An 81,790-nucleotide genomic window follows, 5' to 3' on the forward strand; every position below is an offset into this window, starting at 1 on the left:
CAATTCTAACATCACGATATCCTAAATAATTAGACATTGTAAACAATTGTTGAATCAGAGCTGAACTAAGATGCTCGCCTTGATGGTCAGCTTCTATCGCAATACGATGAATAATTGAATAGGTTACATCAGAATCGCTGTCCCATGAACCAGAGTTCATTTCTTGATAGTTTTTGTCATAACCTTGTTGTAGAGCAGCAGTTCCTACAACCGTACCGTTAAGAACTAAGACATAGCTTATATCTTCTTGAATATCCTGTTTTAAAATTTCTTCATTAGGATATCCTTGCTGCCATTGTTCAACGCCACGGTCCCGTAAGGTTTTCTTAGCACCATCAATAATATCGATAATTCTTGGCAAATCGTCAGGAGTTGCCTGACGAAGATAAATATTACTCATTAAATTGCCTCCTTACTTCATCAGAGTATTAAAACAGAAGTGGATATTAAAATGCAACAGTTTTACTTAAATTTTTTACTGTTTTTGTAACAAAATACACTGATTCCATAAAGAACTAATGCATACAAAATTACTTGACCAGTTATTGGTAACAATTGTTGTATCGATCCATTTTTCTGTAAAGTTACAATTATTTTTGATAACGGAGGTAATAACCACTCCACATAGTCGAGCATACTGATCACACTACCTGACAAAGCTAAATAAATGAAAACTAGTATGCCAACTTGTCCTAGACTAGGATGATTATACCATTGAGTTTTAAAGAGGGTTGCAATTGCACTGCCCAACATCCCAACAGATATTAAAGTAATAATTCCGACAACGTCTAAAAGTAAATTTTGACTCAGTATCAAACTAAAAACAAAAACCAATATCCCCGAAAAAACATTTACAATTAATGCCATCAAAAATTGGCTCAAAGCATCAGCCCAATAACTATTAACTTTTTGTTTCAAATATTTATTCTGACGACTATCGTTGTAATACAAATTCATTGTAGAAAACAATGATAAGAAAAACATCCCCAAAACTAACAAATTGTATTTTTTTATACTGCCAATTTGTAACAGTGGATCGGCAGTAAGGCCAAAAACAATAATAGTAAATAAAATCGTTAAATACAGATAATTTTGAAAAAACATCTGTAGGTAATTTTTCAATAAGATTTTAACTTTCAATTTCTTTGTCCCCCTCAAACTGATAATTGAGTTGAACCATTCTTTTTACAATTGTATTTCTTAGTGCCACAGGAATTTTCATTTCTATCAAGTTATTTATATTCGACACAATGTATTTTTCCAAATCGGGAGTAATAGCAATCGAATTAGGATTTACTCGAAAAATCAAAGCCACTTCCTGATTAGGTTCCTCTTCTATCGAACTTGCTAGAGATAAATTATTATCTTTTAGCAGAAAACTCTTATCGATGCATTGATTGATACGCTCGTCAAATTCAGTTCCTGCCAAAATGATGCCTGAACCATTTTCTTTCAAATCTTGAATCAGTGTCAGCATATTCTTAATTATAGAAGAACTTTGAAACGCAAAAGGTTCATCTAGTAGCAAGACATTTGGATGACCTGCCACAGCTGCTAAAAATCCTACTCGACGCCTGATTCCCCAAGACAATTGTTGAACTGAACGATCTAAATAAGGGCTAAGACCCATAAAAGTGATCATTTCTTTTAATTGATCTTTTCTAACAGCTAGCTTTTTAGATAATAAACGAATATTTTCTAAATATTTTCCAACTGTAGCCTCAATTATCTGTGGATCATTTTGTGGCAAATAGCCTATCCTAACTCCTGGCGTATATTCAATCGTTCCGCCATCCGCCATTCTATTATCAGTTAAAATTTCTAATAGCTGCGTTTTACCGCTGCCATTGTCGCCGCTAATGCTGATAATTTCATTTTGTGATATAGAAAAAGCTACATGCTTAAATGCAAAGTAGCCCTCGTTTTGCAATGATAAATCATTGACTGATATTAATTTCATTTTTGCCAGTTCTCAATTGCATTAGCAGCTAATCCAATTGAAAGAATTGCGTCTCGAGAAATAGAATTTCTTACATCAGCGACAATCGTATTATCGTAAACAGCACCAATAACAGTAAACGAATAATTAATCAAATCAATATCAGTCTTGGCTTTATAATCACCAGTTGCATATGGATCTTCATGATTGTAAGTAAAATTAATTTCATGTCCAGCTAAAGAACCATCCACGTGATTTACTTGAACACGATCATGCAATTCACTGAGCTTATTATCAGGACTTTGCAAAGTTAAACGATGGTCTGATTCGTTTTGATAATATTCATCTTCAGTCATATCAAAATACTCTTTAATAGGCTTTCTCAACACTTCCAATGAGTCCAAAACATCATAGACCTTTTGGGCATCAAATTCTTGTGACTTATCTTCAAGTTGCTTTCTATTCGTATAGAGCCAATCGGCTAAAGTGCTAATAGTTTCAGAATTCATAATTATCCTCCGTCTTCAATACCATTATACTAATTTTTACTTGAAATCACAGGTGTCAACATGATCATTAATCACGCCAACTGCCTGCAAAAATGAATAGATAATGGTTGGTCCTACAAAACGGAAGCCTTTTTTCTTTAAATCTTTACTGATTTTTTGCGACAATTCCGTTTGTGCAGGTATTTCACTCATATCACTATAATGATTAATTATCGGTTTATTATCAACAAAATGCCAGATATATTCAAAGAATTTTTCATTATTTCGATGCATTTTTTCAATTAATTGCGCATTATTGATTGAAGAATCAACCTTTAGTCGATTTCGAATAATCCCTTTATCCTGTAATAGAGCCGTTCGTTTCGCTGCATCATAATTAGCAATTTTTTCAATCTCAAAATTATCATAAGCCAGACGATATGTCTGACGTCGATTTATGATGGTTGACCAAGAAAGACCTGCCTGAGCACCTTCCAATGTCAACATTTCAAAAAAATACTGCTCATCATGGCTCGGATGTCCCCATTCTTTGTCGTGGTATTCTTGCATTGCTTCTGAACTATTAGCCCATTCGCATCTCATAAGATTATCCTCCATAAAAAAAAGAACTGGCATCTGCCAGCCCAATTATCAAACTATTTCTTCTTATCAACAAGCTTCTTATTATCAACATCAGTTCTAACGATAATAACATCAGTTCTTGCATTTCTTGTAACGTATTCAGATACAGAGCCTACCAACAAGCGAGTAACGGCATTCATACCAGTTGAACCAATCATGATTAAATCATTCTTATATTCTTCAATGAATTCTTGGGAAATAACTGTCTTAGGTTCTCCGAAACGAACGTGAATATCAATGTCGTCTTCTTTGAAGCCATCTTTAACGGCACCCTCTTTTAATTCATTGAGATATTTTTGAGCATCTTCAGATAGTTGGTAAATTACATCCCCATTGAGCATTCCACCATGTAATCCGATGAATTGTTTTGTATCCAAAACAGTTAAAACATCTAAGTGTCCACCGTTCATTTGTGCAACTTTCACAGCCTTCTTGAAAGCCATCTCAGCTTCTTTTGATCCATCTACCGGAACCAAAATTCTCTTATAATCTTGTTCCATAATTCCATCCTCCAATGCACTTATTGAAATTCCTTTAATTTTAGATTAATGCATTCATATATATTATTCAATAAAATACACTATTTAAAAGCTAAAAGTGTTCTTGCCAATTGATTGGCAACTGATTCATAGTTTTCAAAAATTGTAATCTCATCATCATATTCTGTCATTTGCGTTGAAAATATTCCGGTGAATAATTGTTCATAATCTTGAAAGTCATCAACAAAGTTATTACATAGTACGAAAGTAGGAATATTATCTAATCCCGCTACTCGACTGAGATGATAAAGGATATCATCATGCATCGAATCGTCTGAAATCCTATCAGTAGCGGTAATAACCACATCTGCCGAACGAATAATTTCATTCATGCCCGTAACTTTTGCAATCCATTCAAACGATGATCTTAAAATACGTGCATTAATCATTGCAAACGCCCCTGCCAGTGTCTTAATCGAATTGGAATGTGGCATCGGGTGTATATCTAAATTATACTTCTGATTCATTTTTTCTGTAATATAAACTAAATTATCTTCCAAAAAACTTTCTTGAGTTTCATTTAAATAATCAACTGTTTCGCATAATTTTTGTGAACTAGAAAAATTCAGCAACACTGTAATTTTTGTTCTGTTGCCCAACAATTTATAAACATCCTCCATATCAATACGGTCAGCATCAATCAAAGGATTTTCACCTTCAGGAATCAATTCGCCATTTTCATTGTAGATTTTAGCGCCTAATGCTTGCAAAGCTCCTAAGCCACCATCTGCTACGGCCGTTTTTCCTAAACACAAAACAATATTTCTTAGACCACTTGTTACTGCATCCATAATAAATTCGCCTATACCATGACTCGTAGCGTGAAACAATTGATCTCGTGATTTATTTTTAGCCAAATCGACTCCAACCACCTGTTCAGAATCAATAATTGCGGTATCTTGACTATCAATATTGGTTATTAAATAACGTCCCATTTTGTTGCTCCAAAACGCATCAAAAAAAGATAGATTGACCCAACGACCGCCAACAGTGTGCTCCACTAATGCTGGCATGCCATACTTACTATCTGTGACTGGCATCGTAGCTATTTCAGCATCTGGCAAAGCACGGGAGATGCCACTATAAATAGCTTGGCCTATTTTAGTCGAGCTAATATGATTACTATACTTTCCAGGGGCAATAATGAACTTCATAATAAGAATGACTCTTCCTTTTGTTATAATAAGCTATAGAATAAAACAACCGAGGTAATCAAAAATGGCTAATGATAATGAACGAGTTTTAAACCTTGAAAAGGGCGTTAATTTCCGTGAGCTTGGTGGCTACCAAACAACTGATGGACGAACGGTTAAATACCACAAAGTTATTAGATCTGCTGGTTTGGCTGATTTAACCGATCACGATTTGAACTACTTAAAAGATTATGGTTTAAAGATCGACGTTGATTTTCGTTCTAAACAAGAAATCGACAAAAAGCCAGATAAGCGTCCTAGTGGCGTAAGATACGTTTGGGCTCCTGTCTTCCAAGAAGATGAAACAAAAGCCTCAGAGGTTGAGAATGAAAGCTATATTCCCGAAATTGGCGGCGATCCTACTAATGGTTATGCCCATATGCTTCAGGTTTACCGTGATATTATCACAGGTGCCCCTGCAAAAGCCGCTTATCGCAAATTCTTTAATCAATTATTATTAAATACCAACGATAACGAAGCTCTACTCTTCCATTGTAGTGCCGGAAAAGACAGAACTGGTATGGGAGCTGTTTTCTTCCTCGAAACACTTGGTGTTCCTTTCGATACAATCAAACAAGATTACTTATTAACTAACACAGCCAATAAGGAATACGTCGACAACTTAATCAATATGTTACAAAAGAAGGGATACACTGATCCAGATGTTTTGAACTCGGTCAGAGATTTAATGACCGTACACAATAATTATTTAGCTACAGCTATGAAAACTATTAACGCAGATTACGGCAATATAGATAATTATATCAAAAAAGAGTTGAAGGTCAGTTCTTCTGAAATCAACACTTTAAGAAAGATTTATTTAAACTAACTAGAAAAGAACGCTCAATAGTTCATTGATATAAACACTTTATCAGCAGACCTACAAGGGAAAAATCAAATATTATTTATGAAGTTATCAACTGGGTTGGATGCGTTAAGAGAATTTGCTCTTCAGTTTTTTCAAGTAAATCTTCTTATTTTCAGAACATCAGCATCATATTTTCTTCACATTTACCGGGTATGATGTATTTATAAGTTAAAGGAAATCAAAAAGCTTTAACTTATCCCCCCTATAGAATGTTCTTCATATAAAAAACAATATAATTAACTGTTCCTCACTAAAACGTGATAATATTTAATCCATCCTTCCCCCCTGATAAATGGATTATTGAAATCGAAAAGCCAATTACTGATCTCTACATTCAGTAATTGGCTTTTTTATTGTCTAAGCGAGAGCTTTATTAACAATTATTCAAACGCTGCTAATAACTGCTCCTTATTTAAATTTCTCTTTTCAGTTCCCCGAACATCTAATTTTATTTGACCATCTTGAACCATAATCAAGCGATTGCCATATTTCAAAGCATCTGACATCTTATGAGTAATCATCATAGTTGTTAACTGCTCATGCAAAATTATCTTATCCGTTATCCTCATTACTTCTTGGCTAGTTTTAGGGTCTAGTGCAGCTGTATGCTCATCTAACAACAATAACTCTGGCTTACTCATAGTTGCCATTAATAGCGACAGAGCTTGTCTTTGACCGCCAGAAAGATATTTAACTTGAGTATTAAGAAAGTTTTCTAATCCCATATTTAATGTTTTCAGTAAATCACGATACTTATCAAGATCATTTTTTCGTTGATACCACTTTAAGCTGGACGTTTTAGTATGACTCTGTGCCAAAACTAAATTTTGGAAAACTGTTAGATCTCCTGCTGTTCCCATTTTAGGATCTTGAAAAACTCGTGACATCCAGCGAGAACGGTATGCGACTGATTTTTTGGAAACCTCATGATCAGCTAAATCAATTTCACCTGCATCAGCACTTAAAGTCCCAGCAATTGTATTCAAAAGCGTCGATTTTCCAGCACCATTATTGCCAATAACTGAAATAAAATCGCCCTTATTTACTTCTAAATTAATATTTTTTAAAACATGTCGTTCATTATCAGTCCCGGGAAAGAAGACCTTCTGTAGATGCTTTACTTGTAGTACCTTCATCAGCTGGCTCCTCCATTTGTTCTAAATATTTTTTCAATTGTCGTTTGGTTCTGATACGATTTTGAATAATTGGTGCACAGATCACAACAACTAAGATAATAGCCGAGAGTATTTTTAAATCATCTGCCGGGAATCCTAAACTCATTGCTGCAGTCAACAGCAGCCGATAAATAATAGCTCCTACGACCATCGCAACCAATCTAGTTAAAATACCTCGTCCCCGTAAGAAAATCTCTCCTACTAAGACTGAAGCTAGTCCTATAACAATTGTTCCAATACCCATTCCAATATCAGCATAACCATTGCTTTGTGCTACTAAAGCACCTGACAAGGCAATCAAACCATTGGAAATTGCATAGCCAAAAATAATCATGCCATCAGTATTGATTCCATTAGCAGCCGACATTGCTTTATTATTTCCAGTCGCCATCAGCGACAGTCCTAATCTAGTTTTAAACATTGCATAAAGGACCAAAACAACTATTCCAATAACGATTAGTCCTAAAACGATGGTTTGAATGTCCAAATTCCAATTATCTGGTAAATATTCTGTTAAAACTTTTTGGCTCAACAAAGGTACATTCGATTTCCCCATAATATGCATGTTGATAGAATACAAACCCGTCATTGTTAAAATACCGGCCAACAACGAAGGAATATGTAATTTAGTATCTAATATCCCCGTAATCAATCCAGCCAAGCAACCAGCCAAAAATCCTACTAATGATGCCATCAAAGCTGATTGCCCTTTGATCATCAAACTAACTGCAACTGCCGCTCCAAAAGGAAAACTACCCTCAGTTGTCAGATCTGGTATATCTAAGATTCTAAATGTTATAAAAACTCCAATTGCCAAAGGTACCCACAGGAGACCCTGCCCCAGACTAGATATAATCATATTTTGCTACCTCCTTAAATTTTTAATTAGGGTTTCTTTATCTGATCAGGATTGATTCCAATAGCCTTAGCATTTTCTTTGTTAACATAAAGTCTCAAAGTGTGTGATGTTTCAACTGGCATCTCTTGAGGTTTCTTTTTATCAATCAAAATTTTGTAAGCCATCTTAGCTGTCTGTTTTCCTAAATCATGATAATTGATACCGTAAGTTGCTGTACCACCATCTTCAGCCATCTCAATTGATCCAGTAACAACTGGTAATTTAGCCTCGCGCGCCTTCTTGCCAATTGTTTTCATTGAACTAGCCATTAAGTTATCGGTTGGTAGATAAATTCCGGAAACTTTTCCAGCCATACCTGACAAAGCACTAGCTACATCGTTCGTACTTGTTACACTGACAATGTTTAATTTGAGATGATGATTTTTAGCATATTTTTTAACCATTTTGACTTGTAAAACTGAATTTTCTTCAGATGAGTTATACATAACTCCAATTGGTTTGTCATTCTTAGTTAAAGTCGTCAACAATTTAATTTGTTCATCAACTGGTCCCAAATCTTTAGTTCCGGTAACATTTGTCTCAGGCTTTCTATCATTTTTTACTAGTCCTGCACTCTTTAAATTAGTTACAGCGGTCACAACAATTGGTGTCGTTTTTGTCTTTTTAGCTAAAGCTTGAGCTGATGGCGTAGCAATTCCTAGGATCAAATCATTTTTCTTTTGGGTCAGTTGTTGAGCCATGGAATTTAAATTGGACTGGTCGCCTTGAGCATTTTGATAATTATAATTAATCTTAATTGATTCCTTATGATCCTTAATTTCTTTATTTAATTCTTCTTTAAATCCTTTACGAGCAGCATCCAATGATCCATGTGGAACAATCTGTAAAATACCCACGTTGTATGTTTCCTTTTTTGAAGCTGAATTATTAGAACAGCCAGCTAAAATTAGAACTGCCATTGCCGCCGTTAATAAACCTACTAATGTTTTTTTCATAAAAATCTTCCTCCCTAAATGTATAAAAAAAACCAGTTAGATTCAGATAAGAATCTAACTGGTTTTTATTTGGGCCCAAATAATTTCTCCAGATAGATTCACCCTGTATCTATCTGGCTTTAAATGACATGCTTAAAAGCTTTAGCCAATCAATAGATACGAACACATACGCGTTCGTATCCGGACTGGATACAAACGCTATCTAAAGAAAAAGCTAAAGGCAAATTGACTATTTAAATGTGAGTTAAGATTATTATTTATTTTCATAATAAGATTCCCCTCAATTCAATTTACAATAACTAGTAAAACATTTAAAAATTAATGTGTCAATAATCTTATTAAAATAATCTAATTTATAAGTTAATTAGTCAGGTAGGTACTTTTTAGTCCCTACTGCACTTTAAAGTACGTAATTGTTTATTTATCCTAACCCCATATAATGTTAAACATAATCAATTCTTACCTAAGGGGTGAAAAAAATATGAATAAAAAAGTATCATCAAATTGGATTCTTTTATCATTAGCCATTAGTGCTTTTGCTATTGGATCAACTGAATTTATTAGCGTCGGGATCATGCCCCTGCTTACTAAAACCTTCAATATCTCACTTACACAAGGTGGATTGACGGTTTCGATCTATGCATTAGGAATTATGTTTGGCGCTCCCATTTTAGCTTTACTAACTAATCGTTGGGACCGTAAAAAGTTACTGATCGGCATTATGTTTAGTTTTATCATTGGAAATACTCTGGCAGCTTTGGCACCCAGCTTTTTAATTTTACTAGCGGGTCGAGTTATTGCAGCTCTATCTCACGGTATTTTCATGACAACCGCTTCATTGATTGCAGCTGACGTAGTAACGCCTAATAAACGTGCTTCAGCAATTGCGGTTATGTTCACTGGGTTAACAGTTGCTACAATTACTGGTGTTCCTATTGGGACATTTATTGGCAACAACTTTGGCTGGAGACTCTCCTTCTTTTTCTTAGTTGCTTTAGGATTAGTTGGACTAATTACTAATATCATCTTAGTCCCTAATGAACTACCATTGCCTAAGCCAACTAGTATTAAAGGTTTGTGGAAAATTCTTAAACAACCACAATTGTTATTGATTCTATTAATTACTGCATTAGGCTATGGAGCCACTTTCCCAGTTTATACTTACTTAACAACTGTTCTTAATAAAAACATGGGTTGGTCTCAAAGTGCTATTGTCATCATTTTAATTTTCTACGGAGTTGCTGTAGCAATTGGAAATACTCTTGGTGGCAAATGGGCTAATAAACGTCCTTTAACCGCCTTGCTCAAAATGTTTGTTGGTTTAGGAATCGCTCTGATCGTAATGAGATTTACTATCAATTTACATTTCTTAGGTTTACTAGCTGTCCTTCTTTTAGGATTATTTGCTTTTATGAATGTTCCAGGATTACAACTATATATCGTTCAATTAGCAGAAAAATATACTCCTAATGAAGTACCTTTAGCATCAGCACTAAACATTTCAGCTTTTAATGTTGGTATTACCGTTGGCTCAACAGTTGGTGGTCAAATGGTTGCTCAAAATCAATTGATCAATACGCCATGGGCAGGAATCATTATGCTCGTTCTTGGAATTATCTTGATTGGTATCTTAATCAAAATGGAGGGATCAGGTGTTAAATCAGCAGACCTTGACCTCGAAAATTGCTAAGACTAATTAGTGATGGTAAGATACATTTACTAGATAGAGAGGATGGCAATTATGAAACAAGCAATTTATAACATTGGTGTAGAAAATACTATGAGAATAATTGGTGGCAAATGGAAGCCTATCATTCTTTGTCATTTAAAACACGGCAAAATGCGTACTGGTCAATTACGCCGCGCCATTCCTAATATCACTCAAAAAATGTTGACTCAACAGTTACGTGAACTTGAAGATGATGGAATCGTAGCTCGTAAAGTATATAGTCAAATTCCACCCAAAGTTGAGTACTCATTAACTGATTATGGTCATTCATTAAACAAAATCCTCGAAGCACTATGTATTTGGGGCGAGAATGATATTGAAAAGCGTAAAGCTAATGGCGAAAATATCATTTTGTTAAATAAGGAAGATGTCGAAAACGATGCCTTGCCTTACGCTGATTAAATATTTTCAAAAAGAGTTTTTTACTTGAGCTCATTTAAATTAAAAAATATACAATTATTTACAAAATAGACCTTGATGATTTGATTATCTAATATCATCAAGGTCTATTTTTATAAATTTAAATCATTCCTAGTTCACTAACAGATAACTTATTATTTAACAATCACTTCATCTGCTGGAACAAATTCATTTGTTGCAACACGATAATAAGATTTGCCATTGATATTAGCTAAACGATCAATTTTCCAATCAGTCTTCGGTGCAAGTGCCCGATTAGTTACCATTTTGCCCTCTGCCGTAGTTAAACGTTGAACTTTATTTTTAGTTTCAATGACAAGATCTTGATCTTCGTAAGAATATGAACTATTATTTCCAATCCATTCATTTGTACCGACTCTATAGTAAATTACTTTACCTTGAGTATTTTCCTCATCGCTCCTCCAAAGAGAACCTTTAGGTAATACCTTACCTGGTACTAAACTTAAAGCATCCGAATAAACTTGAGCGCCATTTTTATCTGGATAAACTGCTATTAGCTGATCTACCTTTTTTATTGGGTTACGACTAGAACCTGATGAACTACTTGATCCGCTATTAGATGGTTTATTTGGCTTTACCGGCGTTGTAGATTTTTTCTTATAATTAACTGTTTCAGTAGAATAAATCACATTATTCGCGTCAGTATCAGGTTTAGTAGGGATTTGAAAGGTAACATTTTCTTCATCCGATGTATACCCATCTATAGACGGAACTTTTTCACTTAACGTTGAATTATCTTTATCCACAATAATCTTATCTGCTAAGACTTTAGTTTTCTCTGCTCCATCTTGTTTATATCTCATAATTTCAGTAACAACTATTTGTTTATCAGTAACATTAACTAATCTCACTATATCAGAAGTATTATTTGTATAGTTTCGATTAGTTGAATCTATTTTTACTGTACCAATTTTATTATCCCCAGTTGGTAAAGATTTATTAAATTTATCATATTCTATCCCCATACTGGAACTAAATGTTGCTCCAGGCCCTAGCACTATCTCCTTTATATTATTTGAGCTTCCATCAGAACCATTAAAAACAGAATCAGAATCTAACAGACCACCTATTTTGCCAAGTCCTACCTTTTCCAGTTCCATATCATCCGTAAACATATTAGCTGCACTATTCGAAAGGGAACCTGACACCCAATTAGTCATATCAATTGTTTTCAAATTGGTCATTCTAGCAAATTGTCCTACAAATACTCGAACTTTGCTAACGTCCCACTTTGAAACATCAAGATTTTGAATACTTGAATCAAAAGCAAACATGTAATGCATACCACCAGAATTAAGGTCACCATCGCTACCAGTGACATTTGATGTATCAAATTTTGAAACATCAACTGATTGTAAATTCTCTAACTTATAAAACATACTATCCATATTCGTAACATTAGAAGTATTTAAATTTTGACCACCATCGATAGTTACTAAATTTTCAAACCCTGTAAACAAATAACTAGAATCTTCAGGTGCAATTGTTCCAGGTTCAATAATAATTTTAGTAATAGTGGTGGGATCTGTTACATACGAGGCAATATTGTTATCTTCTCCGCTGTCCGCTAACTTCCCAGGTCCGATTGTTAATACACCGTCGCTTAACTTTAACGAACAATCTCCATCCTTATTAGAAGTGAGACCATCATTAACAGTTTGAGTAACATTATTCTTCTCATCTGTTTCCGCAGCATGTGCGATAGGTTTCTCAGAAACCATTATTCCTACAGACAAAGATAAAAGAATAGAAATAATAATCTTTTTAGTTTGTTTCATCCCCAAAACTTCCTTCAAATTATTAAATTATTATAATTACATATTAACATCATAAATGTAGATTATGTATATAATTATTTATTAAAAAAGATAAAAAAATAGGCTTCCATTACGGAAACCCACCCCAGGATCTTATAAATTAATCCACAAATTTAAATGTATGTGTCTTTGAAATCTTATCTTCTGAGTAAACAGCTAAAGCGATTACTACAATACCAACTGCGGGAATGGTGTATCGGCTTTGCAAAACGAATAACATCATTAATAATATTGCTACTACCGCCATTACTGCTACTTTCATGAATTTTACGTTTTTTCTTGTCATAACATCCACCCCTTAGTGTTTTTCTATCTTTTCCATAGATGAGAATACCATGCTAAAAAGTCTTTTACAACCCACCATATCAGGGGTTACAGCTCTTTTTCGTCTTGTCATAAATCATTCTAATAATACCTGTTACTATCTTAGAATGATTTAAAGTTTACGCTCTACGCGCAGTAAGGATTTAAAAATTAATTAAATATTTTCAAAATGAATATTAGAATTTCTTAAAATTAAACTTATTCAATTATTTTTAAATTTATTTTTGCTCTAAGTATTGGTGTGACGGGGATTGTATACAATTGTTTACGAACAGTGAACACCAATCCAAATCTGTTTTTTATAAAATTCTAATAAACTATTCTGACATCCGTAGAACTAAATTTGCCATAGGCCACACGACAATAAGTTGAAACATTGATATATACAAAAAAGCACCTAGTAATCTACGTACAATTACTAGATGCTTTTAATTTAGTATTTAATCTGACCATTTCCAGTTTGTTACTTCTGGCAAATCGTCTCCGTATTCACGAATGTACTTGTTATGTTTATCAACTTCAGCTTCCATCTTATCGGCAAAGTCATTAGCACCATCGCCTTCAACAGCAATAGCAGCTTCTTCTGCCAAGTGGAATCTATCCATTTCATTTACGACACGCATATCGAATGGTGTTGTAATATCACCATTTTCACGATAACCATGAACAAACAAGTTATGATTGTCACGATCAAAGAAGATATCTTTAATGATGTCTTCAAAACCATGGAAGGCAAACAAGACTGGCTTATCAACTGTAAAGTATTCATTGAATTCTTCATCAGTTAAACCACGAGGGTCAATTTCTGGAGATCTCAATTTCAATAGATCAACTACGTTAATAAATCTAATCTTAAGCTCTGGCTTTTCTTTTCTAAGAATACTGATAGCAGCTAATGCTTCAAGGTTTGGTTCTGTACCTGCAGCAGCAATAACAATATCAGGATCATCCTTATCATTTGAAGCCCAATCGATCACTTTAAGACCCTTATCAGCCAATTCTTCTCCTTCTTCAATTGAATAGAATTGAGGACGTGGATGTTTTGAAGTAACTAATAAGTTGATCTTTTCTTGATCATCTAAAATCTTAGGCATTACAGCTAACAATGAGTTTGTATCAGCTGGGAAGTATTCACGAATGTATTCTGGTTTCTTTTCAGCCAAATGAGTAATTACACCTGGATCTTGGTGAGTATAACCATTGTGATCTTGTTGGAAAGCTGTTGATGTAGCAATGACATTTAGTGATGGATACTTCTTTCTCCAACCTAATTCATTAGCTTTTCTCAACCACTTGAAGTGTTGTGTCAACATTGAATCGACAACTCTTAAGAATGCTTCGTAACTGGCAAACATTCCGTGACGTCCTGTCAAAGTATAACCTTCGTTAAATCCTTCGGCTTGATGTTCTGAAAGTTGTGAATCAATAATACGACCTGCTGGAGCTTCATATTGATCATTAGGTTCATGAACAGGTTCCATCCATTGACGTGGACTAGCTTCAAAAATGTGATTCAAACGGTTAGACATTGTCTCATCTGGTCCGAATAATCTAAAGTTAGTAGGATTTTCTTCAATGACTTCTTTAAGGTATTTACCTAATTCAATCATATCTTGAGCTTCTTTTTGACCTGGCTTATCAATCTTCAAAGCGTAATTCTTATAGTCTGGCAATTTAAGAGGCTTAGGATCAAGACCACCATTAACAACTGGATTCATTGCCATTCTGCTTTGTCCCTTAGGGATAATAGCAGCAATGTCATCCTTTAATTTACCATTATCGTCGAATAACTCAGCGGGTTTATATGATTGCATCCATTCAACTAACTTGTCAGCATGTTGCATATCATTTTGATCAACAGGAATTGGAATTTGATGAGCTCTGAATGAGCCTTCAATAGGTTCGCCATCCCAAGTCTTAGGACCAGTCCAACCCTTAGGAGCACGGAAAATAATTACCGGCCACTTAGGCATTTTAGCTTGAGCTGCTGGATGTTTTCTAGCTTCTGTTTGAATAGATTGAATCTTTTCAATAGCCTCATCCATGATTTTGGCCATTTCTGGATGCATCTTTTCAGGGTCAGTTCCTTCAACAAACATTGGATCCCAACCCATACCTTCAAAGTACTTCGTCAAATCTTCATCACTCTTACGTGACAAGATAGTAGGGTTAGAAATCTTAAATCCATTAAGGTTCAAAATTGGCAATACAGCACCGTCATCAACTGGGTTAATAAAGACGTTTGAGAACCATGAAGCAGCTAAAGGACCTGTTTCTGATTCACCATCACCAATAACAACTGCAGCGATTTCATCAGGATTGTCAAGAATTGCACCGACACCGTGTGATAGAGAATAACCTAACTCTCCACCTTCATGCATTGAACCAGGAGTTTCAGGAGCAGCATGGGATGCTACACCACCTGGGAATGAAAATTGTTTAAAGAGCTTTTGCATACCCTTAGTATCTTGAGTGATTTCTGGATAAATCTCAGTATAACTACCATCAAGATAAGAGTTTGAAACCATTACTTGCCCACCATGTCCTGGGCCTTCAATATAAAACATATTCAAACCATACTTATTGATAGCACGGTTTAAATGAGCATAAATAAAGTTTTGTCCAGCAATAGTTCCCCAATGTCCAATTGGATGAACCTTAACATCTTCCGGCTTTAATTCACGCTTTAATAATGGATTGTCTTTTAAATATAATTGGCCAACAGAAACATAGTTTGCTGCGCGCCAATATTTATCTACTAAATTTAAATATTCTTTTGATGAGTAATCTGTCATTACCAGCACACTCCTTATGTATTTACAATTTTTATAATAACTAGAACTGCGACAAAAGTCAACCATTTAGTAAATTGGTTCGTTCCAATTTTTGAAAACACTTACTTATTTGCTAAATCAACAAATGAGTCATACTTAAAATATTTATAATGCAATTTCATGGTTGAAAATTCGAACGGTGTTCCATCATCTAAAAAGAAAATTCCTTCCATTAAACCAACTGGTTCATTGTCAGCCAAATGTAATAAATTCTTCCCCTCTTGATCAGATGGTTCAGCAAAAATCGTCAAATAAGTTTTATTAACTTCTTTTCCCAGTTCTGATTCTACATAATTAAAGATTGATTCGGAAGCAATTTGTTCTGACAATTCTGGAGCTAATTTGATAGGAATATATCCCGTCTCAATCATAAAAGGAACATTGTCTAATGATCTAAGACGCTTGAAAGCATAAACAAATTCAGTAGGTTTTAAAAATAAATTGTCTTGCAGGTCCTTGCTAGGATGAACAACATCAAAACTCAAGACTTTAACGCCAGGCTTTTGGCCATTGGCATTAAAGCTATCTGTAATACCTAAATTCTTTCCACTGTAGTTAAACGATGATCCTTGTTTCAAATAAAGTGGATTGACAAATGTTCCTGAACCCCTTTTTTTAAAAATAATTCCTTGATCAGCCATTAATCCTAAAGCACGCTTAATTGAGCTACGACTAACACTGTAGCTTTCTGCCAATGATCTTTCGTCTGGTAAACGCATATCTGCGAATTCACCAGCATCAATTGCTTTCTTTAAAGATGTAATAATTTTTTGATAAACTAAATCGGCCATTACTTTTCCTCATTTCATAAATTGGAACGCACCAATTATAAACATGGTGATTATCTTTATATCTAATTATATCTTATAACATAATCAACCTACATACCAAAAATATAGTGGTCTCTTTTTTACCAAATGTCTAGCGATTAGAACGGTAAAAAATAAGCCCTAGTAATCAAAATACGATTACTGGGGCTTATTCGCTTCACGTTTGAGCTACAAATTTTATTTAGCTTCTAAACCATCAAAAAATGGCAATTTCTCGTTTCTTGCCAAATCTAGTGACTCAACGTTTAAGATGTTTTCCATTGGAAAGCCATCCATATCGCTCTTAAATTCCGGACTATCCATATATTTTTGATTACTAGCCTGTGCATCGACTCCCTTTGAAAAAGAAACTATCGCAAAAACTCTGCATGGCTGGTCTGATGATTTACTTTTTTCTTTAAAGACACCTTCAACTTTTATACCGTACTTAGGTAAACTGATTAAATGTCTTTGCCAATACTCATTCATATAAAGTGAAGCTGTTTTATCATCTTTTAAAGTATATATTCTTAATTGAAACATCAATAATTCCACCTTTTTCTAACTTATGTATGAACTATTATATGCATCTTTTGAACGTATAAAATACCAGCAGTATAATTAGAAAAGTTAACTCTTACGAAAAAAAATTACCTCTGGCTATTGAGCCTATTTTTAATCATCGTCAGGAATTATTAATATTGTGGTCTAAAAATATGGAAAGTAATGTTTTTGAACAAATGCAGGATATCTTTGCTAAAAAATTTTTGGTTTCACTTCAACAAAGCAAATATCAAAAACTCTCTGATTCCTATCAAGAATTAAATGCTAATTTATTTGCTGCATCAGCTATGCAAGTACTTAAGTGGTGGCTTGAAACAAGTCCTAATTCTACTAGTAATGAAATCGCCCATATTATTACGACCTGCATAAAATCTGGTACGTATAATATTTTAAGAAATATTGACTAATAAAATCTTTTGTCATAACGCTGTTATTAAGTAATAGCAGCCGCTGATTCCGATAAATATATATATGAAATATTCCATAATGCGAATATTCAAATGACTGACCAAACGATTAGCTAAAATCGTTCCAAGAATAGCACCAATAAATCCTACAAAGACAAACTTCAAATTACTAGTTGTCAAAATTCCACTAGTGAAACGTAAACTTGTTATTACAATCGTATCAATCAAGAAAAAAGTTTGAATACTAGCCAAATAATTTTCTTTAGAATCTGAAATTGTTAAAAAGTACAAAGCCATCAAGGGACCACCAATACCAAACATCCCATTAAAGAATCCTGAAATCAAAGCAAAAATAATCATAACGTAAACAGGTATTGACTTAATAGTAATTGATTTAAAGTTCATGATTGTATAATACAATGCTAAAACAATTAGCAATAATCCTAATAAAATTTTTAAATAACCCGGAGCCAAAAATTTACTCAAGTGGAGTGAAAAGACTGCCATAACAATATAAATTAAAAATGGGGCAACTAATTTTTTCCATTTCAGAGCTTTATGATACTTCCAAGCTACCATGACGATAGCAATCGACATCGTCAAAGTTGAAACACCCGCACTCTGATTAATGGGCAATAACTGTGGTAAAAAAACCATCAAAACAATTCCTGAACCAAATCCAGTCACTCCTTGAACAAATCCTGCCAGCGTAGCGGCCAAAATCATTACAACTATCCAATTCATATCTCGCCCTCCTTCCTAATATATTAACTTAATAACGCTGCCAACACCCATCGCATTTGATTGGATTGCTAGAAGCTTAGATACATCTAAAAAAAGCGGGTCAAAACATAACTTCACTCCGCTTAACATAAAAGGAACGGTAACTCAAAATCGAGTTACCGTTCCTTTTACATTACTGCTCGGAAGCTACCGAGTTCTGTCGCACTCTCGTTTTTTCATATATTTAAATTAAAATACTAATTACTCTAATTTAAAGCCTGAAATTCTTGACTCATGGTTACAGGGAACTCTTTAGGTTCCTTTTGATTCTTGATCAAATCATCAGTTAATTTAACTGAGTAAACCGTTCTATTGCCGTAAGGTACAAAGTACATAACCTTGTTAGTTAAATCCAAGACAGTTTGATATTGAGTATAACTAGCTTCGCCATTTTCCTTAATATTAACGCCACGTGGAATCGTGACACTGTCAAGCATATGTAAAATTGTATTAACGGCTTGTTTAGCATCTTTAGGTGTTTCAGTTGTTTCACGAATAAAGGCTGTTCTAACGAAACGATCGACGGCTGTATAACCACCTGGCAATCTGAAAGTACCATTTTGACCTAATGGAATAACTTCTTGCTTACCAAATTTTTTAGCAGAAAAGTTAGTTGTTTGAGCACCTAAATAATTAGCAAGATTGGTCTTATGCCAATTGTAGTCAGGTGTATTCGTCATCACGCCAACTTTGTCTTCTTGTAAGACTAAACCATCGCCTTCTGGTTCAAGAATATAAGTAACACCTGTAGCATCGCTAAAGATAAAATGCAATGGTTGATTTTGACCCATAACGCCACTATTCGATTCAATCAAATGAACTTGCTTGATATTCTCTTTCAAATCTTCAATTGATTTATTATTTCCTAATGCCCACAAAATAAACTCTTCAGCAACTAAGTTCATTGCGCCATCTGTAGGCTTCGTATCATATTTAGCCGCATTAGCAAAATACAGTTCAGCGGCAGACAAACCATATTCATTAAAACCATCAGCTACCATATAATTATTGCCATACTTGGCCCCAGTTCCCATAATGGCATAATCAGTTGTATATTCCTTCTTATCGTAGGAAGAAATCCACTTGTACTCTTGAGGCAAGAAAGTTGGTTGACCATTCAATTCAAAAGCAAAATCCATTGTTCTTGCTAAAAATTTTGAGCCATCTAAAGCTCCTAAACTAAGACTTGTACACATATATTGTACTTCCCTTCAAAAATCATCAAAAAATTTATCATTAATTTAATTATTCGCTTTATTAAGAACATAATCAAGAATTTTTATTTGTGATTTTTAATAATATTGATTTTGTTTATTATATGATAAAGTAAGTGTGTAAACACATAATTTGGAGGTAAATTCATGACAGTAGACATTAAAAAGGCACAGGATGTTTATAAAGATGCTGGCGAAAGCGTAATTTTTACAACCTTGTTGCTCAACCATTCGGACTTAGAAAAGGAAAAGGATGCCATCGCAGAATTTTCGGATATGTCCAATTCGATTATCAACAGTATGAGAATTAGAGACCCAGAAGCCCAAGCTAATATTGCCTGGGGCTTTGGCTCAGATGCTTGGGATTATCTCTTTCCCAACGCTCCCAAACCTAAAGAATTAGAACCCTTCCAAGAAATTAAGGGACCTAAGTACACTGCAGTCTCTACGCCTGGCGATATTTTCATCCATGTCAGAGCCAAAAAAATGTCTGTCATCTACGAATTAATGGACCAATTTATGGAAATTCTTCGTCCCATCACCAAAGTCGAAGACGAAACTCATGATTTTAGATATATTGAAGGTCGTTCTATCATTGGCTTTATTGACGGAACCGAAAATCCTGCTGGAATTGAATCCATGGATTACACCTTGATTGATCCTGCAGAGGACCCTGAATTTGCTAATGGTTCATACGCCTTTGCCCAAAAATACATTCATAATATGGATGCTTGGAAAAATCTTAAGACAGAAGATCAGGAAAAAGCCATTGGCCGTCATAAGTTTTCCGACCGTGAGTTAGACGACGATGAAAAATTAAAGAATGCTCATAATGTTGTCTCTAAAGATGAAGAAAACGGCGTTGAACATAAAATTGTGCGTATGAATGTACCTTTCTCCGATCCAGCTAAGAATATCACTGGCACTTATTTTATTGGCTATTCCAAAGACTTTGCTATCACTAATCGAATGTTAACAAATATGTTCACCAAGAGTGATCGTTTACTTGATTTCAGTACACCAATCACCGGCAATTTGTTCTTCATACCTTCTAAAACAACTTTAGAAAAAATTGCTGACGGCGCTTATTAAATAATTATTCTATGTTAATTTGACTAACAGCAATAAAAGACCTCTATGACAATCATCCTTGATGGTCACCATAGAGGTCTTTTTATTGTTCGAGAATTGAACGATATTCTGTTCTACTCTCTTTTTTCAATCATTTGATTATTACCTAAAGTGAATTGGTTGCTGTCCATGTAACTGTAGACTTATATGTTCCTTTCGGAATAGCACTAGCACGATTCAACTTCAATAATAGTCCCTCATTTTCACTCCAATTAATAGAAGGAATCGATTCTCCATCAGAGGTATGAGCAATTGGAATCGGATTATCCTTAGTAAGGACTGTCTGATTACCTGATTTATCAAAGTAAGTCAATGCCCCTGGGAAGACTGATCCATTCGCTAATCCATCCAATGTAAGATTATCAGCTGAAATGGTTAAAGTCGTCGCAGGCTTACTGCTACGATTATCTGAAACATCCAAAATATTACTGCCTGCAGTTGGAGTAACTCTATGTTTGATTGAACTTTGACCAATATAGGAATTGATGGCTCCAAAATAGATATCATGAGGAGTCATTTCTAATTTTCCTTCTGGCTGATTTGAATAATGAATATAATTTGGTGTCATAGATACTTGCTTAATAGGAAGAGGTTTGACAGTACCTTGATCATCAATTGTCTGCCCTCCAGTTCCATCGAATGTCGGCGTGAAATCAATACTTTTTGTATTACTTCCAGCAGTACCGTTGAAAGTCATTGTGTAATCAATAGTACCTCCACTCTGAGTGGCATCCGCCGTTAATTCGATACCTGAAATTTTTAAAATTTTCTTTGTGGCATCATTCGGATCGGCAGTCTCACTTACGTGCAGCTTCTCAGGATAGAAAGAATAATTCATAGCTTCAATATTAATACTATTCTCATCGATAGTCATATCACTTGGAATCTCAGTCTTATATACACCATCATCAATAGTTCCTGAGGAGCTTCCAGTATGATTAACGTCAACATGAATCTTAGAAGTATACGTAATATTATCATTTGCTTTAGGATCCAGAACTCCTTTAGCCAAACCTGATTGCGTATCAACTTCCTGATCCTTAGTTGGTTCAGATGTATCATTTATTCCACTCGTTCCTGTAACCTCTGGTAGGTCATCTGTATTCGTAGGTGTATTTGCTGGTGATACAGTCCATCCATCCAGTCTTACCTGGGATTTGCCGTTCTTAGTCTTCCAATCACTCCAAATTGTTAGTCCTGGGGTTTTATAAGTATAGCCTAATGAAATATCTGCAAATACATACACAGGACTCCCCTGTGTTTCATTACCTATTGGATTATGATTATTATCAGCCCTGTAAAATTGATGTGTAAATTGACTTGCAGATTTATTCAGACCTTCACTATACTCAGCATCATTATCAGGATCCTTATTAGTATCATATAAGTTTTGAATTCCATTATCAAAATCTTGGTAACCAACGCTAACACCATTCTTCTGAGTAGACGCCCAAATTTTCCAGTTGATTTTTATATTATTGTCAATGGATAAATCTTTATAATTATCACTATTTGCGTATTTTTTCTTCAAATTATTTATTGTATCTTGAATAGTAGCTTTCAAAAGCGCGGGTGAAACTTCAAAATCAACCGATGTATTGTTAAAAATTTGATCTGTTTGGATACTTGCGCTAACTTGAGCAGCGGGAATTAATATTGTTCCCCATTGCCCTAAGCCGAAATACACTCTAACTTGCGCTGCAGCAGCGGGCCCAGGATCCAGTGGTTGGTTATTCACATTTGAACCATATGTATTTGATCTATTATTATATTTCAATGTCACGGAATCTCTAGTTAAATTGGAAAGCGTAGCCGAGCCACTCTTATTATTTATAGACACAGGTTTTATCTGTTGTCCATTGTCATCCAGAACTAAAGCATCTCCATTGCCGTCTTTAAATTCAGCTCTACTAAAACCTGCAGTCGGATTCCCATTGTTATCTACCGCCGTAATTTGGGTCGTAGACGCTACCTGTAACTGATTTTTCGTATCATTTGCATTTACATTATCCGTATTTATATAAGCCATCATCAAATATGATACGTTAGCTTTCAATCTACCAAGTCCATTATCTGACAACGGACCATAGGTAACTCCGTCAGAATTTACTAAAACTGACAAAGGCGTTGTCAAGGCAGTAACCAAATCAGAAGCAGGCTTAATATCACTATTAAACGGCGATGTTAAACTCGAGACATCTGTTGAACGTTGAGTATTTGCTTGAGTACTTGCTTGAAGCATTTGATCTGCTATGGAACTTGTTTTCTTAGACTTATCTACATTAATGGGGGCACTTACACTAGCCGCTTGAACTGCGGTCGGTGCAAATGAAAGAAAAGAACCCATCAATAGAACCAGCAGAAAAATTATTATGCTAATTTTTCTTTCTATTTTTCCAAATGTAGCACTTTCTAATCCCATTTTATTTCCCCCCTCAATCAATATTAACTAATTGTTATAAGTAACATGTAAAGTTGACTAGTTAGTGTAGACAGACTTTTTATTTGAACCATCTTTTAGAATAATTTTGGCGCGATATTGTGTACCGTTATCAGCAACGCTTGTAATTCCGGTAGTATATGCAGCAGAATTATATTGTCCAATATATTCTGCTTTATTTGTGCCTGGAGCCTTCTTGTACCATTGAACATCTGCATTGTTTTGTTGGATAAGTTCATTCAATTTACTTGTATCGCCCTTCAAACTGAAGGTTGCTGCTTGTCCTGGTTGAACTGTTTGATCAGCAATTCCACCGCCGACTTCGACATAAGTTGTACCAACAACAAATGAACTATCCATATTGTGGAATGTTCCAGTTACTTTAACTACACCAGAAAGGCCCCTGTCATTAGCAGTAATCTTACCAGTACTATCAACTGTAGCTAGGTTAGTGTTATCTACTGACCAAGTAACCTTACCTGTTGAGGAAATTGGATTTACATTGGCGTGAGCAAAAGTAACATTATTCTGATTGTCATTATTATAAATATAATCGGAATCAGCAGTTACTGAGACTCCGCTAGCATTGGTTGGTGTATCGACAATATTAACTTCAGCAACATCAGAGTAAATATGTGTCTTCAATGCCCAGCCAGTTAAATAGTTATAATATTGGGTATCCATTTGATACCAAGTTCTGCCTACTTCATTAGATGGAACACTCAAGTTTTTACGGTGTCCATTTTGCCACTCTGGTACAGCACTCCAGTTAACACCATCGTCTGATTTATACCATCTGTAATGTGGTGCATCGAGCAAGCCACTCATGACAGACCAGACTGATCTACCAGCATCAGTATTTAAAGTTACAGGATTACCAACAACCGTATAAGTATGAGATTCAGGCTGTAAAGCATATCCATTCGTATTCCATATATTCAAAAATTTATCTGGTGCCGGAGTTGGTGTGAAGGAACTATTAGTTAGTGGTGTGCCCAGAGCGGCTGCATCAACAGTTGCTCCTTGAACTGAGAATGTCCCTAACATTGAAACTGCTGCAAAGCTTATTAAGCCAGCTCTTTTTAACTTTGTACTTACTTGCATTTTTATTTCCCCCTATGGATTAACAATTAATTTCGCCCAGCGTGTAGTCATTGAAGTTTCTTTACCATTATTTCTCATAATGACTTTAGCTCTATAAAGTTGATTACTATCATGAATTGTTAATGGTGCAGTAGTCATTGACATAGTTCGAGTTGATCCTAGCGATACACTCTGAGAATCTTTTTGTCCAACACTCTTTTTGGACCATTCAACCCAAATTTCATTGTTATTCCAGCTACCATTGAAGTTATTTTGGTTACCTTGCAAACTAAAGGTTGCTTTCTGACCACTTCTAACAGTGGCATCATTTAATCCTCCACCAATCGTCACATAAGAACTTCCTGATACAGTGTTTGACTCACTGTCCTTCGCTGTATTAGATCCCGTATATGTGGCAATCACTTTGATTCTTGCAGGTTTCATATAGTCATCAGTATTCGTCTTAGCAGTAATTTTACCTGTTGTACTATCAATCGTTGCATATTTCTGGTCTTCGTAATCAAGTGACCACGTAAGTTTTCCAGTAGCGTTTGTTGGTGTTACAACTGCATGAGCATATGCACTGTTCATCATTTGATCTTTGTTATTGTAGATATAATTGGTATCAGTTGAAACCTTAACTGATTCTGGTTGAACATCATTTGGTAAAACATTAACTTGAGCAATATTTGAATAAACGTGTGTCTTTAGAGCCCAGCCTGTTAAGTAGTTGTAATACTGAGTATCCAATTGATACCATGTTGTACCTTCTTTACTAGTATCTACTGGCAAGTTTTCTTGATGTCCATACTGCCATTCAGGAAGTGATGACCAGTTTTTACCATCGTAAGAAACCAACCATCTGTAATGTGGTGCATCTAGTAGTCCTGTTACGACACTCCCTACTGAACGACCTACATCTGTGTGCAGAACAACACCCTTTTGACCAACCTCGGCATTTGTTGTGGCGTCTGGCTGTAAAGCATAACCATTAGTCATCCAGATATTCAACAACTTCTGTGGTGCAGGAGTTGGATCATACATCCTTGACTGTAAAGGCGTTCCTAGATCAGCCGCATCTACTGTAGTACCGGTTTGTATAGCAACAGTTCCCAATGCTACAACTGAAAATAGCGTAACAAGCCCTATTTTTATATTTTTATTTTTCATAAACATTTCCTCCCTTTGTATATACATATATCAGATTTCCCTTTTGTGATAGAATGTACAACCATGAGCTACTTTTTACTATACAATCTTTTTTCTTGCCATTTTTTCAGATATTGTAATTAATTTTTTTATAATTTGAAAGTCCTTGATATTAAAGGGATAGAGATGAGTTTTTACTGCTATTTTGTAAACAAAAAAATGATATATCGAGCTTTATTTTATAGCAACTAATAATATGTCTAAACACATTTATATGATTTTTTACTTAACCAATTTAATATTTTTATGCTTATATATATAAAAGAAAGCATCAAAAAAGCTCTATTTGCAATATTGTAAATAGAGCTTTCAGTAATAATGGATTACACTACGTTAATTTTTTTCATTCATCGTTTTTAATCATCACCCAAAATAATCTCAACAATTAATCTAACTTCTTCAACACTTACTTCAATATTATATTGACTCTCCAGTGGATGTATCGCCTGATAAACTAATCCAAATAACTTCTTATGTTTTAATCTAAACTGTTCAATATCTTCTTGAACATCTAAATTTTGTTTACGAATTAATCGCTCAATCATACCAGATTCATGAATAATTAATAGAATCCGTTTATTGGTTTGAAATTTAGTATTCAATAATTTCTCCATTTTTGAAACAGTTGTATCAGTTATTTTAATTAAACTATTAGGATCTAGAATAGTTACGCTAGAAATCATTCTTTTAATTGTAAAATTCATTAATAAGGCATCTTTCAATTCTGAATAATCCATAGATTTAGTTTCATTCAATATCTTAATAAGTTGATCTATATGGTTTCCTGATAGTAAACCATCTAACGAAAGATATGGAATTCCACTTATTTTAGGATTAGCAGTTCCAACTATAGCTATAACATCATACAATTCGAACGGTAATTCATTACGCTTATTTTTTGATAATTTACCAAAATCGTAGGGCAATATTTCAATATTAACATCGAACTTTTTTAAGCTATTTTTAATAATTTCTTGTATTTGAACAGCACTGCCCATCCCTGAATGGCAACAAGTAATAATGGCTTTCTTTTGTTTTTTACGTGGCAATAAAATTTGGCTATTAATTTTATTGTTTAAATATACATCATTTCTAATTTCATTCATGCCTTTATGTTGAAGAATTAGATTTCCTACATTCAAAACTAATGGTGTGGAAACATGGTCAATCATTAAAATTGGTACATTTAATTTTTCATTTAAACTGTTACCAATTTGATTTAATGATCCCATATCAATCAATAGGATTAATCCATTTTCAATATTTACCGTATTAATATAATCAATTAATTTTGTCTCAATGTCCTTGGTTGTTGTATCAATTGGCATATCTATGGATTGAAATATATTATCCTTCAACATTCGATTAGCAACATTGGCCAGACCACTTGCTGTTGAATATCCATGAGCAACTACAATACTATGGATTTCTTGCAATGAATTATTACTTTTACTTTTAGCAACATATAGTGTGACCATTAAAATATCTTCTTTTAAAATATCTCGTTCCATTTTGTTTGATAGCAAAGCAAGTATTCGTGTTGCTATCTGATATGATCTGCGAAAATTGTTTTTTAATTCATGAATAATTTCGAATTTGTGTAAATTCCAAATCTTGTTTTCTTTCAGTACTGACTGCAAGTTTTTAGACCTTAACAAAGTAGCAATTGCAATAATCTGATTTCCATCTTTAGGATAGCCGTAACTATCTTCCATAAAATCAAAAACAGATTTTATTTGATAAATTAGAAATTCATATTCTGAGTCATTTAGATTTTTATAATTAGTTTTAAAAAGGATGCTATCAAAAAGCATATCAACATTTTTATTAAAATGATTCAAAAACTGCTTTTTATCAAGTTCTCCATTAAAGAAATCCCATATTATTTCTATAGTACTCTCATAAAGTTTTTTAATAATTCTAATTGTTTGATTAGTATGACGTGGAAGTGCATCACTATTAAAATCATATTTAACATATTCATTAGGTTCATTTTCAAATTTTTCATATTGAATTAAACTTTGATAATAATTTATAGGTATATTTGATAAATTAACTTTAATTTCAGATGAATCTTCAAATTTTGCATAGGCATTGCCACTAGAATATTTAATAATATTTCTTAATTTGCCTATATTTCCTTCCATATCAGCTGATGCTAATGCATTTATTAATTGTGTCGAAACCTTTATTCGTCTATTTAATACCCTGCTTTCGTTCATAAAGAAATAATCTATTAACTGAACTTTTTCGCTTTGCGGTCTGGAACCGAAACTTGGAATATTAATAATTACTGGAATACGCCTTACAAACGTAGGTAAAAAAGTTGAATCTAATTTTTCAGTTGTAGCAAAAATCAATCGTACCGACGCTTTTCGTTTAATACTATCGTTCCCCACGGGAGAATATTGACCAGTATCCATGAATGAAAAGAGTTTTTCTTGCCCACTTTTTGTTAAACGATGCACTTCATCTAAAAATAAAATTCCTCCATTGGCGTTTTCTATTAAACCAGCAGTATCCTGATCTGCACCTGTGAAGGCCCCTTTAGTATATCCAAACAACAAGCTAGATAATAATTCAGGATTATTAAAATACTGCGCACAATTTAAAGATTGAAACTTTGATTGTTTAGAAATTATTTCTTTTTGAACGCAGTATTCATAAATTTTATAAGCCAAATAAGTTTTACCGGAGCCACTCGGTCCCATTAGCATTATAGGCAAGCCTTTCCCTGGATACAGAGTTGCAGTTTTAATCTCTTCGATCTGATTTACTAAGCTCCCATCTGAACCGATAACCGCATTAAATATATCCCGATTGCTTGTTGACAACTTTTTCTTTTCATTCATTAAGTTTTTCACGCTGTCATAATCTAGTCTTGGTGATTTAAAATATTTTCTCAAAACTCTGATAGAAATATATTTGATAGGATGAGTTTTTATTTTAGAAAACGCTCCCTCTTTGTACCCATCATTCAGATACCGACTAACGGTGCTACGTGATAACTGTAAATTGTCTGCAATAGTTCCTGTTTCTAATATATTAAAATTTCTTTCATCCATTGCCTTTTTAGAAATCTTATCAAGATATGCTTCTAACTTTATTTCTGACATTTATTAACCTCCTACTAGAGAACGATACATGCACAAAAACGGGTTGACCATTGGTCAATCCGTTTTTAAAGTTCAATCGACTAGATTAGTATTCCAATTTCCACATATAACGACGCTTTGTTAATGGGTGCTTTCTAGCAATAGCCAACTGCTCAGCATAAACACGCATTACTCCTGTCAAAATCATTGGATTTAAATAGTCAATAACATTGTCTGATGCAATTGAATCTAATCCATAATCTTTAGCATCAATCGTTGTTACTTTAGCGTCAAATCTTTGAAGAAATGTTAGAGCTCTAGCATCCAAGTGACGTGTAGGTCCATCATTCATAAATAATAAGTAAGGAACATTTTTTTCAGTCATTTCAAATGGTCCATGGAAATACTCACCCGAATTTAGCGTTGGAGCTGCAATCCATTGCATTTCCATAAATAGGAAACTAGCGGTTGAATAGGCAACATCATATGTAGCACCACTGGATAATACATAAATTAATTTATCATCCTTATATTGTTCAGCAAAGACTCTAGCAGAGGGAGTTACCGACTTAACAGATTTATTAATAAGCCCATCGATCTTATTTAAAGCATCAATCATTTCATCGTAGTGATCATATTTTTCACTTGCTTGAAAAATCTCAACTGCTAAAAGTAATACATTTTTCATTTTAGCAACTTTGGCGGCATAGCTTTCATGGAATCCGTGAACAACGACAAATTCAGCAGCTTCCGTTAATGGTGATCCTTCTGAATTTGTAACTGATATAACATGTGCACCAGCCTTACTTGCAACCTTAGTGGCTTCAACAGATTCTGGTGTTGTTCCACCTAACGATGCTACGATAACTATAGTATTTTTCCCTAATGATGCTGGTGAATCATAGTTAAATTCATTAGCCGTAGAAAGGCTAATACGAAGTTTCTTAGCATTCTTTTCCAAGAAATACTTAGCTGGATATAAATCTGCCATAGAAGCACCACAACCGACAAACATTACATTTTCAATATTTGATTCTTCCTTAAAAATCTTAGCTACAATTTCCTTTGGTGATAACATAATCAAATTCCTCCTAAATATATTACTTGCTTGATTTATAAGTCTTGACACGAAATATAATTCTTAACTAGAATCAAACATTTCTTTACCTTCTTTCTTAAGCCTTTAAAATCCCTAACACACTAGCAAGGATTCCCCCAATAATACAAACGGTCAAAATCCAACCTGTGTTAACTTTCTTTTGAATCAGCCAATACATAAACATAGTCAAACTAATTGGAATCAATTTAGGCATAATCGTGTTAAGTGTTGATTGAAGTTTAAAAGTCGTTCCCATGTGTAATGGCGTGGTTAATGAAATCATACTGGCCACCATTGAACCAATTACCATCAAACCAACTACTCCGGCAATAAACATCACCCGATCCATTGCACCTTCTGAATTCAATTTTGTTAAAAATTGGTTTCCTGCCGTATATCCCCATTTAGCTCCGTACCATGTAACTAGCCATGCCGGAACCAAACAAATCAGCAAAGCTAGAATAGGACCTAATATATTACCTTTTTGAGCAAAATTAATTCCCAATCCAAATGCCAAGACTTTCACTGTACCTTGGAAAAATGAATCTTCAATCCCTGACAAAGGACCCATTAAACTAGACTTAACTGCACTTATTGATTCTGGGTCAAAATCGTCAGGATTTTGAGACAATTGTTCTTCCATAGAAGCTGACAATCCCAATACAAATGATGAAGTTTGCGGTGTACAGTTATAAAATGCTAAATGTCTCTTATAAGCAGATTTCTTTTTATCAATATCTTTAGGATCCTTATAAATACGATTTAAGGTTGGCGAAATTCCGTATAGAAATCCCAAATTCATCTGACGTTCGTAGTTCCATGACGCTTGGATTGTCCAAGAACGCCAGAAAAATTGCCAATATTTTTTATTATTTTCTTTTTTTACAGCTTTTTCAGATTTATTATTCTCTGACATCGTTTTACCCTCTTTCTATAAGGAATCTAATGAGTCTCCATCACCGCCTGAAGATGACGATGATTTATCTTTATAAATGATTTGATCTAATAAAATAGCAATCAAAATAGCAAATAATGCTATTCCAGTAACACTAATATTTGCATATGCCGTAATAAGAAATCCGATAAAGAAATAAGGTGCCATTTTTTTTGAAAGCATCGTCGAAAGTAATAGTGCAAATCCATAAGCTGGTAGCACAGCACTAGCAACTGTCAATCCACTAGTTAACCATTTTGGAATTACTGAAACGATTTGCTTTACTAACCCTGTTCCGAAATATATAGATATAAAAATTGGTACAAAATAACTAATCGCATACAGTGCTGATCCCCAAATAATGTGTAAATTAGTAGCAGATTTGAATTTTCCTTCATCAATATATCGATTAGCCATAACATTGAATGATGACATTGCCATTCTTAAAACAATGGCGAGTAATTGACCAAGTACAGCAATAGGAATGGCAATTGTCAAAGCTGTTTGAGCGGATGCACCTGATAAAATAGCAAAAGCTGCAGCAATGATTGATCCTAATGCCATATCTGGAGGAGCGGCAGCACCGACGTTAACCAATCCTAATGATATAAGTTCCAAAGTGGCTCCGACCATTAATCCTTTAGTAACATCACCTAAGGCAATCCCAACTAAGGTACTAGCAATCAATGGTTGTTCTACATTCAATCTTCCAAATAAACGCGAATCCCAAACAACGATAATTCCAATTATTCCTAATATAATAGCTTTATATAACATTGCTTTCACTTCCTTTTATAATTTATCGTTTAATTCTTCCCTCTTAGTTGTTGGTATTTGTTGCATATAGAGTTCGATACCCATGTTATTAAGTGCTTTAGAATTTTCAATATCCTGATCAGTTAACGCGATAGTATTACTAAATTTTTTTGAGCCTTCTTTTTCTGGAATACCACCATAATTAATTTCTTTAATATCCTTATAGACTTCAACAAATTTCAAAGTTGAATCAGTATTTCCGAAAATTAGCATGACCTTTTCTGGAAGCTTTTTTATTTTAGAAATATTTTGAATAGCTGTATCTACAGAAAAGATATTAAGCTTTACCCCTGTTGGCTTAGATAAACTTAATGACATTTTTTTAAACTCATCATTGGCTGCCAAATCATCTATCACAATAATTCGCTCAATGCTTTCTGACTTAGTCCATGAAAAAATCACTTGTCCGTGTAACAAACGATGATCGATTCTACAAAATTTGATCATTTTCTTTCATCCTCTTTTCTACTAATAAATTTCTCACATTTGCCAATGATTCTTTGCTTTGATTAATAATTGAATTTAAATCCTCATCTGTTATCTTTTCAGCAGTGCTTTCCTTTATTTGCAATTGCATGGCTAACGGCAAATTCATCCCTGTAACCAACTTAATATTTTGATTATTTTCTAGTAATTGCATCATTTCATTGTTTACACTCCCACCTAGTAAATCCGTAAGAATAATAAATTGTTCCTTTGAATTTGTTTCAACTAATTTCTTTACATTTTCTACTTCATCTGTGCTGCCATTTATATACGCTGCATAAGCCAATACATTTTTATCATCTCCAATAATCATATTTAAAGTCTGCTTCATTCCCAGAGCCATATTACTATGGCTTATCAATACAATTTTCATAACTTCACTTCCTGTTTATCCATTCACATTTATATAAGCAACTTACATGCCAAGTCTTAAAAAGATTGTTCCATCAATTATTCAATAGATAAATACACGCTTTGCACACTTATTTAATACAAATCTTGCACACAAAAGGGAGATAGAGTTTAACTGCTCTATCTCCCTTTGCTTCTTGTGAAACAATGTTTCATACACAACACAAAAAAAGACGGCAACTCAAAATCGAGTTACCGTCCTACCTTAATGCTCAGAAACTGAACATGTTTTGTTCAGCTCTGTCATATTTTTACGGTTTAATTTTTAGAATTTGTATTAAATCGCCACAAACTTCTTACAAATAGCAATGATAATAAAAGCATCAATAATCCTGAAAATACTAAAGAAATTCTTCCAAAGAAAAATTCAGGGTCAACGGTCATTTCAATGACGCTAACGATCATTGAAATCAAGACCAAATAAGACGTCCGTTTCAAAATCATGGAAATACCTCCCCTATTTGATACGACGATTATAACAATCATGCTGCCACTTGGCATAGTTATTTAGGAAAAACCATAAATATTCCAGTGAAAAATATAATTACACCAACTGCTAAGGTCAGATAATACACCAATTCTTTCTTAGCCTTGAAAGAGACCGTCATTATGGCAATCCCCAAGATGAACATTAAAATTGATAAAAATATTTGCATTATTATCCTCCCTCATGTTGATATTTAGTATACTTAGGTTACAATACATTATGCTTTTTATAAAAATAATTTTTTGAAAAATTAACATTTGGAAACTTATTTGGTATTTTTTGTATAATTATCTTTTTTAACCGTACTTTTATCTTTATAATAGATAAGGTACTTCTTTTTTGTAGGGGAAACGTAAATGGCCGTATTAAAACGTGTATTTTCAGATAGGGTGCTGTGGATTGCTGGGGCAGCAGCTATTCTTACATCTATCTTCATCAGTCCACCTCAATTGATGGACATTAATTGGAAGACGTTGGCATCACTACTATCTATGATGATTATAATCCAAATTTATGATTATTTGGACTTTCTTAAGTATTACGCGGCGTATATGACGCACAAAGCAAAGACGACGCGACAGATGATTTTCATGCTTGCTTCTTTAGCATTTTTCGGAGCTATGTTCTTAACTAATGATGTTACGATTTTAACGTTAGTTCCACTATTTTATCAACTTTCCAAACATATAAAGGTAAATCCAATTTTTCCAGTAATACTTATCGCAATGGCTGCTAACCTTGGAAGTATTTTTACCCCGTTTGGTAACACTCATAACCTGTTTTTGTTAACGCACTTCAATCTAGGAATTAAACAATTTTTTATTATGTCAACACCAATAACAATTGTTACTTTTATAGCTGTTTTCTTAGCTACTCGATTCTTTCCCAAAGATCCTATCGAGTTAACTGAATTACCAGCTGTTGAACTCAATATCCCTAGTCTAACTTTAACAGTTGCCGTTACAGTGGTAATTTTCCTAGGAATTTTTTCTGTAATCCCAATGTGGGGTTCATTAATTGCGGCTTTATTGCTAGTTATCTTTATTAATCCGCATATTCTTGAATCAGTTGATTACTCAATTGTGTTGATTTTCATGTGTTTCTTTATTGCCGTTGGCAACATTAACCGTGAACCAGTAATTGTTAATAATCTACATCAATTTTTACAAACTAGAACAAGCACTTATCTTACATCGATCATTACCAGTCAATTTATCAGTAATGTTCCTACAACTATTTTAGTTTCCAAGTTTTCTAAATATGTTCATGCTATTTTCTTAGGTACGAATATTGGTGGACTTGGTACGGTTGTCGGTTCTCTAGCTAATTTATTGGCCTTCAAGCAATATCGATTTTTCTTCAAGAAGAATCCTGGTAAATATTTAATGTACTTTACAATAATTAACTTTGCGATGTTGATTATTATCGGTACTATCGGTTTCTTCTTAATTGATTTTGGACTTTAAAACCAATAAGGACCTTCACTTCACATAACGTGAAATGAAGGTCCTTTATTTTTACTATGAATTAACAGCTTTCTTATCTCTCAAGTTAAAGTTCTTCCACTTTCTGACTTGTCTGCTGTAATTATTGAATGGTGAAACTGCATTGATTCTAATCCACTTGGCTACTGGCCACATAGCTTTGGTTGTTGCCCATTTACGTTCACCAGGCTTGAATAATTCGTCGTGTGACATATTATCAATCCAAGCAATTAATTCAGCAACAACGCTGCCTAATTCAGCTTCTTCATTTGCAATGCCATCTGAACCATACTTAATATTAAAATCATGGTACAACTGACGCATTTGATCCCATTTATATCCTGGTGTAGGTGTAGTAATTTTAGCACCACCAGCTTCAGCCTTTTCCCATGATAAAATCATATTAATCCAACCGACCTGATATGAGAGCATCTCACGTGGCGTCTTGTCCACTTGATCAATTTTTTCATCAGCAACATCATCGCTGATCCCCTCGTATTCATCAATGAACTTATGATAACTCTCTTTAATCTGGTCTATCAATTCTTCTGAATTTTTATATACCTGCATGCCTTCGCTACCTTTCACTGATCTATATTCCCAAATCGGGAACATCCCAATTTCTATTATAGACTTGAAATTGTCACTTTGCTAAAAAAAGCTCATGATATAGCAAAAAAATAGTGAGTAAGCGGTTAATTTATGTTATATTAATTAGTTGCACAAAAAAACACCGGTAAATTTGTTTGATTTACCAGTGTTTTTTGTATAATTTTTTCAATTTAAAGATTGGGATCCATTTTAAAAGTTAATTTACTCAATTCAGTTCCCTTAGTTACTAAATCTGCTAAATGTTCCTTAGTAGCCTGATTAAAATGCTGAGCTATAATATGATTTTGCTCGGTCAAATAGTCAGTCAACTGTGTCGTCGACATTTTGACTGTTTCAGCTTCAACCGCTGCTATTTTTCTACGGGCTCATTCAGATAGTTCTTTTTGATAGGCTAAATTGGGTTCTGAAAATTCTTGATAGTGGCTTTCTACGATCATAGCCAAAGTCTCATACATCCAATAAGCACTATTTAGATCCAGTTTCTCCGGAACGTAGCTATAGGACTTATCGATATCGTTAGCATTTGTAAAGAATGGTACATAGGGACTAAAACTTGGTATTCCTAGAGCTTTCCACTCGATAGCTAGAGTTTTTTTACTATCATTTCGTAATTGTAAAATATGTGAATTAGCCGTTCTCGACAAAGAAATGGCTCGATATCTTTTCTTATCTGCTTCATTGCCACTCCCAATAGGATCAAAAGGGGTCTCATTAAAATGTGAAGCCAAGACGGTCTGAATATCCTCTACTGAAATTTTTTGATCAGGCCGTCTCAAAAATGGCAGCTCAGACGATTCAGGATTTTGTTCAACAGAAGGATTTAGCAATTTCTGTCCGTACCAAACTCGAGGCGTATTGTAATGATGATCTTGTTTTGTATTGGTACCAAAAATATGACGAAAATCCCAACGATCAAAATCAGGATTTAAGCTATGTTCTGTAACAAATTCTTGAATGCCATCCGACCACATATAATTGTCGGGATCATCAAAGTCAATATCCTCAATCCCGATTTGATTAGCTGCTACAGCATATGAATCATCAGGTATTCGTATGGCAACCCAATGGTGACCCGTAGCCAGCTCAACGTACCAAATTTCATCTTGATCAAAAAATTGTACTCCGTTGCCTTCAGCTGAACCATACTTAGCAACTAGTTCACCCAATCTTTTTACCCCGGCACGAGCGGAATCGACATATGGCAAAATCACAGTTGTCATAGAATCTTCCGCCAATCCTTGCATAACTAAAGGATCATAGGCCAAAACCTTTTCATTAGCGAAGACACTCTCAGTAGCACTCATTCCGACATTTTTCTCATTGATACCATCTTCTTCATACCAGCCTTCAGTTTGGTCAGCATCAGGTGAAGTTGTATAGCGATAGCCACTCTCGGGTAATTGAAGCGAAAATTTATTATACGGCGATACATACGTTTCTTGACGATTCTTGATGGCCGCTTGAACAAAAAATTTCTTAGGCCAGTTAGCCACAAAATTATCTTCATTTCTGGCAATAAAATTCGAACCATCCATTGCGGCTTTTTTACCCCCCATAATAGAAGTACATGCCGCATGTTTGTGTTGTTTCATATTGATTGCTCCCCTTTAATCGCCAAAGATTTCTTTCTTGAGTTTCAAAGCCGTTGGAGTCGTTGCCATACCACCTTCAGCCGTCTCCTTAAAGATCGAAGGCATCTGCTGACCGACTTTATGCATTGCTTCTACTACCTCATCTACCGGAATAACACTCTTGATGCCGGCTAATGCCATATCAGCTGAGATCATCGCCTGAGACGATCCCAAGGCGTTACGTTTTACGCAAGGAACTTCTACCAAGCCAGCTACTGGATCGCAGATTAAGCCCATCATATTTTGCAATGTGATAGAGATTGCTTCCGCTGCCATTTGGGCAGTTCCTCCTTTAGCACAGACTAAAGCAGCTGACGCCATTGCAGCAGCTGATCCAACTTCTGCCTGACAGCCCCCTTCAGCACCAGCAATAGACGAATTATTGGCAATAACCAAGCCAAAAGCTCCAGCTGTAAACAAAAAATCTACCTGCTGATCACGAGTCAATTTTAGACGATCTCTTGTTGCTACTAAAACACCTGCCAAAACACCGGCACTTCCTGCTGTTGGCGTAGCACAGATCAGACCCATTTTGGCATTAACCTCATTAACGGCAACTGCATTTCTAACAGCCTCTAAGATTGGTTCTCCACTGAGAAAATCACCCTTAGCTAAATATTCGTCCATCAGCTTAGCATCCCCGCCAGTCAAACCTGTTACAGATTTAACTCCAGCAATACCTTCTTTAATAGATTGTTCCATAACTTCCAAATTACGTCCCATCTGAGAGCGAATGAATTCTTTACTTCGATCAGTATTTTCCATTTCCGTTCGCACCATCAAGTCGGCAACAGAATCATAATCAGCACTTTTTTCAACTAACTCTTTAATTGTATAAAACATCTTATAATCCTCTATTCAAAATATGTAGCATTGTCAACATTAGGCAAAGCTTTTAGCTTTTTCAAAATTTCGGGACGATCTCGGCGTTCATCTACTTCAATGATCATCAAAGCCTTTTCGCCCTTGGATGCACGAGTAACCGTCATCGTACCAATATTAATATTAAAATCAGAAAAGACATCTGTGACTTTGGCAATCATTCCGGCAACATCTTGATGAACCGTAATATAGGTTGGCGTACCTAAACTTAACGACATCTTAAAGCCATTAATTTCAGAAATTTGAATATTGCCGCCGCCAATAGAAACCCCAGTAACCGACAACTCATGCTTTCCTTTAGTCAAAGTTATTTTAGCCGTATTCGGATGATCGACTTTTTCACTCTTAGTCACAAAAGCAACCTTAATTCCTTTTTCATAGGCCAGCTTTAAAGAATCAGCCAATCGTCTATCATCTGGCTCCATTCCTAGCAAGCCACCAACAATAGCCACGTCAGTTCCGTGTCCACGATATGTTTTAGCAAATGATTCATACAAATCAATAACGATTTTATCTGGCTTTTCTCCAAAAATATCATGCACTACCTTACCAATTCTAGCCGCTCCAGCTGTGTGTGAGCTACTAGGTCCCACCATTACTGGACCAATGATGTCAAAAACACTTTTAAATCGAACATCTTTCATGATTTTTACCTCTAAATTATTTACGTTATTTAAAGTTTACAATTTTTGTTTGTGAAATTCATCATTATTTTTATTATTAGCTTAATTTGATTTTCACTAAAATATACAATAAATTTGAAATAAGTCTTTTTGCATAAAAAATCCAGTGTGGCAGCCATCTTTAATGGTCTCCATACTGGATTTATTTATTACTCAGGAATTGAGCAATATTCTGACCAACTCTTGACCTTTTTGTAATGTTTAAAGATTTGGATCCATCTTAAAAGTTAACTTACTTAATTCAGTTCCCTTAGTTACTAGGTCAGCTAGATGTTTCATGGTCTCATCGTTGTAATGTTTTACAATTTCATGATTTTGTTCTGTTAGATAATCTGTTAATTCTTGGCCAGACATTGTAACAGCCTTCTTATCAACAGCTTCAATCTTTCTGCGAGCCCATTCTGATAAAGTCTTTTGATAATCAAGGTTTGGTTCTACAAATTCCTTGTAATGTGATTCCACTACCATTGCCAAAGCTTCATACATCCAGTAAGCACTCTTCAAGTCCATTTTTTCCGGAGTATAGCTGTATGATTCATCTATCTCATTAGCATTTGTAAAGAATGGAACTTGAGGACAGAAACTAGGAATACCAAAACCAGTCCATTCAACACCAGCAGCTCCATTTTTATCTGAATCTCTCATTTGTAAGATGTGTGAATTAGCAGTTCTAGACAATGAGATAGCACGATAAGTTCTTCTATCATGATCACTGCCGCTGCCTAGAGGATCGTATTTTGTTTCATTATAATGAGATTTCAAAATATATTGAATATCTTCTACGGCAATTTTACGTTCTGGTTTTCTGATAAATGGCAATTCAGGTGATTCTGGATCCTGTGTATCATCTGAAGGATTTAAATAACGTTGAGCGAACCAGACACGTGGTGTGTTGTAATGATGATCTTGTTCTGTATTTGTTCCAAAAATATGTCTGAAGTCCCAACGATCAAAATCAGGATTTAAATTATGTTCCGAAACAAATTCTTGAATACCATCAGCCCACATGTAGTTATCAGGATCATTGAAATCAATATCTTGAATAGCTACTTGGTTAGCTGCAACTGCATAACTGTCATCAGGAATACGTACAGCTACCCATTGATGCCCTGTAACAACTTCCATGTACCAAACTTCATCTTTATCATTAAATTGAAGTCCATTACCTTCAGCTGAACCATATTCAGCAACTAACTTGCCTAAATATTTAACTCCATCGCGAGCTGAATCAATATATGGCAAAACCAAAGTTGCTAAAGAATCTTCGGCTAAACCATTTTTTACATACGGATCAAAGGCAAGTACTTTTTCATTAGCATAAACACTTTCCGTAGCACTGATTCCAACATTTTTTTCGTTAAAGCCATCTTCTTCGTTAGGACCTGTACTTTGATCAGCGTCTAAAGTTGATGTATAACGATAACCGCTCTCTGGATATGGTGCAGTCATCTTATTGTAAGGTGAAACGTATGTCTCATGGCGGCCAGAAACAGCTGGTTGAACAATAATACGCTTTCTGTAGATGGCATTAAGACGATCTTCATTTCTAGAAATATAAGTTGCCCCATCCATTGAAGCTTTCTTACCTACCATGATCGATGTACATGCTGATGATTCAATATGGTCAAGTTCAGTCATTTTTATTTCCCCCATTAATAATATATTTATACTTACTTATTATGATACTCGTTCTATCAAATGATCCCTATACTCAATTTGTTGCAAGAACAAAATTAACCTAGTGTAGCGGTATTTATCTGTATCTGGAAACTTTTCAGCAAGTTCTTTGCCAATTTCATAAGCATTACGTCGCCCATTAACTTTCGTAAAAACATAGCTCCCGTACTCATCCATTTCTAAATAAGACTCTTCTGGAATACGAACATGGAGTTTTCGAAAAAACTTCTGAATGGGATGATTCTGTTCGTAAACAATTGTTACGATTCCAGCTTTTCTTTTATAAGTTATCTGTGGATTTTTTTGAAAAACCATCTTTTTTAAATCTTCTTCAGTTAATTGCGGACGTTTTGTCATTTTTTGTCCCCTTATCTATTTTGTTTCTTTTTTAATATTTAATAATGGAATAATAATTGTAATTACTAATACAGCTAGTAGAATCAGGCCCATTTCGTTGCTGCCAGCAAATCCTGCTGGAGCTTTATCATTCAATACTCCAGTTACATGCAAGATAATTCCGATCAATCCAATAATTGAACCTCCGGCAATCAAACCTGATGATAAACTGACACCGCTTTGAATACGTCTATCTTTAAGTTCTTTATCTTTTGTAATCTTATCAATTAATAGCTTGATCAAAGCACCTACCAAAATGATTGAAGTAGTTGAAATTGGTAAATAAAATCCTAAAGCCACTGTCATAATTGACAAACCTAGCATCCAACAAACAATAGCCATAACAACACCAATAATAATCATGATCCAAGGCAAGTTTCCTGACATAATTCCGGTTGTCAAAGTAGCAATTAAGTTAGCTTGTGGCATACCGAAAGGTGGATTTGAGCCAGTTATCTTCAATTGTGGTTCGAGAATTACAGTCGTTCCGACAACGACAATAACCCCAATCATGGCAGCAATCATAAAGTATTTCATCATTTCATTCTTATTGCCACCAATTACAAAGCCTACCTTTTGAGTCTGCGTGTAGGCACCTCCAACGGAAATAGCCGTAACAATGAAAACACCAAACAATAACAAGATTTGATTATGAGCATTGCTAGTCCAACCAAAGAGGACAAAAACCAATGTCATGATAACTAACGAAGCAATCGTCATCCCCGACACAGGAGCATTAGAACAGCCAATCGTTCCAGCTAATCTAGCAGAAACAATAACAAATAATAAAGCCAAAATAATAGAAAGAATTGCGCCAACAATCGCCATAACTATATTGCCCGCAATGAAAAGTCCTACAACAAAAATTGCTACAATTGCAATAATCAATGACCAAATTCCTAGCAAGTTTCGTTCATCATTACCATTATTTCTTGCGTTGAGCGTCTTCTTTAAAGATGTAACAATAACTGGAATCAGTTTAACGGCACCAACAATACCGCCGCAAAGCATCATACCCGCACCGATATATTTGGAATATGAACCGGCAACTTGGTCTACGCCCATCTGATTAACTGCAATCGATACATCATTCCAGTCCTTAGCGTGATTGCCTGCCATCTGCGTAAAATTGGCAATTAAAGGCGTAATTGCAAAATTAGATAGAATTGAACCAGCAAACATTGTCAAAGCAACATCTAATCCAACAACAAAACCAATTCCAGCTAGCATTGGATTAACTTCAGTTGACATTTTCCACCGATAAAAAGAATTTCCTACATAAGTAATCGTACTGTTAACCCAGCCGAAAACTTGCGTCGTTAAGAGTGTTAGAATGCCACCGATGCCAAAGCCAATTCCCATAAATTTCAGCGAATCCCCTCCTGCTTCGGAAGCAACCAATGCTTCTGAAATCGCCATTGATTCCGGATAAACTAGTTTTCCGTGCTCTTCAACAATCAGATAGTTTTCTACTAATGAGGCTGTCCCAATTGCAAATAGTACTGCTAAAGCCCCAACTAAAACTCCTGATATAAAATTAACTCGACCGCCAATAATGATAATAGCTGGCAAAACATAAATCATCCCACTAGCAATGGACTCACCACCACTGGACATTCCTTGTAAAAGATTCTTTCCTAAAATCCCTTTTTTCTTAGCAAAAGCTGCAATTAATCCCGAACCAATAATCGATCCAGGAATACCAGCAGCAACTGTTAATCCTGCTTTCATACCTGAATAAGCCGTCGAAACAGCGAAAATAACCGCTAAAATGGCACCCATAATCATGACAACTGAGCTGCCGCCATGATTTTTTTATCAGTTACATACGGTACATATTTCTCTCCAGAAATCCCCCCATACGCAGATTGCGATAAACTCTTTTTCATTTTAAATACCTCCCCTAACCAACAGAATGATTAGTTGAAACTAAGAAGTAGTCAATATTATGTGAAACTTGTTCTAGATCCACATTGCCTCCAGAAACCAATGCTACAACTTTCTTATTTTCTAACCATTTTGCGTCAATCTTGTGTGATTCCAACGCTGCTGTAGGAAGAGCCCCAGCCCCTTCGGCTACAGTCTTAGTTCTTTGTAAAAGATCTTTCATTGCCTTAGCAATTTCTTCTTCATTTACCAGCACCATTTCATCAACCAAATGCTTAGTAATTGGAAATGTTATATCTCCGGGAGTAGCAACCGCAGTTCCATCAGCTAATGTTTTTCCTTTACTAAAAGTAGTGATTTTATTCTCTTTGTAAGATGCTGTCATGCCATGAACATTTTCTGATTGAACACCCACAATATGAATATTAGGATTAAATGACTTCAAAGCCGTTGCAACTCCTGAAATCAAACCGCCGCCACCAACGGGCACGATCACTGTATCCACATCCCACATCTGGTCCAATATTTCGAGACCAATCGATCCTTGACCAGCAATTACTTCGTTGTCATTATAAGGATCAACAATGGTGTAGCCTTTTTGAGCTGCTTCTTCTTCCATAAATTGATGTGCTTCGTCAAAATTGTCGCCATGCAAAACTACTTTGGCCCCATAACCTGCTGTAGCTTCTTGCTTTGCAATCGGTGCTCCATGAGGCATAACTACTATCGCTTTAATTCCCAAAAGATGCGACGTTAAAGCCACTCCTTGAGCATGATTACCTGCTGAAGCAGTGATGACGCCCCGAGCCTTTTGGGCATCTGTTAAATGATTGATCTTATTAAAGGCTCCTCTAAACTTAAAAGAACCCGTCAATTGCATGTTCTCAAGTTTCAAATAAACTTCCCCATTAGTAACATTGCGACTTAAAAACATTGATTGAATTAATGGAGTTACTCTTCCAACTTTGTGAATTAAGTGGGCTGCCGCTTCAATATCTCTCAAAGATACCGGATTATTGAATCCCTTCGTTCCATTTATATCTTCTGCAACCATCAACTTGTTCACCCCCGTAACATTATTATTTAATCAATTTCTGTAAATTCATAATTTAACGATTTAGCTAAACCTTTGTTAGTTACTTCGCCTTGATAAATATTAATCCCAGAAGCTAATGCAGGATCTTCCTTCATAGCCTTCTCTAAGCCATTTTTAACAATTTCCAATAAGTAACTAATATTGCCGCTAGCTAAGGCTAAAGTAGCTGTACGTGGAACTGCTCCAGGCTGATTAGGTACTGCATAATGAATAATATTGTCCTTAACAAAAACGGGATCTTCAATTGTAGTAGGTTTATCAATTGTCGCTACAGTTCCGCCCTGATCAATTGCAACATCAACAATGACGCTGCCTGGCTTCATAGACTTAACCATTGATTCAGTTACAAGTTTAGGAGGTCGAGCCCCAGGAATAAGGATAGTAGAGATAAACAAGTCAGCATCTTTAATGTATTTAGCAATATTTTCAGCATTAGAAATTATTCCTTCATAATTACGTCCAGCAAAATGTTCTTTTAACCAATCCAAACGATCCTGCTTGATTTCCAAAATTTGAACCCGACATCCCATATCCAAAGCTAAAGTTGCAGCGTTAACTGCGGCATTGCCGCCACCAAGGATCACGACTTTGCCAGCAGGTACTTCAGGCGTTCCACAAAGTAAAATGCCTTCGCCTTGATGCTGAGCTTCTAGATAATAAGTTCCCATGATAACTGAACGTCTTCCAGCAATAGCACTCATTGGTGCCAATAATTCTAGTTTGCCATCTTTAACAATTGTTTCTCCACCAATAGCAGTTACTCCTGACCTGATCATCTGTGCCACTGTTTCAGGAGCCGATGCTAAATGTTGAAAGCCCCATATTATTTGGTTTGGACGAAAGTACTGGTATTCTTCAGCATCTGGTTCTTTAACTTTAATTATCAAATCAGCCTTCCAAGCTTCAGCATGACTAACAATCTTGCCATTCATTTTTTGATAATCATCATTACTAAATCCCGAACCTATTCCAGCATCTTTCTCGACCAAGACGTCCGCTCCAGCATCAACTAATTTTTTTACATTTGCTGGCGTCACGCCTACACGACCTTCACCGGCCTTTTGTTCTTTAACCACGCCTACGATCATCCTATCTCTACCTCCTTTTATTGATTTCATTTTCATGATAACGATTACATTTACAAAAATCAATACATTTTTGTGATATTAATCACATTATTTAAAATACTATTTTTTTGATTATTTAAAGTATAAAAAAAGTGTTCATTATAAGTGAACACTTGTATCCCTTGTCTATCATAGATTTCCGCCTGGAAACATTATTAGTCTTTAATTAATAACATTAGTTTATTAGCCAAGCTTATTGAAATCTTACTAATAAATCTACATTTATCACAATCAATTTTCATAAAATTTGAATCCTTTTTCATAGTATAGAAATATACAACCATCTGTTTAAACTGCTCTCAATAATTATTTTGCTTTAAAAATTATCCAATAATGCTTAATCAAATTATAAAATAATTTCTTTTCAAAATTAAATATTATTTTATTTTTTTCATACTAAAATAGGGGGTAAGTAGACTTTTTGTTTTGAGGAAAAACTCTTATAAAAATGATAAAATTATTTCAGGAGATAAAAAGCTTATGGCATATAATTACAAAGAGGTTGCAAACGAATTAAGGCGACAAATTCAAAATGGAAAATATCGTCCTGGAGAATTGATCTCGGATCAGAATAAAATAGCTGAAGATTTCTGTACTACTAGAATTACTGTTCACAAAGCCCTCCAGCTTCTGATGATTGAGGGAATGATCTATTCGAAGCGAGGCGCTGGTACTTTCGTCAGGAAAGACTACTCTATTGATAATTCTATCAACGGTAAGATCTCTCCTTCTGAACAGCTCCTAGGAACCACCGAAACTAATGCTGGAAAATCAGTTACCAGCAAGCTACTCGAGTTATCTGCTCGAATTCCTTCTTATGAGGAGGCAGAAAACTTATTAATTCAACCAACTGTTCCAGTTTATGTAATTCGTCGTATCAGATATCTAAACGACAAGGTTTTTGCTTATGAACGTACAATTATGCCTACTTCAATCACTACCCTAACTGAAGATGTACTCAAAAGTTCTGTCTATAGTCATTTAAAAAAAGAGGGTTTCAACATCGAGGGCTCACATAGAATTGTCAGTGCCAAAAAGGCCTCTCAAACGGATATTGATACAGGAATTGCTGAGAAAATTGGAGAACCTGTTTTAGTTATCAATCAGCTCAGCTATCTTGACGATGGCCAACCTTTCGAAATTTCCGAATCACGTTTTCCATACCAGAACAGCAAATTAACTGCTGATATAACGCTTTAAAAGTCATGTTTAACTTTTAAAACATAAATAATCCTCAATAACTTTTAAAGATTAAAAAGTTATTGAGGATTATTTTTATGGAGAGTATTTGAAATAAAAATTATAAACGATCAAAACTCTACAGTATTTCAGCGATATTTTGCCCATTGTAAATATATTCGTATAATTTTACTTTTAATAAGTATTATTAGTGTAATAAGTAGTATCTAACTCATAAGTCTTATAATCGGTATCATCATCATTTTCAAAGAAAGATTTATTCTTTGCGTTCAATTTAGTTTCAGTATTTTCTAATTTTTGCTTCTTTAACCCCAGATTTTCCCGCAATTTATCTGAAGCATTTTGCATTGTCTCAGTTGGCAAAACTTGGTAGGAGCTTTCATTGATCCAAGCTGTCTGACCTTGAATTTGATTAAAATCCATTTTCTTAGAACTACCATGATACTTCAAAACAATCTGATCAATTTCACTAGTCGTTAAATCAGTGCTAATGTCGTTACCTAATGATTTAATCAAATCAGGTACCTTCACTAAATACTTCGGCGTTTCTAACTTTTTAACTACAGCCCTTAAAATCTGCTGTTGACGAATCTGTCGGCCATAGTCTCCTCGAGGATCTTGATATCGCATTCGAGCATATGTTAAAGCCTGCTTGCCATTCAAATGATGCGTTCCCTTGGGAATCGTTACTCCATCAAACGAAACCTTCAAATCGCTAGTGACTGTTACCCCACCAACAAAGTTAACTGTTTTTTCCAAGGCCTCCATATTGATGGCTATGTGGTAATCGACCGGAACGCCCAACATGCTGCCAACCGTACTCTTTGCCATTTTGGATAAGCCGATATTATAAGCAGCATTTATTTTTTGAACATTTTTAGTTTTATCGCCTATCATCTCTGCCAAAGCATCTCGAGGAATCGAATAAGCTAACGTTTTTTTCTTCTTAGGATTCAAAGTTAACAGCATCATCGTATCTGAATTACCACGATCAACTCGACCGTCAGTACCAGTGTCTGCCCCCAAAAGCAAAATAGAAAATGGTTTGCCATCCTTTATCTTCGTAGATACACTTTTATTATTCGTATCGAGCGCATTTAACGATTGTTGAGTCCGATATATGAAGACTCCACCAATCGCTAAAAGCACTACGACAATCAAACCTATTACAATTGAAATTATTTTTATTTTTTTCATTATTTATATCCTATAATTTAATATTTCCCATTATAGAACGAATTAAACCTTATCAGCAAATTTTAAAGAGACATATTTTCAAAATATCGCTTTTAAAATTTAAACCAAAATGTTAGTCTCAAAATATAAATTCTTTTAAGGGGAAGTGTCATTATGCCTGAATTGGCTGAAGCATTAGTCGTAATTGATATGCAAAAAGCTCTACAATATAGTTATAATTTTAACGATTTAATTCAAAGTATTAACGGTCGAATTGCTCAGTATCGCCAAACCAACCTACCTATTATTTTCATCCAACACAACGATCAAGATCTCGTTAGAGGTAGCGAACTTTGGCAGTTATCTGGTAAGTTGGACAAGCAGCAAGAAGATATCGTCGTAGAAAAATTTCATGCTAATGCCTTTTATCAAACCAATTTAAATAAAATTCTCATGGAAAAAGGCATTCGTACCCTCGAAATCTGTGGTGCCCAAACTGAATATTGCTGCAACACAACAATAATTATGGCACATGGATTAGGCTACAAAATTCTCATGGAACATGATATGACCACAACTTTTGACAACGACTATATGATTGCTGAAGACACAATTTCATTCTTTGAAAATATTTGGAATAAGCGCTTCGTTACTTTTCAGTAATTGAAAGTCCCAGCTTCCATTCCAGATTAGTGCATTGGTGAGTATTGTTAAATTTAAAATTTCAGTACCAACCAATAAAAAAAGGAGCTAATGACTTTTTTGTTACAGTCATTAGCTCCTTTTATTTAAATCATCTTACATAAACTTCTCTAATGCTAAGCGGAACTTTTCCTCTGGTTGGTATCCGACTAAACGTCCTACGATATTGCCATCCTTCTTGATTAGAAAAGTTGGAATACCTTGAATACCAAAATTATTTGGGGTTTCAGGATTATGATCTACATTCATAGAAGTAAACTTGATCTTATCGCCTAGTTCATCTGTTGAAGATAGCTTCTCCAAAATTGGATTCATCATTTTACATGGTGGACACCAATCGGCATTAAAATCTGTTATCACCAGACCCTTACTTGTTTCGTCATTGAATGTCTTATCTGTTAATTCTGTAATATTAGCCATCATTCAATCTCCTTCTCATTACTATGTCAATAAATATACCCCCTAGGGTAAAAATAAGCAAATATTTTGTTTTATCAGTATTTTCTAACTAAAAAAATCAATTATTTGCTACCCGGTACCCACATAGGTATAATTAAAACAATAAATCAGTTCTAGGAGGTTAATTATGTCGCAGACACCCGAAGAAATAGCCAGTAAAAAAATCACCAGTCGTTTAAAACGTTCTCGGGGGCAGCTCGAAGCCGTTCTTAGAATGATGGATGAAGGGAAACCTTGTGACCAAGTCTTAATGCAATTGTCGGCCGTTAAATCCAGTGTCGACAAAGCAATGAAACTAGTAATTGCTCAAAACATTCGACGCAACTCTAACTGTCAAGATGAAAAGCAATTAGCTGATCTTCAAAAATCTCTAGATTTAATGTTAAAAACTAAATAAGCTTTCTCAAGTTTGGTGTGAGTATTTTAAATTCCCGTCCTCCACAAAAAATGGGAATGCTGTTGGAACGCTATGGGCCGGTTCGAAACTAATTATTTTACACTTCGTGCAAAATAATGGATTTCCAAACTCGGCCTCATTGTAACCGGCAAAGCCGGTAACAATGATTTCATAGCTGAACGCATTCCCAATTTTTGCTCCGGACTGACTCCTACTTTATTCATTAATTATTGTAAAATTTAAATAGCATATAAAAAACGGTCACTGTTAAGAAATCCAAGCATAAATGTATGTCTGGAATACCTAATAGCGGCCGCTTTTTTAATTTAAAATTTCTATTTAATATATAGAGATAAAAATTCCGATACACTGCAAATTTGTTCAATAATATTATAGCCAAGGACTTAATCGGTAGCAAAAAATCTGTGGGCCCTCAGTGGTGATATTCTACTTAGCTTGCGAAACAAGGTTAGTAGAAGACCGAGCTTAGAGCTAATAATTATACACGAAGTGTAGAATTATTAGCTCTAAGTCGTGTCCACCACGTTCCAGTGGCCCACAGATTTTTTGCGGACGATGGCATATTTCAACCACATCAGTTAGTATACTCACGCGAATAAGAACCTAAAATTTCAATCGTTGAAGATTTTTTATTTTTAAAGCATCAAACCTACAGAATAGTGAATTGCCATCGTAATTATACCAACAATAATATTTCTAATAACAGCTGTTTTAACTAGTCCATCGCCTAATTTAGCACTCAAGTATCCTGTTAAAGCTACAGATAATGTGACAGCTAAAATTGTTCCTGGCCACTGAATAGAAACTGGCAAAAAGGTCATTGCGACTAAAGGAAAAATACCACCCGAGGCTGCTGACACTAATGATGAAAATGCTGCATCCCATGGGCTCATATAATGTCCTAATTCCAAATCATATTTAACCCTCACAATAGTTCCTAAAGCATCTTTAGTCATCAATTCTTTAGCAATTTTATCAGCTGTATTCTGAGTAACCCCACGTTCAATGTAATAATCGGCTACTACGTCCAATTCATCTTGATAATTAGTCTTCAATAATTCACGTTCACTTTCAATGGCAGCTCGTTCGGTATCTTTTTGTGAACTAACTGAGGCATACTCACCAGATGCCATTGAAAACGCACATGCTAATAGGTCAGAAAGGCCTGCAATAAAAATTGTAAATTGGTTCGTTGTTGCAACAGCAACGGAAAACAGAACTCCAACAACGGTTAAAATTCCGTCATTTGATCCTAACACACCAGCACGTAAGGTATTAGAACGTTCTGCCATTGTCTTCTTTTGTTTCTTTGGTTTAGATATCGTCATCGTTTTCATCATTCTTTCTCCTTACTAATGTGCAAATAGTGAACCAATTGCGTATGTTACTAACATTGTCAACAATCCTGAAACTACATTTCTGATTACTGCTTTAAATTTATTAGCTCCACCAAGAGCTGCAGCAACATAACCGGTAATAGATAATGCAATAATAACCGCAATCACTGTCGCAATCATTTTAATATCTTGAGGAAACATTGTAATAGAAACTAATGGCAAAATTGATCCTGTAGGAAATGAAATCATTGATGCCAAAGCAGCCGCAATTGCACTAGTTTTTTCTTTAGGATTAAAGCCGTATCTTTCACGAACTGCCACATCAATTGGATCATCGCTCAACATTTCTTGAGTAGCTTGAGTAGCCAATTCGTTAGAAATACCAGTTGCTTGGTATTTATCACGAATAAAATTGAATTCGCCATCATAATTTACATCTAAGGCTGTAGATTCTTTTTCTAGAGCTCTTTTTTCAGTATCCCGTTGAGTACTTACAGATACCCATTCACCCATCGCCATCGAAATGGTTCCAGCTAACATACCGGCAATTCCTGATAAAAATATTGCATGAGTATTAGCTTGTGCACTAGCAACACCGACAACAATTCCGGCAACGGAAACAATCCCATCATTTGCTCCCATGACACTTGCACGCATAACATTAATTTTTTCAGCTAAACTTCTTTCTTTCTTTTCCTTGGGCATGATTACTCACTCCTTATTTTTTCTACATCGGAATGGTTCTTACTTGCTATCGAATACATAATAACCCCACGATTATAAAAAGTAAACTAGTAATCGGTTTCACGAAAAAGAAGGATTATTTGAAAATATCATGTGGTAAGTAATATAATTAACTTGTAATGATTCTAAAGTGGAAAGGAAGATTACTCATGGCTAGTAATGCTGTAATGGAAGAAACACTACAGGTTTTAAAGGATCACAAACTCAGAGTTACCCCACAGCGTCACATTATCTTGGCTTATTTAGTTAGTCATCATAACCATCCCACTGTGGAAATTATCCGTGATGCTTTAAGCAAAGAACTACCAAATATCGGTGCTTCAACAATCTATAACACTTTAAATACATTTGTTGATCATCATCTAGTAGTGGAGCTTCAAAATGGTGACGGCAGTACTCACTATGACTACTTTGGATCTCCTCACTATCATGCTATTTGTACCAATTGCGGACGAATTGTCGATGTTACCTATCCTGGATTCAGCGAAACTGAAAAAGGGCTTGAGCAAAAAACCGCAGAAATATCTGGCTATATGATTTCTGGCAACCACATGGAAGTCTATGGCCTCTGTCCTGAATGTCAAATCAAACTAGGAATTAAAAATAATGGCTAATAACATTTACTTTTTATGCAGCGACAACTCATGCCGTGGTCAAATGGCTGAAGGATTCGCAAAAAAGTACTTGCCACACTGGAACGTTCAAAGTGCTGGTATTCGTGCTAAAGACATGGACGCTAGAGCTATCGCAGTTATGTCTGAAGATAATATCGATATTTCCCAACAAAAATCCAAAAAAATTAATGAAACTTCTCTCAAAAAAGCTACACTTGTCGTCACACTTAGTGGCGAAGCACGTGATAAGACCACAATGCCAGCAAATATCCGATGGCTGCATTGGTCCATCAATGATCCTTCGTTAGCTAATGGCACTGAATCTGAAATTATGGATTCCTATCGTGACGTCAGAGATGACATTAAACAAAATATTCTTGAATTGGCATCTCAAGTACAAGAATAAAGTACATTTAACTATTAGACACTAAAAATACCAGTGGAGTCGCTATCAAGGTGACTACTCCACTGGTATTTTTTTGTCCTTTATCATTCTCCAAATTTGCCATTTGTTTTTTCTCATTATTAAATAGTAAATTATACTATTTACTTTTAAAAGCATTTGGTTTAAAGTTAAACAGTAATATTTATCATTAAGGAGAAAAAAACATTGTTTAAGAAATATAAGTTTTTAGGAATCATTCTAAGTTTATCTATAATTTTAATTATTTTATCTGGATGTTCTAACAAAAAAGTTAATAACTCTTCACAAAAAATCAAAATTGTCACGACAACTAACTTTTATGCCGAAGCATCTAAGGCAGTTGTTGGAGACAAGGGAACTGTTAATTCGATTATTAACAATGCTGCGGTTGACCCTCACGATTATGAGCCAACGACCAAAACTGCCAAAACAGTTAGCGCTGCAGATATTACTGTTGCTAATGGACTAGGCTATGATACATGGATGAATAAATTAAATAAGCAGAGCAACTCCTATATTAAGATTGGTGAGGACGTCATGCATAAAAAGACCGGTAACAATCCTCACATCTGGTACAATCCGGAAACTATGCCTCGTTACGCCAAATATTTAGCTGATCAATTAGGAAACAAATATCCTAAAAATAAAGCCTACTTTGAACAAAATGCTCAAGAATATATTGCTTCGCTCAAACCCATTCAAAAAGAATTATCACAACTAAAAACTTTAGCTCAAAAAGTACCCAACAAAAATGTTTATGTAAGTGAACCTGTTTTCGACTACGCTATTGCGGCAACTGGCTTCAAAGTTACTGATAAAAATTTTGAAAAAGCTATCGAAAATGGAACTGATCCAACCCCTGCTACAATCAAAAAAATGCATCAAGCAATTAACAATAAGCAGATTGCCTTCTTTGTACATAATACCCAAACCAATAATAAAGTTATAAATAACCTAGTCTCGTTGGCAGAAAAGAAAAACATTCCTATCCTTAAAGTTACTGAAACTTTGCCCGAAGGCAAAACCTACAAAGAATGGATGTTATCACAATATCAAGCCATGAATAAAATTTTAAAAAGTGAGGAATAATTTTGATTGAAGCACAGAATCTAACTAAACGTTTCGGTAATCAATTAGTTTTTCAAGATTTAAATTTCAAAATAAATGATGGCGATTTTATTAGTTTGATTGGACCTAATGGTTCTGGTAAAACTACCCTGGTTAAAATACTTATGGGTCTGGAGAAAAAAACGAGTGGAAAATTATTACTTAATAGGAAGGAAAAAATCGGTTATGTTCCTCAATTCCGAAATATTGATCTAGATTATCCTCTTAGCATCGAACAATTTATTCGTTTAAATTTAAAATTTAGCTTTTCTCCAGCTAAACGCCGTTTGGAAAATGTTCAAATCGAAAATATTTTAGAAAAAACAGGATTAACCCAATTAAAGGACCGTCCCTTAGGGCTATCATCTGGTGGTGAGAAACAAAAAGCCTATTTAGCACAGGCCTTACTCAATGATCCACAGGTTTTAATTTTGGATGAATCAACTGCTAGTTTAGATATCAAAGTTAAGATGCAATTAATGGATTTAGTCCAACAGCTAAATCAAAAATACAATTTGACCGTTATTTTTATTACCCATGACTACGAATTAACTAAAAAGTATACTCAGCGAGCCCTGCTTTTTAAAGACAAAACTATTGAGCAACTAAGTATCAACGATATTTCCGAAAATATGTTTGAAAGGGAGGGCTAAATATGTTTGGATATGAATTTATGCGTCAAGCCTTTATTGCCAGTACCTTTATTGCCATAACTGCTGGCCTGGTTGGCGTCTTTGTAGTTTCTAGAAATATGTCATTTTTATCTCATACTCTCTCAGAAATTGGCTTTGCCGGAGCCTCATTCGGTATTCTAATTGGTATCTCTCCTTTAGCTGGTATGATTATTTTCACACTAGTCAGCTCTGTTGCCGTTGGTAGTTTGAGTACTGAATCCTCCCGACGTGAAGCCTCTATTAGTGCTATCTCTTCCCTATTTATTGGTTTGGGAATCCTCTTTTTATCTCTTTCATCAGAATCAAGTAGCTACGCTACCAACATTTTGTTCGGAAGTATTGTAGGAATCAGTGCCAAAGAAGTTCATCAACTATTGATTTTGGCAATTTTTGTAATTTTTATATTTATAATTTTTTATAAACCATTATCTTTTGATTCCTTTGATCACATTGGTGCTCAAGCAGCTGGTCTCAAAACACGACTTCTTTCGATAGTCTTTCTAATAACTTTGGCTTTGAGTGTCAGCATTGGTGCTCAGATCGTAGGTTCCTTATTAGTCTTTGTCTTGCTAACTTTACCCGGAGCTACTGCAAAATATTTAGTTCATTCAATGCCAAAATTAATTATGGTATCAGTAGGATTGTCACTTGCCGGAGTCTGGTTAGGATTGTACCTAGCCTTTATAACCAATTGGCCAGTTACTTTCTTTATAGCCGCATTTGAAGTAATAGCCTATTTTCTTGGCCTAAGTTATAAAAATTGGAAACTATCTCATTAAAAGATGGCTTTAAACCCGCTAAAATGAATCAATTTTTAAGTTAAACGTAAAAACACTTAATGACTAAAAATCCAAAAGTCATTAAGTGTTTTTGTTTTAATATTTGAAATGAAAAATCATGCAACAGTCACATCTTACATAGTCAGCTTTTTGGTACAGTCAGCGCACAATCCATAAACTTCAATTGCATGTCCTTGAACGGTGTACCCTGGTAATTGATCAGTAAAGTACTCAATTGGACATGACTTAATCTCAGTCACTTTACCACAATTGGTACAAACAAAATGGTGATGATGGCGATGCTGAAAATCGCATTGATACTTTACCAAAGTCTTATCTTTTTCCTGGTACTCTACCAAACCAATATCAGAGAATTCTTTTAAATTACGATATATTGTATTATTGCTCATCCCCGGATAGAGGGTGTGCATGTAATCAGTTATTTGATTTATTGAAACATAACGTAATGTGAATTTCTCTAAATAATCAATTAGATCAGTTCGTTGTTTAGTAACTTTATATTTGTTATTTTTTAGTATTTCAATTGCTTTTTCCAAGTAAATCACCCTTCTACTCTTATCATTCAGTAGTGTAACATAATTAGTAATAATTACTAATTAAATCGCATTTTTATTTTGTATTCTTCTAAAAATAACAGCGACCAATACTACTGCTGAAATAACCGTGGCGACTACAAACACACTCACAAAGGCATTCATAAATTTTTGTCCTAAAGCTGGAGTTATTCTTTGCACATGCGGCAACTGAACAAATAATAGAATTGATGAAAAACTAATCCCTATAGTGACTCCCAAAGTACGAGCAAATGAAGTTAATGATCCTGCCACTCCAGATAAGCTTTCATCCACTACGCCCATAATAATAGCATTATTAGGCGACAAAAATAATCCCAGACGGATTCCATTGACTATTATTGGAATTGAAACAATTAACAGATTAATATTTCTAGGATACATGACGTAGCCTACCTGTGAAATCAAAAGTACCAGCAAACCTATAATTGTTAAATCATAGCGATTCCAATGATCAGATATATAACCAGAAATTGGACTAATAATTAACATGGTTAATGATTGAACCATTAATAATAGGCCACTGACAAAAGGTGAGATGCCACCATAGCTCTGTAAATAAAATGGCAGCAAAATATTAGACATTGAATTGACCAACATCACTACTAACAAGATAGAAATCGACAATAAATAATCAGCATTCTTTACTAATTCATTAGAAATTAGTGAATCGTGAAATTTTCGATCCTGAAAAAAAGCTGCGAAGGCTATAACTGTCCCAATGATGAGAAAAGTTAAACCCACAACAAAAAAATTTAAACCTTTTTGAAAATAAACACCGCTTAAAAAAAACAATGTTAAACCAACAGCAAACGTTAATTCACCAAACCAATTAATACTTTTTATCTCATTTGAAAGAGTTTTTAAAGGGACCTTGGGTACTGCTAATTGTTTTCTACTAAAAAAGATGATAATAATTCCCAATGGAATATTAAACAAGTAAATCCAGCGCCAGGAAGTAAACGACAAGATGATTCCTCCCAGAGCCGGACCAGAAATTGCTCCAATAGAAATAAACATTGAAATGATAGCTAACGCTTCCCCACGGGTCTCATTAGAGAAATATTGACTGACGATTCCCAAAGAATTAGCCATAATCATCGCTACTCCCAGCGATTGAATAGCCCTGCCGAGCATAATTATTGGAAAATCCAGCGCCATACCCGTAATCAAGCTTCCCACAAGAAAAATTATACCGCCATTCGTAAAAATAAAAGTTTTTGAAATAGAATCACCTAGACGACCAAACAACACGAAAGTAATAGCCGAAACTATTAATCCAATCTGAATTATCCATGTCGACTGGCCATTAGTTATCTTGAGATCTTCGGATATTTTTGGCAAAGCTAAATTAGTGCTCGAACCAGAAATAGACGTTAACAAAGAAAACATTCCTAATCCTATTAGAATAGGAATTTGTTTGATAAATTCATTTTCCATAAATTTGGAATGCATTCTAACATCCCCTTTGCGATATTTAATACCCATCATAGTAGTCTTCATTTTTAAATCAATTTTTCAAAACGAACTATTTCTGCACATTGCCTGTTTAATCACATTTGCCAAGGACATCTATACAAATTGACAATTTCATAACAAATTTTTCATATTTTGAGTATATGATTATTTTAGTTGAATTTAACAAATCAAACTTAATACATTTGGAGATTTTATATAATGAAAAATACAATTTTAGTTGTGGAAGATGAACGTAGTCTTTCTAGTTATGTCAGTAAAGAATTACAATTTGAAGATTTTAAAGTTGTCATAGCTGATGATGGTGCCCAAGCCTTAGATCTTTACGAAAAAAATCAAAATGACTTACTGCTAATTCTTTTAGATTGGATGTTGCCAAAATTAGATGGCATGGAGGTACTACGTCGAATCAGAAAGCATGACCAAGTACCAGTTATCGTTATGACTGCACGTGATTATGTTGGCGATAAAGTGGCGGGATTAGATAATGGCGCTGACGATTACATCACCAAACCCTTTGAAATTGAAGAGTTGCTGGCCCGTGTCCGTGTCATAAAACGTCGAATGGAACACATCACTGAACCTGATCAAACTTATCAAGTAGCTGACTTAGTTTTAGATACTAAATCACACCAAGTAACTCGCAATTCCCAAAACGTTCAACTAACTCGTCGTGAATATGATCTGCTGCTTTTTTTCTTGCAACATACTGGTAAAGTTTTCACTCGTGATGAACTGCTCGATAATGTTTGGGGCGAAGACTTTTTAGGTCAACAAAATGTCGTTGACGTATACGTAGGATACTTGCGTAATAAAGTTGATGGTAAAAAAAATAAGCCTTTAATTCAGACTATTCGAGGCGTTGGCTATTCGCTTGAGGACGTGACAGCATGATAAGAAAACAATCATCTTCCTACCAAGAATTGATAAATAATGCTATTCGCAAACTAGTCATAATTATTACTTTATCGATTAGTGCTTTAATCCTAATTGTTGTTGGAGTTCAGCAATACGCTCAAACTGTTCATGAAGCTAACGGTCAAATGATGAGTCTTTACCGCTCTAATATTGACGATATTCCCGGATTTATTCAATGGAGCAACCAAAATAATCGTCACACTAAACAAAGCACCGTTATCCGGGTTAAGACCAAAAAGTCTTCCATCACCGCAACTTCAAGCCGAACCGGACAAGAAATAATGACTACTTCCACATCTAAAAAGTTTATTAACCAAAAGAAATTTATTATCCTTCCTGGACAGCATATCGTCTACGTTAAAGGATTTGGTCTGTTTCTTTTTTACACAAAAAAAGATTCCGATACCAACTATCAACTCTGGACCAGTCTGAATCGCCTAATCAATAGCTTAATATTATTGTTGATTATTATTAGTATTATTGTTTTTGTTACCCTAGGATTTGGAACTTGGTGGGCCCAACAACTAGCTGCTAAATTAAGTGCCCCTACAATTGAATTGGTCAAAGAAATTCACAAAACTACTCAAGACCCTGAAGTTGATCAACCTACCTTACAAGTTCCTTCCAATCCCCAAGAAATCAAAGAACTAGGTCAGGCTTTCAATGAGTTACTAAAAACTCAGAATCAACGTTTGCAACATGAAAAGGACTTTGTTTCCAATGCTTCACATGAATTAAAAACCCCCATTGCCGCAATCCGAGGCAATATTAAGCTCATCAAACGCCACGGCGACAAACATCCTGATGTTATTCCCGAATCACTTGGCTTTATCGATGAGGAATCTTTACGCATGCAAAACCTTATTACCAATCTTCTACATTTATCACGAGCCGATCGAGCCGAATTTGTTTTAGAGAAAGTTAATTTATCAACGATCTCTCAACAAATTGGGCAGCAATATCAAAAAACTATCAATCACAAATTAAAGCTTCAAATTACACCCGATTTACATATCTCTGGAAACTCAGATACTTTAAAACAAATTATTGTCGCACTGCTTGATAATGCCAACAAATATTCACCGACTGACATGCCAATAACTTTAGCATTGGAAAAATCAGCTGATAAAATAAGCTTAGCCATTAAAGATCTTGGTATCGGGATTCCCGACGACAAGAAACAATTAATTTTTCAACGTTTTTATCGAGTTGATACTTCTCATTCAACTGAGATTAAAGGCAGCGGTTTGGGACTATCCATCGTTTCCCAATTAGTAAAGTTAAATAACGGTGAAATTGAAGTTTTAGATAACATCCCTAAAGGAACTATTTTTAAAGTTACCTTCCAAGAATTATCTCATACCTAAGTTTGGTTAAAGTATAAGTATCCCGCCTTCCACAAAAATTGAAATTTGGCTGGAACAGTGTTACTGTTATATGTTTTTTCATTTTAAATGCAAAATACCTAATGACTATAAACCTTTTTAGTCATTAGGTATTTTTTTGTAGAATTTGAAATTAAAAGAAATAAAGGATAGCCGCAAGTTTAAGGTTAATAAACTAATCTGGAACGGAGCTAGGATGGTCTCAGTAGTGATATTTATCTTAGTGTGGCACACACTTAGATAAAGGTGGAGCTTGAAGACTGTTGGCGTTGCCAAAAGGCTCCAAGTTCGCCCACTACGTTCCAGACCATTCCTAGCGCAGTGGAAGATGACATCCTTCAATACCCATGATTTTTGTCTCTTCTAAGAATTTCTTATATAAACCTTATCAAAACTCTGTAGTTACTAAAACCCAATCCTTGTAAACTATGGTTATTCAATCGAAAGGACAATGCAAATTAGAAATATCAATTTGCAAGGTAATAAATATGTCAGAACTTACAGAAAGATTAAAACAACAACTAATTGCTGGCGCTACTCGTCCTTTGATGCAAGACGCAAATCAACACTGGTACACCGGCAGTGAACTTAACTTAGAAGAAAATGTTTGGAAAAACTATTGGAAAAATAAAGGCATTGGCCATAACGATATTGTTTTAGTAGGAATTACTAATTCCGTTACTTACTCTTTAGTCACCCAAAGTCTCTGGGATATCGGCAGCATCGTGCAGCCTATCAATCCTGAAGTTAATGAAATTCAAATTAGTGAATTGGACGAATAGTATCATTATTCAGCTATTATTTTAAACTCAGATATCAACTCACTAGAATCTTTAAATGAAACTTTTATTAATCAGCCTCGATTAACTACACTTCATGAAAATGAAGTTCAAGTTTATATTCGTAACAAACATATCGCTCATTTAACTGATAGTCCAACTGAAGATCACATTGCACTTATCATGCACACTTCAGGTACTACTGGAAAGCCTAAGCGAGTTGGCTTAACTCATCGTCAACTGTTAACTGGAGCTTTTAATGTCATTGACAGTGAAGAATTAACTGATCAAGACCGCACGCTTATCCTAATGCCTATGTTTCACATTAATGCAATGGTCATCTCCAACTTAGCCACTCGCTTATCACATGGACAAATTCTTTTCCGGCCCAAATTTAGTGCTCATCTCTTTTGGAAAGAGGTCAGTAGTGAAATGGTAACTTGGGTTTCACTGACGCCAGCTATTGTTACTATCCTGCTTCAAAGACAGGAGCAGCCAACTGATAATGGTCTACGATTTCTCCGGACTGCTTCAGCCCCTCTCTTACCAAGTATCCACAAAGAATTTAGTCGCCGATTCGCCGTTCCTCTAATTGAAAGTTATGGTATGAGCGAAGCTGCCAGCCAAATTGCTCAAAATCCTTTAAATGCTCCTCTTCAAAATACTGTGGGTAAAGTTACTGGCGTTCAAATAAAAATTTTGGACACGAATTATCACGAATTGGGTCCTAATAAGGTCGGAGAAATTGCTTTAAAGGGTGAAAATGTCATTACCCATTATCTTGATCCGCAGCCTGAGTCATTTCATGATGGTTGGCTCTTAACGGGCGACTTAGGCTCAATTAATGACCAAGGTTATCTACATATAACTGGCAGAATTAAAGAAATGATTATCAAAGGTGGCGAAAATGTTAATCCTTTAGCCGTAGAAGATTGTCTAAATAATTTGAAATTTATCCGTGAGATTGCCGTTATTGGTACGCCTGATTTAATCTACGGTGAAACTGTCACCGCCGTTATCGTTCCCAAGAAACTCAGTCATGATCATAAAAATCAATTGGAATTGTTGAATGAATTAGCAAATGAGCAATTACTACCAGTTGAACGTCCTACCAAGTATATTTTTAGTACTCAGTTGCCCAAAAATGCCACTGGTAAGATTCAACGCACACTTCTAGCTCAAGAAGTGACTCAACAATTCAAGGAGGCTTAACAGATGCAAAAACCTGTTAATATAGCAGTTTCTAATCAGAAACGATTGAAACTTCCCATTGATAAGATCTTGCCGTTTCTGATTCCGATAATTTTAATTCTGGGTTGGCAAGTTAGCAGTTCTCTAGGATGGCTTTCGAGTTCAGTCTTACCATCCCCAATGGCTGTTCTACAAGATGGAATCAAATTAACTCAGTCAGGCGAATTGCCTAAAAATCTTAGTATCAGTCTCTATCGAGCTACTGTTGGACTATTGATTGGCGGAAGCGTTGGTTTTATCCTCGGATTTATCAACGGAATGTCTAAAACTTGTCGGTTACTATTCGACTCCTCCATTCAAATGTTTCGTAATATCCCCCATTTAGCCCTTATTCCCTTAATTATTTTATGGCTAGGTATCAATGAATCTGCAAAAATATCCCTAGTAGCTATCGGAACAATGTTTCCTGTTTATATCAATACTTTTCATGGTATCAGTTCCGTTGATCCTGAATTAATTGAAATGGGAAAATCCTATGAACTTTCAAAAAGCCAATTATTTTTCAAAATAATTTTTCCAGCAGCTTTACCACAAATTTTAGTCGGTATTCGCTACGCATTGGGAGTTATGTGGACTACCTTAATTGTGGCTGAAACAATTTCTGCTAGTTCTGGTATCGGCTACATGGCAAATAATGCCGAAGACTTTGTCGATATGGAAACCGTCATTTTATGTATTGTTGTATATGCCGTCCTAGGTAAAATTTCTGACCTAGTTGCCAAGAGTTTTGAAAGCCTACTCTTAGATTGGCAAAATACTGGAAGGAGTAATGTTTAATGAATACTAATTCAATGATAAAAATTAAAAATGTTAATAAAACTTATGACAATTTAACTGCTCTGCAAAATATTAATCTTGATATCAACCAGGGAGAATTTATCGCCCTAGTTGGTATGAGCGGTGGTGGTAAAAGTACCCTTTTGAGACTCATTGCTGGTTTAGAACAGCCCACCACTGGTTCAGTTTCAATCGAATCAGACCACACTAAATCATTAATGCGCGTAATGTTTCAAGAAGATCGTCTACTTCCCTGGATGTCCGTTTTAGACAATTTATCTTTTGGTTCAAAAGATAAAAACACTAAAGCGCATGCTCAGGAATTATTAGAATTGGTAGAATTGGGCGACTACGCAGATCAATTTCCTAATCAACTGTCGGGTGGTCAAAAACAACGTGTTGCTTTAGCACGAGCTTTAATGAGTCATCCTCAAATCTTACTTTTGGACGAACCATTAGGTGCTTTAGACGCCTTAACTAGACGTAAAATGCAAGATTTAATCCTAGATATTTGTCAGAAACAAAATCTAACAACTATCCTCGTTACTCACGATGTTGAAGAAGCTGCTCGAATGGCCGATAGAATTATCGTCATGAAAAATTCAACTAATACCTATGAAGAAGTTTGTCCTAAAAACCGTAATGCCGGACAAATTGGTATCGTAGCTGACCGAGTTCTAGGAGAAATTTTAGAAGAACCAAATATAGAAAAGCAAACTGCTTAAAAGTTTTTACTTAAGTTTAAATATTTCAAGCACAAAAACACCTAATGACTTTTAACTTTTTAGTCATTAGGTGTTTTTTTAGGTAAATTTAAATTAAATCTTCCACAAAATTATTAATTTGCTTCAAAAATTCAACTCGTTCAGGCTTCTCTGATAAAATAATATTTCCCAAATTATGCCATTTAATTTTCGATACACCCATAGATTTAATCGGATATTCAACTACTTTAATGGGATCATCTAATTCCTTAATCAATCTCTCCGTTGTAAATTCTGAAGTCGTTAATAACAAAGCTTTTTCAACTTTAGTAAATTTTTTCCCTTCAAAACTGACAATTTTATTAGTTAAAAAAACTTTATCGAAGAAACCTTTTAAAATTGCTGGTGCTCCCATCCACCAAATAGGAAAAATAAAAATAATTTTCTCAGTCTTTTGCAAAATTTGAATATATTTATCGACTACAGGATCTTTAAAACCACTCTTACCATAAACCGATAAATCATTCTGAGTCATGACTGGATTAAAATTATCCTTATTCAAATCAATCAAGGTGTATTCTTGACCATTATTATTTAAAACTTTTTTAGTTTCCTTCAACATAGCGTTATTAAAACTACCATCCCAAGGATGAGCATAAACGATTGTAATCATATTGTTATCTCCTCTTTTCAAAAATCATGTTAAACTGTAACCCAATGTCACAGTCAACTAAAAGGGAGCATCTTTTTGTTAAAAATTAGTGAATTTGCTAAATTAGCTCACACAACTCGTCGCACTTTAATTATTTATGATCAAAACGGTCTCTTTAAACCTACTGAGGTCAACGATGAAGGCTATCGCTTTTACGATTATAATCAAATCTATGAATTATCCTTTATTTTGGCTTTAAGAAAATTAGGACTTTCCATTGATGAGATTAAACAAATCAGTTCTGCCGATCAGAAAAACTCACCCGACAAATTACTACTAGAATTACGTAGCAAAATCAATGATCAGATTGCTGATTTAGTTAAAATCAACAAATACCTCGATCAACGACAAGATAATATCGGTCATCGTGAAAAAATCCATCTTTATCAGCCATACGAAAACATCAACAAAGAAACTTTCTTTTGGAAATCTACCAATATGAAAGATTGTTCTTCGCAACAAATTGCCAAAGCCTTCTCTGAATTCTACAACCATCTTGATAGCTACATTGGTATTAACGGCAATTGTTCTGGTTTTATTACTGAATTGCCTAAACTTTCGGCAAAGAATTACGACCATGCCGTTTTTAGCCTGATAAAGGCCACCTCTGTACCAATGGAAGACGACTTTATTACCACAATTACCCGCCCAGCTGGAAAATACATTGCTATTGATGTAGAAAACAATGAAAATGATTTTTCCAAAAATATCCATAAGGGCTTAAAGATTCTTCAGCAAACAATTGTTGATAATAATCTAAAAATTGCCGATCAACTTTGGGAAATTAATCTTGGCGAGGACATTCGCTTTCCAAATGCTACATCTTCAGCAGTTAGATTGGAATTTCAAATCTTGTCGTTAAACGCGGAACAGAATATAGTTCCTTCTGCATAAAAAAATCCCTATATGGCTGCCATATAGGGATTTTCTTATGCTTGAGAATTCTGTCGCATTCTCTTTATGTTTAATTTAGAAGAAAGAGCGATAAAATGCCAATAGCATTATTTATTATATGTAGAGAAATATTATACTTAATATCTCCCAACAAAACATAAGCTAAAGAAAAGACTACTCCCATCAGAATATAGGGTACCATTTCCAAATTCATAGCTGGCCCATGAATTCCAACGAATAGAACAATCGAAATAATTAGATAGAGCAACAATTGTAATTTAGTCGTTATTCGCTTAAAAAATAATTTTTGTAGTAGACCACGGAAAATCAATTCTTCAATTATTGGTCCAAAAACAACTACTGGTATAATAGTAGACCATTTATTACCTTGAAACATCTCTTCTATCCCTGCTTGATTATTGCTTGACGGCAAAAAGCCTGCTAAATATCCGCCACCAATCAGAAGAATTAATAAGATCAGATAAATCCAAACTTTTTGGCTTTTCTTCCAATCTTTCATAAAAGTAATTTCTGGTTGAAAATCACCATCAAACTCTTTCCAAAGATATCTGATCAATAGTATAGATAGAATAATACCAACAACTATTGCCACATTTTTTTCCCATTCACTTTTAACGATTCTTCCCGTTGTCGCTAAAATAAATGGAATTGAAGATAGTTGATAAAGAAAAAATGCCCAAATAATAAATCCTATATTTGTCACATAATAATTAATTTTGTTTTTCACGTTTAAAACCACCGTTCTTTAGAATGTTCATATCATACTGATAAATAAATTTTTTCCAAAGAACCTAGAGGTTGCAACACTGGATGTAATATAAACAATTCCTTACTCGTCGTTTTACCATCGTTATACTAGTGACCACTGAATCCCGCAATAAATCCAGCCACAAAATCATTAATAAGCGGTATCAAATACAAGGCTAACCAAACAATTCCCCAAATCAAAAGTCTTTTATTAATGCCTTGATTGAACTTCTTCCAATTAATATTAAAAAGTATAAAACTAAAGGCTATCAGTTGTGGCAGCACAAGCAAATTATCAATATTATCATCAGACACCTTCAATAGATGCATACTAATTATCATAATAATTGCTACAATAAAACCCACTATTACAATGACCCAGGTTTTACTAATCTTGGAATTTTTTACTTCTAATTGATTCATTAATTCAGTATCTTCTTTTATTAATTGATCTAAAGAAATGTCAAACATTTCGCTAATAGCCACAACGTTACTAAAACTGGGCAATGTCTCCCCATTCTCCCATTTAGAAATTGACTGTCGAGATATTTTTAAGTTTTGAGCCAATTCTGCTTGAGATATTCCCCGAAGTTTACGTTGTCTCTGAATTTGTTCTCCTATTTTCATAAAATCCTCCTAAGTCACGTAATTAACATATTAACAAAAAAACCGACTCTTCGAGTCGGCTTTGATAATTTTTTATATTCATTATTTATAATCTCCTGAATCTTCAATTTTAACTTTATTCTCAATCAAATTTTCTGAGTAAAACAGATCAGCAATTTGTTGTTCTTCTTTTGCATAAGTGCTATTCATAGCACTTATACCATAGGTTCTTCGCTCGACCATTTTCTTAACGACTGCTTTAGAAACCTTTAATGATTTACTCATCATCGTTATGAGCTCGTTATGATTCTTATTAGCCCATTGCATATCTTCTTCCAAATACTTGATTAAATACTTTGAAACATCCGTATGTGATTTTGCATAACTCTGCATTGCCAAAACATAATCACGATTGTTCGTAATACCAACGCCGTTGGTCAATAATTTGGCATTTTGCGTCAATTCTGCTTGAGAAGTATAAGGATCCCAAGTCGCCCAGGCATCGACTTTTCCTTTTGAAAAGGCAACGCTGGCACTGGACTGATCCATATTGACCCAAGTAATATCACTAACACTTAATCCAGCCTTCTTCAAAGCAGCTAGTAGCATATACTGTGAACTGGTTCCTTTAGTGTAGGCAACTTTCTTACCCTTCAGAGCCTTGATCGAATCAATACTAGAAGATTTTTTAACCAAAATTCCTGATCCTTTAGCTTTAGATGATCCTGCTGCCACGTAAGTTAATTTTGTGCCCGTTGATAAGGCCGAAACTGGTGGCGTATCTCCGGTTCTTGCATAATTAATGCTGCCAGCTTTTAAAGCCTGCATGAGTGAATTTCCATCTTGAAATTCTTTCCAAACTACCTTATAGCCTTTGGCCTGCATTTTCTTGGAAAATTCACCACGTTCTTTGGCAATATCAAATGGATCGCCCTTTTGATAACCGATTGTTACGGTCTGCAAATCCGAACTTGTAGCTGCACCAGCATCTGTTTGTTTAAAGCCATAGACAGCAATTGCCGCCCAAAAAACTAATACTAAACTAATAAGAATTTTTTTGAAACGTCGCTTCTTTTTGTTCATCCAACTCTCCCAACTAATGTTGACATAACTTGTTCACGTAGTTTCAAACGAACAACTTTTCCAGTCGCATTTCTAGGATAATCATTTACAAAAAAGATTCGGGTCGGCTGTTCATATTTGGCTAAAGTTGCCTTAGCATGAGCTATTATTTTTTGTCGTTCTAGGTCTTCCGACTGCAATCCTTGACTAATAACAACTGCTGTTACGGCCTCTCCATAAAGTGTATCAGGAGTGCCAATTACTGAAACTTCTTTAATAAAGTTTAATTGACTCAATGAGTTCTCGACCTGAGCAGGAGCTACTTTTTCACCGCCACGATTGATAATATCTTTCTTACGACCTTTGACGAATAGATATCCATCTTCATCGAAATAACCAATATCGCCTGTTAAAAACCAACCATTTTCGAATGCTTCTGGATGCGGATCTAAATAATCATTAATAACATGATCCCCACGAACGACTATTTCACCAATCTGATTATTAGTTTTTACAATTTCACCGTCATTCATAATTGCCACATCAGTCTTAAAGGCTTTACCTGCTGAACCCACTTTTGGGGCATTGAATGGATTGATTGTACATTGACTAGCAGTTTCAGTCATACCATATCCTTCAAGGATTTGGGTGTGAAAACGAGTTTGAAAAGCGGTTAATTTATCAAGTGGTAAAGCAAATGATGAGCATCGTACAAAACGTAACTTAATATCATTTCGATAGCTTTCATTGGCTTTTTGATTAATTAACAAAATGTTTATTATTGTCGGAACTACTGAAACCCAAGTAACTTCATTATCTCGAATTTGATTCCAGAACTGTGAGGCACTAAATTTTTGAGCAATCACTAACTTGCCACCGGACAAACGTGTTGCCAAAATTGAAACGGCCTGAGCATTGATATGAAACATAGGCATAACAACCATTGTCGTGTCAGCAGCCGTCATCTGATGGCTTTCAATATCATGTTCTACTCCATTTAACAACAATCTATGGGTCAATCCCACTCGCTTCGGCTTACCAGTTGTACCTGAAGTATTCATGACTAATGCCAAATCATCTTCATCCGGTATAGATGCATCATGTCCCATTAAATTTCGGTCTCGAATAATATGCAATAAAGAATAGGTCTGTAAATGTAGCGCCGTTACAATTGCAATTCGATCATCTAAAACCACATTTACTAATTCTTCTCCTACAATTGATGCCACATAGTCGTGTTCATTTAACTCTTCTTGTAATTCTCTTTCCGGCGTCGTTGCTGCAATTGGATGCATAACCGCTCCAACTTCCCAAATTGCTTGAGTAATAACTGGGTAGGCGGCCGTATTAGGCAAACAAACTAAAACTACATCGCCACGACCAACATGCAATTCTAAAAGTTCATCGCGAAGCATGCGTACATCATCAGCTATTTCATAGCCGTTGAACCATTTCTTTGAAGCTATATCTTTGATGATATTTTCATTAATATTATTCTCTAATTGCTTGTTTAATTGATTTGTTATTTTTGACATTTTCTCTTGCTCCTTTAGTTTTACTAATGTGCCACTGTGGTCGTCCAATAAGTACTCCAAACGGAGGAACTTTATAACAGAACCACGAAATTAAAAATGCCCCACCTAAAACAAATGCATATCCCACTGGCAGTAATAATAATGTCACGATTGAAGGTAGTTTAACAATGCTCAACATTCCATATAAAAGTGTTAGAGGAATTGTTTGAACTAAATAAATCCCAAAGGAAACTTTCGACATATTTTTTATTATCCGATCAAACCACATAGGTAAACCACGATTTCTTGCATGAGCATATTGTCGTCCTATCCAAAAGACAAATGTGATCATAAACGTATCGTAAATAAAAATATAAGGTTGATGAATTGATTCAGTTGCACCTATGCTGAGTTTTAAAATATTCAAATTACCAAAGAATAAGGCTACTGTACCAATTGCTAAGACTAACGTTGCCCAACCTATCACACGATGATTTTTTTCTATAAACCGATCGACTTCATCATAATGAATAGCTACAAACGCACCAGCAATGAAATAGAATTGATAAACTAATACATTCATGCCATATGCTCTAAATAGATACCACCAGCTGTCACGATTAATGCCTGGTAACCAATACTTGATCCCAATCACTAACAGTAATTGCACAATTGCACTCGTTATTAAAATAGCTAAATGATGGTCTGGCAACTTTTTGAATATATAAACAATTAATGGAAAAATTAAATACAACTGAAAAGTTACCAAAATGTAGTACATATAATACTTATTGCCATGAATCACGGCATCAGTAAGATTTTTAAAATAGTTGGGCCAATTCAGTGCTACTCCCGCCGTTATCGTCGTAAACCACATGATAATAGCATTCCATCCCAGATAGGGAATTCCTACACTGAGATAACGCTTCTTCCAAAAACCCAACCAATGATTTTCTCTATTGTAATAATTCAATACCAAAACGAGACCAGTCATGAACATAAAACCCATTCTCGTAAAATGAAGCGCTAAGTGAGTTGCTTCTAAAAAAAGCTCACTACCCGAACCGCTGCCAACATTATTTTTAAAAGCTGTCGTTAAATGATTCAGTAACACGCCACCGATAAAAATAACACGCATCAAGTCCACTTCATGCAGATATTTTTTCTTTTTAGCTTCTGCCAAGACCTCACCTCAATTACATATTTACGCTTCAAAAGCATACATAAGTTATAGCATCCCAACTACATCAAGGTCTTGATGATTCAATAAGGTTAATATAAGAAAAACTTAGAGAACAAAAATGGAATGCTATGACATAAACGTGCAACAGAACTCTGTTTCTTCCGTTTAACAGCAAAAAGGCACAATATTCATAATACGAATATTGTGCCTTTTGATGTTAGTACTCGAAAACTACCTGAGTTCCGTCATACTCTTCTATTTTTTTAAAGGAATTTCCATTTTCTCTTGTGGCTCGATCTGATAATTTTGACCGTAATTTATAAATTGAAGTTTCTTATTAGATAAAATCGAAAAATTATCGTGTGTTACGTGAATTCTAACCTTAGCTCCTCGCCAATTGATCATAAATTTGAGCGACGTCCACGTATCAGGAATGTGTGGCTGTATTAACAACTCTCACACCCCCAAAGCCTTCAACAATAACATTCCAAATTCCACCCATAGATGCCATGTGTGTGCCTTTAACAGATGAATCCATGTTCATTCCTAAATCAACTTGACATGACTTTTCAAAATACTCAAAAGCTTTATCGTATAATCCTAAATCATTAGCCAAAATGGCATGAGGCGAATAAGATAATGAGGAATCGTGCGTTGTCTTAGGTTCATAATAATCCCAATTTTTTTGAATAACTTCTTTAGAGAAAAGTTCTTCAAAACATAGCATCATTAATAAAACATCTGGTTGTTTAGTCACTTGCATGCGGTCCAATTGTTTAAGGTCAAAATCTTTGAATATTTCCGAAACGTCTTCTACATCTTTTTCAGCATTTTTATACTTAGTTACATCTATTATTTTATAAGAAAGATAATTATCATCTTGCGGAATTATTTGGTCGTCATTAGGTTTAGGAACATACATCATCGAAGCTTTTTGAATCAAAGCTTTAAATAATTCTGATAAACTAAGCTTTTGATTCAGTTGATCATAAATTGTTGTATTTTCTTGACGCAATTTGGCTATAATATCAGCGCCATATTCCATACACCAATGTGCAATATAATTCGTAAAAGCATCATTGGAAACATGTTCTTTATACTCATCAGGACCAATAACATCAGTAATCTCATAGCGATTTTTTTCATTGTTCCATTCAACACGACTAGCCCAAAACTTGGCACATTGCAAAATTATTTCATAACCCATTCGATTTGCAAAAGATTGATCGCCAGTAGCTTTTAAGTATCGCATAACTCCGTAAGCCACATCGCCTGTAACATGTTGTTCTAGAAAACCTGAAAGAATTTTCATTGGCTGACCGGTAACAATATCGGCATTTCCCCAAATAGGTGCCGATTCTGCATCTTCAGGCATAGCAGCTTCCCAAGGATATTGAGCACCATGAAATCCACCTTGATGAGCCTTTCTCTTAGCACCAATCAAACTTAGATAGCGATATTCCAGAAGTTCATAGGCTTTTTGAGGCAAAGTAAAAATAAAGTACGGTAGCATGAACATTTCAGTGTCCCAAAAAGTGTGTCCTTTATAGCCTTCTCCCGTCATTCCCTTAGCTCCAATATTCATTTCAAAATCATGAGGAGTATTGGCAATCAATTGATATCGAGCAAAATTAATAGCAATCTGGGGTTTGTTATTATGTGCTGAAATTTCTACATAACTTTTATTCCAATACTTTTTATTCCATACTTCACTCGACTCCAACATCAGCGAAGCATAGCTCAAGCGACTTATTTTTTTCAAATTAGCTAACGAATCGGCTGAAACATTTATCTTTAAATCTCTATCCTTGCTGGTATAAATATTGGCATATTTAACTACTGATAAAGTCTGTTCTTTATCTAAATCGACTGAATAATTAGCATATACTTGTCGACGATTTAGTTTAAGATGTGGATTTAAACTCAATTCCTTTTTATTAAGATAAAGTCGATGATACTCTGTCAAAGCAAATTTAACCTTAGACTCTTGAGTTCGGGTTTGCATTTGAATAAAACGCGCATTGAAAAGCCGTTTTGTTCCTTCAATTAAGTGTTGAGTTCCTTCATTAGTCTGTTGACCGTCAATGCCCGATTTAATTTGTATTCTGACGTTATTAGCTAAAGGTGTAATTTCTACTTTGGATACAAACAAATGTAAATGAGCCATCGAAACAAATCTTCTAAATTTTAACTTATATTCATTTCCTTCAAATTTCCAAATAAAGGATCGAGTCATTTCCCCATTTCTAATATTAAAACTTCGTTGAAAATTGGACACCTGCCCATGATTCAGTTTCAATACGTGACCGTCCACTTTAATCTCAAAGTTGACAATGTCAGGCAAATTAGGCAATTCCGTTGCTTCATCCTCATATTTATCAAATGTGCCTAAAACAAACATGTCACGTTTTTCTTCCATGTAATGCTCTTCAACAGAACTACGAATACCAAAATAACCGTTCCCCTGAAACATTAATGATTCCAATTTATTTAAATGATCGATATCAGGTGTATTCCTTCCAATCCACCAATCATCATCAGGCTTAGTAACTACACCGAATAACATAAAAATCCACCTCCTTCGGTTTATTTTATGTTTAAACATATATTATTTCACACATAATATAATCTTTTTCCCCAAATAGCAACAAAAAAGGGACGGTGACATCTGTTTTATTAATAGAAATTTGCAGCATAAACGTGCAGCAGAACTCAGTTTCTTCCGTTTAACAGCAAAAAGCGCAATATTCATTAATACGAATATTGCGCTTTTTATGTTAGTACTCGGAAACTACCAAGTTCTGTCACACTCTCTTTTATATTTATTATCATATTTTCAATATAGTAATAAATAGTTTTATTTCATTAGTTTTGTTAAAACATTTCGATAGATATTGGGCATGGTTTTAGCAATCATTACCATCCCGTGATCGACTAATGAATGATAATATCTGCGTTTAGGATGTATATCAGTTGCTGCTTTATAAAACACTTGTGCCAATTGCTCTGAAGTTGCACCTGTTCCAATTTCAGAAAACAATTGTTCAACTTTATCTACTAATCCATCATAAGGCGAATTTTCGACCAAGTTTTTTCGAGCATTTTCAAATGCAATTTTGCTCCATTCGGATTTTGTAAGTCCTGGCTGAACTACTACTGAGCGAATACCAAAGTTTCTTACTTCTGAATCTAAGACGTCACTCCACATATTCAAACTGGCTTTAGTAGCGTGATACCAGCCCCCTAAAGGACTGTATACATCTGCCCCAATAGAAGAAATATTAACGATCCGACCGAAACCTTGCTGTCTCATCATTGGCAAAACCAATTGTGTTACTTGCCCTACCGCAAAAAGATTAACTTCAAATTGTTTCTTAGCATTAGCAATAGGCACTTCTTCCAAAGGACCATATTCACCATAGCCAGCGTTATTAATTAGGACATCAATTTGGCCCTGCTCACTGATGGCTCGATCAACTAGACTTCGAATCGATATCTTATCAGTAACATCTAAAACTTGCGTATGTATGCCGGCTTCGTTTAATTCCACTAATTTATTAACCCTTCGTGCACCACCATAAACTTCAAAACCTTGTTTTTTAAAGTATAAAGCACTGGCACGTCCCATACCTGAAGAAATACCTGTGATAATCACAACCCTAGTCATAAAATTTCCTCCAAACCATTATTACTTCCTATTCTAACGTATCCTACCTAAATTAATTGAAAATAAAAAATAACATCGAATTATCGACGTTATTTTATTATTAAATTTCAGTCTTTACGGAAACTTCTACTGTAATTTCTGAATCAGCTGGGACACGATAAATTTGTTTATGGCTAACAAACTCAATTTCCGGTCCACTAACAGCCACTATCATTTGTCCGGGAATAACTTTTACATGCACCAAACTCTCTTGCCAATTAATTTGATATTCCATACCATGCCAGTCCTTTGGTAAAGCTGGTTCAATTCGCAACTGACCATTTTCAATTCGTAATCCGCCAAACCCTTCTACCGTCATATTCCAAATTCCGCCACAAGCAGCCATATGAATTCCTTGAGCTGCCTTTCCAATATGAACGCCCAGATCAATTTCACAGGCTTTTTCATAGAAACGATAAGCTGCACTGCTTAATCCTAAATCATTAGCCAATATCGCATGAGTTGATAATGATAAAGAAGAATCATGAGTTGTTCGCGGTTCATAATAGTTCCAATTATCGGCTTTTATCTCATCGCTGAACATGTCTTCAAACAAATAGATCAGTAACAAAACATCAGCCTGTTTAGTGACTTGCATTTTATTAATTTGAGCCAGATTATAATCTTTGAAGACATCACTAACTTGGTTATTAGCTTGATATCTTGTAACATCAATTTCTTCTCTTTGGAGATACTTATCATCCTCAGGAATAATGCCATCCTGATTAGGACGTGGCAAATAAATTTTATTAACTCTTTCCAACCAATCAGGATATTCATTCTCTAAATTCATTTTTGTATTTAATTTTTCATAAATATCCGGATGCTCTTTTAGAAGAAATTCATAAACTTTTATACCACTTTGCAGACACCACTGAGCTGTGTAATTAGTAAAAGCATTGTTATCTGCATGCTCTTTATATTCGTCGGGTCCAATAACATCAGTTATTTCATATCGATCATGATCTTGGTCATACTCTAAACGACTAGACCAAAACTTAGCTACATCGAGAATCATTTCATAACCCATTTTCTCAGCAAACTCTTGATCTCCAGTAGCATTCAAATATTCCATGACCGCAATCACGACATCACTTGTTACGTGCTGTTCAATGAATCCCGACCAGATTTTCATCGATTCTCCAGTCACAATATCAGCTGATCCCCATAATGGCGCTGTTTCTCCTTCTTCAACAATCGCAGCTTCCCAAGGAAATTGAGCTCCTCGATAATTATTAGCTTGGGCCTTCTTATGTGCTCCAGCCAAGCCCAAATAGCGATACGTCAATAGATCTCTAGCAATATTAGGCATCGTAAAAATATAGTAAGGTAACATGAATATTTCTGTATCCCAAAAAGTGTGCCCTTTGTAGCCTTCACCAGTAATACCTTTAGCACCAATATTCATTCGTGGATCTCGAGGTGTATTAACCGCCAACTGATATCGAGCAAAGTTAATTGCCGTCTGAGGTCTGATATCTTCGGAATCTATTTCAACAAAACTTTTCTGCCATACTTCTTTGTTCCAAACCTTAGTTGATGTCTGTAAAAGTTCACGATAGCTCTTTTTACAATTGTCTTTTAATTTTATGATTGATTGTGTAGCTAACTCCTTAGTCTTAATATCTTGGTCCAAACTAGTATAGACATTGCTATATTTAACCAAAGTAAAGGTCTGGTCTCGATTTAAATTCAAATCATAATTACCAAAAATCTGGCGACGTCCCATCTTTATATAAGGTCTAATATTTAATAAAACATTGTCGACATATACCTTATGACGAACATTGAAGACAAACTTAATATGAGATTGCTGTGTTTCTTCTACCAATTGAATAAATCTATCTTCATATAATCGCTTATCCCCTTCCATTAGATGCTGCGTAGCACTGTTTGTTTGTTGACCATCAATTCCCGATCTGATCTGTATATTTAAGTTATCTTGATCTGATGATATTTCTACCTTAGAAACTATTAAATGTTTATCCTTCATCGACACAAATCGACTGAATTTAAAGAAAACCTTTTTGCCATTGATGATCCAAGTAAATATTCGAACCAACTCTCCATTTTTTAAATTCAAATATTTATGATATTTTTCAATCCGACCATCTCTTAAAGACAAAACCTGGTTATCAATTACTATTTCCATATTAATCAAATCTGGTAAATTTGGTAACTCTGTAACTTCTCCTGGATACTCATCAAAAGTTCCGGCAACGAACATATTGCGCCTCTCATCGAGCTGACGCTCTTCTGAAACGGCTCGAATGCCCAAATAGCCATTTCCTTGTGCCATCAAGGACTCTACTTTATTAAGTAAAAATTGATCATAATTATCAGTTCCGATATACCAACTATTTTTCTTATCTGTATCTACACAAAATTTCATTTATCTTCGTCCAATCAATTAAATTTTGTTTCAATACTGGTAATGCTGAAACATGTTTAAACTTCCTCGAATATATTGTAAGCGATTTCATATAAAAACAAAAGAAAAAGTTCCCAAAGTACAGCACACTGTGCTTTCCAGAAAAGGTGTGTACCAAAAAAGAAAGGAGACTAACAATCATGAAACTGAATAGTCAATACACATTATCTGGAGTTCAGTTTGCCACTACTAACGATTTTAAGGAGGTTATCAAAGGTTCCGAAATATCCTACCAATATCATAATAAGAACTATCGAGGTATAGTTACTGCTGTTGATCACGTATCTAATTTCCAAAACTACCATCTGGAAAGTGGCAATTTAGTAATTTTTAGTGATACTCAACCGGATCAGTTTATTATTTTACAGAAATAAAAAAAGAGGCAATACATCAAACCAACTGATGTATTGCCTCTTTTTTTCTCATCTGTACTTCTAAGCAGTAGTTTTAACCCACCAACCCATCAACTCTGGGTAGTTTATTTACGACTATTACTCTCTTTAAGATTCTTCAAAATTAATTCACTCAATTCATTCAAGTCAAATCCATACAAACTTGCTAAAACAAATAATAGTTCGCCATCAACAATCTTATTTTTATCAGTTTCAATTGCACTCAAAACTGACGTCGATGTCGAAAAGTTATAGTCTTTGCGCACAGTATCTACAACTTGTTGTAAAGTCATTTCTTTGAAAAATCTTTTGGTACGTAAATACCTTCCAATTGTCATCATATGCTAAACACAACCTATACCTTTCATATATAATATTTTAACTTAAAATATGATTTTTCCAAAATTATTATTGAAAAAATTGTATTTTTAGTCTAACATTAGTTCTATTCCTAAGTTAAGGAAAATTATTTGAACAGGGGATTTTACTCAATCATGTACAATAATCAATACCTCAAGGCCTATTTCACTTTGAAGAATATTAAACAAGACAGTATAGCTAAACTACTCGACAAATCTACTTCCACTATCCGTAGAAAGTCTGATAACTTAGGTTTTACTCAAAAAGAGATCATCCAGATTCATCAAAAATATAACATTCCTATTGAGGCATTCTTTTATGACAGTACTAAAGTTAATGATACCAACAGTTTCTTATAGAAACCTTAACTGAATTATTTAAAATTAGCTGTTAATTTCATAAAATACCATTGAACTTTTTCCCTAGAAAAGTTCCCAAAGTTTACAGAACAGTTGATTTTAAAATATACTTAACTTGAAAAACCAGCCAAATAACATTATACAAGGGTCCATGTTAGAAAGAAAAATAAAACGATTCACAAAAGTCAAAATTGCTCAATCTTTTGCAATTGTGTTGGAAACCATTAGGATAAAGCGTCTCAACAATAATACCTAATCTCTTGCTATTAATAATGAACTTAAAACAGCAAAAATGGCTCCTAACTTTCATTTATAAAATCATTATTAAATTTCTATATCCTATTATAATGTTTTACTCATAAAACCACTACAATAAATTTTAATTTTGGGTTTTATATTCAAAAAAAGATTCATTGCGACTAACATCAATTCTTACTCAAACTTGGTTATAGCGTGAGCTAATATTAATTGATGTGGTTGAAATATGCCATCGTCCGCAAAAAATCTGTGGGCCACTGGAACGTGGTGGACACGACTTAGAGCTAAGTAGAATGTCACCACTGAGGGCCCACAGATTTTTTACTACCGATTAGGTCCCTGGTTCTAATATTATTGAACAAAATAGTAAATAAAAAAACTGCCACTATTAAGAAACCCAAGCATAGATATATGTCTGGAATACCTAATAGTGGCAGTTTTTATCTGTTATTTAAATTTTACAATAATTAATGAATAAAGTAGGAATCAGTCCGGAGCAAAAATTGGGAATGCGTTCAGCTATGAGATCATTGTTAGCGGCTTTGCCGGTTACAATGAGGCCGAGTTTGGAAATCCATTATTTTACACTTCGTGTAAAATAATTAGTTTCAAATCGGCCCATAGCGTTCCAACAGCATTTCCAATTTTTGTGGAGGACGGGAATTTAAAATACTCACGCTATAACCAAACTTGAAAAAGAGACCAAACATCTGTCACACTGAATCTTTTTATTTTGCAATATCTTGCTGTAATTGTGTTAATTGTCCATCATTTGACAGCTTTTGATATTGTTGATAAGCCTGATACCAATTACCGTCACTGATAGCTTTTCTTAATCCGCTATAACTATCATCAGAAAATATTTCCTGAGCTGCTTTTTGCGCTTGCTCTTTAGATAATGAAGAAGAATCAGCAATTAAATTAGCGGCTTTATCTTGATCATTAGCAGCAGACATTATCTGTGACATTTTCTTTTTTCCGAGAATAGAAGCAGCCCGATCAATCTTTTTATCCTTTGTTGCATCTCCATTCTTTTTGGATTTAACTTTTTTAACTAACTCTGACTTCACAACTTTATCGCTCGCTGTATCATTTCCAGTTACGTTTCGAATAGCATTGTTCAGTGGGAAGAAAAATACTACCCCTAGCATTAATATCACTATAATTGTAACCAATGTAATAATTAATGGCTTTTTGCTTCTTTTATTATGACGCATATAAACACCCTTTTCTTATGGATATATTAACACTTTCTTTTTTTAAACAATTACCCTTTTAACTCATGTTTTGCTAGTATGTCACTAAAAATACTTGGATTCAATCCTTTTCCATAACTAATTTTTCATAAAATATATTAGCTAAAAGATAAAGTTCAATAGAAACATTGTTAACTTTATGAACCCACGTTTAATAGGATATTTTGCACGGTATGATATGCTTGTTATATAACTTAATTAGGAGATGCTTATTAGAATGGATATTGAACAAGATCCTGCGTATCAGCAAATGATAAATGGAGAACTTTATCTAGAATCCAAACCACTAGCTGATTTGAGAAATGATGTACGGACTAAATTAATGAAATACAATCGAATTTCTGAAAATGAGGAACGTAATTCTAAAATAAAGAGTTTAATGAAGTCTGTCGGTAATAGATTCTTTGTTGAACCGACAATTTATTTCAGCTATGGCGTCAATATTACAATTGGTGATCATTTTTATGCTAATCACGATGTAATGCTTTGTGACGAAGGTAAGATCACTATTGGTAATGATGTTAAATTTGGCCCCAAGGTTGGTCTATACACACCACAACATCCCTTAGATCCAGCCGTTCGTAGAACTGAAGCCGAAAGAGTTTCACCAATTACTATCGGTAACGACGTTTGGGTTGGTGGTGGAGCAAGTATTCTTCCAGGCGTTACGCTAGGTAATAATGTCATTGTTGGTGCTGGTTCTGTCGTTACTCATTCATTCCCTGACAATGTTATCGTTGTCGGCAATCCTGCTAAAATATTACGAGAAAACAAACCCGTCAAAAAAGACTAAAGGGTTGTGACATAACTGTTTTATAAATAAAATTTACAGCAAAAAGCACAATATTCATAATACGAATATTGTGCTTTTATGTTAATATTCGAAAACTACCTGAGCTTTGTTACGCTCTTTTTTCAACAATTTAAGCCTTACGACTAATAGCTAAATTATCACGAGCACCCAATTTATCATCGTGAGCTAGACGAACAATAAGATCAGCAACACTGCCCCGAGAAACTTCATCTTCCACCGCTGGAACACCATTGTGCGTTATCTCGTAGTTATCAATATCTTCTCCATCGTCTAACCAACTAAGACGAACGATTGTATAATTCAAGTCAGATTCACCTATAACGTCATTCACTTGTTTATAGGGGGCTAAAATTTCATCCTCAGTCAAATTACCTGAGGCTCCTGTAGTAGTAGGAATTTCATTGCTTGTTCCCATTGAAGTTAAGAAAATTAACCTTTTTACTCTATTTTTATCCATGCTATCAATGATTTTTTGAATCAAACGTTCCTCATTGCTATCAAGAGTCACTAACACTACATCCATTCCTGTCATAGCATCATTTAAGATACCTTCATCAATAATGTCTCCTTGAAATACACGCTCACGACTTTCATCAATTGTTAAAAGACCTGTATAACGTGCCATCAAAGTAATATTATCATCAGTTTTGTTCAAAAAATACTTAGCTGCGATTTGGCCCATTGAACTAGTAGCGCCAATAATCAACACATTTTTCATGTTCCTCTGCCTCCGATTGTTTTACTTCTCTGTGTTACACGTCTATCCTAACCCTTTAAAGAATAAATAGTCACTTATAAGGTAAAAATAAAAAGCCTCGCTATTCCTGACTAAACCGGAATAACGAAGCCTATCTTAGTACAAAATAGCATTCATACTAGGATAACTATTGTCGTTTTGTAAATATAATACTCGACAATTGATTTTATTTATTAAGGATTTCAGCAACAATCTATTATGATCAACTGAATAAGAACTACCATCATTAAACGATACCAAAGATTTAACATCCTGATTGTCTAAAGCAATTTCAATTGTATTCAAATCATTCACAACTCGATTATTTTGATTAGCTACCTCTACTGTATGCTTTACCTTTTCAACATCAGCCACTTTTTCAAGGCTATAAAGTTCGGCTACTCGTTGAACTAACTCGGCATGCGATAGATTCATGACTGAACTATGAATTACGCCATTCACATAATTACCGTTCCCGTAAGAATTAAGATACACATCTAACACTTCTGGTAAGCCCGCCAAGATAAAGGTATCTCCACGTTCTTGGTGCATTTTACTTAACTCTTTATCCAAATATTGATAATAAATCACTTGATCCTTTTGCTGTTCCTCAGATTTTGTTCGATGACCATGATAGTTTACCCCGCCACCATAAGATCCTGAATTCAAATTAGAATTAGCATCAAAATCATCGTAATAGTCTGAAAATTTAGTATAAATTCCCTCTAATTCAACTTCTCTCAAACTATCGCCAGCAAAAACATTAATTCTATCACGACTGATATTAATCAAATAGTCAGCCTTAGAAATACTTTCCTCAGGTAACAATAAATCTTGGACCAAGAAAGTACTTCCAACATGTTCCTTAGCTAAAACCGTATGGTTCATTTGACAAACTTCTATAGCTTCATTGTTAGCATAAATAATCAAAGCCTTCTGTGAGCTGTTCCATAAACTACGATCTAAGATTAGGGCTTCCAAATTCTCAACTGCACTGTCCCACTCTCGACGTGGGTAGTTTAATTCTAGGTCTTTTTTTACATCTTTTAATAGATTTTTATAGGCAAGCAAATTACTTTCTGCTTGAGGAGTCTCAGGATGAATCGGTAAAATAATGCTGATTTTGGGTTCGACATCGGACGTTAAAATTTTCATTAAGTTATCGTTTATTGATCTCATAGTTCATCTCCTTATTTAAAATCTTATAGTCATCATTAGTATATTTTTATATTAGCATGATGCGGATACTTTGTCTAATAATTTCCATTCATTAAAAATCTATATAAAAACACCTAACGACTAAAAATTTAAATGTCGTTAGGTGCTTTTGTATTTAAAATTTAAAATCACTCAACTATCCCTGCGTAGGATTGTGGAAATGTGATGGTGCTGTATCTGGCATTGCATTCAAAGTCTTCATATCTTCATCACTGATTGCAAAGTCTAATTTAGTGTTGGCAACAATATGTTCTTTTTGAACCGCCTTTGGCAATGGCAATACACCATTTTGAATAACAAATTCAATTGCCAATTGTGGAACGCTGACATTATATTTTTCAGCAATTTTTAAAACGTCTTGGTTGTTAATCAAACCACCTGTAGCTAGTGGTGAATAAGCCTCAACTAAAATATCATTTTCCTTAGCAAATTCAGTGATTTTAGGTTCAGTAAATCCAATATAATATTGAATTTGATCAACCATTGGTTTTACTGTAGCTTCCTTCATAACATTCTTTAAATCATGAACATTAAAGTTGGAAACACCGATTGCTTTAACGCGACCAGACTGATAAATCTCCTCCATTGCACGCCATACATCGATATTTTCTTTATCATAATTAGTACCGATCTCACCCCATGGCCATGGAGCATGAACCAAATAAAGATCCAAATAGTCAACATCTAGATTTTTCATAGTTGTTTCAAAGTCTTTTAGTGCCCCGTCATAAGTCTTAGTTTCTGCGGGCAATTTGGATGTCACAAATAGATCCTCACGTTTAACGCCGGAATCCTTAATACCTTGTCCAACTTCTTTTTCATTCTCATAGACTAAAGCTGTATCAATATGTCTATATCCAGTGTCAATAGCATCCTTGACCGCTTGTCTAGCCTGACCAGCAGGTATTTGCCACGTACCGAATGCTACCTTAGGAATTTTTACACCATTATATATATCAAAAGTATCAGTTAACTTTGTCATAGAAAAGCTCCCTTCATTATGACAAAATGATACTCCCTTAAGTGTACTTCAAGTCAAATATTTTAACTCAATTGATCATATGGCTTAACTGCTTCCATTTCATCTAATCGGTCATTCAGAGTCTTTTGCATCCAAGTAACATCTAACCAATGATTAAATTTAAAACCTACTTTTTTAAAAGTTCCCACTTTCTTATAACCAAATTTTTCATGAAATTTAATACTATTAGTATTCTCTTCAGTAATACAGGCCATTAAATTAACTACACCTTGTTTCTTCAAAGCAGTTTCTAATGATTGATACAGTTTTGTTCCTAGGCCATGACCTTTATAGTTATAGTCAATATAGATACTAGCCTCAGCCATCCAAGCATAGGCTGCTCTGGGACCGTATAAATGGGCATAAGCATAACCCAAAATATTATTATCATCATCAACAGCCACTAAATAAGGAAAAGTTTCTGAAATATTTCGAATGCGTTGCTTAAAATTTTCCAAAGTAGGAATTACATCCTCAAAAGTAATTGTAGTTTTAGTTATATAAGGTGCATAAATATCTAACAAAGATTGTGCGTCTTTTTCAGTTGCTCGTCTAATACTTGTCATCAAAATACCCTCTCAATAAAAAGACTTAATAACTGAATATTTAACCACAGAATGAAAATATTTTAAAGCACAAAAAAAGAGGCCGATTTTATCGGTCTCTTTAAGTTAGCGTGGCAGCTCCCTATCCTCGC

The 81,790-nt window shown here is 34.8% G+C and carries 81 protein-coding genes and 2 pseudogenes (1 of these 83 running past the window's edge); 24 read left to right on the plus strand and 59 right to left on the minus strand.

The genetic code is table 11. The features are described from left to right. From FD26_RS00240 to FD26_RS00270, 7 genes are all read right to left on the minus strand, one after another. A protein-coding gene (locus FD26_RS00240; RefSeq protein ID WP_057866443.1) for a GNAT family N-acetyltransferase crosses the window boundary here: on the minus strand, positions 1-400 show its 5' portion. 125 nt of this gene lie to the left of the window's left edge; 400 of the gene's 525 nt are visible here — the first part of the coding sequence; its start codon is at positions 398-400; the stop codon falls past the left edge of the window. Between the two features lie 62 nt (positions 401-462). Further along, complete coding sequence (locus FD26_RS00245) at positions 463-1,140, minus strand: hypothetical protein (protein ID WP_057866444.1); 678 nt, start codon at positions 1,138-1,140, stop codon at positions 463-465. After that, positions 1,130-1,960: an ATP-binding cassette domain-containing protein gene (locus FD26_RS00250; protein ID WP_057866445.1), complete on the minus strand. Its 831-nt coding sequence runs from the start codon at positions 1,958-1,960 to the stop codon at positions 1,130-1,132. Before FD26_RS00250 ends, FD26_RS00245 begins: the two co-directional genes overlap by 11 nt. Then, positions 1,957-2,448, minus strand: a complete 492-nt coding sequence (locus FD26_RS00255; protein WP_057866446.1) for a hypothetical protein — start codon at positions 2,446-2,448, stop codon at positions 1,957-1,959. Before FD26_RS00255 ends, FD26_RS00250 begins: the two co-directional genes overlap by 4 nt. Positions 2,449-2,484: 36 nt before the next feature. After that, the gene (locus FD26_RS00260) at positions 2,485-3,030 is read right to left on the minus strand and encodes a DNA-3-methyladenine glycosylase I (protein ID WP_082596200.1); all 546 of its coding nucleotides are present in this window, start codon (positions 3,028-3,030) and stop codon (positions 2,485-2,487) included. A 53-nt stretch (positions 3,031-3,083) separates the two neighbouring features. Next, a complete protein-coding gene (locus tag FD26_RS00265) occupies positions 3,084-3,569 on the minus strand; it encodes a universal stress protein (protein WP_057866447.1) in 486 nt (161 codons plus the stop codon). An 80-nt stretch (positions 3,570-3,649) separates the two neighbouring features. Next, entirely contained in the window at positions 3,650-4,762 is a 1,113-nt protein-coding gene (locus FD26_RS00270; RefSeq protein ID WP_057866448.1) for a glycerate kinase, read from the minus strand. Positions 4,763-4,826: 64 nt separating this feature from the next. On the opposite strand from FD26_RS00270, the gene FD26_RS00275 reads away from it, so the two are divergent. Further along, entirely contained in the window at positions 4,827-5,630 is an 804-nt protein-coding gene (locus FD26_RS00275) for a tyrosine-protein phosphatase (RefSeq protein WP_057866449.1), read from the plus strand. 419 nt (positions 5,631-6,049) lie between these two features. On the opposite strand, the gene FD26_RS00280 is transcribed toward FD26_RS00275, so the two are convergent. The 3 genes from FD26_RS00280 to FD26_RS00290 are packed head-to-tail and all read right to left on the minus strand — an operon-like array spanning position 6,050 to position 8,698. Then, positions 6,050-6,805 (minus strand): ABC transporter ATP-binding protein, encoded by a 756-nt coding sequence (locus FD26_RS00280; protein WP_057866450.1) that lies wholly within the window; start codon positions 6,803-6,805, stop codon positions 6,050-6,052. Then, positions 6,753-7,703, minus strand: coding sequence for an ABC transporter permease (locus FD26_RS00285; RefSeq protein WP_057866451.1), 951 nt, complete (start codon positions 7,701-7,703; stop codon positions 6,753-6,755). The genes FD26_RS00280 and FD26_RS00285 overlap by 53 nt, the downstream gene beginning before the upstream one ends. 26 nt (positions 7,704-7,729) lie before the next feature. Next, positions 7,730-8,698 (minus strand): ABC transporter substrate-binding protein, encoded by a 969-nt coding sequence (locus tag FD26_RS00290; protein ID WP_057866452.1) that lies wholly within the window; start codon positions 8,696-8,698, stop codon positions 7,730-7,732. A gap of 481 nt (positions 8,699-9,179) precedes the next feature. On the opposite strand from FD26_RS00290, the gene FD26_RS00295 reads away from it, so the two are divergent. Together FD26_RS00295 and FD26_RS00300 are read left to right on the plus strand one after the other, a co-directional pair. Further along, positions 9,180-10,388 (plus strand): MFS transporter, encoded by a 1,209-nt coding sequence (locus FD26_RS00295; protein ID WP_057866453.1) that lies wholly within the window; start codon positions 9,180-9,182, stop codon positions 10,386-10,388. Between the two features lie 51 nt (positions 10,389-10,439). After that, entirely contained in the window at positions 10,440-10,829 is a 390-nt protein-coding gene (locus FD26_RS00300) for a winged helix-turn-helix transcriptional regulator (protein ID WP_057866454.1), read from the plus strand. Between the two features lie 152 nt (positions 10,830-10,981). Here FD26_RS00300 and FD26_RS00305 read toward each other — a convergent pair whose 3' ends face one another. From FD26_RS00305 to FD26_RS00325, 5 genes are all read right to left on the minus strand, one after another. Beyond that, positions 10,982-12,646, minus strand: a complete 1,665-nt coding sequence (locus FD26_RS00305) for a BspA family leucine-rich repeat surface protein (RefSeq protein ID WP_057866455.1) — start codon at positions 12,644-12,646, stop codon at positions 10,982-10,984. A 139-nt stretch (positions 12,647-12,785) separates the two neighbouring features. Further along, the gene (locus FD26_RS00310; RefSeq protein ID WP_057866456.1) at positions 12,786-12,971 is read right to left on the minus strand and encodes a hypothetical protein; all 186 of its coding nucleotides are present in this window, start codon (positions 12,969-12,971) and stop codon (positions 12,786-12,788) included. A 478-nt stretch (positions 12,972-13,449) separates the two neighbouring features. Next, entirely contained in the window at positions 13,450-15,804 is a 2,355-nt protein-coding gene (locus FD26_RS00315; RefSeq protein WP_057866457.1) for a phosphoketolase family protein, read from the minus strand. 101 nt (positions 15,805-15,905) lie between these two features. Further along, positions 15,906-16,634, minus strand: coding sequence for a GntR family transcriptional regulator (locus FD26_RS00320; protein WP_057866458.1), 729 nt, complete (start codon positions 16,632-16,634; stop codon positions 15,906-15,908). A 216-nt stretch (positions 16,635-16,850) separates the two neighbouring features. Continuing rightward, positions 16,851-17,195 (minus strand): hypothetical protein, encoded by a 345-nt coding sequence (locus tag FD26_RS00325; RefSeq protein ID WP_057866459.1) that lies wholly within the window; start codon positions 17,193-17,195, stop codon positions 16,851-16,853. A 173-nt stretch (positions 17,196-17,368) separates the two neighbouring features. Here FD26_RS00325 and FD26_RS00330 point away from each other — a divergent pair, with 173 nt between their 5' ends. Continuing rightward, the gene (locus tag FD26_RS00330; RefSeq protein WP_057866460.1) at positions 17,369-17,623 is read left to right on the plus strand and encodes a TetR/AcrR family transcriptional regulator C-terminal domain-containing protein; all 255 of its coding nucleotides are present in this window, start codon (positions 17,369-17,371) and stop codon (positions 17,621-17,623) included. A gap of 12 nt (positions 17,624-17,635) precedes the next feature. On the opposite strand, the gene FD26_RS00335 is transcribed toward FD26_RS00330, so the two are convergent. Further along, a complete protein-coding gene (locus FD26_RS00335; RefSeq protein WP_057866461.1) occupies positions 17,636-18,367 on the minus strand; it encodes a sulfite exporter TauE/SafE family protein in 732 nt (243 codons plus the stop codon). A gap of 245 nt (positions 18,368-18,612) precedes the next feature. Next, positions 18,613-19,602, minus strand: coding sequence for a choloylglycine hydrolase family protein (locus FD26_RS00340; RefSeq protein WP_057866462.1), 990 nt, complete (start codon positions 19,600-19,602; stop codon positions 18,613-18,615). Between the two features lie 165 nt (positions 19,603-19,767). Here FD26_RS00340 and FD26_RS00345 point away from each other — a divergent pair, with 165 nt between their 5' ends. Beyond that, positions 19,768-20,712, plus strand: a complete 945-nt coding sequence (locus FD26_RS00345) for a Dyp-type peroxidase (RefSeq protein ID WP_057866463.1) — start codon at positions 19,768-19,770, stop codon at positions 20,710-20,712. Positions 20,713-20,857: 145 nt separating this feature from the next. On the opposite strand, the gene FD26_RS00350 is transcribed toward FD26_RS00345, so the two are convergent. The 11 genes from FD26_RS00350 to FD26_RS11430 all read right to left on the minus strand — a co-directional run bounded on the left by FD26_RS00350 (position 20,858) and on the right by FD26_RS11430 (position 32,980). After that, a complete protein-coding gene (locus FD26_RS00350) occupies positions 20,858-23,173 on the minus strand; it encodes a hypothetical protein (RefSeq protein WP_057866464.1) in 2,316 nt (771 codons plus the stop codon). Between the two features lie 57 nt (positions 23,174-23,230). Further along, positions 23,231-24,295 carry an Ig-like domain-containing protein gene (locus tag FD26_RS00355; protein ID WP_057866465.1) on the minus strand — a complete coding sequence of 355 codons (1,065 nt, stop codon included), beginning with the start codon at positions 24,293-24,295 and terminating at the stop codon, positions 23,231-23,233. A gap of 12 nt (positions 24,296-24,307) precedes the next feature. Beyond that, positions 24,308-25,444: a hypothetical protein gene (locus FD26_RS00360; protein ID WP_057866466.1), complete on the minus strand. Its 1,137-nt coding sequence runs from the start codon at positions 25,442-25,444 to the stop codon at positions 24,308-24,310. A 395-nt stretch (positions 25,445-25,839) separates the two neighbouring features. Beyond that, positions 25,840-28,599 (minus strand): sigma 54-interacting transcriptional regulator, encoded by a 2,760-nt coding sequence (locus tag FD26_RS00365; RefSeq protein ID WP_057866467.1) that lies wholly within the window; start codon positions 28,597-28,599, stop codon positions 25,840-25,842. Between the two features lie 85 nt (positions 28,600-28,684). After that, on the minus strand, positions 28,685-29,656 hold the full coding sequence (locus tag FD26_RS00370; RefSeq protein WP_057866468.1) for an SIS domain-containing protein: 972 nt from the start codon (positions 29,654-29,656) through the stop codon (positions 28,685-28,687). Between the two features lie 97 nt (positions 29,657-29,753). Further along, positions 29,754-30,593 carry a PTS system mannose/fructose/sorbose family transporter subunit IID gene (locus tag FD26_RS00375; protein ID WP_057866469.1) on the minus strand — a complete coding sequence of 280 codons (840 nt, stop codon included), beginning with the start codon at positions 30,591-30,593 and terminating at the stop codon, positions 29,754-29,756. Between the two features lie 15 nt (positions 30,594-30,608). After that, a complete protein-coding gene (locus FD26_RS00380; protein WP_057866470.1) occupies positions 30,609-31,388 on the minus strand; it encodes a PTS mannose/fructose/sorbose/N-acetylgalactosamine transporter subunit IIC in 780 nt (259 codons plus the stop codon). A 15-nt stretch (positions 31,389-31,403) separates the two neighbouring features. After that, positions 31,404-31,874, minus strand: coding sequence for a PTS sugar transporter subunit IIB (locus FD26_RS00385; RefSeq protein WP_057866471.1), 471 nt, complete (start codon positions 31,872-31,874; stop codon positions 31,404-31,406). Further along, the gene (locus FD26_RS00390; RefSeq protein ID WP_057866472.1) at positions 31,858-32,286 is read right to left on the minus strand and encodes a PTS sugar transporter subunit IIA; all 429 of its coding nucleotides are present in this window, start codon (positions 32,284-32,286) and stop codon (positions 31,858-31,860) included. Before FD26_RS00390 ends, FD26_RS00385 begins: the two co-directional genes overlap by 17 nt. A gap of 296 nt (positions 32,287-32,582) precedes the next feature. Next, positions 32,583-32,768 carry a hypothetical protein gene (locus FD26_RS00395; RefSeq protein ID WP_057866473.1) on the minus strand — a complete coding sequence of 62 codons (186 nt, stop codon included), beginning with the start codon at positions 32,766-32,768 and terminating at the stop codon, positions 32,583-32,585. Between the two features lie 59 nt (positions 32,769-32,827). Further along, positions 32,828-32,980, minus strand: coding sequence for a DUF6095 family protein (locus FD26_RS11430; protein ID WP_222593835.1), 153 nt, complete (start codon positions 32,978-32,980; stop codon positions 32,828-32,830). Between the two features lie 187 nt (positions 32,981-33,167). On the opposite strand from FD26_RS11430, the gene FD26_RS00400 reads away from it, so the two are divergent. Next, on the plus strand, positions 33,168-34,277 hold the full coding sequence (locus FD26_RS00400; protein WP_057866474.1) for an SLC13 family permease: 1,110 nt from the start codon (positions 33,168-33,170) through the stop codon (positions 34,275-34,277). Between the two features lie 54 nt (positions 34,278-34,331). Here the strand turns inward: FD26_RS00400 and FD26_RS00405 are convergent, their stop codons facing one another. From FD26_RS00405 to ald, 9 genes and pseudogenes are all read right to left on the minus strand, one after another. After that, complete coding sequence (locus FD26_RS00405) at positions 34,332-34,865, minus strand: ClbS/DfsB family four-helix bundle protein (protein ID WP_057866475.1); 534 nt, start codon at positions 34,863-34,865, stop codon at positions 34,332-34,334. A gap of 212 nt (positions 34,866-35,077) precedes the next feature. Next, a pseudogene (locus FD26_RS00410) lies at positions 35,078-36,499 on the minus strand (C69 family dipeptidase). 15 nt (positions 36,500-36,514) lie between these two features. Further along, a complete protein-coding gene (gene sdaAA, locus FD26_RS00415; RefSeq protein WP_057866476.1) occupies positions 36,515-37,381 on the minus strand; it encodes an L-serine ammonia-lyase, iron-sulfur-dependent, subunit alpha in 867 nt (288 codons plus the stop codon). Between the two features lie 11 nt (positions 37,382-37,392). Beyond that, a complete protein-coding gene (gene sdaAB / locus FD26_RS00420; RefSeq protein WP_057866477.1) occupies positions 37,393-38,064 on the minus strand; it encodes an L-serine ammonia-lyase, iron-sulfur-dependent subunit beta in 672 nt (223 codons plus the stop codon). Positions 38,065-38,304: 240 nt separating this feature from the next. Next, positions 38,305-39,741, minus strand: a complete 1,437-nt coding sequence (locus FD26_RS00425) for a C69 family dipeptidase (protein ID WP_057866478.1) — start codon at positions 39,739-39,741, stop codon at positions 38,305-38,307. A gap of 39 nt (positions 39,742-39,780) precedes the next feature. Next, the gene (locus tag FD26_RS00430; RefSeq protein WP_057866479.1) at positions 39,781-40,137 is read right to left on the minus strand and encodes a PqqD family peptide modification chaperone; all 357 of its coding nucleotides are present in this window, start codon (positions 40,135-40,137) and stop codon (positions 39,781-39,783) included. Between the two features lie 15 nt (positions 40,138-40,152). After that, positions 40,153-42,065 (minus strand): annotated as a pseudogene (locus FD26_RS00435) (OPT/YSL family transporter). 14 nt (positions 42,066-42,079) lie between these two features. Then, positions 42,080-43,117, minus strand: a complete 1,038-nt coding sequence (gene tdcB, locus FD26_RS00440) for a bifunctional threonine ammonia-lyase/L-serine ammonia-lyase TdcB (RefSeq protein WP_057866480.1) — start codon at positions 43,115-43,117, stop codon at positions 42,080-42,082. Between the two features lie 29 nt (positions 43,118-43,146). Then, positions 43,147-44,247, minus strand: coding sequence for an alanine dehydrogenase (gene ald, locus FD26_RS00445; RefSeq protein WP_057866481.1), 1,101 nt, complete (start codon positions 44,245-44,247; stop codon positions 43,147-43,149). 519 nt (positions 44,248-44,766) lie between these two features. Between ald and FD26_RS00450 the strand changes: the two genes are divergently transcribed. Continuing rightward, positions 44,767-45,486, plus strand: coding sequence for a GntR family transcriptional regulator (locus tag FD26_RS00450; protein WP_057866482.1), 720 nt, complete (start codon positions 44,767-44,769; stop codon positions 45,484-45,486). 174 nt (positions 45,487-45,660) lie between these two features. Here the strand turns inward: FD26_RS00450 and FD26_RS00455 are convergent, their stop codons facing one another. Next, positions 45,661-46,683 (minus strand): LCP family protein, encoded by a 1,023-nt coding sequence (locus FD26_RS00455; RefSeq protein WP_057866483.1) that lies wholly within the window; start codon positions 46,681-46,683, stop codon positions 45,661-45,663. A 153-nt stretch (positions 46,684-46,836) separates the two neighbouring features. Here FD26_RS00455 and FD26_RS00460 point away from each other — a divergent pair, with 153 nt between their 5' ends. Next, complete coding sequence (locus FD26_RS00460) at positions 46,837-47,325, plus strand: cysteine hydrolase family protein (protein WP_057866484.1); 489 nt, start codon at positions 46,837-46,839, stop codon at positions 47,323-47,325. Between the two features lie 135 nt (positions 47,326-47,460). Here FD26_RS00460 and FD26_RS00465 read toward each other — a convergent pair whose 3' ends face one another. After that, complete coding sequence (locus FD26_RS00465; protein ID WP_057866485.1) at positions 47,461-47,784, minus strand: thioredoxin family protein; 324 nt, start codon at positions 47,782-47,784, stop codon at positions 47,461-47,463. Positions 47,785-47,950: 166 nt separating this feature from the next. Here FD26_RS00465 and FD26_RS00470 point away from each other — a divergent pair, with 166 nt between their 5' ends. Next, positions 47,951-48,220, plus strand: a complete 270-nt coding sequence (locus FD26_RS00470) for a metal-sensing transcriptional repressor (protein ID WP_057866486.1) — start codon at positions 47,951-47,953, stop codon at positions 48,218-48,220. Positions 48,221-48,876: 656 nt separating this feature from the next. On the opposite strand, the gene FD26_RS00475 is transcribed toward FD26_RS00470, so the two are convergent. Next, entirely contained in the window at positions 48,877-49,581 is a 705-nt protein-coding gene (locus FD26_RS00475) for a VIT1/CCC1 transporter family protein (RefSeq protein WP_371862040.1), read from the minus strand. A 12-nt stretch (positions 49,582-49,593) separates the two neighbouring features. Beyond that, positions 49,594-50,283 (minus strand): VIT1/CCC1 transporter family protein, encoded by a 690-nt coding sequence (locus FD26_RS00480; protein ID WP_057866488.1) that lies wholly within the window; start codon positions 50,281-50,283, stop codon positions 49,594-49,596. Between the two features lie 188 nt (positions 50,284-50,471). On the opposite strand from FD26_RS00480, the gene FD26_RS00485 reads away from it, so the two are divergent. The 5 genes from FD26_RS00485 to FD26_RS00505 all read left to right on the plus strand — a co-directional run bounded on the left by FD26_RS00485 (position 50,472) and on the right by FD26_RS00505 (position 53,920). Continuing rightward, complete coding sequence (locus tag FD26_RS00485) at positions 50,472-50,936, plus strand: Fur family transcriptional regulator (RefSeq protein WP_057866489.1); 465 nt, start codon at positions 50,472-50,474, stop codon at positions 50,934-50,936. Continuing rightward, positions 50,929-51,342, plus strand: a complete 414-nt coding sequence (locus FD26_RS00490; protein ID WP_057866490.1) for an arsenate reductase/protein-tyrosine-phosphatase family protein — start codon at positions 50,929-50,931, stop codon at positions 51,340-51,342. Before FD26_RS00485 ends, FD26_RS00490 begins: the two co-directional genes overlap by 8 nt. Before the next feature lie 204 nt (positions 51,343-51,546). Then, the gene (locus FD26_RS00495; protein ID WP_057866491.1) at positions 51,547-52,449 is read left to right on the plus strand and encodes a metal ABC transporter solute-binding protein, Zn/Mn family; all 903 of its coding nucleotides are present in this window, start codon (positions 51,547-51,549) and stop codon (positions 52,447-52,449) included. A gap of 2 nt (positions 52,450-52,451) precedes the next feature. Beyond that, positions 52,452-53,120, plus strand: a complete 669-nt coding sequence (locus tag FD26_RS00500; protein WP_057866492.1) for an ATP-binding cassette domain-containing protein — start codon at positions 52,452-52,454, stop codon at positions 53,118-53,120. A 2-nt stretch (positions 53,121-53,122) separates the two neighbouring features. Further along, positions 53,123-53,920 carry a metal ABC transporter permease gene (locus FD26_RS00505; RefSeq protein ID WP_057866493.1) on the plus strand — a complete coding sequence of 266 codons (798 nt, stop codon included), beginning with the start codon at positions 53,123-53,125 and terminating at the stop codon, positions 53,918-53,920. Between the two features lie 134 nt (positions 53,921-54,054). Here FD26_RS00505 and FD26_RS00510 read toward each other — a convergent pair whose 3' ends face one another. Continuing rightward, positions 54,055-54,477: a Fur family transcriptional regulator gene (locus FD26_RS00510; protein ID WP_057866494.1), complete on the minus strand. Its 423-nt coding sequence runs from the start codon at positions 54,475-54,477 to the stop codon at positions 54,055-54,057. 60 nt (positions 54,478-54,537) lie between these two features. Beyond that, positions 54,538-55,968 carry an MFS transporter gene (locus tag FD26_RS00515; protein WP_235526709.1) on the minus strand — a complete coding sequence of 477 codons (1,431 nt, stop codon included), beginning with the start codon at positions 55,966-55,968 and terminating at the stop codon, positions 54,538-54,540. Positions 55,969-56,190: 222 nt separating this feature from the next. On the opposite strand from FD26_RS00515, the gene FD26_RS00520 reads away from it, so the two are divergent. The 6 genes from FD26_RS00520 to FD26_RS00540 all read left to right on the plus strand — a co-directional run bounded on the left by FD26_RS00520 (position 56,191) and on the right by FD26_RS00540 (position 61,824). Then, on the plus strand, positions 56,191-56,883 hold the full coding sequence (locus FD26_RS00520) for a response regulator transcription factor (RefSeq protein WP_057866495.1): 693 nt from the start codon (positions 56,191-56,193) through the stop codon (positions 56,881-56,883). Further along, positions 56,880-58,274: a sensor histidine kinase gene (locus FD26_RS00525; protein WP_057866496.1), complete on the plus strand. Its 1,395-nt coding sequence runs from the start codon at positions 56,880-56,882 to the stop codon at positions 58,272-58,274. The genes FD26_RS00520 and FD26_RS00525 overlap by 4 nt, the downstream gene beginning before the upstream one ends. Before the next feature lie 506 nt (positions 58,275-58,780). Continuing rightward, positions 58,781-59,074 carry a hypothetical protein gene (locus FD26_RS11220; protein WP_235525250.1) on the plus strand — a complete coding sequence of 98 codons (294 nt, stop codon included), beginning with the start codon at positions 58,781-58,783 and terminating at the stop codon, positions 59,072-59,074. A 132-nt stretch (positions 59,075-59,206) separates the two neighbouring features. Continuing rightward, a complete protein-coding gene (locus FD26_RS00530) occupies positions 59,207-60,283 on the plus strand; it encodes an AMP-binding protein (RefSeq protein WP_261766210.1) in 1,077 nt (358 codons plus the stop codon). A gap of 3 nt (positions 60,284-60,286) precedes the next feature. Then, a complete protein-coding gene (locus FD26_RS00535; protein ID WP_057866497.1) occupies positions 60,287-61,099 on the plus strand; it encodes an ABC transporter permease subunit in 813 nt (270 codons plus the stop codon). Beyond that, the gene (locus FD26_RS00540) at positions 61,099-61,824 is read left to right on the plus strand and encodes an ABC transporter ATP-binding protein (protein ID WP_186809299.1); all 726 of its coding nucleotides are present in this window, start codon (positions 61,099-61,101) and stop codon (positions 61,822-61,824) included. The genes FD26_RS00535 and FD26_RS00540 overlap by 1 nt, the downstream gene beginning before the upstream one ends. Positions 61,825-61,912: 88 nt before the next feature. Here the strand turns inward: FD26_RS00540 and FD26_RS00545 are convergent, their stop codons facing one another. Beyond that, positions 61,913-62,476 carry an NAD(P)H-dependent oxidoreductase gene (locus FD26_RS00545; RefSeq protein WP_057866498.1) on the minus strand — a complete coding sequence of 188 codons (564 nt, stop codon included), beginning with the start codon at positions 62,474-62,476 and terminating at the stop codon, positions 61,913-61,915. Positions 62,477-62,551: 75 nt separating this feature from the next. Here FD26_RS00545 and FD26_RS10825 point away from each other — a divergent pair, with 75 nt between their 5' ends. Further along, positions 62,552-63,409 (plus strand): MerR family transcriptional regulator, encoded by an 858-nt coding sequence (locus tag FD26_RS10825; protein ID WP_082596201.1) that lies wholly within the window; start codon positions 62,552-62,554, stop codon positions 63,407-63,409. 70 nt (positions 63,410-63,479) lie between these two features. Here FD26_RS10825 and FD26_RS00555 read toward each other — a convergent pair whose 3' ends face one another. The 9 genes from FD26_RS00555 to FD26_RS00595 all read right to left on the minus strand — a co-directional run bounded on the left by FD26_RS00555 (position 63,480) and on the right by FD26_RS00595 (position 74,640). Further along, positions 63,480-64,157, minus strand: a complete 678-nt coding sequence (locus FD26_RS00555; protein ID WP_057866499.1) for a CPBP family intramembrane glutamic endopeptidase — start codon at positions 64,155-64,157, stop codon at positions 63,480-63,482. A 128-nt stretch (positions 64,158-64,285) separates the two neighbouring features. Next, positions 64,286-64,804 carry a helix-turn-helix domain-containing protein gene (locus tag FD26_RS00560; RefSeq protein WP_057866500.1) on the minus strand — a complete coding sequence of 173 codons (519 nt, stop codon included), beginning with the start codon at positions 64,802-64,804 and terminating at the stop codon, positions 64,286-64,288. Positions 64,805-64,885: 81 nt separating this feature from the next. Then, on the minus strand, positions 64,886-65,866 hold the full coding sequence (locus FD26_RS00565; protein ID WP_057866501.1) for an aliphatic sulfonate ABC transporter substrate-binding protein: 981 nt from the start codon (positions 65,864-65,866) through the stop codon (positions 64,886-64,888). After that, the gene (locus tag FD26_RS00570; RefSeq protein WP_057866502.1) at positions 65,863-67,380 is read right to left on the minus strand and encodes an AMP-binding protein; all 1,518 of its coding nucleotides are present in this window, start codon (positions 67,378-67,380) and stop codon (positions 65,863-65,865) included. The genes FD26_RS00565 and FD26_RS00570 overlap by 4 nt, the downstream gene beginning before the upstream one ends. Further along, on the minus strand, positions 67,337-68,542 hold the full coding sequence (locus FD26_RS00575; RefSeq protein WP_082596202.1) for an acyltransferase: 1,206 nt from the start codon (positions 68,540-68,542) through the stop codon (positions 67,337-67,339). Before FD26_RS00575 ends, FD26_RS00570 begins: the two co-directional genes overlap by 44 nt. Before the next feature lie 255 nt (positions 68,543-68,797). Continuing rightward, positions 68,798-68,995: a glycosyl hydrolase family 65 domain-containing protein gene (locus FD26_RS00580; RefSeq protein WP_057866503.1), complete on the minus strand. Its 198-nt coding sequence runs from the start codon at positions 68,993-68,995 to the stop codon at positions 68,798-68,800. After that, positions 68,970-71,108, minus strand: a complete 2,139-nt coding sequence (locus FD26_RS00585; protein WP_057866504.1) for a glycoside hydrolase family 65 protein — start codon at positions 71,106-71,108, stop codon at positions 68,970-68,972. The genes FD26_RS00580 and FD26_RS00585 overlap by 26 nt, the downstream gene beginning before the upstream one ends. Positions 71,109-71,399: 291 nt before the next feature. Continuing rightward, positions 71,400-72,209: an SDR family NAD(P)-dependent oxidoreductase gene (locus FD26_RS00590; protein ID WP_057866505.1), complete on the minus strand. Its 810-nt coding sequence runs from the start codon at positions 72,207-72,209 to the stop codon at positions 71,400-71,402. Between the two features lie 100 nt (positions 72,210-72,309). Beyond that, on the minus strand, positions 72,310-74,640 hold the full coding sequence (locus FD26_RS00595) for a glycoside hydrolase family 65 protein (protein WP_057866506.1): 2,331 nt from the start codon (positions 74,638-74,640) through the stop codon (positions 72,310-72,312). A gap of 179 nt (positions 74,641-74,819) precedes the next feature. On the opposite strand from FD26_RS00595, the gene FD26_RS00600 reads away from it, so the two are divergent. After that, positions 74,820-75,053 carry a hypothetical protein gene (locus FD26_RS00600; RefSeq protein ID WP_057866507.1) on the plus strand — a complete coding sequence of 78 codons (234 nt, stop codon included), beginning with the start codon at positions 74,820-74,822 and terminating at the stop codon, positions 75,051-75,053. A 104-nt stretch (positions 75,054-75,157) separates the two neighbouring features. On the opposite strand, the gene FD26_RS00605 is transcribed toward FD26_RS00600, so the two are convergent. Further along, positions 75,158-75,412 (minus strand): RodZ family helix-turn-helix domain-containing protein, encoded by a 255-nt coding sequence (locus tag FD26_RS00605; RefSeq protein WP_057866508.1) that lies wholly within the window; start codon positions 75,410-75,412, stop codon positions 75,158-75,160. A gap of 153 nt (positions 75,413-75,565) precedes the next feature. On the opposite strand from FD26_RS00605, the gene FD26_RS00610 reads away from it, so the two are divergent. Further along, positions 75,566-75,790, plus strand: coding sequence for a helix-turn-helix transcriptional regulator (locus FD26_RS00610; RefSeq protein WP_057866509.1), 225 nt, complete (start codon positions 75,566-75,568; stop codon positions 75,788-75,790). 986 nt (positions 75,791-76,776) lie between these two features. Here the strand turns inward: FD26_RS00610 and FD26_RS00615 are convergent. Next, entirely contained in the window at positions 76,777-77,265 is a 489-nt protein-coding gene (locus FD26_RS00615; protein WP_057866510.1) for a hypothetical protein, read from the minus strand. Between the two features lie 256 nt (positions 77,266-77,521). Between FD26_RS00615 and FD26_RS00620 the strand changes: the two genes are divergently transcribed. Further along, on the plus strand, positions 77,522-78,097 hold the full coding sequence (locus FD26_RS00620; protein WP_057866511.1) for a sugar O-acetyltransferase: 576 nt from the start codon (positions 77,522-77,524) through the stop codon (positions 78,095-78,097). Positions 78,098-78,227: 130 nt separating this feature from the next. On the opposite strand, the gene FD26_RS00625 is transcribed toward FD26_RS00620, so the two are convergent. The 4 genes from FD26_RS00625 to FD26_RS00640 all read right to left on the minus strand — a co-directional run bounded on the left by FD26_RS00625 (position 78,228) and on the right by FD26_RS00640 (position 81,659). Further along, entirely contained in the window at positions 78,228-78,836 is a 609-nt protein-coding gene (locus tag FD26_RS00625) for an NAD(P)H-binding protein (protein ID WP_057866512.1), read from the minus strand. A 135-nt stretch (positions 78,837-78,971) separates the two neighbouring features. Continuing rightward, on the minus strand, positions 78,972-80,033 hold the full coding sequence (locus FD26_RS00630) for a baeRF8 domain-containing protein (RefSeq protein ID WP_057866513.1): 1,062 nt from the start codon (positions 80,031-80,033) through the stop codon (positions 78,972-78,974). Positions 80,034-80,208: 175 nt separating this feature from the next. Next, positions 80,209-81,054 carry an aldo/keto reductase gene (locus FD26_RS00635; RefSeq protein ID WP_057866514.1) on the minus strand — a complete coding sequence of 282 codons (846 nt, stop codon included), beginning with the start codon at positions 81,052-81,054 and terminating at the stop codon, positions 80,209-80,211. 62 nt (positions 81,055-81,116) lie between these two features. Next, on the minus strand, positions 81,117-81,659 hold the full coding sequence (locus FD26_RS00640; RefSeq protein WP_057866515.1) for a GNAT family N-acetyltransferase: 543 nt from the start codon (positions 81,657-81,659) through the stop codon (positions 81,117-81,119). Positions 81,660-81,790 lie beyond the last annotated feature (131 nt).

Source organism: Companilactobacillus crustorum JCM 15951 (assembly GCF_001434585.1).
Classification (GTDB): domain Bacteria; phylum Bacillota; class Bacilli; order Lactobacillales; family Lactobacillaceae; genus Companilactobacillus; species Companilactobacillus crustorum.

Bases quoted from the DNA above. Each gene is read 5' to 3' on its own strand.
- FD26_RS00340 (WP_057866462.1), bottom strand. From the start codon at position 19,602: ATGTGTACAAGTCTTAGTTTAGGAGCTTTAGATGGCTCAAAATTTTTA.
- FD26_RS00310 (WP_057866456.1), bottom strand. From the start codon at position 12,971: ATGACAAGAAAAAACGTAAAATTCATGAAAGTAGCAGTAATGGCGGTA.
- FD26_RS00345 (WP_057866463.1), top strand. From the start codon at position 19,768: ATGACAGTAGACATTAAAAAGGCACAGGATGTTTATAAAGATGCTGGC.
- FD26_RS00265 (WP_057866447.1), bottom strand. From the start codon at position 3,569: ATGGAACAAGATTATAAGAGAATTTTGGTTCCGGTAGATGGATCAAAA.
- FD26_RS00320 (WP_057866458.1), bottom strand. From the start codon at position 16,634: ATGGCCGATTTAGTTTATCAAAAAATTATTACATCTTTAAAGAAAGCA.
- FD26_RS00350 (WP_057866464.1), bottom strand. From the start codon at position 23,173: ATGGGATTAGAAAGTGCTACATTTGGAAAAATAGAAAGAAAAATTAGC.
- FD26_RS00375 (WP_057866469.1), bottom strand. From the start codon at position 30,593: ATGTCAGAGAATAATAAATCTGAAAAAGCTGTAAAAAAAGAAAATAAT.
- FD26_RS00600 (WP_057866507.1), top strand. From the start codon at position 74,820: ATGAAACTGAATAGTCAATACACATTATCTGGAGTTCAGTTTGCCACT.
- FD26_RS00360 (WP_057866466.1), bottom strand. From the start codon at position 25,444: ATGAAAAATAAAAATATAAAAATAGGGCTTGTTACGCTATTTTCAGTT.
- FD26_RS00275 (WP_057866449.1), top strand. From the start codon at position 4,827: ATGGCTAATGATAATGAACGAGTTTTAAACCTTGAAAAGGGCGTTAAT.
- FD26_RS00540 (WP_186809299.1), top strand. From the start codon at position 61,099: ATGAATACTAATTCAATGATAAAAATTAAAAATGTTAATAAAACTTAT.
- FD26_RS00335 (WP_057866461.1), bottom strand. From the start codon at position 18,367: ATGAATTGGATAGTTGTAATGATTTTGGCCGCTACGCTGGCAGGATTT.
- FD26_RS00545 (WP_057866498.1), bottom strand. From the start codon at position 62,476: ATGATTACAATCGTTTATGCTCATCCTTGGGATGGTAGTTTTAATAAC.
- FD26_RS00570 (WP_057866502.1), bottom strand. From the start codon at position 67,380: ATGTCAAAAATAACAAATCAATTAAACAAGCAATTAGAGAATAATATT.
- FD26_RS00295 (WP_057866453.1), top strand. From the start codon at position 9,180: ATGAATAAAAAAGTATCATCAAATTGGATTCTTTTATCATTAGCCATT.
- FD26_RS00455 (WP_057866483.1), bottom strand. From the start codon at position 46,683: ATGAAAAAAATAAAAATAATTTCAATTGTAATAGGTTTGATTGTCGTA.
- FD26_RS00625 (WP_057866512.1), bottom strand. From the start codon at position 78,836: ATGAAAAATGTGTTGATTATTGGCGCTACTAGTTCAATGGGCCAAATC.
- FD26_RS00605 (WP_057866508.1), bottom strand. From the start codon at position 75,412: ATGATGACAATTGGAAGGTATTTACGTACCAAAAGATTTTTCAAAGAA.
- FD26_RS00400 (WP_057866474.1), top strand. From the start codon at position 33,168: ATGGCCGTATTAAAACGTGTATTTTCAGATAGGGTGCTGTGGATTGCT.
- FD26_RS00560 (WP_057866500.1), bottom strand. From the start codon at position 64,804: ATGAAAATAGGAGAACAAATTCAGAGACAACGTAAACTTCGGGGAATA.
- sdaAB (WP_057866477.1), bottom strand. From the start codon at position 38,064: ATGAAAGATGTTCGATTTAAAAGTGTTTTTGACATCATTGGTCCAGTA.
- FD26_RS00520 (WP_057866495.1), top strand. From the start codon at position 56,191: ATGAAAAATACAATTTTAGTTGTGGAAGATGAACGTAGTCTTTCTAGT.
- FD26_RS00260 (WP_082596200.1), bottom strand. From the start codon at position 3,030: ATGAGATGCGAATGGGCTAATAGTTCAGAAGCAATGCAAGAATACCAC.
- FD26_RS00565 (WP_057866501.1), bottom strand. From the start codon at position 65,866: ATGAACAAAAAGAAGCGACGTTTCAAAAAAATTCTTATTAGTTTAGTA.
- FD26_RS00595 (WP_057866506.1), bottom strand. From the start codon at position 74,640: ATGAAATTTTGTGTAGATACAGATAAGAAAAATAGTTGGTATATCGGA.
- FD26_RS00490 (WP_057866490.1), top strand. From the start codon at position 50,929: ATGGCTAATAACATTTACTTTTTATGCAGCGACAACTCATGCCGTGGT.
- ald (WP_057866481.1), bottom strand. From the start codon at position 44,247: ATGATCGTAGGCGTGGTTAAAGAACAAAAGGCCGGTGAAGGTCGTGTA.
- FD26_RS00365 (WP_057866467.1), bottom strand. From the start codon at position 28,599: ATGTCAGAAATAAAGTTAGAAGCATATCTTGATAAGATTTCTAAAAAG.
- FD26_RS00355 (WP_057866465.1), bottom strand. From the start codon at position 24,295: ATGCAAGTAAGTACAAAGTTAAAAAGAGCTGGCTTAATAAGCTTTGCA.
- FD26_RS00640 (WP_057866515.1), bottom strand. From the start codon at position 81,659: ATGACAAGTATTAGACGAGCAACTGAAAAAGACGCACAATCTTTGTTA.
- FD26_RS00515 (WP_235526709.1), bottom strand. From the start codon at position 55,968: ATGCATTCCAAATTTATGGAAAATGAATTTATCAAACAAATTCCTATT.
- FD26_RS11220 (WP_235525250.1), top strand. From the start codon at position 58,781: ATGTCAGAACTTACAGAAAGATTAAAACAACAACTAATTGCTGGCGCT.
- FD26_RS00465 (WP_057866485.1), bottom strand. From the start codon at position 47,784: ATGGCTAATATTACAGAATTAACAGATAAGACATTCAATGACGAAACA.
- FD26_RS11430 (WP_222593835.1), bottom strand. From the start codon at position 32,980: ATGCAAATATTTTTATCAATTTTAATGTTCATCTTGGGGATTGCCATA.
- FD26_RS00250 (WP_057866445.1), bottom strand. From the start codon at position 1,960: ATGAAATTAATATCAGTCAATGATTTATCATTGCAAAACGAGGGCTAC.
- FD26_RS00370 (WP_057866468.1), bottom strand. From the start codon at position 29,656: ATGTTATCACCAAAGGAAATTGTAGCTAAGATTTTTAAGGAAGAATCA.
- FD26_RS00450 (WP_057866482.1), top strand. From the start codon at position 44,767: ATGGCATATAATTACAAAGAGGTTGCAAACGAATTAAGGCGACAAATT.
- FD26_RS00635 (WP_057866514.1), bottom strand. From the start codon at position 81,054: ATGACAAAGTTAACTGATACTTTTGATATATATAATGGTGTAAAAATT.
- FD26_RS00430 (WP_057866479.1), bottom strand. From the start codon at position 40,137: ATGACAAAACGTCCGCAATTAACTGAAGAAGATTTAAAAAAGATGGTT.
- FD26_RS00535 (WP_057866497.1), top strand. From the start codon at position 60,287: ATGCAAAAACCTGTTAATATAGCAGTTTCTAATCAGAAACGATTGAAA.
- FD26_RS00590 (WP_057866505.1), bottom strand. From the start codon at position 72,209: ATGACTAGGGTTGTGATTATCACAGGTATTTCTTCAGGTATGGGACGT.
- FD26_RS00405 (WP_057866475.1), bottom strand. From the start codon at position 34,865: ATGCAGGTATATAAAAATTCAGAAGAATTGATAGACCAGATTAAAGAG.
- FD26_RS00270 (WP_057866448.1), bottom strand. From the start codon at position 4,762: ATGAAGTTCATTATTGCCCCTGGAAAGTATAGTAATCATATTAGCTCG.
- FD26_RS00460 (WP_057866484.1), top strand. From the start codon at position 46,837: ATGCCTGAATTGGCTGAAGCATTAGTCGTAATTGATATGCAAAAAGCT.
- FD26_RS00395 (WP_057866473.1), bottom strand. From the start codon at position 32,768: ATGATTTTGAAACGGACGTCTTATTTGGTCTTGATTTCAATGATCGTT.
- FD26_RS00610 (WP_057866509.1), top strand. From the start codon at position 75,566: ATGTACAATAATCAATACCTCAAGGCCTATTTCACTTTGAAGAATATT.
- FD26_RS00315 (WP_057866457.1), bottom strand. From the start codon at position 15,804: ATGACAGATTACTCATCAAAAGAATATTTAAATTTAGTAGATAAATAT.
- FD26_RS00390 (WP_057866472.1), bottom strand. From the start codon at position 32,286: ATGAAAATTGTATTGATAAGCCATAGTAATATGGCTCTGGGAATGAAG.
- FD26_RS00330 (WP_057866460.1), top strand. From the start codon at position 17,369: ATGGAAAGTAATGTTTTTGAACAAATGCAGGATATCTTTGCTAAAAAA.
- FD26_RS00480 (WP_057866488.1), bottom strand. From the start codon at position 50,283: ATGCCCAAGGAAAAGAAAGAAAGAAGTTTAGCTGAAAAAATTAATGTT.
- FD26_RS00620 (WP_057866511.1), top strand. From the start codon at position 77,522: ATGGATATTGAACAAGATCCTGCGTATCAGCAAATGATAAATGGAGAA.
- FD26_RS00255 (WP_057866446.1), bottom strand. From the start codon at position 2,448: ATGAATTCTGAAACTATTAGCACTTTAGCCGATTGGCTCTATACGAAT.
- FD26_RS00285 (WP_057866451.1), bottom strand. From the start codon at position 7,703: ATGATTATATCTAGTCTGGGGCAGGGTCTCCTGTGGGTACCTTTGGCA.
- FD26_RS00505 (WP_057866493.1), top strand. From the start codon at position 53,123: ATGTTTGGATATGAATTTATGCGTCAAGCCTTTATTGCCAGTACCTTT.
- tdcB (WP_057866480.1), bottom strand. From the start codon at position 43,117: ATGGTTGCAGAAGATATAAATGGAACGAAGGGATTCAATAATCCGGTA.
- FD26_RS00470 (WP_057866486.1), top strand. From the start codon at position 47,951: ATGTCGCAGACACCCGAAGAAATAGCCAGTAAAAAAATCACCAGTCGT.
- FD26_RS00280 (WP_057866450.1), bottom strand. From the start codon at position 6,805: ATGAAGGTACTACAAGTAAAGCATCTACAGAAGGTCTTCTTTCCCGGG.
- FD26_RS00300 (WP_057866454.1), top strand. From the start codon at position 10,440: ATGAAACAAGCAATTTATAACATTGGTGTAGAAAATACTATGAGAATA.
- FD26_RS00380 (WP_057866470.1), bottom strand. From the start codon at position 31,388: ATGTTATATAAAGCTATTATATTAGGAATAATTGGAATTATCGTTGTT.
- FD26_RS00425 (WP_057866478.1), bottom strand. From the start codon at position 39,741: ATGACTGAACTTGACCATATTGAATCATCAGCATGTACATCGATCATG.
- FD26_RS00385 (WP_057866471.1), bottom strand. From the start codon at position 31,874: ATGATCAAATTTTGTAGAATCGATCATCGTTTGTTACACGGACAAGTG.
- FD26_RS00290 (WP_057866452.1), bottom strand. From the start codon at position 8,698: ATGAAAAAAACATTAGTAGGTTTATTAACGGCGGCAATGGCAGTTCTA.
- FD26_RS00525 (WP_057866496.1), top strand. From the start codon at position 56,880: ATGATAAGAAAACAATCATCTTCCTACCAAGAATTGATAAATAATGCT.
- FD26_RS00305 (WP_057866455.1), bottom strand. From the start codon at position 12,646: ATGAAACAAACTAAAAAGATTATTATTTCTATTCTTTTATCTTTGTCT.
- FD26_RS00630 (WP_057866513.1), bottom strand. From the start codon at position 80,033: ATGAGATCAATAAACGATAACTTAATGAAAATTTTAACGTCCGATGTC.
- sdaAA (WP_057866476.1), bottom strand. From the start codon at position 37,381: ATGTTTTATACAATTAAAGAGTTAGTTGAAAAAAGTGCTGATTATGAT.
- FD26_RS00325 (WP_057866459.1), bottom strand. From the start codon at position 17,195: ATGTTTCAATTAAGAATATATACTTTAAAAGATGATAAAACAGCTTCA.
- FD26_RS00475 (WP_371862040.1), bottom strand. From the start codon at position 49,581: ATGATGAAAACGATGACGATATCTAAACCAAAGAAACAAAAGAAGACA.
- FD26_RS00485 (WP_057866489.1), top strand. From the start codon at position 50,472: ATGGCTAGTAATGCTGTAATGGAAGAAACACTACAGGTTTTAAAGGAT.
- FD26_RS00615 (WP_057866510.1), bottom strand. From the start codon at position 77,265: ATGCGTCATAATAAAAGAAGCAAAAAGCCATTAATTATTACATTGGTT.
- FD26_RS00585 (WP_057866504.1), bottom strand. From the start codon at position 71,108: ATGTTATTCGGTGTAGTTACTAAGCCTGATGATGATTGGTGGATTGGA.